Annotated in this window: 106 protein-coding genes (2 of these 106 running past the window's edge); 67 read left to right on the top strand and 39 right to left on the bottom strand. The window is 68.0% G+C overall.

Features of this window, described 5'->3' with window-relative positions; genetic code table 11:
- The 5 genes from KUV62_RS03215 to KUV62_RS03195 form a co-directional block, all read left to right on the top strand.
- Window positions 1-453: the 3' portion of an ABC transporter permease gene (locus KUV62_RS03215; protein ID WP_222602223.1), read on the top strand. Its footprint begins 363 nt before the window's first position; only the last 453 of its 816 coding nucleotides appear in the window; its start codon lies off the left edge, out of view; its stop codon occupies window positions 451-453.
- On the top strand, window positions 450-2159 hold the full coding sequence (locus KUV62_RS03210) for an ABC transporter ATP-binding protein (RefSeq protein WP_261395243.1): 1710 nt from the start codon (window positions 450-452) through the stop codon (window positions 2157-2159). The genes KUV62_RS03215 and KUV62_RS03210 overlap by 4 nt, the downstream gene beginning before the upstream one ends.
- The gene (locus KUV62_RS03205; RefSeq protein ID WP_410000828.1) at window positions 2137-3609 is read left to right on the top strand and encodes an aldehyde dehydrogenase family protein; all 1473 of its coding nucleotides are present in this window, start codon (window positions 2137-2139) and stop codon (window positions 3607-3609) included. Before KUV62_RS03210 ends, KUV62_RS03205 begins: the two co-directional genes overlap by 23 nt.
- A gap of 27 nt (window positions 3610-3636) precedes the next feature.
- Window positions 3637-4377, top strand: coding sequence for an SDR family oxidoreductase (locus KUV62_RS03200; protein ID WP_222602222.1), 741 nt, complete (start codon window positions 3637-3639; stop codon window positions 4375-4377).
- Between the two features lie 292 nt (window positions 4378-4669).
- Window positions 4670-5671: a P1 family peptidase gene (locus KUV62_RS03195; RefSeq protein WP_222602221.1), complete on the top strand. Its 1002-nt coding sequence runs from the start codon at window positions 4670-4672 to the stop codon at window positions 5669-5671.
- A 3-nt stretch (window positions 5672-5674) separates the two neighbouring features.
- Here KUV62_RS03195 and KUV62_RS03190 read toward each other — a convergent pair whose 3' ends face one another.
- Both KUV62_RS03190 and KUV62_RS03185 read right to left on the bottom strand, forming a co-directional pair.
- A complete protein-coding gene (locus tag KUV62_RS03190; protein WP_222602220.1) occupies window positions 5675-6466 on the bottom strand; it encodes an SseB family protein in 792 nt (263 codons plus the stop codon).
- Window positions 6463-7059: a uracil-DNA glycosylase family protein gene (locus KUV62_RS03185; protein ID WP_222602219.1), complete on the bottom strand. Its 597-nt coding sequence runs from the start codon at window positions 7057-7059 to the stop codon at window positions 6463-6465. Before KUV62_RS03185 ends, KUV62_RS03190 begins: the two co-directional genes overlap by 4 nt.
- A gap of 105 nt (window positions 7060-7164) precedes the next feature.
- On the opposite strand from KUV62_RS03185, the gene KUV62_RS03180 reads away from it, so the two are divergent.
- The 4 genes from KUV62_RS03180 to KUV62_RS03165 all read left to right on the top strand — a co-directional run bounded on the left by KUV62_RS03180 (window position 7165) and on the right by KUV62_RS03165 (window position 11179).
- A complete protein-coding gene (locus KUV62_RS03180) occupies window positions 7165-7515 on the top strand; it encodes an ArsR/SmtB family transcription factor (protein WP_222602218.1) in 351 nt (116 codons plus the stop codon).
- Window positions 7508-8530: a permease gene (locus KUV62_RS03175; RefSeq protein ID WP_222602217.1), complete on the top strand. Its 1023-nt coding sequence runs from the start codon at window positions 7508-7510 to the stop codon at window positions 8528-8530. The genes KUV62_RS03180 and KUV62_RS03175 overlap by 8 nt, the downstream gene beginning before the upstream one ends.
- A gap of 215 nt (window positions 8531-8745) precedes the next feature.
- Window positions 8746-9405, top strand: coding sequence for an ABC transporter ATP-binding protein (locus tag KUV62_RS03170; protein ID WP_222602216.1), 660 nt, complete (start codon window positions 8746-8748; stop codon window positions 9403-9405).
- Window positions 9383-11179, top strand: coding sequence for a capsule biosynthesis protein (locus KUV62_RS03165; RefSeq protein WP_222602215.1), 1797 nt, complete (start codon window positions 9383-9385; stop codon window positions 11177-11179). Before KUV62_RS03170 ends, KUV62_RS03165 begins: the two co-directional genes overlap by 23 nt.
- A gap of 187 nt (window positions 11180-11366) precedes the next feature.
- Here KUV62_RS03165 and KUV62_RS03160 read toward each other — a convergent pair whose 3' ends face one another.
- The 6 genes from KUV62_RS03160 to KUV62_RS03135 form a co-directional block, all read right to left on the bottom strand.
- Window positions 11367-11939: an NADPH-dependent FMN reductase gene (locus KUV62_RS03160; protein WP_222602214.1), complete on the bottom strand. Its 573-nt coding sequence runs from the start codon at window positions 11937-11939 to the stop codon at window positions 11367-11369.
- A gap of 192 nt (window positions 11940-12131) precedes the next feature.
- Window positions 12132-13058, bottom strand: coding sequence for an electron transfer flavoprotein subunit alpha/FixB family protein (locus tag KUV62_RS03155; protein ID WP_222602213.1), 927 nt, complete (start codon window positions 13056-13058; stop codon window positions 12132-12134).
- Window positions 13058-13816, bottom strand: a complete 759-nt coding sequence (locus KUV62_RS03150) for an electron transfer flavoprotein subunit beta/FixA family protein (RefSeq protein ID WP_222602212.1) — start codon at window positions 13814-13816, stop codon at window positions 13058-13060. Before KUV62_RS03150 ends, KUV62_RS03155 begins: the two co-directional genes overlap by 1 nt.
- 173 nt (window positions 13817-13989) lie before the next feature.
- Entirely contained in the window at window positions 13990-15138 is a 1149-nt protein-coding gene (locus tag KUV62_RS03145; protein ID WP_222602211.1) for a M48 family metallopeptidase, read from the bottom strand.
- A gap of 5 nt (window positions 15139-15143) precedes the next feature.
- Window positions 15144-16349 (bottom strand): DUF898 family protein, encoded by a 1206-nt coding sequence (locus tag KUV62_RS03140; protein ID WP_222602210.1) that lies wholly within the window; start codon window positions 16347-16349, stop codon window positions 15144-15146.
- 87 nt (window positions 16350-16436) lie between these two features.
- The gene (locus tag KUV62_RS03135) at window positions 16437-18860 is read right to left on the bottom strand and encodes a DNA topoisomerase IV subunit A (protein ID WP_222602209.1); all 2424 of its coding nucleotides are present in this window, start codon (window positions 18858-18860) and stop codon (window positions 16437-16439) included.
- A 183-nt stretch (window positions 18861-19043) separates the two neighbouring features.
- Here KUV62_RS03135 and KUV62_RS03130 point away from each other — a divergent pair, with 183 nt between their 5' ends.
- Genes KUV62_RS03130 through KUV62_RS03115 form a run of 4 tightly spaced genes read left to right on the top strand, consistent with a single transcriptional unit; the run spans window position 19044 to window position 21390 of the window.
- Window positions 19044-19658 carry an SH3 domain-containing protein gene (locus KUV62_RS03130; protein WP_222602208.1) on the top strand — a complete coding sequence of 205 codons (615 nt, stop codon included), beginning with the start codon at window positions 19044-19046 and terminating at the stop codon, window positions 19656-19658.
- Window positions 19659-19717: 59 nt separating this feature from the next.
- Window positions 19718-20551, top strand: coding sequence for an SDR family NAD(P)-dependent oxidoreductase (locus KUV62_RS03125; protein ID WP_222602207.1), 834 nt, complete (start codon window positions 19718-19720; stop codon window positions 20549-20551).
- 60 nt (window positions 20552-20611) lie between these two features.
- Complete coding sequence (locus KUV62_RS03120; RefSeq protein WP_222602206.1) at window positions 20612-20815, top strand: twin transmembrane helix small protein; 204 nt, start codon at window positions 20612-20614, stop codon at window positions 20813-20815.
- A gap of 2 nt (window positions 20816-20817) precedes the next feature.
- Window positions 20818-21390 (top strand): cob(I)yrinic acid a,c-diamide adenosyltransferase, encoded by a 573-nt coding sequence (locus KUV62_RS03115; RefSeq protein ID WP_222602205.1) that lies wholly within the window; start codon window positions 20818-20820, stop codon window positions 21388-21390.
- 183 nt (window positions 21391-21573) lie between these two features.
- Here KUV62_RS03115 and KUV62_RS03110 read toward each other — a convergent pair whose 3' ends face one another.
- The gene (locus tag KUV62_RS03110; protein WP_315901557.1) at window positions 21574-22524 is read right to left on the bottom strand and encodes a DUF2125 domain-containing protein; all 951 of its coding nucleotides are present in this window, start codon (window positions 22522-22524) and stop codon (window positions 21574-21576) included.
- Between the two features lie 68 nt (window positions 22525-22592).
- Between KUV62_RS03110 and KUV62_RS03105 the strand changes: the two genes are divergently transcribed.
- The 4 genes from KUV62_RS03105 (at window position 22593) to serB (ending at window position 27314) form a co-directional block, all read left to right on the top strand.
- Complete coding sequence (locus tag KUV62_RS03105; protein WP_222602204.1) at window positions 22593-23135, top strand: gamma-glutamylcyclotransferase; 543 nt, start codon at window positions 22593-22595, stop codon at window positions 23133-23135.
- 54 nt (window positions 23136-23189) lie between these two features.
- A complete protein-coding gene (locus KUV62_RS03100) occupies window positions 23190-24422 on the top strand; it encodes a biopolymer transporter ExbB (protein ID WP_222602203.1) in 1233 nt (410 codons plus the stop codon).
- A gap of 3 nt (window positions 24423-24425) precedes the next feature.
- Window positions 24426-26330 (top strand): peptidoglycan -binding protein, encoded by a 1905-nt coding sequence (locus KUV62_RS03095; protein WP_222602202.1) that lies wholly within the window; start codon window positions 24426-24428, stop codon window positions 26328-26330.
- 114 nt (window positions 26331-26444) lie between these two features.
- Window positions 26445-27314 carry a phosphoserine phosphatase SerB gene (serB, locus tag KUV62_RS03090; RefSeq protein WP_222602201.1) on the top strand — a complete coding sequence of 290 codons (870 nt, stop codon included), beginning with the start codon at window positions 26445-26447 and terminating at the stop codon, window positions 27312-27314.
- Window positions 27315-27367: 53 nt separating this feature from the next.
- On the opposite strand, the gene KUV62_RS03085 is transcribed toward serB, so the two are convergent.
- On the bottom strand, window positions 27368-28366 hold the full coding sequence (locus tag KUV62_RS03085; protein WP_222602200.1) for an asparaginase: 999 nt from the start codon (window positions 28364-28366) through the stop codon (window positions 27368-27370).
- A 174-nt stretch (window positions 28367-28540) separates the two neighbouring features.
- Here KUV62_RS03085 and KUV62_RS03080 point away from each other — a divergent pair, with 174 nt between their 5' ends.
- Window positions 28541-29071, top strand: coding sequence for an invasion associated locus B family protein (locus tag KUV62_RS03080; protein ID WP_222602199.1), 531 nt, complete (start codon window positions 28541-28543; stop codon window positions 29069-29071).
- A 78-nt stretch (window positions 29072-29149) separates the two neighbouring features.
- Here the strand turns inward: KUV62_RS03080 and KUV62_RS03075 are convergent, their stop codons facing one another.
- Complete coding sequence (locus KUV62_RS03075; protein WP_261395242.1) at window positions 29150-29950, bottom strand: helix-turn-helix transcriptional regulator; 801 nt, start codon at window positions 29948-29950, stop codon at window positions 29150-29152.
- A 114-nt stretch (window positions 29951-30064) separates the two neighbouring features.
- On the opposite strand from KUV62_RS03075, the gene KUV62_RS03070 reads away from it, so the two are divergent.
- The 9 genes from KUV62_RS03070 (at window position 30065) to argE (ending at window position 39241) form a co-directional block, all read left to right on the top strand.
- The gene (locus tag KUV62_RS03070; protein WP_222602197.1) at window positions 30065-31132 is read left to right on the top strand and encodes an ABC transporter ATP-binding protein; all 1068 of its coding nucleotides are present in this window, start codon (window positions 30065-30067) and stop codon (window positions 31130-31132) included.
- Window positions 31132-32052, top strand: a complete 921-nt coding sequence (locus tag KUV62_RS03065; protein WP_222602196.1) for an ABC transporter permease — start codon at window positions 31132-31134, stop codon at window positions 32050-32052. Before KUV62_RS03070 ends, KUV62_RS03065 begins: the two co-directional genes overlap by 1 nt.
- Entirely contained in the window at window positions 32049-32858 is an 810-nt protein-coding gene (locus KUV62_RS03060; protein WP_222602195.1) for an ABC transporter permease, read from the top strand. Before KUV62_RS03065 ends, KUV62_RS03060 begins: the two co-directional genes overlap by 4 nt.
- Window positions 32859-32899: 41 nt before the next feature.
- Window positions 32900-33925, top strand: coding sequence for an extracellular solute-binding protein (locus tag KUV62_RS03055; RefSeq protein ID WP_222602194.1), 1026 nt, complete (start codon window positions 32900-32902; stop codon window positions 33923-33925).
- Window positions 33926-33934: 9 nt separating this feature from the next.
- A complete protein-coding gene (locus tag KUV62_RS03050; RefSeq protein ID WP_222602193.1) occupies window positions 33935-34702 on the top strand; it encodes a carbon-nitrogen hydrolase family protein in 768 nt (255 codons plus the stop codon).
- A gap of 2 nt (window positions 34703-34704) precedes the next feature.
- Window positions 34705-36069 carry an aminotransferase class III-fold pyridoxal phosphate-dependent enzyme gene (locus tag KUV62_RS03045; RefSeq protein ID WP_222602192.1) on the top strand — a complete coding sequence of 455 codons (1365 nt, stop codon included), beginning with the start codon at window positions 34705-34707 and terminating at the stop codon, window positions 36067-36069.
- A gap of 257 nt (window positions 36070-36326) precedes the next feature.
- The gene (locus KUV62_RS03040) at window positions 36327-37451 is read left to right on the top strand and encodes an aromatic ring-hydroxylating oxygenase subunit alpha (protein ID WP_222602191.1); all 1125 of its coding nucleotides are present in this window, start codon (window positions 36327-36329) and stop codon (window positions 37449-37451) included.
- A gap of 30 nt (window positions 37452-37481) precedes the next feature.
- The gene (locus tag KUV62_RS03035; RefSeq protein WP_222602190.1) at window positions 37482-38159 is read left to right on the top strand and encodes a DUF1028 domain-containing protein; all 678 of its coding nucleotides are present in this window, start codon (window positions 37482-37484) and stop codon (window positions 38157-38159) included.
- Window positions 38159-39241 (top strand): acetylornithine deacetylase, encoded by a 1083-nt coding sequence (gene argE, locus KUV62_RS03030; protein ID WP_222602189.1) that lies wholly within the window; start codon window positions 38159-38161, stop codon window positions 39239-39241. The genes KUV62_RS03035 and argE overlap by 1 nt, the downstream gene beginning before the upstream one ends.
- Before the next feature lie 13 nt (window positions 39242-39254).
- Here the strand turns inward: argE and KUV62_RS03025 are convergent, their stop codons facing one another.
- The 8 genes from KUV62_RS03025 to KUV62_RS02990 all read right to left on the bottom strand — a co-directional run bounded on the left by KUV62_RS03025 (window position 39255) and on the right by KUV62_RS02990 (window position 45666).
- A complete protein-coding gene (locus tag KUV62_RS03025) occupies window positions 39255-39956 on the bottom strand; it encodes a glycosyltransferase family 2 protein (protein WP_222602188.1) in 702 nt (233 codons plus the stop codon).
- On the bottom strand, window positions 39953-40525 hold the full coding sequence (locus KUV62_RS03020) for a DedA family protein (protein WP_222602187.1): 573 nt from the start codon (window positions 40523-40525) through the stop codon (window positions 39953-39955). Before KUV62_RS03020 ends, KUV62_RS03025 begins: the two co-directional genes overlap by 4 nt.
- A 3-nt stretch (window positions 40526-40528) precedes the next feature.
- The gene (locus KUV62_RS03015; RefSeq protein ID WP_222602186.1) at window positions 40529-41665 is read right to left on the bottom strand and encodes a ceramide glucosyltransferase; all 1137 of its coding nucleotides are present in this window, start codon (window positions 41663-41665) and stop codon (window positions 40529-40531) included.
- Complete coding sequence (locus tag KUV62_RS03010; RefSeq protein ID WP_222602185.1) at window positions 41662-42480, bottom strand: UDP-2,3-diacylglucosamine diphosphatase; 819 nt, start codon at window positions 42478-42480, stop codon at window positions 41662-41664. Before KUV62_RS03010 ends, KUV62_RS03015 begins: the two co-directional genes overlap by 4 nt.
- 149 nt (window positions 42481-42629) lie before the next feature.
- On the bottom strand, window positions 42630-43730 hold the full coding sequence (gene modC / locus KUV62_RS03005) for a molybdenum ABC transporter ATP-binding protein (RefSeq protein ID WP_222602184.1): 1101 nt from the start codon (window positions 43728-43730) through the stop codon (window positions 42630-42632).
- The gene (gene modB, locus KUV62_RS03000) at window positions 43727-44419 is read right to left on the bottom strand and encodes a molybdate ABC transporter permease subunit (protein WP_222602183.1); all 693 of its coding nucleotides are present in this window, start codon (window positions 44417-44419) and stop codon (window positions 43727-43729) included. The genes modC and modB overlap by 4 nt, the downstream gene beginning before the upstream one ends.
- Window positions 44420-44427: 8 nt before the next feature.
- Window positions 44428-45198: a molybdate ABC transporter substrate-binding protein gene (gene modA / locus KUV62_RS02995; protein WP_222602182.1), complete on the bottom strand. Its 771-nt coding sequence runs from the start codon at window positions 45196-45198 to the stop codon at window positions 44428-44430.
- 60 nt (window positions 45199-45258) lie between these two features.
- Window positions 45259-45666, bottom strand: a complete 408-nt coding sequence (locus KUV62_RS02990; RefSeq protein ID WP_222602181.1) for a winged helix-turn-helix domain-containing protein — start codon at window positions 45664-45666, stop codon at window positions 45259-45261.
- A gap of 76 nt (window positions 45667-45742) precedes the next feature.
- Here KUV62_RS02990 and KUV62_RS02985 point away from each other — a divergent pair, with 76 nt between their 5' ends.
- On the top strand, window positions 45743-46351 hold the full coding sequence (locus tag KUV62_RS02985; protein ID WP_222602180.1) for a CDP-alcohol phosphatidyltransferase family protein: 609 nt from the start codon (window positions 45743-45745) through the stop codon (window positions 46349-46351).
- 62 nt (window positions 46352-46413) lie between these two features.
- Here the strand turns inward: KUV62_RS02985 and KUV62_RS02980 are convergent, their stop codons facing one another.
- Window positions 46414-46620 carry a cold-shock protein gene (locus KUV62_RS02980; protein ID WP_222602179.1) on the bottom strand — a complete coding sequence of 69 codons (207 nt, stop codon included), beginning with the start codon at window positions 46618-46620 and terminating at the stop codon, window positions 46414-46416.
- 223 nt (window positions 46621-46843) lie between these two features.
- Between KUV62_RS02980 and KUV62_RS02975 the strand changes: the two genes are divergently transcribed.
- The gene (locus KUV62_RS02975; RefSeq protein WP_222602178.1) at window positions 46844-47026 is read left to right on the top strand and encodes a hypothetical protein; all 183 of its coding nucleotides are present in this window, start codon (window positions 46844-46846) and stop codon (window positions 47024-47026) included.
- A 309-nt stretch (window positions 47027-47335) separates the two neighbouring features.
- On the opposite strand, the gene ettA is transcribed toward KUV62_RS02975, so the two are convergent.
- Entirely contained in the window at window positions 47336-48991 is a 1656-nt protein-coding gene (gene ettA, locus KUV62_RS02970) for an energy-dependent translational throttle protein EttA (RefSeq protein ID WP_222602177.1), read from the bottom strand.
- A gap of 185 nt (window positions 48992-49176) precedes the next feature.
- On the opposite strand from ettA, the gene KUV62_RS02965 reads away from it, so the two are divergent.
- Together KUV62_RS02965 and dacB are read left to right on the top strand one after the other, a co-directional pair.
- Window positions 49177-49815: a nicotinate-nucleotide adenylyltransferase gene (locus tag KUV62_RS02965; protein WP_222602176.1), complete on the top strand. Its 639-nt coding sequence runs from the start codon at window positions 49177-49179 to the stop codon at window positions 49813-49815.
- 58 nt (window positions 49816-49873) lie between these two features.
- Window positions 49874-51373: a D-alanyl-D-alanine carboxypeptidase/D-alanyl-D-alanine-endopeptidase gene (gene dacB / locus KUV62_RS02960; RefSeq protein ID WP_222602175.1), complete on the top strand. Its 1500-nt coding sequence runs from the start codon at window positions 49874-49876 to the stop codon at window positions 51371-51373.
- Window positions 51374-51428: 55 nt separating this feature from the next.
- Here dacB and KUV62_RS02955 read toward each other — a convergent pair whose 3' ends face one another.
- From KUV62_RS02955 to KUV62_RS02945, 3 genes are all read right to left on the bottom strand, one after another.
- Window positions 51429-52199, bottom strand: coding sequence for an SDR family NAD(P)-dependent oxidoreductase (locus KUV62_RS02955; RefSeq protein WP_222602174.1), 771 nt, complete (start codon window positions 52197-52199; stop codon window positions 51429-51431).
- Window positions 52200-52266: 67 nt separating this feature from the next.
- Window positions 52267-53286 carry an LLM class flavin-dependent oxidoreductase gene (locus KUV62_RS02950; protein WP_222602173.1) on the bottom strand — a complete coding sequence of 340 codons (1020 nt, stop codon included), beginning with the start codon at window positions 53284-53286 and terminating at the stop codon, window positions 52267-52269.
- Window positions 53287-53425: 139 nt separating this feature from the next.
- Window positions 53426-54679 (bottom strand): UbiH/UbiF/VisC/COQ6 family ubiquinone biosynthesis hydroxylase, encoded by a 1254-nt coding sequence (locus tag KUV62_RS02945; RefSeq protein WP_222602172.1) that lies wholly within the window; start codon window positions 54677-54679, stop codon window positions 53426-53428.
- A gap of 51 nt (window positions 54680-54730) precedes the next feature.
- Between KUV62_RS02945 and KUV62_RS02940 the strand changes: the two genes are divergently transcribed.
- On the top strand, window positions 54731-56059 hold the full coding sequence (locus tag KUV62_RS02940) for an amidase (protein WP_222602171.1): 1329 nt from the start codon (window positions 54731-54733) through the stop codon (window positions 56057-56059).
- 75 nt (window positions 56060-56134) lie between these two features.
- On the opposite strand, the gene KUV62_RS02935 is transcribed toward KUV62_RS02940, so the two are convergent.
- A complete protein-coding gene (locus KUV62_RS02935; RefSeq protein ID WP_222602170.1) occupies window positions 56135-57070 on the bottom strand; it encodes a hypothetical protein in 936 nt (311 codons plus the stop codon).
- Between the two features lie 598 nt (window positions 57071-57668).
- On the opposite strand from KUV62_RS02935, the gene KUV62_RS02930 reads away from it, so the two are divergent.
- Together KUV62_RS02930 and KUV62_RS02925 are read left to right on the top strand one after the other, a co-directional pair.
- Window positions 57669-58850, top strand: a complete 1182-nt coding sequence (locus KUV62_RS02930) for an aminotransferase class I/II-fold pyridoxal phosphate-dependent enzyme (RefSeq protein ID WP_222602169.1) — start codon at window positions 57669-57671, stop codon at window positions 58848-58850.
- A gap of 19 nt (window positions 58851-58869) precedes the next feature.
- Window positions 58870-62331: a DNA translocase FtsK gene (locus KUV62_RS02925; protein ID WP_222602168.1), complete on the top strand. Its 3462-nt coding sequence runs from the start codon at window positions 58870-58872 to the stop codon at window positions 62329-62331.
- 466 nt (window positions 62332-62797) lie between these two features.
- Here KUV62_RS02925 and rpsU read toward each other — a convergent pair whose 3' ends face one another.
- Window positions 62798-63004 carry a 30S ribosomal protein S21 gene (gene rpsU, locus KUV62_RS02920; RefSeq protein WP_005614280.1) on the bottom strand — a complete coding sequence of 69 codons (207 nt, stop codon included), beginning with the start codon at window positions 63002-63004 and terminating at the stop codon, window positions 62798-62800.
- 118 nt (window positions 63005-63122) lie between these two features.
- Here rpsU and KUV62_RS02915 point away from each other — a divergent pair, with 118 nt between their 5' ends.
- The 23 genes from KUV62_RS02915 (at window position 63123) to KUV62_RS02805 (ending at window position 87504) form a co-directional block, all read left to right on the top strand.
- Window positions 63123-63821, top strand: a complete 699-nt coding sequence (locus KUV62_RS02915; RefSeq protein ID WP_222602167.1) for a COQ9 family protein — start codon at window positions 63123-63125, stop codon at window positions 63819-63821.
- Window positions 63822-63839: 18 nt separating this feature from the next.
- Window positions 63840-64823 (top strand): NAD(P)H-quinone oxidoreductase, encoded by a 984-nt coding sequence (locus KUV62_RS02910; RefSeq protein ID WP_222602166.1) that lies wholly within the window; start codon window positions 63840-63842, stop codon window positions 64821-64823.
- A 107-nt stretch (window positions 64824-64930) separates the two neighbouring features.
- Window positions 64931-65917, top strand: a complete 987-nt coding sequence (locus KUV62_RS02905) for a quinone oxidoreductase family protein (protein WP_222602165.1) — start codon at window positions 64931-64933, stop codon at window positions 65915-65917.
- A gap of 302 nt (window positions 65918-66219) precedes the next feature.
- Window positions 66220-70446 (top strand): ExeM/NucH family extracellular endonuclease, encoded by a 4227-nt coding sequence (locus KUV62_RS02900; protein WP_222602164.1) that lies wholly within the window; start codon window positions 66220-66222, stop codon window positions 70444-70446.
- 214 nt (window positions 70447-70660) lie between these two features.
- Window positions 70661-71458, top strand: coding sequence for a S49 family peptidase (locus KUV62_RS02895; protein WP_222602163.1), 798 nt, complete (start codon window positions 70661-70663; stop codon window positions 71456-71458).
- A 1-nt stretch (window position 71459) separates the two neighbouring features.
- Window positions 71460-71627: a hypothetical protein gene (locus tag KUV62_RS02890; RefSeq protein ID WP_050768403.1), complete on the top strand. Its 168-nt coding sequence runs from the start codon at window positions 71460-71462 to the stop codon at window positions 71625-71627.
- Window positions 71628-71629: 2 nt separating this feature from the next.
- Window positions 71630-72592 (top strand): calcium/sodium antiporter, encoded by a 963-nt coding sequence (locus KUV62_RS02885; RefSeq protein WP_222602162.1) that lies wholly within the window; start codon window positions 71630-71632, stop codon window positions 72590-72592.
- A gap of 13 nt (window positions 72593-72605) precedes the next feature.
- Window positions 72606-73397 (top strand): SDR family oxidoreductase, encoded by a 792-nt coding sequence (locus KUV62_RS02880; RefSeq protein ID WP_222602161.1) that lies wholly within the window; start codon window positions 72606-72608, stop codon window positions 73395-73397.
- A 308-nt stretch (window positions 73398-73705) separates the two neighbouring features.
- Window positions 73706-75586 (top strand): excinuclease ABC subunit UvrC, encoded by a 1881-nt coding sequence (gene uvrC, locus KUV62_RS02875; protein ID WP_222602160.1) that lies wholly within the window; start codon window positions 73706-73708, stop codon window positions 75584-75586.
- Window positions 75587-75685: 99 nt separating this feature from the next.
- Window positions 75686-76549: a branched-chain amino acid aminotransferase gene (locus KUV62_RS02870; protein ID WP_222602159.1), complete on the top strand. Its 864-nt coding sequence runs from the start codon at window positions 75686-75688 to the stop codon at window positions 76547-76549.
- Window positions 76550-76628: 79 nt separating this feature from the next.
- On the top strand, window positions 76629-77084 hold the full coding sequence (locus KUV62_RS02865) for a universal stress protein (RefSeq protein ID WP_222602158.1): 456 nt from the start codon (window positions 76629-76631) through the stop codon (window positions 77082-77084).
- 570 nt (window positions 77085-77654) lie between these two features.
- Window positions 77655-78215 (top strand): NifU family protein, encoded by a 561-nt coding sequence (locus KUV62_RS02860; RefSeq protein WP_207076126.1) that lies wholly within the window; start codon window positions 77655-77657, stop codon window positions 78213-78215.
- 58 nt (window positions 78216-78273) lie between these two features.
- Window positions 78274-78897, top strand: coding sequence for a tRNA (adenosine(37)-N6)-threonylcarbamoyltransferase complex dimerization subunit type 1 TsaB (tsaB, locus tag KUV62_RS02855; protein WP_222602157.1), 624 nt, complete (start codon window positions 78274-78276; stop codon window positions 78895-78897).
- Window positions 78894-79313, top strand: a complete 420-nt coding sequence (locus KUV62_RS02850) for a GNAT family N-acetyltransferase (protein WP_222602156.1) — start codon at window positions 78894-78896, stop codon at window positions 79311-79313. Before tsaB ends, KUV62_RS02850 begins: the two co-directional genes overlap by 4 nt.
- 150 nt (window positions 79314-79463) lie before the next feature.
- Complete coding sequence (locus KUV62_RS02845; RefSeq protein WP_222602155.1) at window positions 79464-80468, top strand: BMP family protein; 1005 nt, start codon at window positions 79464-79466, stop codon at window positions 80466-80468.
- A gap of 130 nt (window positions 80469-80598) precedes the next feature.
- Complete coding sequence (locus KUV62_RS02840; RefSeq protein WP_222602154.1) at window positions 80599-82197, top strand: ABC transporter ATP-binding protein; 1599 nt, start codon at window positions 80599-80601, stop codon at window positions 82195-82197.
- 107 nt (window positions 82198-82304) lie between these two features.
- The gene (locus tag KUV62_RS02835; protein ID WP_222602153.1) at window positions 82305-83399 is read left to right on the top strand and encodes an ABC transporter permease; all 1095 of its coding nucleotides are present in this window, start codon (window positions 82305-82307) and stop codon (window positions 83397-83399) included.
- Entirely contained in the window at window positions 83399-84364 is a 966-nt protein-coding gene (locus tag KUV62_RS02830) for an ABC transporter permease (RefSeq protein ID WP_222602152.1), read from the top strand. The genes KUV62_RS02835 and KUV62_RS02830 overlap by 1 nt, the downstream gene beginning before the upstream one ends.
- A gap of 65 nt (window positions 84365-84429) precedes the next feature.
- Window positions 84430-85344: a methionyl-tRNA formyltransferase gene (gene fmt, locus KUV62_RS02825; RefSeq protein WP_222602151.1), complete on the top strand. Its 915-nt coding sequence runs from the start codon at window positions 84430-84432 to the stop codon at window positions 85342-85344.
- Window positions 85344-85586 (top strand): hypothetical protein, encoded by a 243-nt coding sequence (locus tag KUV62_RS02820; protein WP_222602150.1) that lies wholly within the window; start codon window positions 85344-85346, stop codon window positions 85584-85586. Before fmt ends, KUV62_RS02820 begins: the two co-directional genes overlap by 1 nt.
- Before the next feature lie 5 nt (window positions 85587-85591).
- On the top strand, window positions 85592-85828 hold the full coding sequence (locus KUV62_RS02815) for a GlsB/YeaQ/YmgE family stress response membrane protein (protein ID WP_222602149.1): 237 nt from the start codon (window positions 85592-85594) through the stop codon (window positions 85826-85828).
- 152 nt (window positions 85829-85980) lie between these two features.
- The gene (locus tag KUV62_RS02810) at window positions 85981-86385 is read left to right on the top strand and encodes a cytochrome c (protein ID WP_222602148.1); all 405 of its coding nucleotides are present in this window, start codon (window positions 85981-85983) and stop codon (window positions 86383-86385) included.
- Between the two features lie 132 nt (window positions 86386-86517).
- A complete protein-coding gene (locus KUV62_RS02805) occupies window positions 86518-87504 on the top strand; it encodes a glutathione S-transferase family protein (RefSeq protein WP_222602147.1) in 987 nt (328 codons plus the stop codon).
- A gap of 8 nt (window positions 87505-87512) precedes the next feature.
- Here KUV62_RS02805 and KUV62_RS02800 read toward each other — a convergent pair whose 3' ends face one another.
- Complete coding sequence (locus KUV62_RS02800) at window positions 87513-87881, bottom strand: response regulator transcription factor (RefSeq protein ID WP_222602146.1); 369 nt, start codon at window positions 87879-87881, stop codon at window positions 87513-87515.
- 177 nt (window positions 87882-88058) lie between these two features.
- Between KUV62_RS02800 and KUV62_RS02795 the strand changes: the two genes are divergently transcribed.
- Both KUV62_RS02795 and KUV62_RS02790 read left to right on the top strand, forming a co-directional pair.
- A complete protein-coding gene (locus KUV62_RS02795; RefSeq protein ID WP_222602145.1) occupies window positions 88059-89234 on the top strand; it encodes a lytic murein transglycosylase in 1176 nt (391 codons plus the stop codon).
- 42 nt (window positions 89235-89276) lie between these two features.
- Window positions 89277-89699, top strand: a complete 423-nt coding sequence (locus KUV62_RS02790) for a hypothetical protein (protein ID WP_222602144.1) — start codon at window positions 89277-89279, stop codon at window positions 89697-89699.
- Here the strand turns inward: KUV62_RS02790 and ade are convergent, their stop codons facing one another.
- Window positions 89700-91397, bottom strand: coding sequence for an adenine deaminase (gene ade / locus KUV62_RS02785; RefSeq protein ID WP_222602143.1), 1698 nt, complete (start codon window positions 91395-91397; stop codon window positions 89700-89702).
- 166 nt (window positions 91398-91563) lie between these two features.
- On the opposite strand from ade, the gene KUV62_RS02780 reads away from it, so the two are divergent.
- Both KUV62_RS02780 and KUV62_RS02775 read left to right on the top strand, forming a co-directional pair.
- On the top strand, window positions 91564-93663 hold the full coding sequence (locus tag KUV62_RS02780; protein ID WP_222602142.1) for a methyl-accepting chemotaxis protein: 2100 nt from the start codon (window positions 91564-91566) through the stop codon (window positions 93661-93663).
- Window positions 93664-93936: 273 nt separating this feature from the next.
- Entirely contained in the window at window positions 93937-94551 is a 615-nt protein-coding gene (locus tag KUV62_RS02775; RefSeq protein ID WP_222602141.1) for a response regulator transcription factor, read from the top strand.
- 29 nt (window positions 94552-94580) lie between these two features.
- On the opposite strand, the gene hemF is transcribed toward KUV62_RS02775, so the two are convergent.
- Genes hemF through clpS form a run of 4 tightly spaced genes read right to left on the bottom strand, consistent with a single transcriptional unit; the run spans window position 94581 to window position 97745 of the window.
- A complete protein-coding gene (hemF, locus tag KUV62_RS02770) occupies window positions 94581-95477 on the bottom strand; it encodes an oxygen-dependent coproporphyrinogen oxidase (RefSeq protein ID WP_222602140.1) in 897 nt (298 codons plus the stop codon).
- Window positions 95478-95532: 55 nt separating this feature from the next.
- Entirely contained in the window at window positions 95533-96333 is an 801-nt protein-coding gene (locus tag KUV62_RS02765; RefSeq protein WP_222602139.1) for an SDR family NAD(P)-dependent oxidoreductase, read from the bottom strand.
- Between the two features lie 46 nt (window positions 96334-96379).
- Window positions 96380-97357 (bottom strand): methyltransferase, encoded by a 978-nt coding sequence (locus tag KUV62_RS02760; RefSeq protein WP_222602138.1) that lies wholly within the window; start codon window positions 97355-97357, stop codon window positions 96380-96382.
- Window positions 97358-97382: 25 nt separating this feature from the next.
- On the bottom strand, window positions 97383-97745 hold the full coding sequence (clpS, locus tag KUV62_RS02755) for an ATP-dependent Clp protease adapter ClpS (protein WP_261395202.1): 363 nt from the start codon (window positions 97743-97745) through the stop codon (window positions 97383-97385).
- Between the two features lie 95 nt (window positions 97746-97840).
- On the opposite strand from clpS, the gene KUV62_RS02750 reads away from it, so the two are divergent.
- Together KUV62_RS02750 and KUV62_RS02745 are read left to right on the top strand one after the other, a co-directional pair.
- A complete protein-coding gene (locus KUV62_RS02750; protein ID WP_222602137.1) occupies window positions 97841-98539 on the top strand; it encodes an HAD family hydrolase in 699 nt (232 codons plus the stop codon).
- A gap of 300 nt (window positions 98540-98839) precedes the next feature.
- Window positions 98840-100291: a D-alanyl-D-alanine carboxypeptidase family protein gene (locus tag KUV62_RS02745; RefSeq protein WP_222602136.1), complete on the top strand. Its 1452-nt coding sequence runs from the start codon at window positions 98840-98842 to the stop codon at window positions 100289-100291.
- A 278-nt stretch (window positions 100292-100569) separates the two neighbouring features.
- On the opposite strand, the gene KUV62_RS02740 is transcribed toward KUV62_RS02745, so the two are convergent.
- Both KUV62_RS02740 and KUV62_RS02735 read right to left on the bottom strand, forming a co-directional pair.
- Window positions 100570-101802 (bottom strand): MFS transporter, encoded by a 1233-nt coding sequence (locus KUV62_RS02740; RefSeq protein ID WP_222602135.1) that lies wholly within the window; start codon window positions 101800-101802, stop codon window positions 100570-100572.
- Between the two features lie 82 nt (window positions 101803-101884).
- Entirely contained in the window at window positions 101885-102319 is a 435-nt protein-coding gene (locus KUV62_RS02735; protein WP_222602134.1) for a cupin domain-containing protein, read from the bottom strand.
- Between the two features lie 194 nt (window positions 102320-102513).
- On the opposite strand from KUV62_RS02735, the gene KUV62_RS02730 reads away from it, so the two are divergent.
- Window positions 102514-103575, top strand: coding sequence for a YeeE/YedE family protein (locus KUV62_RS02730; protein WP_222602133.1), 1062 nt, complete (start codon window positions 102514-102516; stop codon window positions 103573-103575).
- Window positions 103576-103579: 4 nt separating this feature from the next.
- Here the strand turns inward: KUV62_RS02730 and KUV62_RS02725 are convergent, their stop codons facing one another.
- A complete protein-coding gene (locus KUV62_RS02725; protein ID WP_222602369.1) occupies window positions 103580-104341 on the bottom strand; it encodes an ABC transporter permease in 762 nt (253 codons plus the stop codon).
- Window positions 104342-104346: 5 nt separating this feature from the next.
- Window positions 104347-105279, bottom strand: coding sequence for an ABC transporter ATP-binding protein (locus KUV62_RS02720; RefSeq protein WP_222602132.1), 933 nt, complete (start codon window positions 105277-105279; stop codon window positions 104347-104349).
- 139 nt (window positions 105280-105418) lie between these two features.
- Between KUV62_RS02720 and KUV62_RS02715 the strand changes: the two genes are divergently transcribed.
- Window positions 105419-106393, top strand: coding sequence for a DMT family transporter (locus KUV62_RS02715; RefSeq protein WP_222602131.1), 975 nt, complete (start codon window positions 105419-105421; stop codon window positions 106391-106393).
- 71 nt (window positions 106394-106464) lie between these two features.
- Complete coding sequence (locus KUV62_RS02710) at window positions 106465-107091, top strand: hypothetical protein (protein WP_222602130.1); 627 nt, start codon at window positions 106465-106467, stop codon at window positions 107089-107091.
- A gap of 126 nt (window positions 107092-107217) precedes the next feature.
- Here the strand turns inward: KUV62_RS02710 and trpS are convergent, their stop codons facing one another.
- The gene (trpS, locus tag KUV62_RS02705) at window positions 107218-108252 is read right to left on the bottom strand and encodes a tryptophan--tRNA ligase (RefSeq protein ID WP_222602129.1); all 1035 of its coding nucleotides are present in this window, start codon (window positions 108250-108252) and stop codon (window positions 107218-107220) included.
- Between the two features lie 79 nt (window positions 108253-108331).
- Here trpS and KUV62_RS02700 point away from each other — a divergent pair, with 79 nt between their 5' ends.
- On the top strand, window positions 108332-109018 hold the full coding sequence (locus tag KUV62_RS02700) for a rhomboid family intramembrane serine protease (RefSeq protein WP_222602128.1): 687 nt from the start codon (window positions 108332-108334) through the stop codon (window positions 109016-109018).
- Between the two features lie 112 nt (window positions 109019-109130).
- Here the strand turns inward: KUV62_RS02700 and KUV62_RS02695 are convergent, their stop codons facing one another.
- Window positions 109131-110618: a phospholipase D-like domain-containing protein gene (locus KUV62_RS02695; protein ID WP_222602127.1), complete on the bottom strand. Its 1488-nt coding sequence runs from the start codon at window positions 110616-110618 to the stop codon at window positions 109131-109133.
- Window positions 110619-110629: 11 nt separating this feature from the next.
- Window positions 110630-110898, bottom strand: the 3' portion of a protein-coding gene (gene murJ, locus KUV62_RS02690; protein ID WP_222602126.1) for a murein biosynthesis integral membrane protein MurJ. 1279 nt of this gene lie beyond the right edge of the window; 269 of the gene's 1548 nt are visible here — the last part of the coding sequence; its start codon lies off the right edge, out of view; the stop codon is at window positions 110630-110632.

The raw sequence follows: 110898 nt of genomic DNA, 5'->3' as shown, positions 1-110898 counted from the left end.
ACCGCCATCCTCGGCCCGGGCGCGCTCAACGCCATCATCGCCATCGGCATCTTCAACATCCCGGTCTTCGCCCGCCTGTCGCGCGGCGCGGCGCTCAGCCTCTGGCGCCGCGAGTTCATCCTCGCCGCGCGCACCGCCGGAAAGTCCGCGCCCCGCATCAGTGCCGAACACATCCTGCCCAACATCGCCAACCTGCTGATCGTGCAGGGCACCATCCAGTTCTCCCTGGGCATCCTCGCCGAAGCCGGCCTCTCCTATGTCGGCCTCGGCGCTCAGCCCCCGATCCCCTCCTGGGGGCGCATGCTGGCCGACGCCCAGACCATGGTGGCCCTCGCCCCGCACGTGGCGATCCTGCCGGGCCTCGCGATCGTCCTGACCGTGCTCGGCCTTAACCTGCTGGGCGACGGCCTCCGCGACCGGCTCGATCCGAGGCTGGGGGTAGTGCGCACATGATCCCTTCTCTGGTTTCCAAATACCTCGGGGAGCGCGAGGGGCAGCGCCCCTCGCACCTGTCGGATCGGACGCAGTCCGATTCGAAACCCTTGCTCGAGATCGACGCCCTCTCGCTCGCAATCCACGACAAACCCATCCTAAAAAACCTCACCCTCACCATCGCCCCGGGCGAGATCGTCGCGCTGACCGGCGAGTCGGGCTCGGGCAAGTCGATGACCGCGCTCGCCGCCATGGGGCTCTTGCCGCAGGGCGCGGAAATCACCGGCGCCCTGCGCCTCGACGGCACCGATCTCTGCGCGCTCTCCGAGCGCCGGCTCTGCGCCCTCCGTGGCCGCGAGATCGGCATGATCTTCCAGGAGCCGATGACCGCGCTCAACCCGGTGCAGCGCATCGGCGCGCAGGTGGCCGAGACCATCCTCGTGCACAAGGCCATGCCCCGCGGCGTGGCAAACGCCCGCGCCGCCGAGATGCTCGCCCGCGTCGGCCTGCCGCCCGAGCGGGTGCCGCCCACCCGCTACCCGCACGAGCTCTCCGGCGGCCAGCGCCAGCGCGTGGTGATCGCCATGGCCATCGCCCTGCGCCCGAAGCTCCTGATCGCCGACGAGCCCACCACCGCGCTCGACGTCACCACCCAGGCGCAGATTCTCGACCTGCTGCGCGATCTGGTGCGCGAGGAGGGCATGGGCCTGATGATGATCACCCACGATCTCGCCGTGGTCTCGGAGATGGCCGACCGCATCGCGGTGATGAAATCCGGAGAGATCGTCGAGCAGGGCGAGACAAGGCGCCTCTTCGCCGAGATGCGCCATCCCTATACCCGCCAGCTCTTCGAGGCCTCGCGCCACCGCGCCGACCTGCCCGAGCCGCGGCCCGACGGGCCGCTGCTGCGGGTCGCAGAGGTCACCCGCCACTATCCCGGCCCCCGCGACGGGCTCTTCCGCCCTGGCCAGCCGCACATCGCGGTCAATGGCGTCAGCCTCGAGGTCGCCCGCGGCGAGCGCGTCGGGCTGGTGGGCGAATCGGGTTGTGGCAAGTCCACACTGGCCCGCGCCATCCTCGGGCTCGAGCCGGTGCAGGCGGGCGAGATTACGCTGGGCGGCGCGCCGGTCTATCGCCACGGCAAGCCGGACCGCGCCGTGCGCCGCCGGGTGCAGGTGGTGTTCCAGGACCCCTACGGCTCGTTCAACCCGCGCCACAGGGTCGGGCGGCTGATCGCCGAGCCCTTCCACCTGCTCGACGACCCGCCGCGCGGCCCCGCGCGCGACGCTGCCATCGCGCAGGCGCTCAGCGATGTGGGCCTCAAACCCGAGCACGCCGGGCAGCATATCCACGCCTTCTCCGGCGGCCAGCGCCAGCGCATCGCCATCGCCCGCGCCCTGATCATCCGCCCCGAGCTGGTGATCTTCGACGAGGCGGTCTCGGCGCTCGACGTGCGCGTCCGGGCGCAGATCCTCGACCTGATCGCGGATCTCTCGCGGCAATACGGGCTCACCTACCTGTTCATCTCGCACGACCTCAGCGTGGTCCGCGGCATCACCGACCGGGTGCTGGTCATGCGCGGCGGAGAGATCGTCGAGGCCGGGGAGACCGAGACGGTATTTGACAACCCCGCTCACTGGTATACCAAATCCCTGCTGGCTGCCGCACCATCCCTGCCGCGGCCACCGGGAGGAGGACCAGAGGATGACCCAGAGCCTGACGCGTGACGACGCGCGCTTGCCCCTAGTAGACGACAGCGCCCAGATGCTGATCGGCGGCGAATGGCGCGCCTGCGCCACGACGCTTCCCATCGTGAACCCGTCGACCGGAGAGGAGATCGGCCGCATCGCCCGCGGCACCGCGGCGGATATCGACGCCGCGGTCGACGCGGCGGAGGCGGCGCTCGAGGGCGACTGGGGCCGGATGACGGCGCTCGACCGCGGCCGCATCCTGACCCGGCTGTCGGCGCTGGTGCTGGAGCATGTCGAGGAGCTTGCCGAGCTCGAGGCGATGGACGTGGGAAAGCCGCTGACCCAGGCCCGCGCCGACGCGGTGGCGCTGGCGCGCTACTGCGAGTTCTACGGCGGCGCCGCCGACAAGGTTCACGGCACCACCATCCCCTATCTCGACGGCTACACCGTCTACACCCTGCGCGAGCCGCACGGGGTCACCGGCCATATCGTGCCGTGGAACTACCCGATGCAGATCATCGGGCGCTCGGTCGGCGCGGCGCTGACCATGGGCAATGCCTGCGTGCTGAAGCCGGCGGAAGATGCCTGCCTGACGGCGCTGGCCTTCGCCCGGCTGGCGCAGCAGGCAGGGCTGCCGGCGGGCGCGCTGAACGTGGTGCCGGGGCTCGGCGCCGAGGCCGGCGCGGCGCTCTCGGCCCATCCCGGCATCCACCACGTGAGCTTCACCGGCTCGGTGGGCACCGGGGCGGCGGTGCAGCAGGCGGCGGGGGCCAACGTGGTGCCGGTGACGCTCGAGCTTGGCGGCAAGTCACCGCAGCTCGTCTTCGCCGATGCCGATCTCGACGCCGCGCTGCCCTTCCTCGTCAATGCCGGGCTGCAGAATGCCGGGCAGACCTGCTCGGCCTCGTCGCGCATTCTCGTCGAGCGCCCGGTCTATGACGAGGTCAGCCGCCGCATGGCCGAGGCCTATGCCGCCAAGGTCGTGGGGCCGGCGATGGCCGATCACGATGTCGGCCCGCTGATCAACGCGACCCAGAAGACGCGGGTCGAGGGCTTTCTCGAGAAGGGCGCCGACCTGCCACTGCTCGCCCGCGCCCGGCTCGCCGACGACCTGCCGGAGGGCGGCAATTACGTCCGTCCGGCGCTGTTCGGCCCGGTGCCGGCGGATCACGTTCTGGCGCAGGACGAGGTCTTCGGCCCGGTGCAGGTCATCGTGCCCTTCGACAGCGAGGAAGAGGCGGTGCGGATCGCCAACGGCACCGATTACGGCCTCGTGGCCAGCGTCTGGACCCGCGACGGCGCACGCCAGATGCGGCTCGCGAAGAAACTGCGCGCCGGGCAGGTGTTTCTCAACAATTACGGCGCCGGGGGCGGGGTGGAGCTGCCCTTCGGCGGCGTCGGCAAGTCGGGCCACGGGCGCGAGAAGGGCTTCGAGGCGCTCTACGGCTTCTCGGTGCTCAAGACCGTCGCCGCGCATCACGGTTGAACAACGTAAAGAGGGAGGAGACAGGATATGAGACTTGAGGGCAAACGCGCCATCGTGACCGGCGGAGGATCGGGCTTTGGCGAAGGCATCGCCAGGCGCTTCGCCGCCGAAGGGGCGCAGGTGATGGTGGCGGACATCAATGCCGAGGGCGCCGAGCGCGTCGCCGCATCCTGCGGCGGCATCGCCTGCCGGGTCGACGTCGCGGATGGCGACAGCGTGGCCGAGATGGTCGCCCGCGCGGTGGCCGAGATGGGCCGGGTCGACATCCTCGTGAACAACGCCGGGATCACCCACCTGCCGGCGCCGATGGAAGATGTCTCGGAGGCGGATTTCGACCGCGTCTTCGCGGTCAACTGCAAGTCGGTCTACCTTACGGCGCGGGCGCTGGTCGGGCACATGAAGGAGCTCGGCGCCGGGGCGATCCTCAACGTTGCCTCGACGGCGGGCGTCTCGCCGCGGCCGCGGCTCAACTGGTACAACGCCTCGAAAGGCTGGATGAACACCGCCACCAAGGCGATGGCGATCGAGCTGGCGCCTTCGGGGGTGCGGGTCAACGCGCTGAACCCGGTGGCGGGCGACACGCCGCTGCTGACGAGCTTCATGGGGGAGGACACGCCCGAGATGCGGGCGAAGTTTCTCTCGACGATTCCCATCGGGCGGTTCTCGACGCCTGAGGACCTGGCCAATGCGGCGCTGTTCCTGTGCTCCGACGAGGCTTCGATGGTGACCGGAGTCTGCATGGAGGTCGATGGCGGGCGCTGCATCTAGCGGCTGGGCCGTCGCGTTTGCGGGTAGGGTGGGGGCGCTACCCACTTCCGCGCTTGCGCGGACTCTCGCGGAGTATTTGCGACGTAGAGAAGGTGGTGGAGAGGAGAGCGTGGTGTCGCGGGCGCTGGACCTTCCGGGGCGTGCGCCGTGTGAGGCGTTGCTTTCCTGGGGGCGCTGCCCCCGTCCGCGCAGGCGCGGACTCCCCCGAGGTATTTTTGAACCAGAGAAGGGGCGGGGGATTGCGCTGGTCCCCGGGCTTGGCGAGGGTCGCCGGAAGACAGGGGAGAATGTGATGCGACCGGGACCGAGAAACCTGATCACCGATGTCGGCGGGCTGCTGGTCGGGCAGGCCGAGGATGCGCGGCTGAAGTCGGGCGTGAGCGTGGTGACGGCGGAGGAGGCTTTTGTCGCCTCGGTGGCGGTGATGGGCGGGGCGCCGGGCACGCGCGAGACCGATCTGCTGGCGCCGGACAAGTCGGCGCCGGGGGTGGATGCGCTGGTGCTCTCCGGTGGCAGCGCCTTCGGGCTCGCGGCGGCGCAGGGGGTGATGGACGCGCTGCACGAGGCCGGGCGCGGCTTTGCCGTGCACTCGGCGCGGGTGCCGCTGGTACCGGCGGCGATCCTCTTCGATCTGCTCAATGGCGGCGACAAGGATTGGGGGGAGAACCCCTACCCGGCGCTGGGGCGCAGGGCATTGGCGGCGGCGGGCGCGGAATTCGAGCTTGGCAGCGTCGGGGCGGGCTGCGGCGCGCAGACGGCGATGCACAAGGGTGGGCTCGGTTCGGCGAGCCTGGTGCTCGAGGACTGCATCACCGTGGGCGCGCTGGTGGCGGTGAACCCGCTGGGCAGCGTCACGACGCCGTCGGGGCGGCATTTCTGGGCCGCGCCGCACGAGATCGGTGGTGAGTTCGGGGCGCTGGGCGTGGATCCGGCGAGCGGGGCCGCGCTGCCCCGGAGCCGCAAGGCGGCGGCGATGGCAGGCATGGGCAACACCACCATCGCGGTGGTGGCGACCGATGCCATGCTCGACAAGGCGCAGGCGCATCGGATGGCGGTGGCGGCGCATGACGGCATCGGGCGGGCCATCGTGCCGGCCCATACGCCGATGGATGGAGATCTGGTGTTCGCCGCCGCCACCGGGCGCCGCGCGCTGCAGGCGCCGGGGCTGCAACTGGCGCAGATCGGGCACGCGGCCAGCATCTGCCTGGCGCGCGCCATCGCCCGCGCGGTTTGGGAGGCCACGCCCGCCCCGGGGGACACGCTGCCGACGCTGCGCGCCGAGCTGGGTCTCTAGCCTCTAGCGCAGGATCGGCGGGCGCTCCGGGTCGGAGCCGGGGGCGGCGCGCTCGGCGCGCTGGGGTTCATGCAGCTCGGGCAGGTCGAAGCGCAGGCCGACCCGGGACAGCAGCGCTGCCAGCGGGTCGGCATCCCGCACGAAGCTGACGTCCAGCGCCCCGGCCTCGATGCCGGAAAACACCAGCGCCTCGTTGACCGCGCGGGCCAGCGCATCCTCGGCGCCGGGGGTGGCGCCGGCGAAGGCCAGCAGATGGCTGCGCGAGCCATCGGCATAGCGCACGCCCGCCAGCCAGGCACAGCGGGCGAGCCCCGCGGCGGTGGCGAGCTTGGTGTCGAGGGCGGTAATCAGCACCTCGGGCAGACCGCCCGGCGGGGTCACCTCCTCGATCCCGGCCTCGGCCTCCTGCGGGCCGTGGCCCAGCGTCTCGGAGAGCCAGTCGACCGCCTCGGGTGGCAGCATGATCGAGGACGGCGCGACCTCGAGATTGACCGCCAGCCCGATGCCCTGCCCGGCGAGCATGGCCGCCACGTTGCGCCCCGAGAGCGCCGCGTAGGGCACCGCCTGGCCGACGAATTGCGACAGCCGCTCCTCGCGGTCGAAGACCAGCACGAAGCTGGCATCGCCAAGCTCGAAGAGCTCGGGCTCGATCTGGTCGCCCTCGGCTTCCTTGGTCAGCAGGAGGAACAGCTCGCTGTCGGCGAGCCGTTCGTAGAAGCGCAGGCGCGCGGCACCATCCAGCGGCGCGGCCTCCATCGCCGCGTGGGCGGCGTCGAGCGGGGTCGTTTCGGTCATTCCATCACCTCGCGGACACGGGTCCGCAGGACGGGCAACAGCTCGTCCTCGAACCACGGGTTGCGTTTCAACCATGCCGTATTGCGCCAGGACGGATGCGGCAAGGGGATAGCGTCGGGAAGATGGTCGCGCCAGTTGCGCACGGTCTCGGTGACGCCGGTTTTCACGCCGAGATGATAGCGCTGGGAATAGCCGCCGATATAGAGCCTGAGCCGCACCTCGCCGAGCGCCGCGAACAGGCGGTCATGCCAGGTGTGGCGGCAGATCGGCGGCGGCGGCAGGTCGGCGCCTTGCGCGTCGTAGCCGGGAAAACAGAAGGCCATCGGCATGATCGCGACGCGGGAGCGATCCCAGAAGGTGGCGTCGTCGAGCCCGAGCCAGGCGCGCAGGCGGATGCCCGAGGGGTCGTCGAAGGGGCGGGCGGCGTTGTGCGCGCGCATCCCCGGCGCCTGGCTGGCGATCAGCAGCCGCGCGCCGGGGGCGAACCACACCACCGGGCGCGGGGAATGCCGCGTGGCGGTGGCGGCGAAGCGCTCGGCGCAGAGGCGGCAGCGCGAGAGCTCGTCTGCAAGGGCGGGGAGGGTTTCCGTCATGCCCCAGAGCTAGGGCGTGCGGGGCCTATCCGCCAGTGCTTCGATAATTCTAGATCTGTCGAAATAAGTCTTGCCCGACTCGCTGATTTCGATAATTCTAGAAATATGAAACACGATACCCCCCCGGCCCAGACCGAAGAGATGGCGCTCGAGATCGCCGCCTCCAAATTTGCCGCCCTCGGCTCCGAGCAGCGGCTCAACGTGCTGAAGGTGCTGGTGCGCTCGGGGCCCTCGGGGCTCAGCATCGGCGCGCTGGGCGAGCGTGCCGGTGTCACCGGCTCCACGCTTACCCATCACCTGCGCATCCTGACCCAGGCCGGGCTGGTGCAGCAGGCCCGCGAGGGTCGCAGCATCATCTGTGCCGCCGCCGCCTATGACAAGGTGCGGGCCCTGTCGGACTTCCTTCTCACCCAATGCTGCGCCGATTGCGGCAAGACGGAGCACGATCATGGCTGATACCACCACCCTCACGAGCCGCCTGCCGAAGATCGACAAGGCCTGGGCCGCGAGCGCTGTCCTGCTGGCGGGCATCGCGCTGGCGGAGCCGGATCAGCTCTGGCCGAGCATCACCTTCGCCGGTGAGGCGCTGCTTGGCACCGCGCCGTTCATCCTCTTCGCGGTGCTGGCGGTGGCCTATGTGAAGGCGGCGGGGGCCGAGACGCTGCTGTCGCGGGCCTTCGAGGGGCGCGAGACCCGGATGATCGTGCTGGCGGCGCTGCTGGGCGGGCTCTCTCCCTTCTGCTCCTGCCAGGTGATCCCGTTCATCGCGGCGCTGCTCGCGGTGGGCGCGCCGCTCAGCGCGGTGATGGCGTTCTGGCTGGCCTCGCCGCTGATGGACCCGGCGATGTTCCTGATCACCTCCGGCACGCTGGGCTGGGAGTTCGCCATCGGCAAGACGCTGGCCGCGGTCGGCATCGGCCTGCTGGGCGGGCTCGGGACGATGCTGCTCAAGAACAGCCCGGTCTTTGCCGATCCGCTGCGCGAGAAGCCGCAGGTCGGCGGCTGCTGCGGGGTGAAGAAGCCGTTCCAGGGCAAGCCGGTCTGGCGCTTCTGGGGCGAGGCCGAACGGCGCGAGACCTTCCGCACCGAGGCGGCGACCAACTTCGTCTTCCTGCTCAAGTGGCTGCTGCTGGCCTACCTGCTCGAAGCGGTGATGCTGCGTCACATCCCGGCCGAGATGATCGCCAGCCTGCTCGGGGGCTCGGGCCTGTGGCCGGTGCTGCTCGGCGCCTTCGTGGGCGCGCCGGCCTATCTCAACGGCTATGCCGCGGTGCCGCTGGTCGACGCGCTGCTGACACAGGGCATGGCCCCGGGAGCGGCGATGAGCTTCGTGGTGGCCGGCGGTGTGAGCTGCATCCCCGCCGCGGTGGCGGTCTGGGCGCTGGTCAAGCCGCGGGTCTTCGCCGCCTATCTCGGCTACGCGATCCTCGGCGCGATGATCGCAGGCCTGCTCTGGGGTGCCTACGCCTGATCCGGGGCCATGACGGAGCGGCCTTCGAGGTCGTGAGGCCGCGTCTTACATGGCATGGTTGAGAGGGTCTCAATCGAGAACAATCCATGCGCTATCTTGGCGGTGGATTGTTCTTTGTTTCCCATTCGGGCCATAATATCACCTGAATTCGCACCTAAGACATGCTTAATGCGCCAACGGTAGAACGAGTGGCGCCGGTGAGCCGAGGCACGGTGATGTTAGAGTTCGATATGGTCAGCAAGTCCTTCTGGACCGGCGTGCAGCGCAAGGTGATCCTTGACCGCGTGTCGTTCCGGGTCGAGCTGGGCGAGTCACTCGGCATTCTCGCCCCCAACGGCACCGGCAAGACCACCCTGATCCGCATGATGGCCGGGCTCGAAAAGCCCGACGAGGGCGAGATCCGGCAGAACTGCCGGGTGTCCTTCCCGCTCGGCTTTATGGGCGGGGTGATCTCGAAGATCTCGGCGCGCGAGAATGCCCGTTTCATCGCGCGGATGTATGGCATCGATCCCGACTATGTCGAAAGCTTTTGCCGCTGGCTTTGCGGGCTGGGAGAGTATTTCGACCAGCCGATCGGCACCTATTCCAGCGGCATGCGGTCGCGGTTCACCTTTTCGCTGATGCTGGCCCTCGACTTCGACATCTACCTGATCGACGAGGGCATGCCGAATTCGACCGATGTCGAGTTCAACCGCAAGGCCGGCGATATCCTCGCCGAGCGGCTGCGCACCACGACGATCATCATCGTCTCGCACCAGCCGCAGATCCTCGAGAAATTTGCGCGCAAGGCGGCCGTGCTGATGGACGGCAAACTGCACATGTTTGAAACCTTGGAAGAAGCGAAGCAGCTCTATGACTACGAAACCCAAGGCTAGAAAGTTCCGCGTCCGCCGCAGCGCCGCCGCCGCCTCCCAGCCGACCGGGGAGCGGGCCGTTTCGCCGACCGAGGATAGCAGCACCCCGCAGGCGCCGCGCCCGCAGGCCCCGCGCAAGGCAGAGGCTCCGGCCGCTGCCGTGCCGCCGGCGTCGCGCCAGAAGCAGGCCGCCCGGACATCGCAGCCGCCACAGGCGCCGCGCCCGCAATTCTCGCGCTCGCAGGAGGCGCCGGGGCAGCCCGTGGCGCGTGCAGGCGAGGTCAGCTCGGCGGCGCAGGTCTCGGGCGAGCTCGACATGGATGCGATCCGTCGCGAGGGGCTGACCGGGCGCCAGCTGCGCATGGCGCGGCGGGTGGCCCAGAAGCACGGGCTCGCGCCGACCTCTGATTTCGACGCGGTGCGCCTGCTGCGCGCCCGTGGCATCGACCCGTTCCAGCGCGCCAACATGCTCGAGCTCGTGGTGCCGGATGCCGCTGGCGCCGGCGGGGCAGGGGCCGTGCCGCCCGGTGGTGACGCCGCCGCGCCGCCGCCGGCGCCGCGCCCGGACGGCAAGGTGCAGCTGCCCCAGACCATGCCCGCCAGCGGCAAGATCCAGCTGCCCTCGACCCAGACCGCCAGCCCGGCCGAGCGCCGCGCCGCCGAGATCCTGAAGATCCAGCAGGAGCTCGCCGCGCGCCGCCGCAAGCGGCTGATGCTGCTGCTGACCCGGCTGGCCTTCTTCGTCATGCTGCCGACGCTGATCGCCGGCTATTACTTCTATGTCGTCGCCACGCCGATGTACGCCACCAAGTCGGAATTTCTCATCCTCAAGGCCGAGAATTCCGCCTCCTCGATGGGGAGCCTGTTCTCGGGCACCCAGTTTGCCACCAACCAGGATGCCATCGCGGTGCAGAGCTACCTGCTCTCGAAGGACGCGATGCTGCGGCTCGACGGCGACGAGGGCTTCAAGGCGCATTACGAGCAGGAGTGGATCGACCCGATCCAGCGCCTCGATCCCGGCGCCTCCAACGAAGAGGCCTACAAGCTCTACAAGCGCAATATCGAGATCGGCTACGACCCGACCGAGGGCGTGCTGAAGATGGAGATCATGGCTGCCGATCCCGAGACCGCCGCCCAGTTCAGCCGCGCGCTGATCGGCTATGCCGAGGATCGTGTCGACAACCTGTCGCTGCGCAAGCGCTCGAACGCGGTGACCGATGCCGAGGAGGGGCTCGCAGAGGCCGAGGAGGCCCGCTCGGCGGCGCAGGAGAAGCTGGTGCGGATGCAGCAGGAGGGCGCGGTGATCGATCCCGAAGGTCGGATCGCGGCGCTGCGCAGCCAGATCAACAATATCGAGATCCAGCTGCAGGAGAAAAAGCTCGCGCTGCAGGCGCAGCTCGACAACGCCCGCCCCAACTCGGCCCGCGTGCAGGGCGCCGAGGGCGAGGTGCGCCGCCTCGAGAACCTGCTGGCCGAGCTCAATGCCGACATGACCACCGCCACCACGGGAGAGAACTCGCTGGCCGAGATCGCGGTCCAAGTGCAGCTTGCCGAGGCCGACCTCGCGACCCGCGACCTGATGCTGCAATCGGCACTTGAGCGGCTCGAGCAGGCCCGCCGCGACGCCGACAGCCAGGCGCGCTACCTCACCACATCGGTGGTGCCGGTGGCGTCGGAGGATCCGAGTTACCCGCGCAAATTCGAGAACACCATCCTCGCCTTCCTGATCTTCTCGGGCATCTACCTGATGATCTCGCTCACCGCCTCGATCCTGCGGGAGCAGGTGTCGAGCTGAGAGGCAGAAAGGGCTCCAAGCGAAAGGGCCGCCGGGGCGATCCGGCCGCCCTTTTCGCGTCTATCGTGGGCGCGCCTTGCCGTGCAGGAGATGTGCGAAAGGCAGGCCGGAGCAATGCCTGCGAGCCGCGCACGAAAAAGGGCCGCCGGATCGCTCCGACAGCCCCCTTCCGTGAGTGAACTCTGGCTCAGGCCGCGGCGCGGGTCGGCTTCAGCGCCTCGCCCCACGCGGTAATCTCGGCGAACATCGCGGCGGCGGCCTCGTTGACCGGCTCCGGCGCGCGCAGCACGCCGTCTTCGCCGAGCATGTCGTAGACGAAGGGCAGGCCGACCGAGGTCGCCAGCGGCATCACGTTGACGTTGGTCAGCAGGCCGCGCAGCTCCTGCATGGAGCGCATGCCGCCGGTGGCGAAGCCGTAGCTCACCACGGCCGCGGGCTTGCGGTTCCATTCCAGCGCCAGCGCCTGAATGGCATTGACCAGCGCGGCCGGCGGGAAGCCGTCATATTCCGGGGTCACGAAGATATAGGCATCGCCCTCGTCGATGGTGGCGGCCCATTTCTTGGTGTGCTCGTGCTGGTAATCCTGCGCGCGCGGGTGGTTCGGCTCGTCGAGCAGCGGCAGGCCGACCTCGGCGAGGTCCACCAGCTCCACGTCGAAGCTGTTCTGTTCACGGGCGAGCTTGTCGACCCAGGCTGCGACCTGCGGGCCGATGCGGCCGGGGCGGGTGCTGCCGACGATGATCTTCAGTTTGAGGGCCATGAGAAATGTCCTTCCATGTCTCGGTGTGTCTGGGTGTGTGCGTCTCTTGTGCACAAACCTAGTCACATGCTGCGTCGCGGCAATGGACCGGACTGCACAGCTGCCCTGCATCCCTGCACGAGCCCCTGCGCGCTTGCGCAACGAAAAAGGCCCGCCGTTTCCGGCGGGCCTTTCCTGTCTCTGGAGCGGGGCTCAGACCTTCTCGGTCAGCGCCGGAACCGCTTCGAAGAGGTCGGCGACGAGGCCGAAATCGGCGACCTGGAAGATCGGCGCCTCTTCGTCCTTGTTGATCGCGACGATGATCTTGCTGTCCTTCATGCCGGCGAGGTGCTGGATCGCACCCGAGATGCCGCAGGCGACGTAGAGATCCGGAGCCACGACCTTGCCGGTCTGGCCGACCTGCCAGTCGTTCGGTGCGAAGCCCGAGTCGACCGCGGCGCGCGAGGCACCCACGGCGGCGCCGAGCTTGTCGGCGAGCTTCTCGATGATCGCGAAATCCTCTTCCGAGCCCACGCCGCGGCCGCCGGAGACGACGATCTTGGCGGAGGTCAGCTCGGGACGGTCGCTCTCGGCAACCTTGTCCTCGACCCACTCGGAGAGCGCCGGATCCTCGGCTGCGGCGATGTCTTCGACAGCGGCGGAGCCACCGGTTGCGGCGGCTTCGAAGGTCGAGGTGCGGAAGGTGATGACCTTCTTCTCATCCTTCGATTTCACGGTCTGCACCGCGTTGCCGGCATAGACCGGGCGCTCGAAGGTGTCGGCATCGACCACGGCGGTGACATCGGTCAGCACCATCACGTCGAGCAGGGCCGCCACGCGGGGCAGGATGTTCTTCGCGTCGGTGGTCGCCGGAGCGACGATGTGGCTGTAATCGCCGGCCAGCGAGACGATCAGCGCCGCGGTGGGCTCGGCCAGGCGGTGACCGTAGAGCGCATCCTCGGCAACCAGAACCTTGGCAACGCCGGCGATGGTCGCGGCCTCGGTGGCGGCGGCCTTGGCGCTTGCGCCGATGGCCAGCACGGTCACGTCGCCAAGCGGCGCGGCAGCGGAGACGGCCTTGGCGGTGGCGTCCATCGCCAGCGCGCCGTCATTGATTTCTGCGATAAGGAGAACAGCCATCAGATCGCACCCTTTTCCTTGAGTTTCTCGACCAGCTCGTCGACCGAGCCCACCATGATGCCGGCGGCGCGCTCTGCCGGCTCGGCGGTCTTGACGATCTCGAGACGCGGCGAGACGTCGACGCCGTAATCGGCCGGGGTCTTCTCGTCGAGCGGCTTCTTCTTCGCCTTCATGATGTTGGGCAGCGAGGCGTAGCGCGGCTCGTTGAGGCGCAGGTCGGTGGTGACGATGGCGGGCAGCTTGACCTTGATGGTCTGCAGGCCGCCGTCGACCTCGCGCGCCACGGTGGCGGCGTCGCCGTCGACCTCGAGCGCGTTGGCGTTGGTCGCCTGCGCGTAGCCGGTCAGCGCGGCCAGCATCTGGCCGGTGGCGTTGAGGTCGTTGTCGATGGCCTGCTTGCCGCAGATCACCAGGCCCGGCTCTTCTTCCTTGACGATGGCGGCCAGCAGCTTGGCGACGGCCAGCGGCTCGATGTCGTCATGCACGTCGTCGGCGGCGGTCACCAGGATGGCGCGGTCAGCGCCCATGGCGAGACCGGTGCGCAGGGTTTCCTGGGCCTGCTTGACGCCGATCGAGACGACGATCACTTCCTCGGCCTTGCCGGCTTCCTTGAGGCGGATCGCCTCTTCGACGGCGATCTCGTCGAACGGGTTCATCGACATCTTCACGTTGGCCAGATCGACGCCGCTTCCGTCCGCTTTGACACGAACCTTCACGTTGTAGTCGATCACGCGCTTCACAGGCACAAGCACCTTCATCGGCGGTATCTCCCTTGAGTGCGTCGCGTCGGGCGCGACTTGGAAAACTGTCTCACCGGGGGTGATAGCGAAGAGGACGCGAGGGAAACAGGCCTAAAACGACATGTTGGCCCTAACAGACGCCGCGTTTTTCGCCGAAATCGCGCTCTGACGGGCCCGCGGGCGGCGCGTCGTCAGCCGGCGTCCCGTGTATTGGCGCGAATGTCGCAAATATTCTGTAGCGCGCGCCACTCTTCCGGCGCGAGCGACGGACGGTGAGGTGAGTCGCCCGACGCCGCCGCGCCGGCCGCCGCGATGCGATCGCTGAGTCGCGGGTGGGAGGCGAAATGCGCCATCGCGCCCTCGACATCGCCATATTCTTCGCGAAACCGCTCGAACATGTCGCCGAGCGCCGATGGCGGCAGCCCGGCTGAGCGCAGCATCTCGACCGCATAGGTATCTGCCTCGGCCTCGGCCTCCTGGCTGTAACTCGCGCTGATCATGCGCTCGGCCAGCAGAACCGTCGCCGCGCCGCCGGTGAAATCGCCGAACAGGAGTCCCAAAAGTCCGACCGAGCCGGCGGTGCGCAGGGCGTTGCGCGTCGGGTCGCGATGGACCACGTGGCCGATCTCGTGGGCCAGCACGGCGGCCACCATGTCGGGGTCTCCCGCGCCTTCGAGCAGGCCCCGCATCACCACGATCTGGCCGCCCGGAACCGCGAAGGCGTTCATCATCTTGTGGTCGATCACGCTGATCTCGAGCGGGTAGCCGATCTCCTGCCCCTCGGTCAGCCGCGCCACCATGCGCTCCAGCGCCGCCGTGCCATCGGGGGCGGAGCAGTCGAGCGCGCCGGCCTCGGTGGCGCCGAAGACGCGCTCGATCTGGGCCTTCACCCCGCGGCCAAAGGCGATCTCCTTCTCGACCGGGATCAGCCGCGACAGGGTGCCGGCGAGGGCCGGCAGGATCACGAAGATCATCAGCAAGACGGCGGCCAGCGCCCCGCCGGCACGCAGCCCGATGCGCCGCCAGGTGCCCTCGCGCAGGTCGCGGCGGGCGAGCCGGGGCCGGGTCCGGCGCAGCCAGGCGACCATCTCGGCGTCTTCGACCACCAGCCGGGCGGTGTCGCGCAGCGATTCGTCCTCGGTCTCGAGATGGCGGGTGAGGATGAGCTGGCCGTCATCGGCATGGTCGTGCAGCGCCCGCAGATCCTGCAGCGGCCAGACCAGCGGTGCCGCCAGCCCCTCGCCGGTGATGACCAGCGCCTGCCGTTCGCGCGAGAGTGCCACCTCGACCGGGTGCCGTGCCGCCGAGTGGCCGTCATAGAGATGCGCCGCGCCCTGCATCGCGCTCAGATCGCCCCGCCGATATCGAGCGCGTCGGCAAAGCCCTCGGCATCGGCGCCGGTATCGGCGGCGCGCTGGCGGATCTGCGCCAGCGCCGGCAGGTTGATGACCGTGACGGTGGTCACGTAGTGCCTGAGGATCGGCTGGGTGATCAGCGCCAGAGCGCCGGCGCGGGCGGCGATCAGGGTCAGCAGGTAGCCGGCGGCAGTGATCAGCACGGGCGGGATCATGCCGGGGTGGAAGCCGGGCTCGAGGCTCTCGAAATCGAGCCCCGAGAGCGCGAAGGCGGCGATGCCGCCGAAGATCCCGGTGGCCACCGAAAGCCCGAGGCCCAGCAGCAGCGCGCCGACGACGTAGGTGCCGATCACCGTCTGGGTGCGGGGGTGGGCGTGGAAGGCGACCTTGCCGCCCAGCATCTTGTTGCGCGACAGGTAGGCGAAGCTCTGCACGCGGTAGGAGATCACCCCGATCACCAGCCAGACCGCGCCCACCGGCAGCAGAAGCACCGGGAGGACGACCTTGCCGAGCGCGATGCCGAGCCCGCCGCAGGCCAGCAGCGCCAGCGCCACGAAGATCTGCCGCATGCAGCCGTAGAGCGCCGTCCACGTGCCCTGCTGCTCGAAACGCGCGGTGCCGAACCAGCTGCGGTCGGCCATGTATTTCTCGAGCCGGAAGGTCATCAGCGGGGTCAGCAGCCCCAGCGAGAGCAGGGTCAGCGCCCAGTATCCCAGCGCCCGGACCGCGTAGCCCCAGGCGGCTTTCTCCATGCCGAAGCGGATGCCGCGCCAGCGGGTGCGGGCCATCTTGTAGCGCCGGGCACGGTAGATCGCGAAGAAGATGAATGGCAGCAGCGCCACCGCGGAGAGCGAGACCCCGGCGCCCTGCGCCAGCGCCTGTTCGGGGCTCTGCGGCTCGGCAAAGAGCGTCATGCCGAACCAGAACAGCAGGATCTGGATCAGCCCGAGATAGACCGCGAGGAACACCACCGCGAGCAGGAAGCCGAGGAATTTCTCCAGCCCGGTGCCGGTATATTCGAAGCGCGAGCCCTCGAGCCGGCCCGAGGACCAGATGTAGCGGCGGATCCGAGTCTTGCCCCAGAAGCGGTAGATGCCGAGGGTGAGCAGGGTCAGGAGCCCGGTGCGCAGCGCCAGCCAGAACAGCGCCTTGCCGTCACCGGTATACTCGCCGTGGCCGAAATTGCCGTCATCCATGCTGAAATCTTCCTGTCGCCTCCGCGTGCGGGCAGGCTACACGCTCTGCCCCCGGGCGGAAACCGGCGGGGGCAGGGCAAGATCGGATCAGGTGAAGGTGTTGTCGCGGGGGAAGCCGCGCGGTGCCATGCGGCCGGTGCCGGCGCGCTTGCCGACCCATTCCTCGAGCGACGCTTCCGTGCGGGTGCGGCCGGCCGGGTCCTTCCAGCTCAGGCCATCGGCCAGCGTGAAGGTGGTGGCATCGGACAGCCCGCCATCCTTGTATTTCTGCAGCCGCACGCCCTTGCCGCGGCCCATCTCGGGCAGCTCGTCGAGCATGAAGACCAGCACCTTGCGGTTCTCGCCGACCACCGCGACCGCATCGCCGGTCACCGGCTTGCAGACCTGCGTCCTGACGCCGTCCTTGACGTTGAGCACCTGCTTGCCGCTGCGGGTCTGCGCCAGCACGTCGTTTTCCGGCACGATGAAGCCATCGCCGGCCGAGGAGGCCACCAGCAGCTTGCGCCCGGGGACGTGCACCAGAAGATCGTGGATCTCGGCCTCGTTGGGCAGGTCGACCATCAGCCGCACCGGCTCGCCCATGCCGCGCCCGCCGGGCAGGTTGGCTGCCGACAGCGTGTAGAAGCGCCCGTTCGAGCCGACCACGAGGAGCTTGTCGGTGGTCTCGGCGTGGAAGATGAAGCGCGGGCCGTCGCCATCCTTGAACTTCAGCTCACGCGTGAGGTCGATATGGCCGGTCATGGCGCGGATCCAGCCCATCTGGCTGCACACCACGGTGATCGGCTCGCGCTCGATCATCGCCTCGAGCGGCACGTCCTCGGCCTCGCCGGCCTCCGCGAAGGAGGTCAGGCGGGCGCCGCGGTCGAGATCCTTGGCGAAGGCCTTCTTGACTTCGCGCAGCTGCTCGGAGACCCGCTTCCACTGCAGCTCGTCGCTGGCCAGCAGGTCTTCGAGACCGGCCCGCTCTTCCATCAGCTTGTCGCGCTCGTTGACCAGCTCAAGCTCTTCGAGGCGGCGCAAGCTGCGCAGGCGCATGTTGAGGATGGCCTCGGCCTGCACGTCCGAGAGCCCCTCGGAGCGGCCGCCGAAGCGCTGCGGGATCTGCGCCGGCGTGCCCTCGTCGGCGAGTACGCCGCGGGCCTCGGCCTCCGGGTCGGGGCGCAGCTCGAGCGCCTTGACGTCGACCCCGGCCAGCGGCGAGCGGTAGTCGCTCTCGTCGGTGGCGCGGGCGATGGTGGCCTGGTGCGGCTTCGACCAGTCCTCATACATCAGCGCCGCCTTGGGGTCGTCGTCGTAGCGGATGATGTCGATCACGCGATCGAGGTTGAGGAAGGCGATGATCAGGCCTTCGAGCACCTCGAGCCGGTTGTCGATCTTGGCCATGCGGTGGCGGGCCCGGCGGCACAGCACCTCGCGGCGGAAATCGAGGAAGGCGCGCAGCACCTCCTTGAGCGAGCAGACCTTGGGCGTCACGCCGTCGATCAGCACGTTCATGTTGAGCGAGAAGCGGGTTTCCAGATCGCTGTTCTTGAACAGCATATTCATGAGCAGGTCCGGATCGACATTCTTCGACTTCGGCTCGAGCACCATGCGGATGTCTTCGGCGCTCTCGTCGCGAATGTCGGCGAGGATCGGCACCTTCTTGGTCTGGATCAGCTCGGCGAGTCGCTCGACCAGCTTCGATTTCTGCACCTGGTAGGGAATCTCGGTGACCACCGCCTGCCACTGGCCGCGGCCGAGGTCCTCGACCTCCCACTTGGCGCGCAGCCGGATCGAGCCGCGCCCGGTGCGATAGGCCTGGGCGATGTTGTCGCGCGGCTCGACGATCACGCCGCCGGTGGGGAAATCGGGGCCGGGCACGTATTGCAGCAGCGTGTCATCGCCGGCGCCGGGCGCCTTGATGAGATGCAGGCAGGCATCGATCAGCTCGCCGATATTGTGCGGCGGGATGTTGGTCGCCATGCCGACCGCGATGCCGCTGGCGCCATTGGCCAGAAGGTTGGGGTAGGAGGCCGGCAGCACCGACGGCTCCTCGAGGCGGCCATCGTAGTTGGGGCGGAAATCGACCGAGTTCTCGTCGAGCCCGTCGAGCAGCGCCTCGGCCATGATCGTCATGCGCGCCTCGGTGTAGCGCGAGGCCGCCGGGTTGTCGCCGTCGATGTTGCCGAAATTGCCCTGACCGTCGACCAGCGGGTAGCGGATCGTGAAGTCCTGCGCGAGTCGCGCCATCGCATCGTAGATCGCCGCGTCGCCGTGGGGGTGGAAGTCCCCCATGGTGTCGCCCGAGATCTTTGCGGACTTCAGGAAGCCTCCGTTGGAACTCAAACGGAGTCTGCGCATTGCATATAGGATACGACGATGAACGGGCTTGAGTCCGTCCCGGGCATCCGGGAGGGCGCGGTTCATGATCGTCGACAGCGCGTAGGTCAGGTAGCGGTCGCCGATGGCGCGGCGCAGAGGCTCGGCCACGTCACGGGGGTTCATATTGGGGTCATCGACGATGTCATTCATAGATGCTGAGATACCTGCAGGGCGCGGAGCGGTAAAGCGATGCGCGGCCTTCGGAGAAAAATTTTCCGCTTTGAACGAGCGCGACGGCCGGGAATCGGCTATGATGAGGGCAACGGTGCGCGTTGCGCGGACCTCATTTTATGACGCGATTTATTCTCACTATTGGAAGGAGGGCCGTTCGGTATGACGCGGTTCGTTTTTATTGTCATGACTTTCGGGTTTCTTTCGCTGGCATGGTACGAGATGTCCGGCGGCGCCGAATTTGAGCCCGGCACCCAGACCGTCAACCTGCCCACCATCGATTTCGCATCGGCCGAGTCGGACGAGATGCTCGCCGCGGAAGCGGCCCGCGCCGAGACCGTCGATCTCACCACCGTGGCGCCCGCCGCTGCCACGCAGGCCAAGGCCGATCGGCCCGCGGTGGACAAGCTCGGCGTGACGCTGGCCTCCGCCGCCGCGGTTCCGCAGCCCGCGGTCGAGCCTGAGAAGGCCGTCGAGGTCGCGGCGCTCGACACCCGCAGCGACGCCACCGTTGAAGGCGCGACCGTCGAGCGCGTGGTCTTCGGGGCCGAGCCCGAGCCGGTCCTTGCGCCCGAGCTCGACCTGCGCCGCGTCACCGGCAACGTCGTCAACATGCGCAACGGTCCGAGCACCGGCTTCCCGGTGGTCAGCCAGCTGCGCCGTGGCGACGAGGTCGAGGTGCTGGCCGATCCCGGCGAGGGCTGGGTGAAGCTGCAGGTGCTCGAGACCAACCGCGTCGGCTGGATGTCCGCCCGCTTCCTGCGCGCCGCCAACTGAGCGCCGCTTGATCTGCCCTGCGCCATGATCTACCCGGCGCAGAGCAGGAAAGGGCGCGCATGACCGGCAAGACGATCCTCATCACAGGCTGCTCCTCGGGCATCGGGCATGACGCCGCGCACGGGTTGCGCGAGCGGGGCTGGCGGGTCTTCGCCTCCTGCCGACAGGAGAAGGATTGCGCGCGGCTGCGCGAGGAGGGTTTCGAGAGCCCGCAGCTCGATTACACCGACGAGGCCAGCATCCATCGCGCGCTGGGCGAGGTGCTCGAGGCCACCGGCGGCACGCTGGATGCGCTCTACAACAACGGTGCCTTCGGCATCCCCGGCGCCACCGAGGATCTGCCCACCGGTGCGCTGCGCGAGATATTCGAGGGCAACCTCTTCGGCTGGCACGAGCTGACCCGCGCGGTGATCCCGGTGATGCGCCGGCAGGGACACGGCCGCATCGTGAACTGCTCCTCGGTGCTGGGGCTGGTGCCGATGCCGTGGCGCGGCGCCTATGTCGCGACGAAATACGCGCTCGAGGGGCTTACGGATGTGCTGCGCATCGAGATGCGCGACACGCCGATCGAGATCATCCTGATCGAGCCCGGTCCGATCACTTCGCGCATCCGGGCCAACTCGGTGCCGTATTTCGAGAAATGGATCGACTGGCGTGCCTCGCCGCGCGCCGCGCAATATGAGGCCTCACTGCTCAAGCGCCTCTACGCCGCGCCCTCGAAGGACCGCTTCGAGCTGCCGGCCTCCGCCGTGACCGCCAAGCTGGTGCATGCGCTCGAGCACCCGACGCCGCGCCCGCGCTACTACGTGACCTTTCCCACCCATCTCATGGGCCGTCTGCGCCGCCTGCTGCCCACCGGCGCGCTGGATGCGCTGATCGACCGCGCCCGATAACCGGTTCGCTTTTTCCGCCCGAGCGGCTATGTCACGGGCAAAGCCCCGGAGGAGGTGACAATGAAAGACGATCCCCTGTTCATCGTGATGGCCATCGCCATGCTAGCGGTGGTCGGAATCCTGTTGTTCGGCATCGGCTCCTTCGCCCGGGGTGGCGAGTTCAACAAGAAATACGCGAACAAGGCGATGCGCTGGCGCATCATCGCGCAATTCATCGCGGTGGTGCTGATCATCCTGTTCGTCCTGATCCGCGGAGGAAGCTGAGAATGGTTGTCCTGAGCAAGATTTACACCCGCACCGGCGACAAGGGAGAGACCGCCTTGGTCGATGGCTCCCGCGTGCCGAAATACAATCCCCGGGTCGAGGCCTACGGCACCGTCGACGAGCTGAACTCGGTCCTGGGCGTGACCCGGCTGCACGCCGAGGCCGATCTCGACGCGGCGCTCTCACGGATACAGAACGATCTCTTCGATCTTGGCGCCGATCTCGGGCGGCCCGACATGGCCAAGGATGCCGAGGCCGGCTACCCGGTGCTGCGCATGGTGGCGCGGCAGGTCGACCGCCTCGAGGAAGAGATCGACGCGATGAACACGAAGCTCGAGCCGCTGCGCAGCTTCGTGCTGCCCGGCGGTTCGGCGGTTTCGGCGCATCTGCACCAGTGCCGCACCGTGGCCCGTCGTGCCGAGCGCCGCTCGGTCGAACTGGCCTCGCTCGAGGAGGTCAACGAGCACGCGGTGAAATATCTCAACCGCCTCAGCGACTGGTTCTTCGTTGCCTCGCGCATCGCCAACGACGATGGCCGCGCCGACGTGTTGTGGGTTCCGGGCGCGAACCGCTGACAAGCGGCGGGGCGTCCAGTGGACGGCCCGGCGACCGGAAGCGCCGCCAGGCGCCGGCCCCTGAGGGCGTGCGCGAACCGCTGACAAGTGGCGGGGCGTCCAGTGGACGGCCGAGCCGCCCACGCGCTCGACGAGACGGTCGAAGCCAAGAAAATTCGTACGAATTTTCTTGCGCCCGGGCGGTCAGCGCAGTTGCGGGGCGGGGCCGATCGGAAGGATGCCGAGCCAGGCCCTGCGGTCGCGGAACTCGAAGGTGACGTCGATGGTGTCGCGCCGCCCCGAGAGCCCCGCGAGCAGCTGCGCCCCGCCTTCGATCAGCGCCAGCAGCTCCTCGGGCACGCGCCCGGCGCGGCGCTCGGCCTCGATGGCCTCGGCCACGTTCTCCACCCGCAGCGACAGCTCGCCCTCGGGATAGCCGTCCTCGTCGACCTCCATGTCGCCGGTGGCGGCCAGGCGCAGCGCGTCCTTGCCGATCTCGGCCCGGGCGATCTCGATCCTCGTCAGGCGCGGTTCGCCCGCGGCACCGAGCGAGAGCGGCTCGGCCAGCATCACATGCGCGTCAAGCTCCAGCCCGTCCTCGCTGCCGCCGGGCAGCGCCGCCCCGCCGGTGGCGATGCCCTCGGCATTGACCGCGATGCGGTAGCGCCGGTCATTGTCCTCGGCGCGGCCGATCGCGGCGGTCAGGTCGCGCAGCGCCAGCGGTGCCTCGCCGGAGATGTTGAGCAGCCCCGCCTCGGCATTGGCGCGCAGCAGCGCCTCGCCGTCGCGCACGACACTCGCGCGCAGGCCCTCCGAGCTGATCTCGTGGCGCGCGCCGTCGCGGGTCAGGACCTGGGTTTCCGGGAAGGCCACGATCACGTGGTCGCGGTTGTAAACCACCTGCAGCACTTGCAGGAACGGCGCCTCCCAGACGGTTTCGGTCTCGGGATCGGCCAGCAGGAGGTCGGTAAAGGTGGTGTCGAGCCGGTTCGGGAAGCCGCGCACCGCGAGATCCTCGTAGGAGGCTTCCCAGCCGTCCTCGCGCCGGTCTTCGAACCAGGCCTCGATGGCACTGCGCTGCATCCAGGCCGACCAGCCCCAGTAGGCCGACCAGGCCAGCGCCGCCGCGATCACCAGTAGTGTCAGACGTTTCACCGCGGCTCCCCCCTTTTCCGGACACGCGCGATGGTGTTTACAGCCCGCCAAAGGAAAGGACCAGAACCATGGCGCTATGGGTCTTCGGCTACGGCTCGCTTCTGTGGAATCCCGGCTTCGAGGTGGCGGAGGCGGCGCAGGCCAGCCTGCCCGACTATCACCGCAGCTTCTGCATGCGCTCGATCCACCATCGCGGCAGCGAGGCCGAGCCCGGCCTCGTGCTTGCGCTCGACGAGCAGCCGGGCGCGATCTGCGAGGGGCTGGCGCTGCGCGCCGCCGATGGCACGGAGGACGCGACCATCGCCTATCTGCGGGAGCGCGAGCTGATCTCCTCGGCCTATCTCGAGAAGATGCTGCACGTCGATCTGCAGGACGGCCGCCGGGTCGAGGCGGTGACTTACGTGATCGACGCCGCGCATGTGCAATATTGCGGTGGCCTGCCGCTCGAGGAGCAGGCGGCGATCATCGCACGCGCCGTTGGCGGGCGTGGCCCCAACACCGAATATCTCTACAACACCGCCGCCCATCTCGACGAATTGGGCATACCCGATGCCGAGTTGCACTGGTTGCGCGACCGCGTGCGGCAGCTTGTGGATAACGGCTTGGCTTGATGCAGCCCCCGCAATAGGGTCGGGCCAACGCGAACCACTTTCTCAGGGACTTAGATGCACAAGGCCGATTTCGAGGCAGAACCGCATTTCAGCCAGCCGTTCCGCCAGATCGCCATGATGCTGGCGGTGCTCGGCCTTTGCGTGGCCGGCGGCTTCGTCGCGCTGCCCCGGGTGCTTCCGGTGGTCGAGGCCAACCCGTGGCTCAACGGCTTCATTATCTTCGTCTTCCTGCTCGGCGTGGTGGCCTGCTTCCTGCAGGTGGCACAGCTGATCCAGTCGGTGCGCTGGATCGAGCAGTTCGTCACCGACCGCGATGCCGGCAACACCCCGCCGCGCCTGCTGGCGCCGCTGGCGGCCCTGCTGCGCCGCCGCGACCGGCGGATGCAGATCACCACCAGCTCGACCCGCTCGATCCTCGACTCGGTCGCCACCCGGATCGACGAGGCGCGTGAGATCACCCGCTACCTCGTCTCGCTGCTGATCTTCCTCGGCCTGCTGGGGACGTTCTACGGCCTCGCCACCACCGTGCCCGCGCTGGTCGACACCATCCGCAGCCTCGCCCCCAGCGAGGGCGAGACCAACATGGAGGTGTTCACCCGCCTGATGTCGGGGCTGGAAAGCCAGCTCGGCGGCATGGGCGTGGCCTTCGCCTCCTCGCTGCTTGGCCTCGCAGGCTCGCTGATCGTCGGCCTGCTCGAGCTTTTCGCCGGCCACGGCCAGAACCGCTTCTACCGCGAGCTCGAGGAATGGCTCAGCACCATCACCAAGCTCAGCTTCTCGGGCGATGGCGAGCAGGCGAGCGACACCGGCATCGTCGAGCAGGTGCTCGACCAGATGACCGATCAGATGGAGCGGCTGACCCTGATGTTCGCCCGCGCGCAGGAGGGCCAGAATGAGGTCGACGCAAGGCTCGGGCAACTGGCGGATTCCGTCGAGCGCATGACCGAGCGGCTCGAGGCCACGGCGCCCTCGGCCAATTCGCTGGCGCGCATCGCCGAGGGGCAGGAACGGCTGGCCGAGGTGCTGGCCGAGCGCGAGACCTCCGAAGGGCTCGATGCCGAGAGCCGCATGCGTCTGCGCTCGATCGACGTCCAGATGCTGCGGCTCCTCGAAGAGGTCGCTGCCGGCCGGCAGGAGAGCATGGCCGAGCTGCGCACCGATCTCGCGGCGCTGAACCGGACCCTTGGAAAGCTGTCCCAGGGCGCCCCGGCGCAGCCGCAATCGGTGACCATCCGCCCGGTGCGCCCCGGCGGGGCCGGCGGCTCCGGCGGCAAGAGCGGGGCCTGATCCATGTCGCTGTCGCGACGCACCGGCGCGCGCTTCCAGGCCAATATCTGGCCCGGCTTCGTCGATGCGATGACCGGCCTGCTGCTGGTGCTGATGTTCGTGCTGACCATCTTCATGGTCATCCAGTCGGTGCTGCGCGACACCATCACCGGGCAGGAAACCGAGCTCGACCGCCTGTCTTCCGAGATCTCCGAACTGTCGCGCAGCCTCGGCCTGCAGGAGCGCCAGAACATCGCGCTGACCAATCGCATCGGCGAGCTCGAGACCACCATCGACGATGCCGAGACCCGGTTGACCGAGCAGCAGAGCATCATCGCCTCGCTCACCGCCACCCGTGACCAGCAGGCCGAGGAGCTCTCCGCCGCCGCCAGCCGCATTGCCGGTTTCGAGGAGCAGGTCACGGCCCTGCTGGCCGACCGCGACGCCGCCGAGAACGAGATCGCCGCGCTCACCGCGACACAGGCAGAGCTCGAGGCGGCCCGTGCCGAGCTGACCTCCGAGCGCGACGCGCTCGACTTGGCGCTGGCGCAGGCGCGCAGCGAGGTCGACGCGCAGGAAGAGGCGGCGCGCCTTGCCGCCGCCCGCCGCGAGGCGCTGGAGGCGCTGGTCGAGGACATGCGGGCGCAGGCGGCGGATCGCGATGCGCAGATCGGCGGGCTCTCTGCCCGGGTCGACGAACTGCAGGCCGAGCTCAGCGAGGAAGAGGCGCAGCGGCTGGCCGAATCCGAGGCCGCAGCCGCCCTGCGCGCGCGGCTGGAGAACGCCGACAGCGAGCTCACCGCGATGACCATGGCGCTCGAAGCGCAGCGCAAGCGCGCCGAGGAGACGCTCACGCTTCTGGCAGCGGCACGCGAAGCGGAAGACGATCTCGACGCCCGGTTGGCAGCCGCCTTGCTGCGGCAGGACGAAGCCGAGGCAGCGCTACAGCGCGCCCGCGATGCGGCAGGCAATGCCGAGACCCTGCAGGACGATCTGGCCGAGGCCCGGGCCACCGCCGAAGATCTGCGCAGCCGGCTGGCGGCGCTGCTCGAAGAGCAGGGCGCGGCAGAGCTCACGCAGGAAGAGCTGCGCGACCGGCTGACCGCTGCGCTTGCCGCCCAGAAGGCCGCCGAGGCCGAGGCCGGCGCGCGTCTGAGCGAGGCCGAGCAGCGCGCGGCGCTGCTTTCGGAGGCGCGCAGCGCGCTGTCGCAGACCGAGGCCCGCGCCAGCGAGGCCGAGCGCCAGCGCGAGCTTCTGAACCAGCAGGTCGCCGCCTTGCGCTCGCAGCTCTCGCAGCTTCAGGGCCTGCTCGACGAGGCCCGCGAGAGCGATGCGGAGGCGCAGATCCAGCTGCAGAATCTCGGATCCGAGCTCAACGCCGCGCTGGCCCGCGTCGCCGCGGAGGAGCGCCGCCGGCGCCAGCTCGAGGAAGAGGAACGCCGCCGGCTCGAGGCGCAGGCCGAGGATCTCGAGCGCTACCGGTCGGAATTCTTCGGACGGCTGCGCGAGGTGATCGGCGATCAGGACGGCATCCGCATCGAGGGCGACCGCTTCGTGTTCTCCTCCGAGGTGCTGTTCGCGCCGGGCGAGGCGCGGCTCTCGCCGCTGGGCGAGGGCGAAATCGCCAACATCGCCGGCATCCTGCAGCGCGTGATGTCCGACATCCCGCAGGGCATCGACTGGATCCTGCGCGTCGACGGACATACCGACGACACGCCGCTGCGCCCCGGCGCGCGGTTTGCGGACAACTGGGAGCTCAGCCAGGCGCGGGCACTCTCGGTGGTGCGCTTCCTGGTCGACGAGATGGGCATCCCGCCGCAGCGCCTCTCCGCCAACGGATTCGGGGAGTACCAGCCTGTCGATCCCGCCGACAGCGATGCGGCGCGGGCGCAGAACCGGCGCATCGAGCTGAAGCTGACCGAGCGCTGAGCCGGGGCCAAGAATTTTAGCTAAAATTCTTGCGCCTGCTCCGTCCTTTCGTGGGACTGGCAAATCGTGCCCGCCCATGCCAGAAGCGCGGCCAACGCTCAGGAGGCCGCGCCCATGTTCATTCTTTCGCTCATCGCCCGTCCCGGCACGCTCGAGGCCGCGCTGGTGTCGTCGCTGCGCAATGCCACGGGCGGCGGCGCCGCGATCTGGCTGTCGCAGGGCGAGGCGGCGGAGTTCCCGCTGGATCATGCGCCGTCCAATCTCGCGGAGCTGCGCGACGCGGTGGCCGATCAGGCCGACCTCAACCTGCTGCCGGCGCTGGGACGTCGCAAGACCATGCTGCTGGCCGACATGGATTCGACGATGATCGAGCAGGAATGCATCGACGAGCTTGCCGAGGAGGCGGGCGTCGGCGCGCATGTGAAGGAGATCACCGCGCGGGCGATGAACGGCGAGCTCGATTTCGAGGGCGCGCTGACCGAGCGCGTGGCGCTGCTCAAGGACCTGCCCGAGACGGTGATCGACCGGGTCCTCGAGACCCGCATCACCCTGATGCCGGGCGGCCGCGAACTGGTGGCGACGATGAAGGCCAATGGCGGCTTTGCTGCGCTGGTCTCCGGCGGCTTCACCGCCTTCACCGCGAAGGTGGCGGGGCTGGTGGGCTTTGACGAAAACCGGGCCAACACGCTGCTGATGGAAGATGGCAAGCTCACCGGCGAGGTGGCGCGCCCCATTCTGGGCCGAGAGGCCAAGGTGCAGGCGCTCGAGGAGATCTCGGCGCGTCTGGGCATCCCTGAGGCGGATGTTCTGGCGGTGGGCGACGGCGCCAACGATCTCGGCATGCTGGGCCGCGCCGGCATGGGCGTGGCGCTACACGCCAAGCCCTCGGTGCAGGCGCAATGCGACCTGCGGGTGAACCACGGTGACCTGACCGCGCTGCTCTACCTGCAGGGCTACGCCCGGGAAGACTTCGCCACCGTCTGACACTGTCTGAGACGGGAGCGCGAGAGGGCGACCCCCTCGCGCCATTTGACAGATCAGGGGAAGCCCGGCGCCGTCCTGATGGCGCCGACCTCGATGCCGGCGCGGTTGTGGATCGGCGGGCAGAGGAAGCGCTGCACCTCGGGATCCGCCGCATCGAGCACGCCGAGCTGCACCAGCAGCGCCGCCACCGCGCAATCGGCGGCGCGGGTGGCACCGTCGGTGATCTTCAGTGCCAGCCCGAGGCCACGCTGCGGCAGGATGGCGACGAAGTAGCCCTCGGCCCCGGTCTTGATCGCCACCGGCTCCTTGGCAGCGCGCATCAGGTGGGTGCAGGCCCGGCCCTTGCCCGCGACATGCTCCGGGAAGGCGATCATCGCCTCGACCAACTGCGCCGCAGCCTTGCTGAGCGCGTCCGAGCGTTTGCCGGCGCTGGCATACCACGCCATCGCCCGCGCCATGCCCTCCATCGTGGTGGCGAAGTTGGGCGCCGAGCAGCCGTCGATGCCGTAGCCGGGGCTCTCCATCCCGGTCACCGTCTCGAACAGCTCGCGGACCTCGCGCTGCACCTGGTGGTCGGGGTCGCAATACTCTGCCCCGCCGCCGAGATGCTTGTTGAGGGTCAGGAAGCCCGCGTGCTTGCCCGAGCAGTTGTTATGCGCCTGGCAGGGGCATTTGCCCTCGCGGATCATCTGCAGCTTCAGTTCCTTGTCGCGCGAGACCTCGGGGCCGCAGCGCAGGTCGTCATCGCCGAGCCCGAGCTCGGCCAACCATGCGTTGACCGCCTCCACATGCAGCGGCGCGCCCTGGTGCGAGGCGCAGGCCAGCGCCAGCTGTTCGGTCTTCAGGCCGAACGCCTCTGCCGCTCCGGAGGCCACCAGCGGCAGCGCCTGGATCATCTTGGCCGAGCTGCGCGGCAGGATCACCTTGCCGGGATCGCCCCAGGCCTGAACGATCTGGCCGCTGTCGTCGCAGATCACCGCGTGACCTGAATGGGAGCTTTCGGCCAGCGGGCCGCGGTGGATCTCGACCATGAGTTCGGGCGCGTTCGGCATGCTCGGGTCCTTCACAACTAAGCGATATCTTGCCAACAGGGGGTTTATGGCGGCAGCTTTTTCAGTCTATCTTCGCGGCGTCGAGTAGAAAATCGGAAGCGCGCGCGATTGGGCCGAAACTGGCCGGGCGCCGACCGCGCGATTGAGGCACAAGACAGCTGGAGGCTGCACGGTATGAAGTCAATTCTCGGTGGAGTTCTGGGCGGCGCCCTGCTGGCGCTGACCACCACGGCGGCGCTCGCTCAGGAAGAGAGCCAGAACCGGGTCAACGCCATGACCGACTGGTCCGTGTTCGAGGGTAGCGACCCGCGCGAATGCTGGGCCGTCACCACCTACAAGGAAAGCGTGAACACCAAGGATGGCCGCGTCGTCTCGGTGCGCCGCGGAGACATTCTCCTGATGGTGTTCTACCGCCCCGAGGGCGGCGTGAACGGGCAGGTGGCCTTCACCGGCGGCTATCCCTTCGCGCCCGGCTCCACGGTCGGGGTGAACATCGGCGGCTCCGAGTTCGAGCTCTACGTCGATGGCGAATGGGCCTGGCCGGCCACCTCGGAAGATGACAGCCAGATCATCGCCGCGATGAAGCGCGGAGCCGACGCGGTGCTGACCGCGCGCTCGGCCCGCGGCACCCAGACCAAGGACACCTTCTCGCTGCTGGGCTTCACCGCCGCGGTCGAAGACGCCGAGAAGCGCTGCGCCAACTGATCTGGTGGCAGACAGACCATGACAAAGCCCCTCGCAGCGCGCTGCGGGGGGCTTTTCCATGCGGGTCTCGCGGCGGGATCAGAATTCCAGCGACGACAGCATCGGCATCATCAGCGAGAACAGCTCGGCCTGCGAGGAGATCTCGCACTTGCGGTAGAGCTGCTTGCGAAACACCTTCACGGTCTGCGGGCTGATCTCGAGCCGCATGGCGATCGAGGCCGAGCTGTGGCCCTTGAGAATCAGTAGCGCGATCTCGGCCTGTCGTCCGGTCAGTGCCACGCCGTGCTCCTGCTCCATGCGTTTCTGCAGCGCTTCGGTCACCGCGGAATCCCTGAAATCCCCGGTCGAGCGCAGCCCGGACCAGTGCCGCGCCGCCAGCGCGCAGGCGATGGGCGCGATCTGCTCGGCGCGCTCCATGTCGCGCGAGGAAAATACCCGTCCCGAGCTGGCATCGCGCCCGAGGCAGACATGCACCGACACGCCCTCGGAGGGGTAGGCGACATAGGCCACCTCGTCGATCAGCGTGGTGCGGCGGTAATAGGCCGAGAAATATTCGTTGCGGGTGAACTGGTCGGGCGCGATGTCGCGCATCCGGTAGAGCCCCTCCGCTGCCCGCTCGATGTGCAGCGCGTGGAACGGATCGAGCAGATAAGCTCCTGTCAGGTAGTCATCCTCGAGCTTTTCGTGGACACGCTTTTCCTGTGCATGGGAAAACAGAAGCTCGGGCGGCCGGTTCTGGAAATACGCCAGCATGGTGGTGTTGTCGATCTCGTAGCAGCGCATCAGCCACTGGAAGAACAGGCTGGCGAACGCCTCGGTCTCGAGCGCCGAGATGGCCCGCCCGAGGAAGTTCTCCGTCATGTTCGGCAGTTTGCGCATCATACCTCTCTAGGGGTATATACCCCCCGAATGTCCTGCGCCTAGGGTATACCCATCATAACGGGTGGTATAGCCCGAAACAGGGACAACAGCCGCAGGGGGTGGTTCGGCATCGTGACCGGAACCGTGATCAATATCGACCGCGTGGTGAAACGCTTCGGCACCTTCACCGCGCTTCACGAGGTGTCGCTCGACATCGCCGAGAATGAATTCTTCACGCTGCTCGGGCCGTCGGGCTGCGGCAAGACCACGCTGCTGCGCTGTATCGCCGGGTTCGAGCCGGTGAGCGGCGGGCAGATCCGCCTGCATGGCGAGGACATCGCGCCGCTGCCGCCGTTCAAGCGCCCGGTCAACACGGTGTTCCAGCATTACGCTCTGTTCCCGCACATGACGGTGCTCGAGAACGTGATGTTCGGGCTGCAGCGGCTGGGCTGGTCGGTGGTCGATGCCGAGGGCCGCGCCAAGCAGGCGCTTGAGCTGGTGCACCTGTCGCAATTCCTCAAGCGCCGCCCCGGCCAGCTCTCGGGCGGCCAGCAGCAGCGCGTGGCGCTGGCCCGCGCGCTGGCGCCAGAGCCCAAGGTGCTGCTGCTCGACGAGCCGCTCTCGGCGCTCGACCTGAAGCTGCGGCAGGCGGTTCGAATGGAGCTCAAGCAGATCCAGCGCGAGACCGGCATCGCCTTCGTCTTCGTCACCCACGATCAGGAAGAGGCGCTGACCATGTCCGACCGCATCGCGGTGATGTCGGACGGGCACGTGCAGCAGATCGGCGCGCCGCGCGAGATCTACGAGGCTCCGGCCAACCGCTTCGTGGCGGATTTCATCGGCGAGACCAACCTGATCGAGGTGCCGGTTCTGGGCATCAGCGATGGCATGGCCGAGGTCTCTCTCCCCGGCGGTGGCACCCTGCGCTGCCCGACGCCTCTCAGCCGCGCGGTGGGGCAGGGGATCCTGTCGCTGCGCCCCGAGCGCATCGATCTCTGCCCCGCCTCCGAGGCCGACCTCACGGTGATCGCCACCGATCAGGTCTATCTCGGCACCGACATCCAGCTCAAGGCACAGCTCGAGGGCGGTCAGGAAATGACCATCCGCCTGCAAAACGCCGAGGCCACGCGGCTGCCCGAGCGCGGCACGCAGGTGGGCTTGAGACTGGAAGCAGGCGCCGCCCGCCTGCTCTCGGCCTGATGGCGGCGATGGCGCCGGGCGGCGCATCCTCCTCGGAAATCTACAAGGGCAACGCAAGCAGATTGCTGTTGCCGACATGGGTGGTCATCGGGGTCTTCCTGTTGGTCCCGGTTGCCCTGATGGCCACCTATTCTTTCCTCACCAAGGAATTCCGCGGCGGCGTGATCTGGGAGTTCTCGCTCGCCGCCTATGACCAGTTCTTCCTCGATCGCGGCCTGTTCGGCGACGAGCCGCCGAAGATCGAGTGGACCTATATCACCATCTTCTGGCGCTCGATCTGGCAGGCCGGGCTGGCGACCATCCTCTGCCTGCTCATCGGCTTCCCGACCGCGTGGTTCATCGCCACGCGCGACGCGCGCATGCGCACCGTTTGGCTGCTGGTGGTCACCGTGCCTTACTGGGTCAACCTGCTGATCCGCACCGTCTCGATGAAGTTCCTGATCCGTGACGAGGGCCCGCTCAACGCCATGCTGCTCTGGAGCGGGCTGATCGACCAGCCTCTGGGGCTGATCAACACCAACCTCGCGGTGCAGCTGGGCCTGTTCTACTCGTACCTGCCGTTCATGGTGCTGCCGATCTATGCCGCGGTCGAGCGCTACGATTTCGCGCTCTCCGAGGCGGCTGCGGATCTCTATGCCGGGCGCTGGACGACCCTGCGGCTGGTGATCCTGCCGGTGGTCAAGCCGGGCATCATCGCGGGCTGCATCCTGGTCTTCGTGCCCTCGCTCGGCGCCTTCCTCGCCCCCGACCTGCTGGGCGGTGCCAAGAGCTTCATGATCGGCTCGCTGATCGAGGAGCAGTTCAAGGGCGCGGCGGGAAACTGGCCCTTCGGGGCGGCGGCGGCGATGATCCTGATGACCATCGTGATGATCGTGCTGCTGGTCTACGCGCGCTCGCAGACCCGGGAGGCCAAGGCATGAAGCAGCTTGACCTGCGCCGCTTCCCCGGCTTCTTCGCGATCACGCTGCTCTGCGTCGTGGTGCTCTACGCGCCGCTGATGGTGGTCTCGGTCTACAGCTTCAACGCCTCGACCTCGATCACCAACTGGGGCGGTTTCTCGCTCGACTGGTATGTCGATGTCTTCACCGGGCCCGAGTCGCCGAAATTCCAGCGCGCGGCGATGAACTCGCTGATCATCGCGGTGCTGGCCGGGCTCTGTGCCACGCTGATCGCCACCTCGGCGGCGGTGGCGATGCACCGCGCCGGGCGCTTCAAGGGCAAGACCGCCACCTTCGCGCTGATCAACCTGCCGCTCATGGTGCCCGAGGTGGTGACCGCCGTCGCGAGCCTGATCTTCTTCACCGCCATCGGCTTCTCGGGTGGCATCGGAACGATCCTGCTGGCCCACATCACCTTCTGCATCCCCTTCGCCTACCTGCCGATCGCGGCACGGATGCAGAGCGTGCCCGACAGCTACGAGCAGGCGGCGATGGATCTCTACGCGACGCCCTGGGAGGCGTTCCGGCTGATCCTGCTGCCGCTGATGATGCCCGGCATCTTCTCGGGCTTCCTGCTCGCCTTCATCATCTCGCTTGACGACTTCCTGATCACCAATTTCGTAAAGGGGGCCGGCGTCGAGACCTTGCCGACCGCCATCTTCGGCGCGGTGAAACAGGGCATCAAGCCCAACATCATGGCGATCTCTACCCTGATGCTCGGCGTCTCGGTGGTGTTCGTCACGCTCTCCTGGCTGATCGGACGCAGCGGCCAGGCCAAAAAACCCTAAAGACCCAAAAAACCATAAAAACCCAACAGCGGAGACACCCCATGAAGAAGATCCTTGCAACCTCCCTGATCGCGCTGGCCGCCGCATCGGCGGCGCAGGCCGAGGGCGAGCTGAAGCTCTACAACTGGTTCGAGTACATGCCGCAGGAGCTGCTCGACAAGTTCACCGAAGAGACCGGCATCACCGTCACCATGGACACCTATGACAGCAACGAGGCGCTGCTAGCCTCGCTGAAGGCGGGCAAGCTGGGCTCCTACGACCTCGCCGTGCCGGGCGATTACATGGTCAAGATCCTCGGCGACGAGGACATGCTGGGCACCTTCACCGCCGAGGAAGTCCCGAACCTCGTCAACATTGAAGACCAGTGGATGGACGTGCCCTTCGACGAGGGCCGCAAGAGCTCGGTGCCCTACCAGTGGGGCTCGACCTCCTTTGCCGTCAACCGCGAGGTGTTCGACGGCGACATCCAGACCACCGGCATCATCTTCGAGCCGCCGGCGGAGCTGAAGGGCAAGATCAACGTGCTCGACACCTCGGGCGAGACGCTGACGCTGGCCTCGATGCATCTCGGCATCCCGCAATGCACCTCGGACCGCGACCAGCTCAAGGCGCTGAATGCGCTGGTCATGGGCGCCAAGGCCGACTGGGCCTCCTTCGGCTCCGACGTGGCCAAGGACGTGCTGGTTTCGGGCGACGCCGCCGCCGGGATGATCTGGTCGGGCTTCGCCGCCAAGGCCCGTGGCGAGGGTGCGCCGATCGAATATGCCTTCCCCAAGGAGGGCGTGATCGTCTGGATGGACAACATCACCCTGCTGAAGGACGCGCCGAACCGCGACAGCGCGCTGGCCTTCATGAACTTCATGCTCGAGCCGGAGAACGCCGCCACGCTGACCAACTACGCGCAGTACTCGGCAGGCGTGAAGGGCGTGGCCGAGTTCCTCGACCCGGAGGTCGCCAACTCGCCTGAATCGAACCCGCCGGAAGGCACCACGACCGTCTTCGTCGAGGCCTGCCCGGAAGAGGTCCAGGTGCTCTACGACGCGATCTGGACCAACCTGAAGAAGTAAGCCCGACCGATGAAACTCGCGCTCTATCAGGGCCCCGCGATCAGCGGGGCCACGGAGGAGACGTTTGCCTGCGTCTCCACCCAGCTCACCGCCGCCGCCGCCGCAGGGGCCGACATGCTGGTCATGCCCGAGCTGTTCCTGCCGGGCTACAACCAGCCCGCTTTCCACGCCTCGCTGTCGCAGCCGCGCGGCGGTGCGTGGGAGACCCGGCTCGCCGAGATGGCCCGCGCCGCTGGCTGCGGCCTGACCATCGGCTGGGCCGAGCGCGAGGGAGAGACGGTCTACAATGCCGCCACGGCCTTCGGGCCGGACGGCGCGGTGCTGGGCCATTACCGCAAGATCCAGCTCTTCGGGCCGATGGAGCAGGCCTCCTTTGCGCCCGGAGACGGCTATTGCACCTTCGAGCTCGGCGGCCACAAGGCCGCCCTGCTGATCTGCTACGACGTGGAGTTCGCGCCGCATGTGCGGGCGCTGGCCGAGCAGGGCGTCAGCCTGGTTCTGGTCCCGACCGCCAACGCCGTGGGCTTCGACCACGTGCAGCGCGCCACCGTGCCGGGCCGCGCCGCCGAGCTCGGCATCACCATCGTCTACGCCAATTACTGCGGCACCGAGGCCGGGCTGCCCTTCGGAGGCCTGTCGCTGATCGCCGACCCGCTGGGCCAGCCGATGGTCTCCGCCGGGCGCGGCGAGGCGCTTCTGGTCGCCGACCTGAGCGTCAACGACGACCTGCCCAGGCCCTCGCTTTCCACCCAACTCGCTGATTACCGGGAGCTCTGATCATGACCCTCGATCTGCCCAAGACCACCGACGACATCCTCACCGAGGATGTCCACCTGGTGCAGTCCTTCGCCGACCTGAACGCGCTCAAGCAGGATGGCGCGCGCACCGCCATCGTCGGCGCCGAGGGCACCATGGTCACCGACAGCGAGGGCAACGAGCTGATCGACGGCATCGGCGGGCTGTGGTGCGTCAACGTCGGCCACAAGCGGCGCGAGATCATCGAGGCGATCAACCAGCAGCTCGAGACGCTGGATTTCTACTCGACCTTCTACAGTTTCACCCACCCGAGCGCCGCGGCGCTGGCCGCCAAACTCGCCGAGCTGGCGCCGGGTTCGCTCAACAAAGTGCATTTCGGCAATTCCGGCTCGGTCGCCAATGACAGCGCGGTGCGCATCCTGCACCACTACTACAAGCGCCTCGGGCAGCCCTCGAAGCGCAAGGTGCTGAGCCGCCACGGCGCCTATCACGGCTCCACCCACCTCGCCATCGCCATGACGACGCCGGAATATTCCGATGGCTGGCACAAGGCCGAGGGCATCGTGCACCACCTGCGCAAGCCGCATTACTGGCGCGAGGGCGACGGCATGACCGAGGCCGAGTTCACCGACGCCCTGCTCGACGACATGAAGACCGAGATCGAGAGCATCGGCGCCGAGAACATCGCCTGCTTCATCGGAGAGCCGATCATGGGCGCGGGCGGCGTCATCGTGCCGCCGGAGGGCTACCATGCGCGCGTCGCCGATCTCTGCCGCGACTACGAGATCAAGGTGATCTCCGACGAGGTGGTGACGGCCTTCGGGCGCCTCGGGCATTTCTTCGCCTCGAAGGACGTGTTCGGCTTCCAGCCCGACATCATCACCACCGCAAAGGGGCTGACCTCGGGCTATCAGCCGCTCTCGGCGACGATCCTGTCCGACGAGATCCACGAGGTGATCTCGGGCCCCGGCGGCATGTTCCTGCACGGCATGACCTATTCCGGCCACCCCGCCGCCTCTGCCGCCGGCCTCGCCAACATCGCGCTGATGGAGCGCGACGAGATCCCGCAGACCGCGCGGACCACCGGCAAGCTCTTCGAGACCACCCTCAAGGGGCTCGCCGATCTCGACATCGTCGGCGAGGTGCGCGGTAGCCACTTCATGATCGGCATCGAGTTCGTGAAGGACAAGACAAGCAAGGAGATCTTCGACCCGGCGATCAATATCGGCCTCAAGGTGGCGCAGAAGTGCCAGCAGAAGGGACTCATCGCGCGCCCGCTCGGGCATATCCTGATCCTGTCGCCGACGCTGATCCTGTCGCCCGAGCAGATCGCCACCATCGGTGGCATCCTGCGCGAGAGCATCACCGAGGTGATGGCCGAGCTGTGACCTGCGGGCCGGGCCTTAGGATTTTCCTAAGCCGCGCTTCGGAAGGCTCTTCTTTCGTCGCGGCTATCGCTCTGACAAGCTGACCAGACCGCGCCGCTCCGGCTCAAGATCGGGGCGGCGCGGGCCGTTTTGGCCGGCTTTCGGGGCGCCCGAACACACGGCAGACTTGACCGGGCGCGGACAAGCGTGGACGAAAAGAGGGCTCGACCCGGCGGCGGGTGGTTCCGCCCCGGCGCGAGCTGCAGGGAAGCACGACGATGAACATCCACGACCCCGCAGCGGAGCTCCGCGCCAATGTCGCGACGCCCTTCGAGGCGGCGCAGGCGATGCCGGTCTCGGTCTATACCAGCGAGGATTTCCTCGCGCTCGAGCAGGAGCATGTCTTCGCCAGGAGCTGGCTCTGCGCCGGCCGCGCCGACGCGCTGAAGGCGCCGGGCGATTACCTGACGATGGAGATCGCCGGCGAGCCGGTGATCGTGCTGCGCGACCGCGACGGCGGCTTGCGCGCGATGTCGAATGTCTGCCGGCACCGCATGTCGATCCTGCTGGAAGGGCGCGGCAACGTGCGCGCCATCACCTGCCCCTACCACGCCTGGACCTACAATCTCGACGGCAGCCTGCGCGGCGCGCCGGCGATGGAGATGAACCGGAGCTTCTGCAAGTCCGACAACGCCCTGCCGGCGGTCCGCTGCGTCGACTGGAAGGGCTGGATCATGGTCACACTCGACCCCGACCTGCCCGAGCCGCACGAGACGCTGAAAGAGATGGACGACCTCGTCGGCTACCTGCCGATGGAAGACTATGTGGAGGTGTTCCGCGAGGAGCATCGCTGGAACACCAACTGGAAGATCCTCGCCGAGAACTTCATGGAGAGCTACCACCTGCCAATGTGCCACGGTGGCACCATCGGCGGCGCGGTGGACCTGAAGAAGATGACCTGCCCCGAGGGCTATCCCGGCTTCAATTTCCACCACATCCTGAAGGATGACAGCATCGCGCTGTCGATTGCCCACAAAGACAATACCGAGCTGCAGGGCGAGGACCGCTACCGGACATGGCTGCTCTCGGTCTACCCTTCGCTGATGATCACGCTGACGCCGGGCTACTTCTGGTATCTCAGCCTGACGCCCGACGGGCCGGGCCACGTCAAGATCATCTATGGCGGCGGGCTGCACCCCGATTTCGCAGCCGATGCCGAGGCGCCGCAGCATTTCGAGACCCTCAAGGGCCTGCTCGATCACGTCAACGACGAGGACAAGGGATGCACCGAGCGGGTCTGGAGGGGCATGCAGTCGCGCCACGCGGTGCCCGGCGCGCTGTCGCATCTGGAGCGGCCGAACTACGAGTTCGCCACCTGGATTGCGCGCAAGATCCCGACCTGAGCCAGGTCGGCAGAAGACCAAGGAGAATTCATGACTTTTTCCCTCGTGGCGCGCTGCGCCGAGACCGGCCAGTTCGGGGTGGCGATCTCGTCCTCCTCGCCGGCGGTGGCGGCGCGCTGCGCCTATGCCCTGGCGGGCGTCGGCGCGGTGGCCTCGCAGAATGTCACCGATCCGCGCCTCGGGCCGCAGGCGCTTGAGCTGATGGCGCAGGGCGCGGGCGCTGCCGAGGCGGTCAAGGCGCTGCAGGAAGGCGCCGCGCACATGGCCTACCGACAGGTGCTGGCGGTCGACGCGCAGGGCGGCACGGCGATCCATTCCGGGCCGAATTCGCTCGGTATCTGGACCCAGGCCGAGGGGCAGGACGTTGCCGCAGGCGGCAACCTCTTGGCCAATGACGGCGTCCCGCAGGCCATGGTCGCGGGTTTCGAGGCCGCCACCGGTGCGCTGGGTGACCGGCTGATCGCGGCGATGCGCGCCGGCGTCGCGGCGGGCGGCGAGGCCGGGCCGGTGCATTCGGCGGGCATGCTGATCGTCGACCGCGAGAGCTGGCCCTTTGCCGAGCTGCGCTGCGACTGGATCGACGAGGGCTGCCCGATCGAGGCCATCGCCCGCGCCTGGGAGGTCTACCAGCCGCAGGCGGCGGATTACGTCACCCGCGCGCTCGACCCTTCCGCCGCGCCCTCCTACGGCGTGCCGGGAGACGAATGATGCGCGTGCTTGAATTGCTCGATCGCCTGATCGCCTTCCCGACCGTCTCGTCGGAGAGCAACCTCGCGCTGATCGACTGGGCAGAGGCCCATCTCGAAGCCTGCGGCTTCGCCGTCACGCGCGTGCCCTCGCCCTGTGGCGAGAAGGCGGGGCTGATCGCCAATCGCGGCGGCGCGGGAGGCGTGGTGCTCTCGGGCCATACCGATGTCGTCCCCGCCGCAGGTCAGGCCTGGACCCGCGATCCCTTCAAGCTCACGCGCGAGGGCGACAGGCTCTTCGGGCGCGGCACCACCGACATGAAGGGCTTCGTCGCCTGCGCTCTGGCGCTGGCCGAGCAGCCCGCGGAGGGGCAGGGGCCGCTCTCGCTGGTGCTCTCGTGGGACGAGGAGGTCGGCTGCCGCGGCATCCCGCACATGATCCCGCATCTCGAAGCGGCGCTGGGGCCGCAGGCGCTTTGCGTGGTGGGCGAGCCGACCTCGCTCGTGATGGCCACCGGCCACAAGGGCAAGGCCGCCTATCGCGCGGTCAGCCACGGCGAGGCCGGGCATTCGGCGATGGCGCCGCAGTTCCGCAACGCGCTGCACGGGGCCTGCGATCTTGTCGCCAATCTCCGGGCGGAGCAGGCGCGGCTGATGAAGGATGGTGCGCAGGATGCGGGTTATGACGTGCCCTGCTCGACGCTTCACGTGGGCAAGATGCAGGGCGGCACCGCGCTCAACATCGTCCCCGATCGCGCGACGGTCGACTGGGAGATCCGCCACCTCGCGGCCGAAACCCCGGACGAGATCGTCCCGCGCGTCATGGCCGGGCTGGAGCATATCGCGCTGGAACAGGTCTTCGCCTATCCGGGCCTCGATACCGATCCCGATCTGCCGGCGCTGAAGACGCTGCGCGGACTCGCGCGCGGGCTCGGCAAGGTCTCCTACGGCACCGAGGCGGGGGTCTTCGAGCCGACCGGCATCCCCACCGTGGTCTGCGGCCCCGGCGACATGGCACAGGGCCACCAGCCCGACGAGTTCATCGAACTCGATCAGCTCGCTGGCTGCATGGAGATGCTCGAAGCGCTGGTGGCGCGAGCCTGATCGGGGGCGGGGGTCAGACCCGGCGGGCGCGCAGCGCCACCACCTGGCGCATGGTCTCGGAAGGCGGCACGGTGCGGAAGATATCGCCCAGCATGGCGATGTCGGCGCGCAGCCCGTCGATCCAGCCGCCGCGCTTGGCGTGCTTGTAGGGGCTCTCGACCTCGGGCCAGCGCACGATGGCGATGTGCAGCCCCTCGGCCAGCCAGAGCCGGTTGATGAACACCTCGAGTCCGAAGCGCGGCAGATTGAGCAGCGCCTCGGTCTGGTCCGCCAGCAGGCGGCGCGGCATCACCCGCTCGCCGGAGATGTAGTCGATGCCGATCAGTCGCCAGATCAGCGGCGCGTTGCGGCGCAGGCTGATCGTGGCCTCGGCGCGTTGCTCCAGCACCGGCGAGATCAGGGCGCTGAGATGCTCCGGCCCGAGCCCCAGAAGATCGCTGTCGAGCAGCAGGACGTGGCTGCCGCGCGCCTCGGCGATGCCGCGGGTGACGGCGCGGGTCTTGCCGCCGTTGCGCGGCTGACGCACCACCCGCAGCCCGGGCGCGCCGCCTCCATGCGCCTCCGCCGCCTCGGCGGTGCCGTCGGAGGAGCCGTCATCGATCACGATGACCTCGTCGATCAGCGGATGGCCCAGCACCGCATCGAGCACAGCGCCGATGCGCGGGGCCTCGTTATAGGCCGGAATGATGCAGGAGATGGACAGCGCGCGGGTCATTTCTGTGTCGTCCTCTTGAGAAACCAGGCGATGGCGCCCAGCACCAGAACGCCCAGGAGCAGCAAAGAGATCCGTGCGATCCAGTCGTCGATGCGGGAATAGGCGGCGCCGAAGGCGTAGCCGATGGCGACGAAGAACAGGCTCTTGGGAATGGTGGCGAGCAGGTTGACCCAGAGAAAGCGCAGCAGCGGCATCTTCGCCAGCCCGGCGGCGACCAGCACCGCGGCGCCAGCGGAGTGGGTGAGCTTGCCCACCACCAGCGTGCGCCCGCCATGGCTCTCGAAATGCCCGGCCACCTGCGCCAGACGCGCCCGGCTCAGGCCCATGCGGTAACGCCAGCGCAGCGGTAGGCGGTGGAGGCCCCAGCGCCCGAGCGCGTAGAACATCAGGTCTCCGAACAGGTCGGCGAGGATCACCACCAGGCTGACGCTCCAGACATCGAGCAGGCCACGGCTGGCCAGCCACGCCGCGATCACCGTGACGATCGGGCCCTCGAGCACCGCGATCGGTGCGAGCAGGACCAGCCCGTTCTTGGCGAGCAGGGCGGTGACGGTTTCCAGACCGAACAAGGCTTACTCCGCTGGGCTTGCGGCCTCTGCCGGCGCCATGTCGGTGCCGCGCCAGGTGAAGCCGCGCCCTGTCCATGTGGCGATCCAGAGCGCCGGTAGCAAGGCGTCGCGCATCACCATGGCGGCAAGATCACGCGGCCTGGCCGGCCAGCCGGCAAGGCGCGCGAGCGCCATCTCGGTGCCGTACCACAGGGCGGGCAGCACCAGCAGGGAAGCGAGCGGCGCGGTGGCCGTTGCGACCAGACCGAGCGTTGCGCCAAGCGGCAGCAGTGGGCCCTGGGCAAACTCCGCGCAGAAGATCAGCGGGAAGCCGTCGCGCCGCACCTTGCTCCAGCGCAGCTGCCGGTCCCAGACCGCGCGGGCATGGCGGTGGCCGATGGGCTGGGCGAAGAGCCGCGGCGTCAGCCGCACCCGCTTGCCCTGCGCGCGCACTAGCTTGGTCGAGGCCACGTCCTCGGCGAGGTTGCGACCGAGTGCCGGGAGGCCGCCGCCCGCTTCCAGCACGTCGCGGCGCCAGAACAGCGTCTTGCCCTGCGCGAAGCCCTGGCCGAGGCTGTCGGCGGCGAGCTGCCAGCGCCCCTGAGAGCTGTTGAGGAAGGCGCATTCCACCGCCCCCCAGAAATTGCCGGGGCGGATGCCGGCGGGCGGCGAGGAGACCAGCCCGGTATCCTCGCGCCACGTGGCGATCAGGCTGCGCAGGTAGTCGCGCGGCAAGAGCAGGTTGCTGTCGGTCATCGCCAGCCAGTCGCCGCGCGCCTCGGCGTAGCCCTTGTGCAGGTTGTTGAGCTTGGGGTTGCCGCTGATCGGGGTCTCTCCGAACAGCAGCCGCGCCTTGACCTGCGGGTTCTCGGCGATCAGCGCGCGCACCAGCGGCACGGCGGCATCGTATTCGCAGGGGGCGCAGAACAGGATCTCGTAGCGCGGGTAATCCTGCCGGAATGACGAGTCCAGCGTCTCGCGGTCGAAGGCGTCGACCCCGCAGACCGGGCGCACCAGAGAGACGAAGGGCAGCGCGCCATCGTCCTGGACGGGCGCGGCAGGCCGTCGATAGCGCCAGGCTGCCAGCGCGGCGCTGAGCAGGTGGGCGGCAAGGGTGACGCCGAGGATCGCCACCAGAGTGAAGACGAGAAGATCGCTCATGCGAGGCCTCCGGCCAGGGCGCCGTTCTTGCCGGCGGCGGGCTTCGGCGCGGCCGGCAGGGCCGGCGCCGCGTATTCGACGAGGCTGAGCGATCCCTGCAGATCCTCGGTCATCGCGGTGAGGCTGTCGATCCAGTCGCCGCAATTGGCGTAGAGCATCTCGCCATGCGCGCGCAGCCCGGGCTTGTGGGAATGGCCGCAGATCACCCCCTCGGTGCCGGCGGCGCGGGCGAGCTTGATCAGGCGGCGCTCGAAGCGGTCGCCCATCGCCAGGAGCTGGTTGGCACGCGCGATGACGCGCTGGGCCGGGCTTTGTGTCCCCGCGGGGACATGTCCGCGCTGGCGCTGCCAGTCGTCGACCTGCCGCAGCATCGCGTCGAGCCGGCTGCCGAGCCGGGTCATGGCGTGCCAGCGCAGGATGCGCGGGTCGCATTGGTCGCCATGCAGCACGAGGTAGCGGCGCCCGTCGGCGGCGCGGTGGATCACCGCCTCGCGCAGCTCCCAGCCCTCGACCGCGGCGCCGGGCGCGCGCATGGCGGTGTCGTGGTTGCCGGGGAGATAGACGATGCGCGAGCCGTTGCGGCGACGCTCTCGAAACGCGTCCATCACCGCTTCGTGGGCATCGCCCCAATGCACGCGGCCGCCGTGCCACAGATCGAAGACGTCGCCGACCAGGTAGATCGTCTCGGCGTCGATGTTCTTGAGAAAGGAGAGGATTTGGGTGGGGCGGCTGGCGCGGGCGCCAAGATGCAGGTCCGACAGGAACAGGCTGCGCAGCGTGCGTCGGGCGTGGCTGCCGGCGGGGGAGGGCGGCATGGGGCATTCTTCCTTGTTCGCTCGTCCGCGTTATCGCGGCAGCGTGTATCGGGAATGTGACGGATCGCATCCCGGCGAAAAACGCCTTTGGGGCGAGCCGGGTTCCGGGGCTCTCAGGGAAAATGTTGCAGCGCGGCGAGCGCGCGCGGTCAGCCCGGTTCCGGGCCGCCGGCGATGGCGCCCTTGGCGACGGAAACCGCCTTCAGAACCGCAAAGACTTCCTGCCCGTCCTGCAGCCCGAGCGTGGAGACCGAGCGTTGCGTGACGCGGGCGAGCAGCAGGTTGCCGCAGGCGTCGAGCTGGACCAGCGCACCCGGCCCGTTGCCCATGCGCAGCGCCTTGATGCGGCAGGGCAGCACGTTGAGCGCTGAGATCTGCTCGGGCCGGCGCGTCGCGAGCATCACGTCCTGCGCCTCGATATGGATGCGCAGCGGCGTGCCGGGCGCACGCGGGACGGTGGGGATCAGCAGGCGCAGCCCGCCCGCCGCCTCGAGCTCGGTGAGCCCGTCGTCGTGGTGACGCAGGATGCGCGCCTCGATCACCGCGCCGGCGGCCCCGGCCCCGAGCGGGGTCACCGCCGGATCGCCCAGCACGTCGGTGGCGCTGCCGTGGCGTGACACCCGGCCATCCTGCAAGGCGACCACCGAGGTGGCGAGCCGCGCGACCTCGGCGGGGGCATGGCTGACATAGAGGATCGGCACGCGGGTCTCGTCGCGCAGGCGCTCGAAATAGGGCAGGATCTCGGCTTTGCGCGCCTCGTCCAGCGCCGCCAGCGGCTCGTCGGCGAGGATCAGGCGCGGCTTGGCGAGCAGGGCGCGCCCGATCGCCACGCGTTGCCGCTCGCCGCCCGAGAGCGCGCCGGGGCGGCGGCCGAGCAGCGGCGCGATGCCAAGCATCTCGATGACGCGGTCAAACTCGTCGGGGCGCCTGTCGCTGGGGGCGAACCAGCGGCCGTAGAGCAGGTTCTGCCGCACGGTGAGATGCGGGAAGAGCCGAGCGTCCTGGAAGATGTAGCCGAGACGGCGGCGATGCGGCGGCTGCCAGAGGCGGCGCTGGCTGTCGAACAGCACCTGATCGCCAAGCGCGATGCGGCCCGCATCCGGGCGCAAGAGCCCCGCCACCGCGTTGACGATGGTGGTCTTGCCCGAGCCTGAGCGCCCGAACAGCACGGTGAGCCCCGGCGGCGCCTCGAAGGCGATGTCGAGCTGGAAGCCGCCGAAGCAATGGGTGATCGCGACCTCGAGGCTCATGCGCCCGCCACCCGCTTTGCGATGCGGCGCGACAGCACCTCGGAGGCGATCAGCGCCGCCATGGCGATGGCGACCGAGACGGCGACCAGCCGCAGCGCCGAGGCCTCGCCGCCCGGCACCTGCAGGAAGGCATAGATGGCCGAGGGCAGGGTCTGGGTCTGGCCGGGGATGTTCGACACGAAGGTGATGGTGGCGCCGAACTCGCCCATCGCCTTGGCGAAGGCGAGAATGGCGCCGGAGAGGATGCCGGGCAGGGTCAGCGGCAGGGTGACGGTGGCGAAGACCCAGAGCTTCGAGGCCCCGAGCGTGGCGCCGGCCTGTTCGAGCCTGGGGTCCACCGCCTCGATCGATAGGCGGATGGCGCGCACCAGTAGCGGGAAGGCCATGATGCCGGCGGCCAGCGCCGCGCCGGTCCAGTGGAAGGCGAAGACAATGCCGATCTCCTTCAGCGCCGCGCCGATCGGGCCTCGGGTGCCGAAGGTCAGCAGGAGAAGGTATCCTGTTACGACGGGCGGCAGGATCAGCGGCAGGTGCACCAGCCCGTTCAGCACCTGCTTGCCGGGAAATTCCCAGCGCGCCAGCGCATAGGCCACGAGGATCCCCGGCGGCAGCCCGGCGAGCGTCGCCCAGAGCGCGACGCGCAGCGACAGCGCGACGGCTTGCCATTCCTCGGGGCCGAGCAGGGACATGGGGGCGGTTACTCCGTCAGGACGGTGAAACCCTGCCGCTCGAAGGCAGCGCGTGCAACGGGGCCTTTCAGGAAGGCGAGGAATGCGTCGGCGACCGCGCTGTCTCCGTCACGGATGCGCGCGGCGGGGTAGGTGATTGGCGCGTGGCTGCCCTTGGGGAAGGTGCCCAGTACGGTGACGCCGGGCTCGGCACGGGCGTCGGTGGCGTAGACGATGCCGAAGGGCGCCTCGCCGGTGGCGACCAGAGCGAGGGCGGCGCGCACGTTGTCGGCCTGCGCGACCTTCGGCGCGACGCCGTCCCAGAGCCCCAGCGCGCTCAGCGCCGCCTTGCCGTAAATCCCGGCGGGCACCGCCTCGACCAGCGCCATGGCGAGGTGATCCTCGCCCAGCATCTCGGAGAGCGGCAGGGTTGGCGTGATCTCGATGGGGGTCGCCTGCGGGTCGTGGGCGATCAGCACGAGGCTGTTGCCGAGCAGGTCGGTGCGGCTGTCTGCCTCGATCAGCCCGTCGGCTTCAAGCGCATCCATCCAGCCGGGATTGGCCGAGATGAAGACATCCGCCGGCGCGCCTGCCTGGATCTGTCGCGCCAGCGCCGAGGAGCCGGCCAGCGAAACCACGGCGGTGTCGCCGGTCGCCTCCGCGAAGAGGGGCGCGATCTCGTCCATCGCGGTCTTCATGCTGGCGGCGGCAAACACCGTCACCTGCCCGGCTGCCGCGCCGCCGGCCGCGAGGGCGGCGAGGGCGAGGGCGGCGAGCGAGGGCAGGGTGGGACAAGGCATGGCGGCTCCGGGATCAATATGTTTAGGGAAACATATCGGTCACCCCTCGCGAGGCAAGCGCTATTTCTCGTGGGACATATCGCTCAGCAGCGACTTCAACGCCGCGATATCCTCGGCGCCCGCCGCGGCTGCGGCGCGCTCGACGCGGCGGTAATGCGCCAGCACCCGCTGGCCGGTCTCGGTCAGCTGCGCCCCGCCGCCGCGGGTGCCGCCTCGGCTGCGCTCGACCAGCGGCGCGCGGAAGGCGCGGTTCATCTCCTCGACGAGGCTCCAGGCGCGCTTGTAGCTCATCGCCATGGCGCGTCCGGCGGCGGCGATGGAGCCGGTCTCGGCGATCCGGTCGAGCAACTCGGCCTTGCCCGGGCCCAGCATCGCGCTGTCTCCAAACAGGATGCGCAGGCGCAGGCGGGGGTCGGGATCGCCTTCGGGGTCGTCGTGGGGATCAGGGGGCGGGGGCAGCTCTGTCATGGCTCAACTTTCCGGGATCGCGGTTGCGCTTGCAAGCGCGGCGCGAAACAGTCGCGCGAGACAGACGGGAGGCCCCATGTTCGACGCCAAGCTCCTGCCGCTGCAACGGCGGCTGATCCACCCCCTTGCCGAGCGGCTGCACGCGCGCGGCGTCAGTGCCGACGCGATCACGCTTGTGGGCTTCGTGCTGGGGCTCGTCGGGGTGGCGGGCGCGGCGTTCGGGCTGGTCTGGCTGGCATTGGCGGGGCTGGTGGCGAACCGGCTGGCCGACGGGCTCGACGGCGAGGTGGCGCGTCTGGCAGGGCCGACGGATCGCGGCGCGTTTCTCGACATCGCGCTCGATTTCCTGTTCTACGCGCTGTTCCCGCTGGGCTTTGCCATCGCCGATCCGGGCGCCAATGCGCTGCCGGCGGCCGTTCTGGTGGCGAGCTTCGTGGGTACCGGCTCGTCCTTCCTCGCCTTCTCGATCATCGCCGAGCGGCGCGGGATCACCTCTGAGGATTACCCGTCGAAGGGCATCTTCTATCTCGGCGGGCTTACCGAGGGGGCCGAGACCATCGCGCTTTTCGTGCTGTTCTGCCTGCTGCCGGGACTGTTTCCGGTGCTGTCGCTGATTTTTGCCGCGGCCTGTTTCCTGACCACGCTGACGCGCTGGCTTGCGGGCTGGCGGCTGTTCGGGGCCTGAGGCCGCTGAAACGAAAAAGGCGCGCCGAGGGGCGCGCCTTCTGGCCGGTCTGATCGGATCGATCAGAGCAGCTCGAGATTGATCGCGCTTTCGCGGCCGTCACGGCCGGACTGCAGCTCGTAGGACACTTTCTGGTTGTCCTTGAGCTCGGTCAGGCCGGAGCGCTCGAGTGCGGAGATGTGCACGAACACGTCCTTGGAGCCGCCTTCGGGAGCGATGAAGCCGTAGCCTTTGGTGGTGTTGAACCACTTCACGGTGCCAGTTGCCATGGGTAGAACCCTTTCCTATTGATGCCACACGCGGAAATGCTGCGGCCCGGCGTCGTCGTCTAGTCTCGACAGCGGCCGTAAAAGGAACAGGTCGAATAGAGAGTAGCAGTCTGAGCTATGCCATGGCGGCCTGAGTCGCACAAGCTTTGACGCGAGGGCGGGAACGGCTTTCCCGTTCTGGGCGTTTCCTTGCCTGACACAACGCTCAGGAGAGGAGAAACCGATGTCGATCCAGCGTATCGCGAAGAAAGCCCTGTCTGCCTATGCCCGCAGCAAGCGTGGGGGCCACCATGCCGGCACCCCCGTCCGAAACCGCCCGGTGCGCCACCACAAGGTGAAGCGCGGCCGCAGCGTCGAGAGCCAGATCGCCTCGAAGGCGGTGCGGGCGATCCGCCGGGCGCTCTGAGGGCCTGCGGTCGTACGGTTCGCATGCGCGGAACAAGGCCGTAGGCCGCCGCGCCATAGCCGGCCCCCGGGCTGGCGATCTGGTGGCATCAGTACCGAGTGTCGAGGTCCTTCGGACTTGGCCACGATAAACCAAGAGGCCCTCGTCTAGATCGCCAGCCCGCAGGCCGGCGACGGCGCAGCGGACTCTCGAACCATCCCTTGTCGATCTACGGCCGATGGGGCTTGGTACATTGGATTTTAAGAAAAAAGGCGGGGAATGCCCCCGCCTTTTTCATGCGTTGCGGACCGTCCGACCCGCGCGCTCTGCTCAGCGGGTGAACTTCTTGAACTTCACCCGCTTGGGCTCGACGGCATCGGGGCCGAGGCGGCGCTTCTTGTCTTCCTCGTAATCCTCGAAGTTGCCCTCGAACCACTCCACATGCGCCTCGCCCTCGAAGGCGAGGATGTGGGTGCAGATCCGGTCTAGGAAGAAGCGGTCGTGCGAGATCACCACGGCGCAGCCGGCGAAGTCGACCAGTGCGTCTTCCAGCGCCCGCAGGGTTTCCACGTCGAGGTCGTTGGTCGGTTCGTCGAGCAGGATGACGTTGCCGCCGGACTTCAGCAGCCGCGCCATGTGGACCCGGTTGCGCTCACCGCCCGAGAGCAGGCCGACCTTCTTCTGCTGGTCGCCACCCTTGAAGTTGAACGCGCCGCAATAGGCGCGCGAGTTCATCTGCGCGTCGCCAAGCTCGATGATCTCCGCCCCGCCCGAGATCGCCTCCCAGACCGTGGCATCCGATTCCAGATCGTCGCGCGACTGGTCGACATAGGAGAGATGCACGGTGTCGCCGAACTCGATGCTGCCCTCGTCGGGCTGTTCCTGCCCGGTGAGCATCTTGAACAGCGTCGACTTGCCGGCGCCGTTGGGGCCGATGACGCCGACGATGCCGCCCGGCGGCAGCGAGAAGCTCAGATCCTCGATCAGGAGCTTGTCGCCCATCGCCTTCTTCAGGCCTTCGACCTCGATCACCTTGGAGCCAAGGCGCTCGCCGTTCGGGATGACGATCTGCGCCTTGCCGACGCGCTCGCGCTCGGATTGCGAGGCGAGGTCGTTATAGGCCGAGATACGCGCCTTCGACTTGGCCTGACGCGCCTTGGCGCCCTGCCGCATCCATTCGAGTTCGCGCTCGAGCGTCTTCTGCTTGGCCTTGTCCTCGCGGGCCTCCTGGGCGAGGCGCTTGGCCTTCTGCTCGAGCCAGCTCGAGTAGTTGCCCTCGTAGGGGATGCCGCGGCCGCGGTCGAGCTCGAGGATCCAGCCGGTGATGTCGTCGAGGAAGTAGCGGTCGTGCGTGACGCAGAGGATCGTGCCCTTGTACTCGATCAGGTGGTTCTGCAGCCACGCGATGGTCTCGGCATCGAGGTGGTTGGTCGGTTCGTCGAGCAGCAGCATGTCGGGCGCTTCGAGCAGCAGCTTGCACAGCGCCACGCGGCGGCGCTCGCCGCCCGAGAGGGTGGTGACGTCGGCATCGTCGGCGGGGCAGCGCAGCGCCTCCATCGCGACGTCGATCTGGCCGTCGAGATCCCACAGGTTGTTGGCGTCGATCTCGTCCTGCAGCGCCGCCATCTCGTCGGCGGTCTCGTCGCTGTAGTTCATCGCCAGCTCGTTGAAGCGGTCGAGCTTGGCCTTCTTCTCGGCGACACCGAGCATGACGTTCTCGCGTACGGTGAGCTCGGGCTCGAGATGCGGCTCCTGCGGCAGGTAGCCGACCTTGGCGCCCTCGGCGGCCCAGGCCTCGCCGGTGAAATCCTTGTCGATGCCGGCCATGATTCGCATCAGGGTCGACTTACCGGCGCCGTTGACGCCGACGACACCGATCTTCACACCCGGCAGAAAGCTCAGGCGGATGTTTTCGAAGCACTTCTTGCCGCCCGGATAGGTCTTCGAGACTCCATCCATGTGGTAGACGTACTGATAGCTGGCCATGCTGTCCTCCGGTGACTGGTTGGGCGCCTGTATCGCACCGGGGCGGGGGAATGCAAAGCCCCTGACGGCAGAGCGCGCCACCGGCACCAGACACAGGCGCAAGAGAGCGCGGGAAACCGGTTTCCGGTTGTCATCGCGGGCCGTTCCGGTGTCTCTTGCCGCGACTTTGAAACGGAAAGGCCGCAATGGCTTGGAACGCGCATGAGGCGGGGCTGCACCTGGTCCCGGGGATGACCGTTGGTCTGCTGGGGGGATCGTTCGATCCGCCCCATGCCGGGCACGTGCACATCACCCTCGAGGCGCTGCGCCGCTTCCGGCTCGACCGCGTGGTCTGGCTGGTGAGCCCAGGCAACCCGCTGAAGGCGCACGGGCCGGCGCCGCTCGACGAGCGTATCGCGGCGGCGCGCCGCATCCTCTCGCATCCGCGGGTCATCGTGAGCGATGTCGAGCGCCTGCTCGGCACCCGCCACACCGCGCGCACGCTGGCGCATCTGCAGGCGCGCTTTCCGGGGGTGAACTTCGTCTGGCTGATGGGGGCCGACAACCTCGCGCAGCTGCACCGCTGGGAAGACTGGCGCGAGATCATGGAGCGGGTGCCGGTGGGGGTGCTGGCGCGGCCGGGCAGCCGCATGGCGGCGCGCGGCTCGGTGGCGGCGGATGTCTACCGCCACGCCCGCCTGCCGGATCGTGCCGCGGGGCTGCTGGCGCGCTCGGTGCCGCCGGCCTGGAGCTTCGTCAACGTGCCGATGGTGGATCTGAGCTCGACCGAGCTGCGCGGCGCAAGGGGCCGGGCGGCGGGTGGCGACGCGGGCAGCAAAAAGTGATCGGGCGCTGCCGAGGGGCCGCTTGTCGGCGGACAATCGCTGCGGTTAGATCGACGCCATGAAACAAGGCATTTCCAGGCGCGCATTCCTGACATCGCTCGCGGCGGCCGGCGCGGGTGCCGCGCTGCCGGCATGGGCCGAGGCGCCCACCGCATCGCTCCGTCCCGTCGCCCGCGGCGAGGACATCCGCCTGCGCACGCTCAAGTCGGCCGAGGAGCTGATCGACGCGGCGCGGCTCGATGGCACTGTGGGGTTCGCGGTCATCAACCTCGCCACCGGGGCGGTGATCGAGCAACATGCCGGCGCCACCGGCATGCCGCCGGCGAGCGTGGCCAAGGCGCTGACCGCCGGCTACGCGCTCGATACCCTGGGCCCCGAGTACCGGTTTCCGACCGAGATCCTCGCCACCGGGCCGGTGCGCGACGGGGTGGTGCAAGGCGACCTCGTACTGCTGGGCGGCGGCGATCCGACGCTCGACACCGACGGGCTGGCGGAGCTTGCCGCGCAGCTCGAGGAGAAGGCCATCACCGGCGTCAGCGGCAAGTTCCTGGTCTGCGGCTCGGCTTTGCCCTTTACCCGCACCATCGACCCCGGGCAGCCGCCGCATCTGGGCTACAGCCCGGCGCTGTCGGGGCTGAACCTCAATTACAACCGCGTGCATTTCGAGTGGAAGAAAGCCGGTGGCGACTACGACGTCAGCATGGACGCGCCCTCGAACACGCTGCGCCCAGCGGTCCGTATGGCGCGCATGGGCATCGTGGCGCGCAGCCTGCCGGTCTACACCTATACCGATGGCGGCGCGCGCGACGAGTGGACCGTGGCGCGGGGTGCGCTCGGGAATGGCGGGGCGCGCTGGCTGCCCGTCCGCAAGCCCGAGCTCTACGCCGGCGAGGTGTTTCAGGCACTGGCCGGCGCGCGCGGCCTGAGGCTTCCGGCGCCCGAGGTGGTGCTCGCACGGCCCGAGGGAGAGAGCCTCGCCCGCCGTGAAAGCGACGTACTGCGCGAGATTTTGCGCGACATGCTGAAATACTCGACCAACCTGACCGCCGAGATCGTCGGCCAGACCGCCACGCGGGTGCGCACCGGCATGGTGACCTCGCTCGAGACCTCGGCGGCGGCGATGAACGCCTGGGCCCGCGAGGAGCTTGGCCTGACCAACGTGGCGCTGGTCGATCATTCGGGGCTGAGCGGGCTGAGCCGGATCGCGGCGGTCGACATGGCAACGGCGATGAAGGAGCTTCGCACGCGGCTCGAGCTGAAGCCGCTGCTGAAGCCGTTCAAGATGCGCGACCAGCAGGGGCGCTCGGTCAACGATCACCCGGTGCAGGTGCAGGCCAAGACCGGCACGCTGAACTTCGTCAGCGGGCTGTCGGGCTTCGCCGAGCTGCCGGACGGCTCGGAACTCGCCTTCGCGATCTTCTGCGGCGACATTCCGCGCCGCGAGGCGCTGAGCATGGCGCAGCGCGAGCGCCCCGAGGGCGCCCGGTCGTGGAATGCGCGGGCGAAGATGCTGCAATCGCGGCTCATCGAGCGCTGGGCGGTGCTGGCCAACGCCTGAGCCGCTGGCGGCGGGGGGCGCCCAGAGGCAACCCCTTCAGGCGAAACGGGGGCGCTCAGGCGCCCTCGCTCTTGCCGCCGCGCAGGGCCGGAAGGCCGACGCCGGTCGAGTCGAAGCCGCCATCCACCGCCAGCACCTGCCCGGTCACGTAGGAGGCCTTGTCAGACGCGAGGAAGACGATGGCCTCGGCCAGCTCCTGCTCGGAGCCGTAGCGGTTGAGCGGGATGGCATCGTGATAGGCGTCGATGATGTCCTGTGTATGCACCGCCATGGCGAGCTTGGTGCGCACCGGGCCCGGCGCGACGCAGTTGACCCGGATGCCGAATTCGCCGAGCTCGGCGGCGTATTGCTTGGTGAGCTGGATCACCGCCGCCTTCGAGGTGCCGTAGGCCACCCGCAGGGTCGAGGCGCGCAGCCCGCTGATCGAGGCGATGTTGACGATGGCGCCCCGGGTCTCCTTGAGCGCGTCGGTGCAGGCCTGGCTGCACAGGAAGACGCCGTCGAGATTGGTCGCCATGACCTCGCGCCACATGCTGTAATCGCAGTCCTGGATCGGCCCGAACAGCGCCACGCCCGCGTTGTTGACCAGCGCGTCGATGCGGCCCGCCCAGCCCAGCGTCTCGCGGACCATCGCGCCGACCTGTTGCGGGTCGGAGATGTCGAGCTCGAGCGCCAGCACCTCAGGGCGCTCGGCGCAGACGCGGCGCAGCTCCTCGCCGTCGCGGTCGAGCATCGCGACTCGCCAGCCGCGCTCGCGGAACAGGTCTGCCGTGGCCAGGCCGATGCCGCGCGCGGCGCCGGTGACGATGGCGCATTTCTGGGTCATGTGGGTCCTCCCTCCCGTGATCTCCCAAGGGGTTCTTGGCACGCGGGAAGGAGGAAGGGAAGCGGGCTCAGCGCCAGCCGAGCGCCGGGGCCACCTCGGTCAGGATGGTCTCGATCACGTGGGCGTTGTAGTCGACGCCGAGCATGTTCGGCACCGTCAGCAGCAGGGTGTCGGCCTCGGCAATCGCCTCGTCGCCCTTGAGCTGCTCGATGAGCCTGTCGGGTTCGTCGGCATAGCCGCGCCCGAAGATCGAGCGCTGCTGCTCGATGAAGCCCACCTGATCGGTCTCCTTGCCGCCGCGGCCGAAATACATCCGGTCGGTATCGTTGGTGAGGGCAAAGATCGAGCGGCTCACCGAGGTGCGCGGCGCATGGGCGTGCCCGGCCTCCTTCCACGCCGCCTTGTAGGCGCGCAGCTGGTCGGCCTGCTGGACGTGGAACGGCTCGCCGGTCTCGTCATCCTTGAGGGTCGAGCTTTGCAGGTGCATGCCGAGCCTGGCCGCCCATTCCGCCGTGGCGTTCGATCCGGCGCCCCACCAGATGCGCTGGCGCAGCCCTTCCGAATGCGGCTCGAGCCGCAAGAGGCCCGGCGGGTTGGGAAACATCGGCCGCGGGTTCGGTTCGGCAAAGCCCTTGCCCTCGAGCAGGTCGAGGAAGACCTGCGTGTGACGGCGCGCCATGTCGGCCGGGCTCTCGCCCTCGGCGGGGCGGTAGCCGAAATGCTTCCAGCCATCGATCACCTGCTCGGGCGAGCCGCGCGAGAGGCCGAGCTGCAGCCGTCCGCCGGCGATGAGGTCTGCCGCGCCGGCATCCTCGGCCATGTAGAACGGGTTCTCGTAGCGCATGTCGATGACGCCGGTGCCGATCTCGATCTTCGAGGTGCGGGCGCCGACGGCGGCGAGCAGCGGGAAGGGCGAGGCGAGCTGGCGGGCAAAGTGGTGGACCCGGAAATAGGCTCCGTCGAGCCCGAGTTCCTCGGCGGCCACCGCCAGTTCGATCGACTGGGTCAGCACGTCGGCCGCGGTCTTGACCGCGCTGCCTTGGGTCGGAGACCAGTGTCCGAAGGACAGAAATCCGATGTTTTTCATGAATACGGCTCCTTGATCCGTCTTGGCGGGCTTTGCCGCCCTTGATCAAGGAGATAGGAAGACCGCCGCCCACGGAGCAAGGGCGCCGAGGGTTCGCCTTGGCGCAGGGTCTGTGCATCGCTGCTTGGCGCGGCTGCGCTCAGTCGCGCATCAGCTCCGGCAGGTCGCCGGTGATGCCGGCGGCCTCGCGGATGAAGCCACGGCGCAGCCCCGGCACCGCGTTGATCGCTGCCATGCCGAGATCGCGGCCGAGGCGCAGGAGTGGGTTGTCGTTGGAGAACAGCCGGTTGAACAGGTCGGTCGCCGCCGCCAAGGAGGCGGTGTCGAAGCGCCGCCATTGCTGGTAGCGCGCCAGCACCAGCGGCGAGGCGATGTCTTCGCCGCGCTGTTGCGCGTGGCTCAGCACATCCGCCAGCGCCGCCACGTCGCGCAGCCCGGCGTTGAGGCCTTGCCCCGCGATCGGGTGCATGCCGTGCGCCGCGTCGCCTACCAGTGCCAGGCGCTCGGCAATGAAGCTGTTGGCCAGCGTCAGGTTCAGCGGGTAGACGAAGCGCTTGCCCGCGAGGGAGATCTCGCCGAGGAACTCGCCGAAGCGCGGCCGCAGCACCTCGAGATACTGGTCGTCGGGCAGGGCGTTGATGGCGCGCGCGCGGGCGTCGGTCTCGCTCCAGACGATGGAGCTGCGGTTGCCCGGCAGCGGCAGGATGGCCAGCGGCCCCGGCGGCATGAAGAACTGATGCGCGATGCCGTGATGCGGCTGCTCATGCGCGATGGCGCAGACCAGCGCGGTCTGGCCGTAGCCCCAGCCGGTGCGCCGGATGCCCGCCCGCGCGGCGGTGCCGCTCCTGCGCCCGTCGGCGCCCACCAGCAGCCGGGCCCGCCGCGTCTCGCCGCTGGCCAGCGTCACGCTGATGCCGCCTGCGCCGCTCTCCTGCGCGATCACCGTCTCGCCGGCGCGCTGTTCGATCAGGGCATTGCCGTCCATCGCCTCGAGCAGGGCGCGGCGCAGGTAGCGGTCCTCGACCATCTGGCCCATCGGGCCTTCCTCGATCTCGGCGCTGTCGAAATGCAGGCCAAGAAACACCCGCGCATCGCCCACGCGGCCGTCGGTCACCTTGATCTCGCGCATCGGTTGGGCGTTGGGCGCCAGCCGCTCCCAGAGCCCGAGATTGGCCAGCATCCGCACCGAGGACAGCGCCAGCGCGTAGCCGCGGCCGTCGAAATCTTCCTGCGTGCGCGCCGCCTCGGGCAGGGCGTCGATGACGATGCTCTTCAGCCCGGACTTCGCCGCCGCCAGCGCCAGGGCGGGGCCGTTGAGCCCGCCGCCCACGATCAAGATGTCGCAATCATGTTCCATGAGCGCAAATATGCGGCCCCTCGCGGGATTGTCCATGCGCTGCGCTGCCGCTACCAATGCTGCGAACGCGAAAAGTGAGGGACGGTGATGAGCGATCTGACGGGCATGAGCGCAGCGGCGCTGGGGCGGGGCATCGGGGCGGGCGAGATCGATCCGGTGGCGCTCGCCCAGGCCTTTCTCGACAAGATCGCGGCGCATCCGCTGAAGGACCGGATCTATTCCCGCCTGACGCCCGAGCGCGCGCTGGCCGAGGCCCATGCCGCCCGCCGCCGCGCCGAGCTGAAGCAGCGCCGCTCGCCGCTCGACGGGGTGCCGGTGAGCTGGAAGGATCTCTTCGACACCGCCGGCATCGCCACGGAGGCCGGCTCGAAGCTGCTCGAGGGCAGGGTGCCCGCGCGCGATGCCGCCGTGCTCGAGGTGGCGACGGCGATGGGGCTGGTCTGCCTCGGCAAGACCCATATGTCCGAGCTCGCCTTTTCCGGGCTCGGCCTCAACCCGATGACCGCGACGCCGCCTTGCGTGAACGACGCCGGCGCCGTGGCCGGGGGCTCGTCCTCGGGCGCCGCCGCCTCGGTCGCCTTCGGCCTTGCCGCCGCCGCCATCGGCTCCGACACCGGCGGTTCGGTGCGCATCCCGTCCTGCTGGAACGACCTTGTCGGGCTCAAGACCACCTCCGGCCGGATCTCGCTCGACGGCGTGGTGCCGCTGGCGGTCGCGTTCGACACGGTGGGCCCGCTCTGCCGAAGCGTCGAGGACGCGGCGCTGACCTTCGCGGCGCTCGAGGGCCGCGACGCCCCCGACCTGCGCGGCACCTCGCTGAAAGGCCGCCGCTTCGCCCGGCTGACCACCATCGTGCTGGATGACATGAGCCCCGAGCCCGCCGCCGCCCACGAGACCGCGCTCGACAAGCTCGCCGCCGCCGGTGCCGAGATCGTCGATCTCGACGTGCCCGAGATCGCCATCCCGATGCAGGATGCGGGCGTGCTCTACACCACCGAGGCCTGGGCCGCCTGGGGCGAGGCCATCGAGGCGGCGCCCGAGAAGATGTTCGCGCCGATCCGCGAGCGTTTCGAGGGCGGCAAGCCGGTGACCGGCGCCGCCTATCTGCGCGCGCTCGACCGCATGGCCGCCGCCCGCGCCGCCTATGCCCGCGCCACCGCCGGCTTCGACGCGGTGCTCTGCCCGACGGCGCCGATACTGCCGCCCAACATCGAAAAGCTGATGGAGCAGGGCGAGTACTACGTCACCGCCAACCTGCTGGCCCTGCGCAACACCCGCGTCGGCAATGTCATGGGCGGCTGCGCCCTCACGCTGCCCACCGGCGCCCCCTCCTGCGGCCTGTCGCTGATGGCGCCGCCGATGCAGGAAGACCGCCTTCTGCGCCTCGGCCTCGCCGCCGAACGGGCCTTGGCCTGACACGACCCACCCGCAGACCAACCCCCTCGTCTTCTCTGGTTGAACAAACCGGGGGGAGCGCCCCAGTGGGGCGTTCTATCGTTGGTCTCTAGAAAAATTCGGTTTTGGCTTGGGAAAGCGTACCGGCTCTATACGGTTCATGTAGCTCTCGTCCTTCGAGCTACAGAACACGTCAACCGCGCTTCGCTTTGAGTGCTTGCTACGCCCGCACAACACGCACTCCCATTTCTTCCAATGTGGTTTCTGCCTGCACAGCCCGTCCTCTGGGTCAGGCACAAGCGTCGCGTCCTTCTCGGGAAGCTGCTTGCGATTCCTGAGGGCGTTGACCAGCGCTCTCGTAAAGCTTTGGTATTCTTCCTCTGTCGCGCCGCCGGACGCCGCTCCTCCCGGCAGCACCTTACGGACACAGAGCTGGTCGTAGAGCAGGCAGAAGGAGCTGTGCGGTTCCTTGTCATTCTTGTTTGGGCCTCTCGTTGCCGGAATGACGAAGAAGAAGGTGATGACGTAGGCAAAGAGGGCGTATCGTTTTCGGACGACAATTTGGCGCAGCCAATACTCGAACAGCACTTCCTCGACGAATTTGCCGTCGTTGGGGCGGACTCCGTTCTTCTGATAGCGTTTTGTTACCGCGTCGACACGAAGTACAAAATTGACATACCGATCAACTTTTTCGAGCACCTGATAATCGTCCGAGCTGACGAATTGTCGGCCCTCGAGGCGGTTCTCGAAGGCTGCTTGGACACTTCCGTACTCGAGATCAACCATGATGATTTCGCGAACTCTGGCCATATCGGGCTCGCGCCAGAAATGATCGTGTAGCTCTGCAAGCTGGGCATTGAGCGCATCAAGCCGCTTTGCTTTGTTGAGTCTGAAGGTCGCCCATGCGACGACGCCGGCAACTATGGGTAGGGTGATCTGCGCGACCATGCGGGCAAACTCGACCCAGAGAAACGCGCAGGTTTTTCCACCTGAGCCGTCACTCGCGGCGACGTGAAGGAAGCTGCAATCCATGATACCAACTCGCACCTAACCAATGTGTCATTGGCGCAGACCAGAGGCACTCCGCGCAAGGTGATCGGCTTCCTCTCGGTCGGTGTAGACGCTCTTCTCATGAACTGATGCAAATTTCAGGCGCTCGCCTATGCTTTCCGCACATTCGACATTGGTGCATTGGGGAGGGCAAGGTGGGCTGAAGGTGGAGCTTGCGTAGGGCTGTTTTCGGATGTGTCCCGCGCTGTCAGCCCCATCTGAAACGCGAGTAGTGTGAGTATTCGATGTCGCGGGGGGGCAGGTCATGCTCTACGTCTGCATGCGAGCAGGTCAGGGGCCTCAACGCTGAGACCGCGTTCCGCGCGGGTCGGGGCCTTCGTCTTCGTCAGGTCGCCCGGCACATGTCAGCGTCCACGCCCCACCGCAACCGGGCAGAAATGCAACGCGGAAGGGGCCTTGCGGCCTTTCCGCCCGGTTGCGGCATTCCCGCCACAGGCGGCGCGGGCGTGGTCACAGCGCTGGACGCAAGCCCGGGTTTTCTCGTATCGTGGCGGCAAATCGGGGCGAAAACGATCCCGGATAAAAAGCAGTATTGCAGGCAGTCAAAGGCTTATTTGCCATGTTTCCCGAGCGGTTTTCGAACCTGCCGCCCTATGCGTTTCCGCGTCTGCGGGCGCTGCTCGACGCGCATGCGCCGGGCGGTGAGGTCACGCATATGTCGATCGGCGAGCCCAAGCACCCGTTTCCCGACTGGGTGGGCGCGGTGCTGGCCGAGCACGTTTCCGAGTTCGCCAAGTATCCGCCCAACGACGGCACCCCGGAGCTGCAGCAGGCGATCGCCGACTGGATCGCGCGCCGCTACGGCGTGCGCGTCGATGCCGCGACCCAGGTGATGCCGCTCAACGGCACCCGAGAGGGGCTCTACAACGCCGCCATGGCGCTTTGCCCCGAGCAGAAGTACGGCAAGCAGCCGGCGGTGCTGATCCCGAACCCGTTCTACCAGGTCTACGCGGTGGCCACCGTCTCGGTGGTGGCCGAGCCGGTCTTCGTGAACGCCACGCAAGAGACCGGCCACCTGCCGGACTACCACGCCCTGTCGGAAGAGGTGCTCGAGCGCACCGCGCTGGCCTATATCTGCTCGCCCGCAAACCCGCAGGGCGCGGTGGCGGATCGGGGCTACTGGGAGCGTCTGATCGCGCTGGCCGAGACACACGATTTCCGCATCCTCGCGGATGAGTGCTATTCCGAGATCTACCGCGGCGAGGCGCCCGCCGGCGCGCTCCAGGTCGCCCGCGAGATGGGGGCCGATCCCGAGCGCGTGGTGATCTTCCACTCGCTCTCGAAGCGTTCGAACCTGCCCGGGCTGCGCTCGGGCTTCGTCGCCGGCGGCCCCGAATGCATGAAGCGCATCAAGCAGCTGCGCGCCTATTCCGGCGCACCGCTGCCGCTGCCGATCCAGCGGGTCAGCGAGCGGGTCTGGGCCGACGAGGACCACGTGGTCGAGAACCGCCGGCTCTATGCCGAGAAGTTCGACATGGCCGACCGCATCTTCGGCAACGTGCCGGGCTTTGAGCCGCCGCAGGCCGGGTTCTTCCTCTGGCTGCCGGTCGAGGATGGCGAGGCGGCGGCGCTGAAGCTCTGGCGGGAGACCGGCGTGCGGGTGCTGCCGGGAGCTTACCTGTCGCGCGACACCGCGGCGGGCAACCCGGGCAAGGGATATATCAGGGTCGCCCTCGTGGCAGACCGGGAGCAGACCGAACAGGGACTCACGCGGATCCGTGACTGTCTCTATGGGCAATAAGAAAAAGACGAGGCGAGCGATGGCATATCAGGCACGGGGGCGTGACCCCCTCTTCGACAGCAACATGCAGGCGGCGATCGAGAAGCGCGGCAAGGAGCTTGCCGGACTGGCCCTGATCGCCCTTGGCCTGATGGCCGCCGCGATGATCGGCTCCTACACGCCCGACGATCCCTCCTGGCTCTCGGCAACCGATGCGCCGGTGCAGAACTGGATGGGCCGGATCGGGGCCTCGATCGCCGCGCCGCTGTTCATGATCGTCGGCTGGGGCAGCTGGGGTCTGGCGCTCGTGCTCATGGTCTGGGGGGCTCGCCTCGCCCTCCACCAGGGCGAAGAGCGCGCGCTCTCCCGCATCGTCTTTGCCCCGATCTGGATCGCCCTGTCCGCCGTCTATGCCGCCGGACAGACCGTGGGGCCGGAATGGACCCACAGCTTCGGCCTTGGCGGCCTCTTCGGCGACATGATGATGGGCACCGTGCTCGGCATCCTGCCGATGGGGGCGGGGCTCGGGCTGAAACTCGTGATGCTGGTCCTCGGTGCCGGGATCGTCGCCATGGGCGCCTTCGTGCTGGGCTTCACCAAGCCCGAGCTCGGCGCCATCGGGCGTTTCCTGCTGATCGGAACGGTGATGGCCTATGACACGGTCCTGCGCCTGCTGGGCCGTGGCGCGAGCTCGACCATGTCGGCGGCGCAGCGCCTGCAGGCGGCGCAGTCGGAGCGCCGCGAGCGTCGCCGACAGGAAGATGCCGAGGCCGCGGCCTGGGCTGCCGAGCAGGAGGCCGCCTGGGCCGCCGAGCAGGGCTACGCGCCCGAGCCGGCCGTGGCTCCGGCGCCGCAAGCGTCCGCTGCGCCGCTGGTGCGCCGCCCGGCCTCCGCCGCAGCGCCGGCACCGGTCACCTATGCCGAGTCCGCCTATGACGCGCCGCAGCCGCACGAGCCCGAGGCCCACTGGCCCGAGCCGCAGGCGATGCAGACGCCCGAGCCGCGCCCCGAGCCGCGTCCTGAGCCCAAGAAGCCTGGCCTGCTGTCGCGGGTCCCCTCGCTGATCAAGCGCCACGAGGTGCTGCCGGCGGCGGAGATGATCGAGGTCGACGAGGATGGCTACGTCATCGAGGAAGAGCCCGGCGAAGAGCGTATCCGCGCCAAGATCGCCGACGTGATCCGCGCCCGCCGCCGCGGCCCCGAACCGGAAGAGGCCGCTTTCGTGCCGGACCCGGACAAGCCGCTGACCAAGGGCCGGGGCCGTCGCCCCGAGCCGCTGATCTATCGCACGCCGGGCGCCGCCCGCGCCGAGCCACCGCTGACCGCCGCCCATGCCGCCGCGCAGGGCCTGCCGGCCGAGCCGCCGCTCACCGCGCCGCGTCTGCCCGCCGCACCGGTGGCCGCCGCCGCCGCCGCGTCGGTGGCGTTCGCCCCGGAAGCCCCCGCCGCACCCGGCGAAGGCGGCTCGCGCCTTGTCAGCCGCGGCCGTGCCGCGCCGCCGCCCTTCGAACTCGAGCCCGAACCGGAAGAGGCGGTGACCGACGACAGCGACGATTTCGCCGATTACCGCCCCGCCGGCGGCTACGACGCCGCCGCACAGGGCGGACACCACGATGACCGCTACGATGACCAGTATGGCCACTCCGATTCTGATGGCCTGGGCTACGACGCGGCAGATGACCGCGATTACGGCTACGGCCAGGATGGCTACGGCGAGGAGCCGCGCAACGTCTTCGCCGACGATGGCCAAGCCCTCGGCGATGCCAATGATTATGCCGATGATTATGCCGATGATGCCGCCGACTACGCGGAGGAGGACAATTACATCCCCGAGATGCCGGCGGAATACGCCGACCGCCGCCCGGCGATCCCGGTGGTGCAGCCGAAGAAGGTCGTGCAGCAACCCGAGCGCAGGCCGATGCAGCCGTCGCGCCGGGCGCAGGAGGAGGCGCAGCCCAAGCTGAGCTTCGAGGAGGCGCATTCGGACTTCGAATTCCCGCCGCTGAGCCTGCTCGCCAGCCCCGACGCCATCGAGCGCCATCATCTCAGCGACGAGGCGCTCGAGGAAAACGCCCGCATGCTCGAGACCGTGCTCGACGATTACGGCGTCAAGGGCGAGATCGTCTCGGTGCGCCCGGGTCCGGTGGTGACGATGTACGAGCTCGAGCCCGCGCCGGGCCTCAAGGCCAGCCGCGTCATCGGCCTTGCCGACGACATCGCGCGCTCGATGTCGGCGCTCTCGGCGCGTGTCTCGACGGTGCCGGGCCGCTCGGTGATCGGCATCGAACTGCCCAACGAGCACCGCGAGATGGTGTCGTTCCGCGAGATCCTGTCGAGCCGCGACTACGGCGACGGCAACCAGAAGCTGCCGCTGGCGCTCGGCAAGGACATCGGCGGCGACCCGGTGGTTGCCAACCTCGCCAAGATGCCCCACCTGCTGATCGCGGGCACCACCGGCTCGGGCAAGTCGGTGGCGATCAACACGATGATCCTGTCGCTGCTCTACAAGCTCAGCCCCGATGACCTGCGGCTGGTGATGATCGACCCCAAGATGCTGGAACTCAGCGTCTATGACGGCATCCCGCACCTGCTCTCGCCGGTGGTGACCGATCCCAAGAAAGCCGTGGTGGCGCTGAAGTGGGTGGTGGGCGAGATGGAAGACCGCTACCGCAAGATGTCGAAGATGGGCGTGCGCAACATCGACGGCTACAACGGCCGCGTGGCGGAGGCGCTGAAGAAGGGCGAGCTGTTCAAGCGCACGGTGCAGACCGGCTTCGACGACGAGACTGGCGAGCCGGTGTTCGAGACCGAGGAGTTCGAGCCGCGCAAGATGCCCTATATCGTCGTCATCGTCGACGAGATGGCCGACCTGATGATGGTGGCGGGCAAGGAGATCGAGGCCTGCATCCAGCGCCTGGCGCAGATGGCGCGGGCCTCGGGCATTCACCTGATCATGGCGACGCAGCGCCCCTCGGTCGACGTCATCACCGGCACGATCAAGGCCAACTTTCCGACCCGGATCTCCTTCCAGGTGACCTCGAAGATCGACAGCCGCACCATCCTCGGCGAGATGGGCGCCGAGCAGCTCCTGGGCATGGGCGACATGCTCTACATGGCCGGCGGCGCAAAGATCACCCGCTGCCACGGCCCGTTCTGCTCCGACGAGGAGGTCGAGGAGGTGGTGAATCACCTCAAGGCCTACGGCCCGCCGGAATACGTCTCGGGCGTTGTCCAGGGCCCGGACGAGGAGAAGGCCGACAATATCGACGCGGTTCTGGGGCTCAACACCGGGGGCAACACCGGCGGCGAGGATGCGCTCTACGACCAGGCTGTGGCGATCGTCATCAAGGACCGCAAGTGCTCGACCTCCTACATCCAGCGCAAGCTTGGCATCGGCTACAACAAGGCGGCGCGCCTGGTGGAGCAGATGGAGGACGAGGGCGTGGTCTCGCCCGCCAACCACGTCGGCAAGCGCGAGATCCTGGTGCCCGAGCAGGCCTGATCGCAACGCGAGAGCCCCCTCCCCTGCCGGGGCAGGGGGCTTTTCTTTGCTGCAGAGGGGCGGTCTCGCGCGTCTGGCCGGCCGCGCGACGATGCTGACGCGCCACGCCTGGCCCTGCCGTTGTAAGAGAGAAAGGGGGCGCTGCCCCCTCTTGGCCCGTTGGGCCAATTCACCCCCGAGGTATTTGAAAACCAGAGAAGGGGAGGGCGCAGCGCTCCTGTCTTCTCTTCGTCGAAAATACTCCCGCCGGAGGCAGGCCGGACGATTGCGCCAGGGAGAGGCCGGTCAGGCGCGCGCCGCGTGCCGTTCGCCTGCGAGGACGCCCGCAAGGGCGGAGGAGCACGCCGAGGGCAAATCGGGGGGCAAAAAAGACAAACCCCCGAAAGGCAGGGCCCCGGGGGTCGTCGACTTCTTGTGTTGGAAGGTCAGCTGCCTGACCTGCGCCGGAAAATCCGTGGCAAAGGGCTCAGAGGAGGCCTTCGCGCTGGGCTTTCTTGCGTGCCAGTTTGCGGGCACGGCGGATGGCCTCGGCCTTCTCGCGCGCTTTCTTCTCGGACGGCTTCTCGAAATGCTGCTTGAGCTTCATTTCACGGAACACGCCTTCGCGCTGCAGCTTCTTCTTCAGGGCACGGAGCGCCTGATCGACATTGTTGTCGCGAACACTAACCTGCATGTGGTTTTCACCACCTTTCTAAGTTTGAGTTGCAAGGAATTGCAGGAGGTGGCCGTATAGCAAGGCCGGACTAAATTGTCTAGGGTCTAGAAACTCTATTGAGTCGAAGGAGAGGCCCATGACGGACGATGCAGCCGGGCGCCTGCTGGACGCGGCGCTGAACCATGTTGCCTTCGATGGCTGGTCGGAAACGACTTTCCGTGCGGCGGTGGCGGATGCGGGGGTGGATCCCGTGGTGGCGCGGGGCCTGTTCCCGCGCGGCGCGGTCGATCTCGCGGTGGCGTTCCACAAGCGCGGTGACGATGCCATGGTCGCGGCGCTGTCCGAGATGGACCGTGACCCCGATGCCGAGCCGCTGCGCTACCGCGATAAGGTGACCCGCGCGGTGCGCACCCGCATCGAGGTGGTCAAGGATCGCGAGGCGGTGCGCCGCGGCACCACGCTCTTTGCCCTGCCGATCTACGCGCCCGACGGTGCCAAGCTGATCTGGGGCACCGCCGATCGGATCTGGACCGTGCTCGGCGACACCGCGCGGGATTTCAACTGGTACAGCAAGCGCGCGACGCTCAGCGGCGTCTATTCCTCCACCGTGCTCTACTGGCTGGGCGACGATTCGCTCGACCACCAGGCCACCTGGGAGTTCCTCGACCGTCGCATCGAGGACGTGATGCGCTTCGAGAAGACCAAGGCCAAGATGCGTGAGAACCCGCTGCTCAAGCGGGTCTTCGCCGGACCCGAGAAGGTGCTGGGCAGCATCCGCGCGCCGCGCGCCGTCCGGGACAACGATCTGCCGGGCGGCTGGACCGCCCCGCGCTGACAACACAGGACTGACCGAATGACTGACAGCATGCGCGCCGTCGAGATCTCCGAGCCCGGCGGGCCGGAGGTGCTGCGCCTGACCGACCGCCCGGTGCCGCAGCCGGGCCATGGCGAGGTGGTGATCGAAGTGGCCTGGGCCGGGGTCAACCGCCCCGACGCCCTGCAGCGGGCGGGCCGCTACGCGCCGCCCGCCGGCGCCAGCGACCTGCCGGGGCTCGAGGCCTCCGGCGTCGTGGCCGCGGTGGGGCCCGGGGTGACCTGGCCCGCGGTGGGCGACGCGGTCTGCGCGCTGCTGCCGGGCGGCGGCTATGCCGAATACGTGGCGACCCCGGCGGCGCATTGCCTGCCGGTGCCCGAGGGCATGGCGCTGCGCGAGGCGGCCTGCCTGCCCGAGACCTATTTCACCGTCTGGTCGAACGTGTTCCAGCGCGGTCGGCTTGCGGCCGGTGAGCGCTTCCTCGTGCATGGCGGCTCCTCGGGCATCGGCACCACCGCGATCCAGCTGGCGCATGTGATGGGCGCACGGGTCTTCGCGACCGCCGGCTCGGCGGAGAAATGCGCCGCCTGCCTGTCGCTCGGTGCCGAGCGGGCGATCAACTACCGCGAGGAGGATTTCGTCGAGGTGCTGCGGGCCGAGGGCGGGGCCGACCTGATCCTCGACATGGTGGGCGGCGACTACATCCCGCGCAACGTCAAGACGCTGGCCGATGATGGCCGGCTGGTGCAGATCGCCTTCCTGCAATCGCCGAAGGTGGAGCTGAACTTCGTGCATCTCATGGTGCGGCGCCTGACCATCACCGGCTCGACCCTGCGGCCGCAGAGCGTCGAGGCGAAGGCCCGCATCGCCGCGTCGCTGCGCGAGCATGTCTGGCCGCTACTCGATGCGGGCCGCATCGCCCCGGTGATGGATTCCGAGTTCCCGCTGGCGGAGGCCGCGGCGGCGCATGCCCGGATGGAGAGCTCGGCGCATGTCGGCAAGATGGTGCTGAAGGTCCGCTGAGCCGGGCGCGGCGGGCCGTGCCCGCGCGCCCTCCTGCGCACCCTTGTGTCCGCCGCGCGGGCGACGCAGTCTCTGCGCCAACGCCTGCGCGAACAGAGGAGGATCTCATGGCGAATACCGCACGCACGGTCATCATCGAGGAACATGGCGGCCCCGAGGCCCTGAAGCTGGCCGACTGGCCGGTGGGAGAGCCGGGGCCGGGCGAGGTCCGGATCCGGCACAAGGCCTGCGGGCTCAACTTCATCGATTGTTACCAGCGCTCGGGGCTCTACCCGATGACCCTGCCGCATGCGCTCGGCATGGAGGCGTCGGGCGTGATCGAGGCGGTGGGCGAGGGCGTCATGCATCTCGAGGTGGGCGACCGCGCCGCCTATGCCGCGGCGCCTCCGGGGGCCTATTGCGAAGCGCGGGTGATGCCCGCGGCGCAGGTCTGCCGGCTGCCCGACGCGATCTCCTTCGAGGAGGGCGCCGCGATGATGCTGAAGGGGCTGACGGTGCAGTATCTCTTCCACCGCACCACGCCGCTGCAGGCCGGGGACACGGTTCTGTTCCATGCCGCCGCCGGGGGCGTCGGGCTGATCGCCTGCCAATGGGCCAAGTCCGAGGGCATCCGGCTGATCGGCACTGCCGGCTCGGACGAGAAATGCGCGCTGGCGCTGGAGCACGGCGCCGATTCCTGCATCAACTACGCCACCGAGGACTGGGTCGCCCGCGTGCGCGAGCTGACCGACGGCAAGGGGGTCGACGTGGTGATGGACTCGGTCGGCAAGGCCACGTTCGAGGGCTCGCTCGACTGTCTCAAGCCGCTCGGGATGATGATCTCCTTCGGCAATGCATCCGGCGCGGTCGACGCGTTCAACCTCGGCCTGCTGGCGCAGAAGGGATCGCTCAAGGTGACCCGGCCGACGCTCTTCACCCATATCGCCGATCACGGCACCTGCCAGTCGATGGCGGGGATGCTGTTTGGCAAGGTCTCGTCGGGCGAGGTCAAGATCCGCATCGACCAGCGCTTCCCGCTCGAGGACGTGGCCGAGGCGCACCGGGTGCTGGAAGCCCGGCGCACCACCGGCCAGACCATCCTGACGCTGGAGTGATCCGGCTGCGATGAACTGACTGCGCGCCCCGTCTCAGGGCGCGCAGGTCAGGCCGAGACGGAGCTGCCTGCCGAGCTCCCTTCGGCGGGCGCCATGCAACGTGCAGGCGATCCAGACTCTGGCCCAATTCCGGTGCATTGCGGGCGGGGTGCCGCCACGTCAGCGCGAAGTCCGGAAAAATTTTTTGACCGATTGGCAAAATTTCCTCCTAGAGTTGCATCTTGCGTGGCGCGGCCCGGCCGTCAAATCCCTGTTACGAAGGGCTGTCACGCATCGCGAAAAGCTCTTTCTCGGGGGATCCCATGTTTCATAATGCGCCTTTCGGCAAAGCCTTCGGTCGCCAGTTTCAGAATCCGTTCAATTTCGAGTTCGGCTCGCGCCGGGGCGACCAGCTGAGCGGGACCGCCGGAACCGATTTCATCTTCGGCCGCGCCGGGGACGACACCGTGACCGCGTCGGACGGGCTCGATTTCATCGATGGTGGCCGGGGCTTCGACATGGTGATCTACGAGGGCTCGATCCTCGATGCCGATATCGCGCTCTCGGGGCTCAGGAAGGGCCGGCATCACGGGTTGAACGCCTCCACCGCCATCGTTACGCTGACTGATGCGCAGGGCGACGTGAGCTCGATCGACGTTCTCAAGAAGGTCGAGGCGCTGCACTTCGCCGCCGATGATTACACCCTGTTCCTCGACGGCACCAACAATGCCGTTCTGGCCGGTGACGACAGCGCCACCACCACAGAGACCGAAGCGCTCACCCTTGCGGAGGCGGATCTTCTCGCCAATGACAGCGAGTTCGACGGCGACAGCATCGCCATCACCTCGGTCGACGCCACCTCGGCGCTTGGTGCGAGCGTGACCTTCGCCAACGGCGAGATCGTCTACACTCCGGCTTTCGACGCGCTGGCCGAGGGCGAGATCCTCGAGGACAGCTTCACCTACACCGTGGATGACGGCTATGGCGGCACCGACATGGCCACTGTCACCGTGACGGTCACCGGCAGCAACGATGCCCCGGTGCTCACGGTGTCCGACGCCGCGATCACCATCGACGAGAACACCACCGCGGTCACGACCGTCTCGGCCGGCGACGTGGATAACGGCGCGTCCCTGGCCTACAGCCTCGAGGGCGACGATGCGGCCCTGTTCGAGATCTCCGAGGACGGCACCATCCGCTTCGTCGCAGGCCCGGATTACGAGGCGCCGTCGGATGCGGATGGCGACAACAGCTATGCGCTGACGGTCGTCGTCACCGATGAGTTTGGGGCCCGCGACGCGCGCGCGATCACCGTCTCGGTGCGCGACCTCTGGGATCCGATCACCCTGACGCAGGGCTTCGAGACCGAGTCCGGCGGTGGCAAGTATGATTACGACCCGGCAGATGGGGCGCTGACCGAGCTGGGGGAGATCGTCGACCTGCCCAACGTTCCGGGCCTTGCGACCGTCGACAGCACCGCGGCCTCGGCGGGCCTCTGGGGCTATGATCTCGAGTGGGAAAACACCCGCAATGACACCGGCATCGCGGATTCCGACTGGATCGGCATCCAGCGCTTCACCGGCGATGTCGGCAGCTTCTCCGAGGGCGAGCAGGGCTACGAGCTCTCCGATGCCGACGGCCTGCTGCGCCTGACCTTCGACCCGGTCGATCTCTCGGCCCGGGCCGACAACACCGTGGTGAAGGTCGCGCTCGACCTGTTCCTGATCGACACCGGATGGGAGCCGGATGACCTCGTGCGCATCTTCGTCGAGACCGATCTGGGCACCTTCACCCTGCTCGACACCACCGGGCTTAATATCGACGACCTCGCCATCGAGGGCGCGTGGCAGACCCTGCAGACGACACTGCCCGCCGAGGTGAGCTCCGCGTCGCTCATCGTCGAGCTCGATTCCAACGCCACCGCCGAGGCGCTTTATCTCGACAACATCAAGCTGCAAGAGGTCTTCCAGCTGACCCAGAGCTTCGAGACCGAGGCCACCGGCAGCCAATACGCGCTCGCCGACGCCTCTGATGGCGAGACCGCCTTTGGCGAAGAGGCCGAAGTGCCCAACATCCCCGGCCTCGCCACGGTCGACAGCACCGCGGCCTCCGAGGGGCTGCTCGGCTTCGACCTCACATGGGTCAACACCCGGGCCGCCGAGGGCCTGTCGGATGGCGACTTCATCGGCGTGCAGTCCTTTACCGGCGCGGTCGGCGCCTTCAGCGACGGCGTTCAGGGCTACGAGCTCTCCGACGCCGACGGCCTGCTGCGCCTGAGCTTCGACACGCTCGACCTGACGGCGGTGGGCGAGCTGACCTTCTCGATCGACGCTTTCCTGCAATCGACGGGCTACGAGTCCGATGACCTGGTGAAGATCTACATCCAGACCGATCAGGGCGAGGTCGCGCTGCTCGACAGCACCGGCATGGACATCGACGATCTGGGCATCGAAGGCAGCTGGATGACCCTCTCGGCCACCGTGGGCGCGGAGGTGACCAGCGCACAGCTGATCGCCGAATTCGACAGCAATGCCGCCTCCGAGGCGCTCTATCTCGACAACGTGGTGATCACCTCCGATCCGGAGGCCGTGGTGCCGCCGCCGGTGAGCGAGATCACCCTGATCTCGGAGATCCAGGGCGCCGGCGACGCCACCGACATGGAGGGCCAGCAGGTCACCGCCTCGGCCATCGTGACCGCGCTCACCGACGAGGGCTTCTGGCTGCAGGAAGAGGATCTCGACAGCGACGGCAACGCGCTGACCTCGGAAGGCATCTATGTCTTTACCGATGGCGGTTACGCGGTCAGTCTTGGCGATCTCGTCGAGGTCACCGGCACCGTGACCGAGTATTTCGGGCTGACCGAGATCACCTCGGTCTCGGGCGTGGTGGTGCAATCCTCGGGCAACCCGCTGCCCACCGCCACGGTCGTCGCGCTCTCGCCCGACACCGCGCCGGACTGGGAGACGCTGGAGGGCATGCGGCTCGAGGTGGTCTCGGGCACCACGGATGCGCTGACGATCACCGAGAACTACAACCTCGCGCGCTACGGCCAGATCGCGGTCGCGGCGGGGGCGCAGGTGCAGCCGACGCAGATCTACGACGCTCAGACCGAGCAGGCCGAGATCGCTGCGCTCAGCGAGGCCAACGCCAATGCCGCGCTGCTGCTCGACGACGGTGTGAGCAGCCAGAACCCGGACGCGTTCGAATACCTGCCCGACAACAACCCGCTCGACGACAATGACTATCTCGATCTGGCGGATGATTTCGGCGACACGGGCACCACCGTGCGCCTCGGCAGCGAGATCGCGCAGCCGATCGAGGGGGTGCTGGGCTATTCCTTCGGCGAGTGGGCGCTGCAGGTCACCGAGACGCTGGTGATCGATGACAGCGCCAACCCGCGCGAGGCGGCGCCTGCCGATGTCGGCGGATCGCTGCAGGTGGCCTCCTACAACGTGCTGAACTTCTTCACCACGATCGACGAGGGTTCCAACGCCACCGGCCCGAACGGCGATCTCGATCCGCGCGGCGCCGACACCGCCGCCGAGTTCGAGCGTCAGGCGGCGAAGATCGTCGACGGGATCATCGGCACCGGTGCCGAGGTTCTGGCGCTGCAGGAGATCGAGAACAACGGCACCACCGCCATCGGTACGCTGGTCGACCTGCTGAATGCCGAGGGCACGGGCGCGAGCTATGCCTATGTCGACCCGACCGGCAGCGGCGATTTCATCGGCACCGACGCGATCACCACGGGCATCGTCTATGATGCCAACGCGGTGACGCTGCTGCATTCCGAGTATCTCGTCTACGAGGAGCCCTCGGCGACCGCCACCGCGGCCATCGGCACGGCCCTCACCGACATCATCGGCGGCAGCTTCGACGATTACGACCGCAACCGCCCCTCGGTGGCGGCGACCTTCCTCGACAACGACACCGGCACCGCCTTCACCGTGGTCTCCTCGCACTTCAAGTCGAAGGGCTCCAGCGGCCTCGACACGCTGGCGAACAGAGCCGAAACCTGGCTCGCCTCGAATGCCGGCGATCCCGATTATGCCACCGTCGAGGGGCTTCTGGCGGATCTCTACGCCGATCCGAACTACGATCAGGGCGATGGCCAGGGCTTCTGGAACGGCGCCCGCCTCGACGGGGCGATCGAGCTCTCGGAGTGGATCGAGACCGAGTACAACGGCGGCGGCACCAGCAACTACGTGCTGCTCGGCGACATGAACTCCTATGCCGAGGAAGACGCGGTCCAGTATCTCGATGACGATGCCGGGCTGGTCGACCTGATCGACGAGTTCATTCCCGGGGGCCAGGACGAGGCCTATTCCTACGTTTTCGACGGCCAGCGCGGCACGCTGGATCAGGGGCTGGCGGATGACGCTCTCGCGGCCAGCGTCACCGGGGTCACCGAGTGGCACATCAATGCCGACGAGCCTTCGCTGATCAACTACGACACCAGCTTCGTCGACCCGGCCTTCTACAATGATGGCGTCTATGCCTCCTCCGACCACGATCCGCTGATCGTCGGGCTGGAATTCGGCATCGCCTGAGCCTGAAAGGGCAGGGCTCCGAAAGGGCGGCCCCGGCGGGCCGCCCTTTTCCATTCGCGCCGTCTAATTGAGACTCGGGCGGATGCGGCTCGAGGCCTGAGCTGCCCGGATCCGGCCGCCGTGGGGCAGGGCGGGGATGACGCTGCGGGCGCAGGCCCTGCTTCTTTTTGCCGCTGCCTTGTTTGTCCCGCATCTGCCCTCTACATCTCAACGCATGAAAAGCTGGTTTCCGTTTCTGAAAAAGAAGCCCCTTGTTGCGGTTGTGCGCCTGCAGGGCGCCATCGGCACCGGCGGGCGCATGGCGCTGTCCGACCAGAGCCTGCGGCCCCTGCTCGAGCGCGCCTTTCGCAAGGGCAAGCCGGCGGCGGTGGCGCTCGAGATCAACTCGCCCGGCGGATCGCCGGTGCAGAGCTCGCTGATCGGCGCGCGCATCCGGCGGCTCTCCGAGGAATGCGAGGTGCCGGTCTTTGCCTTCACCGAGGACGTCGCGGCCTCGGGCGGCTACTGGATCGCCAGCGCCGCCGACGAGATCCATGCCGATCCCAGCTCGATCCTCGGCTCCATCGGGGTGATCTCCGCGGGCTTCGGCGCGCATGTGTTCCTGCAGCGGCAGGGTATCGAGCGCCGGGTCCACACCGCCGGGCGCTCGAAGAGCATGCTCGACCCGTTCCGACCCGAGAGCGAGGAAGACGTGGCTCGGCTCAACCGTCTGCTCGGCCAGTTGCACGAGACCTTCATCGCGCAGATCAAGGACCGGCGCGGCGCCAAGCTGGCCGACAACCCGGACCTGTTCACCGGCGAGGTGTGGATCGGCCAGGCGGCCTGCGAGGTCGGGCTCGCCGACGGCATCGGCCATCTGGTGCCGGTGATGAAGGAGAAGTTCGGCGACAAGGTCCGCTTCCGCCGCTACGAGCAGAAGCGCCGCCTGCTGCCGCGGCTCGGCGCCTCGCTGGCGCAGGACGCGCTGGCCACGCTCGACGAGCGCGCCGCCTTTGCGAGGTTCGGTCTCTGACGTGCTGGCCAAGATCGTTGCGATATTCCTGGTGGTGATTGCCCTGCTCGGCATGTTCGGAAAGCTCCGGATGCCGGGGGCGGCCCGCCTGTCCCAGATGAAATGCCCGCGCTGCGGCCGTTACCGGATCGGTAAGGGCCCCTGTGACTGCGGCAAGAAGAAAGGCTGATCATGGTCTTCGTCTACGCGGCCCTCGGCCTCGTTATCCTGCTGCTCGCCGGCGATGCGTTGGTGAAGGGCGCGGTGAACCTGTCGCTGCGGGTCGGGATCCCGGCCCTCATCGTCAGCCTCACCATCGTCGCCTTCGGCACCTCCGCGCCGGAGCTGCTGATCTCGGTGCAGGCGGCGCGGGCCGGCGTTCCGGGCATCGCGCTCGGCAACGTGGTGGGCTCGAACACCGCCAATGTGCTGCTGGTGCTGGGCATCCCGGCGCTGATCGCGGTGATGCACACCTCGGCGCATGACACCCGCAAGAGCTATGTGGTGATGCTGGGCGCCACGGTGCTGTTCATCGCGCTGGCCTTCCGCGGCGTGTTCGACTGGGTCGCCGGCGCGCTGATGCTGGTGGTGCTGGGCGTGATCCTCTTCGACCAGACCCGCGAGGCGCTGCGCCATCGCCGCAACGGCAAGGCCGAGGCCGAACTCGAGGATCTCGAGGAGCCCGAGGGCGCCGACCCGGACATGCCGTGGTGGAAGATCGCGCTGTTCCTGGTGCTGGGCCTGATCGGTCTGCCGCTGGGCGCCGATCTGCTGATCGACAGCTCCACCGAGATCGCCAAGATGTTTGGTGTGTCCGACACGGTGATCGGCCTGACGCTGGTTGCGCTGGGCACCTCGCTGCCAGAGCTCGCCACCACGGTGATGGCCGCGATCCGCCGGCAGGCCGACGTGGCGCTGGGCAACGTCATCGGCTCGAACCTGTTCAACCTGCTCGCCATCATCGGCATCGCCTCTCTGATCAAGCCGATCCCGGTCGATCTCGACGCGCTCTTCTTCGACTTCGGCGTGATGCTGGCGGCCTCGTTGCTGCTGATCCCCTTCGTGTTCCTGAAGCGGGATCTCGGGTGGATCTGGGGCGTGATCTTGTCGGCGCTCTATGTGGGCTATGTCTCCATCGTGCTGATCGGTGGATGAGAGGGAGCAAGGCATGACATTGCAGGTGAAAAGGGCGCTGGTGACCGGCGCTGGCAAACGGCTTGGCCGCGCGATGGCGCTGGAACTCGCGGATCACGGCTTTGACGTGGCGGTGCATTACGCGGGCTCCGAGGAGGCCGCGCGAGAGGTCGTCGAGATGATCCGCGCCAAGGGCCGCAAGGCCGCGGCGGTTCGGGCCGACCTGCTCGAGGAAGACGCCGCGCAGGCGCTGGTGCCGCAGGCCGCCGAGGCGCTGGGCGGGGCGCTGAGCGTGCTGGTCAACAACGCCTCGATCTTCGATTACGACAACATCGAGAGCACCACCCGGGAGAGCTGGGACCGGCATTTCGAGTCGAACCTGCGGGCGCCCTTCGTGCTGACCCAGGCGCTGGCGGCGCAGGTGCCCGAGCCGCTGACCGACGACATGGGCGAGCCGGTGGCGCAGGGCGTGGTGGTCAACATGATCGACCAGCGGGTGCGCAAGCTGACGCCGGAATTCATGAGCTACACGCTGGCCAAGTCGGCGCTCTGGACCCTGACGCAGACCGCCGCGATGGCACTGGCGCCCAGGGTGCGGGTCAACGCGATCGGCCCCGGTCCGACGCTGCAGGGCGCCCGCCAGAGCGACGAGCATTTCGCCAGGCAGCGCGCCGCCACGGTGCTCGAACGCGGCGCCAACCCGGCCGACATCACCGCGGCCCTGGGCTACATTCTCGCGTCGCCCGGCTTCACCGGACAGCTTCTCTGTGTTGATGGCGGGCAGCATCTCGCGTGGCAGACGCCGGATGTGTTGGGCGTCGAGTGACTGCCCCAGCGTCAGGTTGTGCACCGGCTCACGCGGCTGTCGCAGGTTTGTTACAAAATCGTCGGTTCTTCAATGGTTTGGCGGGTGCGGAGAAAAGTTTTAATGGATTTCAATAGGTTATAAAAATGCCTAAAAATCCATCTTTTAGCCGAAACCGCCTTCTAACAAGGGAAAATCGCAGTTCCCCAGAATTTGCCCAAAGGATTATCCACAGGATCCGTGGATTACATAAATGTTGATCTCGCTGGTCGGGCATTGCAGCAGAGACGGGGAATCACGAGACTGAGAGCGTTCGGGCACAAACGATCATGACCGAGGAGAGCGACACCCACGAAACGCCGGCGCTGCGCGGCTACGAGCTCATCCACTCCTATCTCAGGACGCTGGATTCGAGCCCGGGCGTGTATCGCATGCTCGATGATCAGAGCCGGGTGCTCTATGTCGGCAAGGCGCGGAACCTCAAGGCGCGGGTGTCGAACTATTCGCGCCCCTCGGCGCAGCATTCGCGGCGCATCTCGCGGATGATCTCGGAAACCGCGTCGATGATGTTTCTCACCACGCGCACCGAGACCGAGGCGCTGCTGCTCGAGCAGAACCTGATCAAGCAGCTCAAGCCCAAGTTCAACGTGCTGCTGCGCGACGACAAGTCGTTTCCGAACATCCAGGTCACCACCGAGCACGCCTTTCCGCAGATCCGCAAGCATCGCGGTGCCAAGACCGAGAGGGGCGCCTATTACGGCCCCTTCGCCAGCGCGGGCGCGGTGAACCGCACGCTAAACCAGCTGCAGAAGGCCTTCCTGTTGCGCAACTGCTCGGACTCGATGTTCGAGGGGCGCACGCGGCCCTGCCTGCTCTACCAGATCAAGCGCTGCTCGGCGCCCTGCGTCGGCTACATCTCGGAGGCGGATTACGCCGAGAGTGTGCGCGATGCCGAGCGCTTCCTGTCGGGCAAGTCGACCCGGGTGCAGGAGACGCTGGCGGCACAGATGGCCGAGGCCTCCGAGGCGATGGAGTTCGAGCGCGCGGCCGCCCTGCGCGACCGCATCCGCGCGCTGACGCAGGTGCAGACGGTGCAGGGCATCAACCCGCAGACCGTGGCCGAGGCCGATGTCATCGCGCTCCACATGGAGGGCGGGCAAGCCTGCGTGCAGGTGTTCTTCATCCGAGCCAACCAGAACTGGGGTAACAAGGACTATTACCCCCGCGTCGGCGAGGACGTGGAGCCGCAGGAGGTTCTGGAGGCGTTCATCGGCCAGTTCTACGACAGCAAGGAGCCGCCGCGCCTGCTGCTGCTGAATCACGAGATCGAGAATCCCGACCTCATGTGCCAGGCGCTGAGCGAGAAGCTTGGCCGCAAGGTGGAGATCGCGGTGCCGCTCCGGGGCGAGAAGGCCGAGCTGGTCGAGGGCGCGGCGCGCAATGCCCGCGAGAGCCTCGCCCGACGCATGGCCGAGACCGCGACACAGGCCAAGCTGCTGCGGGGGCTGGCCGAGGCCTTCGGGCTCGACGGTCCGCCGCAGCGCATCGAGGTCTATGACAACTCGCACATCATGGGCACCAACGCGGTGGGCGGGATGATCGTGGCGGGGCCGGACGGGTTCATGAAGAACCAGTACCGCAAGTACAACATCAAGGGCGAAGAGCTCGTCCCCGGCGACGATTTCGGCATGATGAAGGAGGTGCTGACGCGCCGCTTCACCCGGCTGCTGCGGGATGACCCGGAGCGCGAGAAGGGGCTCTGGCCGGATCTGCTGCTGATCGACGGCGGCGCCGGGCAGGTCTCGGCGGTGGCCGAGATCATGCGCGAGTTCGGGGTTGAGGACGTGCCGATGGTGGGTGTGGCCAAAGGCATCGACCGCGATGCCGGCAAGGAAGAGTTCCACCGCATAGGCCAGCGTCCCTTTGCGCTGCGCCACAACGATCCGGTGCTCTACTTCGTGCAACGCCTGCGCGACGAGGCCCACCGCTTTGCCATCGGCACCCACCGCGCCAAGCGCGCCAAGAGCCAGATGGCCAACCCGCTCGACGAGGTGCCCGGCGTCGGTGCGGCGCGCAAGCGCGCGCTGCTGGCGCATTTCGGCTCCGCCAAGGCCGTGAGCCGCGCCAACCTCGCCGATCTCAAGGCGGTGGATGGCGTCAGCGCGGCGCTGGCCGAGCGGATCTACGCCTTCTTCCACGAGAAGGGCTGAGCGCCCCCGCGCCGGCGCGGCCCGAATTGCTGCGCCGCGCACTGGACCTCGCCTGCGCCCGGCCCTAGGTTGGCGGCGCAATTTGAAGGGGGCAGGCGCATGGCAGTCGGCAAGAACATCCGGACCTATTTCCAGGGCACCTGGCACGAGGGCGACGTCTCGGTGATGCGCGCCGCCGACCACGGGTCGTGGCTCGGCAGCACGGTGTTCGACGGGGCCCGCTTCGTCAACGGGCTGGCGCCGGATCTCTGGGCCCATTGCGCCCGGGTCAACCGCTCCGCCGAGGCGCTGATGCTGCGCCCCACGGTCACCACCGAGGAGATGGTGCAGATCATCTGGGAAGGGCTCGGCGCCTATGCCGAGGGCGCGGCGGTCTATATTCGCCCGATGTACTGGGGCATCGGCGGCGACAAGACCGCCATCGTGCCCTCGCAGGAGCAGACCGGCTTCGCCATCTGCCTCGAAGAGATCCCGATGGCCCCCGAAAGCGCCGCCACGACGCTCGGCCGCACCCGCTTCCGACGCCCGGTGATGGAGGATGCGGTGGTCAATGCCAAGGCGGGCTGCCTTTATCCAAACAACGCAAGAATGCTGGCCGAGGTCCACGCCCGCGGCTTCGGCAACGCGCTGGTGGCCGACGCCATGGGCAACGTCGCCGAGAGCGCCACAGCCAATGTCTTCATGGTCAAGGACGGGGTCACCTTCACCCCGATCGCCAACGGCACCTTCCTGTCGGGCATCACCCGGGCACGGCATATCGCCAACATGCGCGCCGATGGCATGGAGGTGCACGAGGCGGTTCTGAGCTTCGCCGATTTCGAGGCCGCCGACGAGGTCTTCCTGTCGGGCAACATGAACAAGGTCACCCCGGTGACGGCGTTCGAGGAGGTCTCCTACCAGGTCGGCCCGGTCACCCGCCGGGTCCGCGAGCTTTACTGGGACTGGGCCGCGACCACCGGCTGATCCGCCGCAGGGCGGCGCGCAGATGGCCCGTTGCCAAGGCTCGAACGCTGCCCCATGATCGCGGCAAGGGAGAGCCAAGATGCGCAAGTTTCTCGTCATTCTGGATGACAGCCGCGAATGCCTGAACGCCATGCGCTTCGCCGCCATGCGGGCCGAGAAGACCAAGGGCGGCGTGACCATCCTGTCGGTCATCCCGCCGGACGAGTTCAACCACTGGATCGGCGTCGGCGACCTGATGCGCGAGGAGGCGCGGGAGCGCATCCACGCCCATTACGAGGTCTTCGCCAAGTGGATGCGCGACCGGCATGACGTCGATCCCGAGCTGGTGATCCGCGAGGGCGACGTGGTCAGCGAGATCCTCGACCAGGTCCGCGCCGACGACGCGATCGGCGTGCTGGTGCTGGGCGCGGCCTCCGGCAAGAAGGGGCCCGGCCCGCTGGTGAGCCAGCTCAGCCGCAGTTCCGGCAGCCTGCCGATCCCGGTCACCATCGTGCCGGGGGAGCTCTCCAAGGAGCGGCTCGAGGACATCACCTGAGCGCTGCGCCGGGTGGTTGGCTTCGGGATGTGAGTATTTAGCGACGTAGAGAAGCAGGGGCGTGAGCTGCGTGCGGGTCAGCTCGGGCTGTGGACCGGGCGGGGGCGGAGGATCTGTCGGGTTCGAAACTGTCGCGGCGCGGGGCTGCTTGAGGCGGGCGCTGGGGCATCATCTGGGCGTTGCGCTGGGTGGTTGGCGTCGGGATGTGAGTATTTAGGAACGTAGAGAAGCAGGGAGCGTGGGTTGCGGGCGGGTAAGCTCGGGCTGCGGACCGGGCGGGGGTGGAGGATCTGTCGGGTTCGAAACTGTCGCGGCGCGGGGCTGCTTGAGGCGGGCGCTGGGGCATCATCTGGGCGTTGCGCTGGGTGGCTGGCGTCGGGATGTGAGTATTTAGGAACGTAGAGAAGCAGGGGGCGTGGGCTGCGGGGGTAGGGGCCGTCTGGGGGCAGTTCGGTGTAGAATGTCATTTTCTGTCGACTCCGAGGCGCTGTTGCTTAGAATGGTTCTAAACCTTGACGCTTCGGCGCCGGAGGCGCATATAGGAGGGGCCCGGAGAAAGGTACCCTTGAGATGTTCATTCAGACCGAATCCACCCCGAACCCCGCGACGCTGAAGTTCCTGCCCGGCCAGACGGTTCTGGGCGCAGGCACCGCCGACTTCCCGAGCGCCGAGGGCGCCGACGCCTCGCCGCTGGCCAAGCGCCTGTTCGGCGTGACCGGTGTGACCGGCGTCTTCCTGGGCTCGGATTTCGTCACCGTGACCAAGGCCGACGGTGCCGACTGGGATCACGTGAAGCCCGCCGTGCTTGGCGCGATCATGGAGCATTTCCAGTCCGGCGAGCCGGTGATGGCGGGCGAGGGCGGGGCCTCGGGCCATGCCGCCTTCGAGGGCGAGGACGAGGAGATCGTCGGCCAGATCAAGGAGCTGCTCGACAGCCGGGTGCGCCCGGCGGTGGCGCAGGATGGCGGCGACATCACCTTCCACGGCTTCGAGCGCGGGGTCGTCTACCTGCACATGCAGGGCGCCTGCGCCGGCTGCCCGTCCTCGACCCTGACCCTCAAGATGGGTATCGAGAACCTGCTGCGCCATTACATCCCCGAAGTGACCGAGGTGCGCCCGGTCGCCGTCTGACGGCGGCGCGCGACACCGGCCTCGAGACCCGGGCGGAGAGGTCCGGGCACACACCCGCATGACCGACACCATCCTCGCCTTCGACACCTCCTCTGCCAGCGTCGCGGCCTGCCTGCTGCGCGGGGCGGAGGTGCTGTGTCTGCGGCAGGAGGAGATGGCGCGCGGTCAGGCGGAACGGCTGGTGCCGATGCTCGAGGAGATGCTGGCGGAGGCTGGCCTGGGCTGGCGCGATCTCGATGCGCTCGGGGTCTGCACCGGGCCCGGCAACTTCACCGGCATCCGCATCTCTGTGGCGACGGCCCGCGGGCTGGCGCTGTCGCTCGGTATTCCCGCGGTGGGCGTGACGGCGCCGGAGGCGACGGTCTGGGGCGCGACGCGCCCGGTCGCGGCGGCGGTGTTCGGCTCGCGCCGGATGTCCTACGCGCAGCGCTTCGCGGCGGATGGCGCCGGGCCGGTGCTGTCGCTTCCGGATGGCGAGGCGATCTCGGGCGAGCTGGGCGGGATGCCGGTTCTGAGCCACTCGCTGCCGTTCGCGCGCCCGGCCCAGAGCCTCGTCGAGGGCGTGGCGCGGGTGGCCGGCGAGCGCTTCCGTGACGCGGATCTGGCAAGGCCGAGCCCGGTCTATGTGCGCCCGGCCGATGCGGCGCCCTCGCGCGAGGCGCCGCCGGCGATCCTGCCGTGAGCCCGGCCGAGCTCTCCGCGCTGGCGGCGCGGGCCTATCGCCACATGCAGCCGTGGTCGGAGGCTGATTTCGCCGCGACGCTGGATCACCCCACCGCCTTGCTGACAACGGTCGATGGCGCTTTCGTGCTCGGGCGGGTGATCGCCGACGAGGCCGAGATCTTGGCGCTTGCCAGCGATCCTGATGGCCAAAGACAGGGCCGGGGCCGGGCGGCGCTTGCCGCCTTCGAGCAGGATGCCATCGGGCGCGGCGCGGTTTCGGTCTTTCTCGAGGTTGCGGCGGAAAATGCCCCGGCGCGAGGGCTTTACGTCGTCTGCGGCTATGTCGAGAGCGGCCGCCGCAAGGGCTATTACCGGCGCGCCGACGGCAGCCGCGACGACGCGCTGCTCATGACGAAGGCGCTGACCCGAGGTTAGCGCCCGCAGGGCGGAAATCGCCGCGTCACCCGGTGCAGAATCCGGTTGACCCTGTTGCTTCTCAAAGCCTTAAATCAACCATGATCTGCACGGATCAGGCATAAGAGCGGTGCGCGTGTTCGCGCCGCCACCACCACCTGGGAGCAACATATGACCCTGATGACCAAATTCCTCGGCGCGAGCGCCGCGCTGGCGCTGACCGCAGGTGCCGCGCTGGCCGATCCGGCGCTGGTCTACGACCTTGGCGGGAAATTCGACAAGAGCTTCAACGAGGCCGCGTATAATGGCGCCGAGGCCTATGCCGCCGAGACCGGAGGTGCCTATCGCGACATCGAGCTGCAGTCGGAAGCGCAGCGCGAGCAGGCCCTGCGCCGCTTCGCCGAGGCCGGCTTCAACCCGGTGGTCACCACCGGCTTCTCCATGTCGACCCCGATCGCCTCGGTGGCGGCGGATTACCCGGACACCAAGTTCGTCACCATCGACGGCTTCGTGAACCCCGACGAGCATCCGAACGTGCTCTCGATCCTCTTTTCCGAGCACGAGGGCTCGTATCTCGTCGGCATGATGGCGGCGATGGCCTCCGAGAGCGGCACCGTGGGCTTCGTGGGCGGCATGGACGTGCCGCTGATCCGCAAGTTTGCCTGCGGCTATGCCCAGGGCGTGATGGCCGCGAACCCCGACGCCACCGTGATTGCCAACATGACCGGCACCACCCCGGCGGCCTGGAACGACCCGGTGAAGGGCTCCGAGCTCGCCAAGGCGCAGGTCAGCCAGGGCGCCGACGTGATCTATGCCGCCGCCGGTGGCACCGGTCTCGGCGTGCTGCAGACCGCGGCCGACGAGGGCATCCTCTCGGTCGGCGTCGACAGCAACCAGAACCACCTGCACCCGGGCAAGGTCCTGACCTCGATGCTCAAGCGCGTCGACGTGGCGGTGCAGGAAGCGATGAGTGCGGGCGCTGATCTCGAGACCGGCGTGATGGTGCTGGGCCTGGCCGAGAACGGCGTCGGCTACGCGCTGGACGAGAACAACGAGGCGCTGGTTTCCGAGGAGATGAAGGCGGCGGTCGATGCGGCGCGCGAGCAGATCATTGCGGGCGAGATCGCCGTGCATGACTACTCCTCCGATGACAGCTGCCCCGTGCTGAACTTCTGAGACATGGCGGGCCGGTGATTCCGGCCCGCTCCCCAAACAGGGCCGGCTCCTCCGCCCTTGCAGGCGTCCTCGCGATGACGCCCGCACGGGCGGAGGAGCCGCGTTTCCAGATACGACCCGGGAATTTGCCATGACCGCCCCCGCCATCGAGCTGAAAGGCATCTCCAAGGCCTTCGGCCCCGTCCAGGCCAACAAGGACATCTCGATCCGCGTCATGCCGGGCACGATCCACGGCATCATCGGCGAGAACGGCGCCGGGAAATCGACGCTGATGTCGATCCTCTACGGCTTCTACAAGGCCGATGCCGGCGAGATCTTCATCAACGGCCAGCGCACCGAGATCACCGACAGCCAGGCGGCGATCTCCGCCGGTATCGGCATGGTGTTCCAGCATTTCAAGCTGGTGCAGAATTTCACCGTGCTCGAGAACGTCATCCTCGGCGCCGAGGACGGGCCGATGCTCAACGCCTCGCTGGCCCGCGCCCGTGGTGTGCTGCGCCAGCTGTCCGAGGAATACGAGCTCTCGGTCGATCCCGAGCAGCTGATCGAGAATCTCAGCGTCGGCCACCAGCAGCGCGTCGAGATCCTCAAGGCGCTCTACCGGCAGGCCGATATCCTGATCCTCGACGAGCCCACCGGCGTGCTCACGCCCGCCGAGGCCGACCACCTGTTCCGGATCCTCGACAACCTCCGGGCCGAGGGCAAGACGATCATCCTGATCACCCACAAGCTGCGCGAGATCATGGAGATCACCGACACGGTCTCGGTGATGCGCCGCGGCGAGATGACCGCCACGGTCAAGACCAGTGAGACCTCGCCCGAGGAGCTGGCCGAGCTGATGGTGGGCCGCAAGGTGCTGCTGCGGGTCGACAAGGCCCCGGCCCAGGTCGGCGCCCCGGTGCTGCAGGTCGAGAGCCTGCGCCATGTGGACAGCCACGGCGTCGAGCGCCTCAAGGGCGTTTCGCTCGAGGTCCGCGCCGGCGAGATCCTCGGTATCGCGGGCGTCGCCGGCAACGGCCAGTCCGAGCTGCTCGAGGTTCTGGGCGGCTATGCCGACGCCACCGGGCGGGTGCTGGTCAACGGCGACGAGATCGACCTGACCGGCGCGAAATCCGACGGCCAGTCGCGTCGCGCCCGCGGCATCGCCCACGTGCCGGAGGACCGGCAGACCGAGGGGCTGATCATGCCCTATACCGCGTGGGAGAACATCGTCTTCGGCTACCACCGCGACCCGCGCTACCAGTCGGGCATGCTGATGAACAACGCGCTGATCCGCGAGGAGGCGCAGGACAAGATGACCCGCTACGACGTGCGCCCGCCGAACCCGCAGCTCGCCGCCAAGAATTTCTCCGGCGGCAACCAGCAGAAGATCGTGCTGGCGCGCGAGATCGAGCGCGACCCCGACATCCTGCTGATCGGCCAGCCGACCCGCGGCGTCGATATCGGCGCCATCGAGTTCATCCACCAGGAAATCGTGCGCCTGCGCGACAAGGGCAAGGCGATCCTGCTGGTTTCGGTCGAGCTCGACGAGATCCTGTCTTTGAGCGACCGCATCGCGGTGATGTTCGACGGTCAGATCATGGGCGAGCGCCTGCCCTCGGAGACCGACCAGACCGAGCTTGGCCTGCTGATGGCCGGCGTCACCGAGATGCCCGACAAGCCGCTGATCGAGGCGGTCGATGCCTCGCTTCACGAGAAGGAAGCCCGGGAGGCCGAGCAGTATGACTGACCGCGCCGCCGCCCCCCTTGAAGCGACCGCTGCTTCTTTACGTCCCAAATACTCCCGCCGGAGGCACCCGCGCCCGCAGGGCGCGCCACTGAACCAAGAGGCCCCGAATGGATAAGATGCCCGCCTGGGCCGACGCGGTGCTCGTGCCCCTGATCTCGATCCTGCTCGCCGCCGCGCTCTCGGCGCTGGTGATCCTCGCCATCGGCGAGAACCCGGTCGACGCCTTCCGGCTGATGGTCGACGGAGCGCTGATGCGCAGCGCAGGCTGGGGCTACACGCTCTATTACACCACCAATTTCATCTTCACCGGGCTCTGCGTCGCGGTGGCCTTCCATGCCAAGATGTTCAACATCGGCGGCGAGGGGCAGGCGATGATCGGTGGTCTGGGCGTGGCGCTGGTCTGCCTGTTCATCCCGTTCCCGCACTGGAGCGTCGGGCTGCTGGTGGCGACGCTGGCCGCCGGCGCCTTCGGGGCGCTCTGGGCGCTGATCCCGGCCTACCTGCAGGCCAAGCGCGGCAGCCATATCGTCATCACCACGATCATGTTCAACTTCATCGCCTCGGCGGTGCTCAACTACGTGCTGGTCAACGTGCTGCGCCCGCAGGGCGCGATGGACCCGGCCACCGCCAAGTTTCCCGAGGCGACCCGGTTGCCGACCTTCCAGGACATCTTCGCCACCGCCGAGAACCCGCTGTTCCGCGGCTCGCCGGCCAACGTGACCTTCTTCCTCGCGGTGCTGGCCTGCGTCGCCTTCTGGTTCCTGATGTGGCGCACCAAGCTCGGCTACGAGATCCGCGCCTTCGGCCATTCCGAGAGCGCCGCGCGCTATGCCGGCATCTCGCCGGTGCGCATCACCATTGTGGCGATGCTGATCTCGGGCGGCCTGGCCGGCATGATGGCGCTCAACACCACCATGGGCGAGGCCGAGCGGCTGGTGATGAACGCGACCGAAGGCGCCGGCTTCATCGGTATCGCGGTGGCGCTGATGGGCCGCTCGCACCCGGTGGGGATCTTCCTCGCGGCGCTGCTCTTCGGCTTCCTCTACCAAGGCGGCGCCGAGCTGGCGCTCTGGACCAACATCCCGCGCGAGCTCATCACCGTGATCCAGGCGCTGGTGATCCTGTTCACCGGGGCGCTCGACAACATGGTGCGGATGCCGCTCGAACGCATCTTCCTGGCGACCCGGCGGAGGAACGGCTGATGGATTTCGCAACCCTTCTGCAGGTGCTCGACTCCACCGTGCGCCTCGCCACGCCGCTGCTCTTCGCCTGTCTCGCGGGGCTGTTCTCGGAGCGCTCGGGCGTTGTCGATATCGGCCTCGAGGGCAAGATGCTCGCCGCCGCCTTCGCCTCCGCAGCCGTCGCCGCGGTGACCGGCTCGGTCTGGCTCGGACTGCTGGCGGGGATCGTCTCGGCCACGCTGATGAGCGCCATCCACGGGCTCGCCTCGATCACCTTCCGCGGCAACCAGCTGATCTCGGGCGTGGCGATCAACTTCCTCGCCTCCGGCCTCACGGTGCTGATCGCGCAGAGCTGGTTCGGGCAGGGTGGCCGCACCCCCTCGCTGATCGGCGGCGGGCGCTTCACCCCGATCACGCTGCCCTTTGCCGAGGCGCTCTCGGGCGTGCCGGTGGTCGGGCCGATCTATGCCGAGCTGATCTCGGGCCATTCGATCCTCGTCTATGTCGCCTTCCTGATGGTGCCGCTGACATGGTTCGTCCTCTACCGGACCCGCTTCGGCCTGCGCCTGCGCGCGGTGGGCGAGGCGCCGGAGGCGGTCGACACCGCCGGTGTCTCGGTGATCGGGCTGCGCTACGCCGCCATCGCCATCTGCGGCCTGCTCTGCGGCCTTGCCGGGGCCTATCTCGCCACCGGCCTGCAGGCGGGCTTCGTGCGCGAGATGACAGCCGGGCGCGGCTACATCGCGCTGGCGGCTCTGATCTTCGCCAAGTGGCGGCCGTGGTACGCGCTCTGGGCCTGCCTGCTCTTCGGACTGCTGCAGGCGGTGGCGCTGCGCTACCAGAACATCGACCTCGGCGGCATCGTGATCCCGGTGCAGGTGATGGACGCGCTGCCCTACATCCTGACCGTCATTATCCTCGCGGGCTTCGTCGGCAAGGCGATCCCGCCGCGCGCCAGCGGCGAGCCCTATCTCAAGGAGCGCTGAGCACTGGCCTCCGCCCCTCCGAGCGACTATCTCGGAGAGGACTGAGCTGAGCAAGGAGCAGGCCAATGCGGGTGATCTTCATGGGAACGCCGGAGTTCTCGGTGCCGGTGCTCGAGGCGCTGGTCGAGGCCGGGCACGAGATCGCCGCGGTCTATTGCCAGCCGCCGCGCCCCGCCGGGCGGGGCAAGAAGGACCGGCCCACGCCGGTGCACGCCCGCGCCGAGGCGCTGGGGCTCGAGGTGCGCCACCCGGTGAGTCTGAAATCGCCGGAGGAGCAGGCGCGCTTCGCCGAGCTCAAAGCCGATATTGCGGTGGTGGTGGCCTACGGGCTGATCCTGCCGCAGGCCATTCTCGACGCGCCCGCCAGTGGCTGCCTCAACATCCACGCCTCACTGCTGCCGCGCTGGCGCGGCGCCGCGCCGATCCACCGGGCGATCCTGTCGGGCGATGCGGAAACCGGCATCTGCATCATGCAGATGGAGGCCGGGCTCGACACCGGGCCGGTGCTGCTGCGCGAGGCCACTGCGATCAGCCCCGAGGAGACCACCGGCGAGTTGCACGACCGGCTGAGCGCCATGGGCGCGCGGCTGATCGTCGAGGCGTTGTCGCGGCTGGACACGCTGACCCCTGAGGTGCAGCCCGAGGAGGGCGTCACCTACGCGCAGAAGATCGACAAGGCCGAGGCGGCGGTCGACTGGTCGCGCCCGGCAGACGAGATCTCGCGCCAGATCCGCGGGCTGGCGCCGTTCCCCGGCGCCTGGACCATGCTGGGCGAGCACCGCATCAAGCTGCTGGGGGCGCGCGTGACCGAAGGGCAGGGCGCGCCGGGCACCGCGCTCGACGATGGCTTCACCATCGCCTGTGGCGACGGCGCCGTGCAGATCACCCGCGCGCAGCGCGCCGGCAAGGGGGCGCAGGATGTCGAGAGCTTCCTGCGTGGCATGGCGATCCCGCAGGGCGCGCAGCTGGGGGCGGGCTGATGTTTCCCACGCTGATCGGCACGGTGGTGATCGCGGGCATCGTCGGCTACGCCTCCGAGCGCAGCGGCTTCACCCGCAACGGCATCCTGCCGAGCATCATCATCTGCATCGGCGGCGCGTTCCTTGCCTATTTCATCCGGCTGATGTTTGGCATCGGCTTCGGCTCGCCGGGGCTCAACGCCATCGCCTCGTCGATCGGGGCGCTGATCATCGTGCCGTTTCACTGGCGAAGACGGAGGTAAGGCCCATGTCGGTCGTCTGGCTCATCATCATCGGCGCGGCGGCGGGATTCCTCGCCACGCGTGTCATGAAGGTCAATCTCGGCACCGTCGAGACCGTCGCCATCGGCATCGCCGGGGCGGTGATCGGCGGGCTGGTACTGCGGCTGTTGATCGCGGTGACCGGCGCGCTGGCCGGGCTCATCGGCGCGGTGCTGGGCGCCATGCTGCTGCTCTGGCTCTGGCAGGTCTACAACCGGCGCTGAACCACGCCGCCCTCGTTTCTCCCGCTCCCACTCCTGTCAATGAGGCAGGTCAAGGTGGCGCCGCGTAAACCGGCGCTTCGTTGACATGTCACTTCGCGCATGTGACCGCGCGACGTGAGGGAGGTTCATCACCGATGAAGGGGAGACACGACATGACACGTCTGAAAACCACGCTGGCCGCCGCCGCGGCCCTTGCGCTGAGCACCGGGGCCGGGCTGGCCGACGACATGGGCAAGCAGGATTTCATCGAGGGTTGCGCCGGCTGCCATGGCGAGAGCGGCATGGGGCAGGGGCCTCTGGCCGAGCTCCTGACCGTGGAGATGCCCGACCTGACGCATCTCGCGGCCAACAATGACGGCGTGTTCCCGATGCTCGAGGTCATTCACATCATCGACGGTCGCACCACGCTGCGCGCCCATGGCGATCCGATGCCGATCTGGGGCACCGTGTTCAAGTCGCGGCTGATGGGGGAGAGCGGCATGATGGGCGGTGCCGAGGCGCTGGCGCGCGGGCGCATCCTGTCGATCGCCTATTACCTCGAGTCGATCCAGCAATAGGGGCATTTTCCGGCGCGGGGGGAAGGCTCCGCGCCGGGCTGTGCGGCTGCGCAAGGATCCTGCGCGCGGCCCCGGAATTGCTTGCACGCGTCGAAACCCTAGGTTCTTCCCCAACCAAAGAGGAGAGAGCCGATGGGTTTGCTGGTTGACGGCGAATGGCAGGACCGCTGGGACTACAACGACGACAGCGGCAAATTTCAACGCAGCGAGACCGCGTTTCGCAACTGGATCACCGCCGATGGCAGTGCCGGTCCGTCCGGTGAGGGCGGCTTCAAGGCCGAGCCGGGGCGCTACCATCTCTATGTCAGCTATGCCTGCCCGTGGGCGCACCGGACGCTGGTGTTCCGTGCGCTCAAGGGGTTGGAAGAGCTGATCCCGGTCAGCGTCGTGCATCCCGACATGCTCTCGGATGGCTGGACCTTCCAGACCGATTTCCCCGGCGCAACCGGTGATCGGCTCTACGATCTGCCCTTCCTGCGCGACCTCTACACCAAGGCCAAGCCCGACATCTCGGGCCGCGTCACGGTGCCAGTGCTGTGGGACAAGGAGCGCGAGACCATCGTCTCGAACGAGAGCGCCGAGATCATCCGCATGTTCAACGAGGCCTTCGACGGGCTCACCGGCAACAGCGATGATTACTGGCCGGAAGAGCTGCGCGAAGCCATCGAGCCGATCAACGCACGGATCTACGACACGGTGAACAACGGCGTCTACAAGGCTGGCTTTGCCACCTCTCAGGAGGCCTATGACGACGCGGTCGGCCCGCTCTTCGAGAGCCTTGACTGGATCGAGGAGCGGCTCTCGAAAGGCCGTTACCTGATGGGCGACCGGATCACCGAGGCTGACTGGCGGCTCTTTACCACGCTGATCCGCTTCGATCAGGTCTACAACGTCCACTTCAAGTGCAACAAGGCGCGGATCGTCGACTATCCGAACCTCTGGGCCTACACCCGCGAGCTCTACCAATGGCCGGGTGTCGCCGACACGGTGTATTTCGACCACTTCAAGCGGCACTACTATTACAGCCACGACATGATCAATCCGAACCGGATCATCCCGGTCGGCCCCGATCTCGACCTGATGGCGCCGCATGGGCGCGAGGCGCTCAAGGCCGCCTGACCCGAGGATCAATGCGGCTCTGGCTGCCCGAAATGCTCGATCATCGCGGCCAGATCCGCCGGCGGCGTCGCGCTTGGCAGGTAAGCGCAGGCGTTGCTGCAGAGCTGGAAGATCGAACCGTCCGAGAAGAACGAGGTGTTGGTGACGAAGATCACCTTCGCCCCGGGGCGGCGGTAATTGGCGAAATCCGCCACCGCGATGGCGCTGCCCTCGTCGAGCACGAGATCCAGAACCATGATGTCGACCGGGCTGTCGAGCAGGCGGGCGGTTGCCTCCTCCTCGGTCCGCGCGATCTGGACCGTGGCGCCAAGCCGCGCGAGATGGCGCGACCACAGGCCGCCCAGCTCTTCCCGGCTTTCGACGATGAGCACGTTCATGCGCGCCTCCGTTGGCTATCGCCCCCAGCGATGCCGCCTTTGTCCTCCTCACTTCTAAAGAAATGTTTAACGAACTCGTAAGGAATGTGAACGAAAGGCAAACATCGGCGGGATGGCGCTTCTTGCGCCGCGAACCGGGCCTGATACTGTGCCGCCAAACGCGGAAACGAGGTTCACATGCGCGCGCTCTCCTGTCTCATCGCCCTTACCCTTTCCGGCGCCGCCGCCGCGCAGGAGGTGCCTTGCGGCGGTGACTTCGCCGCCTTCAAGGCGGGTCTCCGGGACGAGGCGGTGGCGATGGGCCATGACGCGCAGGTGACGGAGCGCTTTCTCTCCGGCGTGCGGCAGGACGGCAGCGTGCTGCGCCGCGACCGGGCGCAGGGCATCTTCCAGACCCCCTTCATCGAGTTCTCGCGCAAGCTGATCAGCCAGGACCGGCTCGACCGCGGCCGTCAGCTGGCGCAGCGCTGGGACGAGGTCTTCGCGCGGATCGAGCGCGATTACGGCATCTCGCGCGGCGTGCTTCTGGCGTTCTGGGCCTTCGAGACCGATTACGGCGCCTTCCAGGGCGATTTCAACACGCTGAACGCGCTGGTGACGCTGGCGCATGACTGCCGCCGCCCCGAGATCTTCCGGCCGCAGATCTTCGCCGCGCTGGAGCTCTACGAGCGCGGCGATTTCGATCCCGCCCGCACCACCGGCGCCTGGGCAGGCGAGATCGGCATGGTGCAGATGCTGCCCAAGGACATCCTCGAAAACGGCATGGACGGCGATGGCGACGGCCATGTCACCCTCAAGACCTCGGCGCCGGATGCGTTGCTTTCCGGGGCCAGGATGCTCTCGGAGCTGGGCTGGCGGCATGGTGAGCCGTGGCTGCAGGAGGTTGTCCTGCCCGCCGACATGGACTGGTCGCAGACCGGGCTCGAAACCACGATGACAGTGGCCGAGTGGGAGCGCCTCGGCGTGCGCGCCCGCGAGGGGGCGCTCGATGACGGGCGGCTCGAGGCGTCGATCCTTCTGCCGCAGGGGCGCGGCGGGCCGAGCTTCATCGCCTACCCGAATTTCCGCGTCTATTTCGAGTGGAACCAAAGCTTTACCTACGTGATGACCGCCGCCTACTTCGCCACGCGGTTGGAGGGCGCCCCGGTCTACGATCCGGGCAATCCGGCCCCCGGTCTCTCGGGTGAGCAGATGCAGGCGCTGCAGCGCGCGCTCGATGCGCGGGGCTACGACGTCGGCGGCATCGACGGCATTCTCGGCGCCGGGACGCGCTCGGCGGTGCGCGACATGCAGGCCAAGCTCGGCCTGCCGGCGGATGGCTGGCCGACCCTCGAGCTGCTGAACCTGCTCTGATACGGATCGGAACCGGGCGCCGGGGCTTTTCGTTACCCGTGCATGATACGGGATATCGCACTGCCGGTCGCCCTGCTCTCGCTGTTGCAGGTCGGAATGTGTGCGCCGGACGAGGCGCCAACCCCATCCGAAGAGGTGGAGCTTCAGGTGCTGCCCGACGAGATGCGCGGTCGCTGGGGCCTCGTCGCGGAGGATTGCGGACCGGGCCGGGCCGATGCCAAGGGGCTGATGGTCGTCACCGCGCGCCACCTCACTTTCTACGAGTCCCGCGCCACCATGCGCGATGTCGTGCAGCTTGGTCCGGAAAAGGTTGAGGCGCAGTTCTCCTACACCGGCGAAGGCCAGACCTGGTCGCATGACGTTTTGCTCACCCTCTCGGAGCAGGGCGACACGCTCACGCGGCGGGAAACCGGGCCCGAGGCCGCGCCCGTGGACCTGACCTATCAGCGCTGCGAAGGCGGCTGATCAGCCCGGGATGATCTCGAATTTCAGCACGTCGACCATGCCGCGATCGGTGATCTTCAGCGACGGGATCACCGGCAGGGCAAGGAAGGCGAGCTGCAGGAAGGGCTCTTCCAGCGTCACCCCGAGCGACCGCGCCGCGGCGCGCAGATCAACCAGCCGGTCGCGCACCTCCTCGAAGGGCGCGAGGCTCATCAGCCCTGCCACCGGCAGTGCCAGCTCGGCGAGGATCTCGCCGCCCTTCGCCACCACGAAACCGCCCTCGATCTCCTCGAGCCGGTTCGCCGCCAGCGCCATGTCGGCATAGTCGACGCCGACGCAGGCGATGTTGTGGTGATCGTGGCAGACGGTCGAGGCGATGGCCCCGCTCTGCAGCCCGAACCCCTTCACGAAGCCCGTCGCCACGTTGCCGTTCTTGCCATGGCGCTCCGCCACCGCGATGCGCACCAGATCGCGCGCGACATCGGGGCGCTTGTCGCCATCGGCGATGGCGATGGTTTCGCGGAGGTGATCGGTCAGGATCTGCCCCTCGCGGATGCCGATCACGTCGGTCTCTTCGCGATTGCCGGTGGCGCGGAACTGCTCCGGCGACAGACGCGGCGCCTTGACCGAGCCGCGGCCCACCGGCGCGACGCTTCCGCGCCTTGCAAAGGCGGGCTCGTCCGCCACCACGCCGCCCGCCAGCACCAGCTGCGCATGGCAGCCCTCGAGCGTGTCGATGGCGACGATATCGGCGCGCTTGCCCGGCGCGATCATGCCGCGATCCTTGAGCCCGAAAGCCTCCGCCGCCGACAGGGTCGCGGCGCGATAGGCGGCGAGCGGCGGCGTGCCAAGCACGATCATGGTGCGGATCATGTAGTCGAGATGGCCGTGCTCGGCGATATCCAGCGGGTTGCGGTCATCGGTGCACAGGCACATGTAGGGCGCCGTGCGCTCGCTCAGGAGCGGCTGCAGCGCGTGCATGTCCTTCGAGACCGAGCCCTCGCGGATCAGCACCCGCATCCCCTTGCGCAGCTTCTCGAGCGCCTCCTCGGCGCTGGTCGCCTCGTGCTCGGTGCGGATGCCGGCGGCGACATAGGCGTTGAGATCCTTGCCGGAGAGCAGCGGGCAGTGGCCGTCGACATGGCCCCCCTCGAAGAGCCGCAGCTTCTTCATCGCCTCCGGGTCGCGGAAGATCACCCCGGGATAGTTCATGAACTCCGCCAGCCCGATGCCCGAAGGGTGCCCCATGAGCGGCGCCAGATCCTCGGCCAGCAGCTCGGCGCCCGCGGTCTCCATGTGGGTCGAGGGGACGCAGGAGGATAGCTGGACGCGGATGTCCATCAGCGTCTGTGCGCTGGCTTCCTGGAAGTAGCGGATGCCCGCCGCACCGATCACGTTGGCGATCTCGTGCGGGTCGCAGATCGCGGTGGTGACGCCGCGCGGGGTCACGCAGCGGTCGAACTCGAAGGGCGTGACGAGGCTGCTCTCGATATGCAGGTGGGTGTCGATGAAGCCGGGCACCAGGATCAGCCCGCTGACGTCGATCACCTTCTCAGCCTCGTACTCCTCGAGGATGCCCACGATGGTGTCGCCACAGATCGCGACATCGCCTTCGAGAAGCTCACCGGTGATCAGGTCGAGGATGCGGCCGCCACGCAGGACGAGCTCTGCCGGGGCGTCGCCGCGCCCCTGCGCGATGCGGGTTTCGAGATCTGCCATGCCGGCCTCCGCTGCTGTTTCGGGGAGTGTCGCACAGCCATCAGCGGGGCGACAGGCCCGCCGGCGCGTCAGGCAGGATTTGCGGGCGGCTGCGGGCGTTCAAGGGATCTTAACCGGTGTCGGCGCACATCTTTGCGGGTGTGTGACGCAAACGGGATGATCTGACATGAGCCTGCGCATGATGCTGCTCAGCGCGGTGGCGCCGCTGCTGCTGCTTGCTCTCTACCTCGCGGGGCAGGAGGTGCGGTTGCTGTCGGCCCAGTCGCAGCGCCAGGCGGTCGTGTCCGAGATCGCCGGGGAATCGCGCCGGGTGTCGGACCTGGTGCATGAACTGCAGAAGGAGCGCGGCTATTCCGCCGGGTTCACCTCCTCGTCGGGCGGCAATTTCGCCGATGCGCTGGCGGCGCAGCGCATCGAGACGGATACGGCGCTGCTGGCCTATCGGCTGGATCGTGCGCGGCTGTCGGAAATCGCGTCTGAAGCGGTTGCGGATGCCGGGGAAGCGCTCGCGCAGCTCGACGTGCAGCGCGGCGCGATCGATGCGCTGGAGCTGCGCGTGCCGGAACTTGCGGGCTACTACACCGGCATCATCCGGCAGCTAATGGCGGCGTCGAGCCAGGTCCGGCTCGGGGCGGGCGGCGATCGCGGGGCGGTGTTGATGGAGGCGGCGGAGCTCGTGGCGCTGGCCAAGGAAAGCGCCGGGCTCGAGCGTGCAATGGGCGCGACCGGGCTCGGAGGCGATCACTTCGCCCCGACGGTCTATCGCCGGTTTGCGGATCTCGGCGCGCAGCAGGCGGCGTTTCTCGCCCGCGCCGAAACCGTGCTCGGAGAGCCGGGCTTCGTCGAGGAGCTGCAGAAGCAGCAGGCGGCGCGGACGGTCGGGGCGATGCGCCAGACGATCCTGTCGCTGCCCTACGGCACCGGCCGTGACGGGCTCACCGCGCCGCAATGGTTCGCAGCCTCCACCGCCTGGATCGACGATCTGCGCCTGGTCGAGGCGCGGCTGACCGATGAGCTGGCCGCGGTGACCGGGCAGTCCGCCGATGCCGCTTGGAGGGCGCTGCGCTTCGAGGCGCTTTTGGTTGTTGGGGTGGTGCTGCTGAGCACCGGCTTCGCGCTGTTCCAGTCCGAGCTCGTCACCCGCCGGCTGCGGCGTCTGACGGCGGTGATGGACGAGGTGATCGGCGGGCGCTTCGATGTCTGGGTGCCGCATATCAAGGCGCGCGGAGAAATCGGGCTGATGGCGCGCTCGATCTACCGATTCAAGCAGATCACCCGCGCCGCGACCGAGAAGCGCGAGCAGGACGAGGCCAGGCTGCACGACAAGCATCAGCAGGTGATGGACCTGGTGACCGAGGGGCTCAATGCGCTGGCCCATGCCCGGCTCAGCCTGAGCTTCGAGACCCCGCTGGCGCCGGAATACGATTCGATCCGCCAGGATTTCAACACCAGCACGGCGCGCCTGCGCGAGGTCATGCTGACCCTTGCGGCCACCGTCTCGGAGTTGCGCGACCAGGCCGCCGAGATGCGCAGCTCGGCCACCGATCTGGCCGACCGCACCACCCGGCAGGTCGAGATGATCGCGCGCACCTCCGACACCGTCTCGGGCTTGACCGAGACTCTGAAACAGACCAGCAGCTCGCTGCGCGACGCCAAGGATCTCGCCGATGATGCGCGCGAGCGGGCCGACCAGTCGGGTAATGTCGTCGGGCGCGCGGTGGAGGCGATGGATCGCATCGCGGAATCCTCCGGGCGCATCGCCCAGATCACCGCGGTGATCGAAGACATTTCCTTCCAGACCAACCTTCTGGCGCTGAATGCGGGGGTCGAGGCAGCGCGCGCGGGCGAGAGCGGCAAGGGGTTTGCCGTGGTGGCGATGGAGGTGCAGGGGCTCGCCGGGCGCTCGGCGGATGCGGCGCTGGAGATCAAGGCGCTGATCGAGGAGAGCGCCGCCGAGGTGAAGAGCGGGGTCGATCTCGTCGGAGAGACCGGCCAAGCCCTTCAGACCATCCTCGAGCAGATCCGCCGGGTCGACCAGGTCCTGTCGGGCGTGAGCTCTGCGGCCGATGGGCAGAGCAGGGAGCTCGAGGAGATCAACAGCGCCATCCATCGCCTCAACGAGCTGACCTCGCAGAATGGCGGCGCCGCCGAGGGCAGCCGTGACAGCGCCCATGAGATCGCCGAGCGGGCGCAGCACCTCGCCGGGCTGGTGTCGGAGTTCGAGCTCGGTGACAACACCGCGAAGGACAACCTGAGGGCCGCCTAGCCGAAAAAAAGACGCTGAGCGAGGTGCTGGCGCAACAGCCGCGAAACATCTAGATAAAATACATCCTTTCCGGGTGGGATCGGCTAGGATGAAAGCGTAACCAGTCGGATAGGCACCGCAGGTTCCGTAACGGAACGCGACGGTTCCTTAATTTTACCTCCTTTCGCACCGAACCTTGAAGAACAACCAAAAGATGATTCGTGGAACTTGGCAGGGGACTCAGAGGTGAAGGTTGATTTAGCGATGCGTCCCGACGCCCGACAGATGGCTGCAATGCGTGTCCTCATCGCGGATGACCACGATCTCTTGCGCGATACGCTCGAGCTTTTCCTCCAGGGCGAGGGCCAGTTCGAGACCATCGGCGTGTCGAGCTATCCCGAGGCCGAGGCGCGCGTGGTGGCCGATGGCCCGTTCGATCTCGTCCTGCTCGATTATTCCATGCCCGGCATGAACGGGCTCACCGGCTTCACCCGCATGCAGGCGCTGCCCGGCGCCCGGCGGGTTGCGATCATCTCCGGCACCGCCAGCAAGGAGGTCGCCGAGAAGGTGCTCGAGGCCGGCGCCGCCGGCTTCCTGCCCAAGACCCTGTCGGCGAAGTCGCTGGTCAACGCGGTCCGCTTCATGGCGATGGGCGAGCAATACGCGCCGCTCGATTTTATGCGCGCCGAGGTCGAGGAAGAGGTCAACCCGCTGGCCGAGAAGCTCTCGCCGCGCGAGCTCGAGGTGCTCGAGGGGCTGACGCAGGGCAAGTCCAACAAGGAAATCGCCCGCGATCTCGACATCCGGGAGCCCACGGTGAAGCTGCACGTGAAGTCGCTCTATCGCAAGATCGACGCTTCGAACCGCACCCACGCGGCGATGATCGCCAAGGAAGCCGGGCTGTTCTGACCGCCCGGCGCCCCGCCGTCAGCCCAAGATCAGATCCATTTCGCCAGCGGCGGCAGGCTCATCAGCACCGCGTTGGCATCATGCCCGGTGGCCAGGCCAAACTTGGTGCCGCGGTCGTAGACGAGATTGTACTCGGCATAGAGCCCGCGATGCACCAGCTGCGCCTCGCGATCGGCGGCGTCGCAGGGCATCACCCGGCGTTTCTCCACGAGCGGCAGGTAGGCCGGCAGGAAGGCGCGGCCGATATCCTGCGTCAGGGCGAAATCCGCCTCCCAGTCGCCGGTGTTGCGATCATCCATAAAGATCCCGCCGACGCCGCGCGCCCGCTTGCGGTGGGGGACGTAGAAATACTCGTCGGCCCAGGCCTTGAGCTCGGGGTAGAGCGTCTCCCCGTGCGGGTCGAGATGCGACTTCTGGGTGGCGTGGAAATGCGCCGTGTCCTCGGCATATTCGATGCAGGGGTTGAGGTCGGAACCACCGCCGAACCACCAGGCGTTCGGGGTCCAGAACATGCGGGTGTTCATGTGCACCGCCGGCACGTGCGGATTGCGCATATGGGCGACGAGGCTGATGCCGCTGGCCCAGAAGCGCGGGTCGCTCTCGATGCCCGGAACGCCGCGCGCCGCCATCGATTTCTGCGCTGCCTCGCCCAGCGTGCCGTAGACCGTCGAGACGTTGACGCCGACCTTCTCGAACACCCGGCCGCCGCGCATCACGCTCATCAGCCCGCCGCCGGCATCGGAGCCGTCCTCGGCGCTGCGCGTTGTCGGCGTGACCTCGAAGGCCCCGGCGGGTTCGTCGGAAAACGGGCCCGAGGCGTGGCTCTGCTCGAGCCCCTCGAAGGCGGCCACGATCTCGTCACGCAGGGCGCGGAACCAGTCCGCGGCGCGGCTCTTGCGCTCGGCAAAGGCGTCGGTGTCGGTCATCGTGGATCTCCTCGCTATGCGGCCCCGTGTTAGACCCAAGCGAGGGCGGGGGCAATCAATGCGCGGGCGCGACCACCGGGTCGATCAGGGTGCGGCCGCCATCGACGGTCAGGATCTGGCCGGTCATGAAGCCGGAGCCGTCGGAGGCGAGGAACTGCACTGCCTCGGCCAACGCGCCGGGGGCGGCGATACGGCCAAGCGGCGTGTTGGCCTCGATCTCCTTGCGGTAATCGGGATGATCCTTGAGCTTGTCCTTGAGGCTGGCCGACATCACCGAGCCGAAGCCGACCCCGTTGACCCGGATGCGCTCGGGCGCAAGCGCCACTGCCATCGAGCGGGTCATCTGGTCGAGCGCGGCGCAGGAGACGGAGTAGGAGAGGATCTGCTTCTGGGTCCGGCGCGAGGCGATGGAGGACAGGTTGATGATCGCGCCGGCCTGTCGGTCGCTATCGCCATTGGCCTGTTTCATCATGCGCTTCGCGACGATCTGGCTCAGCCGGTAGGCCGGTACGAGGTTCTGCCCGATCAGCGTCTCGAGCGTGTCGTCTTCGAGGTCGAGCGGGTCGGTGGGCATCATCTGCCGCGCCCCGTTGATCAGGATGTCGACTCGGTCGAACTGGTCGAGCGTGGCCGAGAGCAGGTTGTTCAGCGTCAGTTTCTCGCGCAGGTCGCCGGCGAAGTAGCACATGTTGCCGCCATCGGTTTCCTGCCCGCACTCCTTCGCGAGCCGGTTCTCGTCCATGTCGGCGAACATCACGTTAGCGCCCTTGTCGGCGAAATGCCGGGCGATGGCGAGGCCGACGCCGTTGGCGGCTCCGGTGACGATGGCGGTCTTGCCTTCGATCGAATAGCTCATTCGGCGGTCCCTGAAAGTTGGCGCGTCGGGGCGACGTTAGCGAAGATCAGCGGTTCGGGCGAGAGCCGTGCAGGATCTTGAAGCGGCTGTCGCCGGCGATCTCGTCGCTGTTGCGGAATTGTGTGGCAAGCGTGGCCTCGTAGGGCAGGTGGCGGTTGGCCACCAGCCAGATCTGGCCCGAGGGTTTCAGCATCTTGCGCGCGGCGGTGATGAAGGCCTGCCCGAGCGAGGGATCGGCGCGCCGTCCCTGGTGGAAGGGCGGGTTCATCACCACGGCATCGAGCAGCTCGGGCGGGGTCCAGGCGGTGGCGTCGGCCCAGTGAAACTGCACGCGGGAATCGGTGACGTTGCGGCGGGCGCAGTCGAGCGCGGCGTGATCGGCCTCGACCATGTGCAGCGTCTTGATGCCGGCGCGGGTCAGCAGGCCGGCGCCGAGCCCGCCCCAGCCGGCGCCGAGATCGGCCACCTGCGCGCCGAGCTTCTCGGGCAGCGCTGCCAGAAGCGCGGCCGAGCCCGGATCCGGCGCATCGGCCGAGAACACGCCCGGCGCGGTCCAGAGCCCGTGGGCATTGGGCGCGGGGTCGCGGGCCCAGTCGGCGAAGGCATCGCTGGCGGTGAACCAGACCGTCTTGCCATGCGCCTTGGAGACCTGACCGCGCAGCGAAATGCGGGCCTTCACCGCCTTGGCGATGGGCTCGATGCCGTCGGTCTTCTGGCCATCGATGACGATCAGCCCGCCGGGAGCGGCGGCGCAGGCCATGGCGATGCGCGCCTCGGCCAGCTCGCGGGCGCGGGGCAGGAAGACGATGGCGGCGGCAAACTCGCCCTCGGGGGCCAGCGACACCGGCACGCCGCGGCGCTGCCAGAGGTCATGATCGGGCTTGAAGCCCTGCACCACGGCGCAGCGCTCAAGCGGCAGCGCCTCGGAGAGCAGGTCTCCGGGGGCGCCGATCAGCAGGATGCGGCCATCCTCGGGCAGGGCGAGGCCTGCCTCTGTTGCGAAACTCAATCTGTCGGCTGTCATGGCAGGGCCGGCGCGAGGGCGCGGCTCACTCCTTTTCCATGGTGCATTGCAGCGGATGCTGATGGCGACGGGCGAAATCCATCACCTGTCCGACCTTGGTCTCGGCGATCTCGTGGCTGAAAACGCCGACCACCGCGACCCCCTTCTTGTGCACCGTGAGCATGATTTCGAAAGCCTGGGCATGGGACATGCCGAAGAACCGCTCGAGCACGTGAACGACGAATTCCATCGGGGTGTAATCGTCGTTGAGCAGCAGCACCTTGTAGAGCGGCGGCCGCTTGGTCTTGGGCTTGGTCTGCAGGACCACATCGGCATCGCCATCGCCGTCTCCCGGAAGGGAGGGCGTGTTCGCGAGGCGGATGGTCTTTTCCGTGATGGTGTGGGTCATCTCGGGCTCAAGGCGCTTTGCGGTTGGTGGCTCGAAGCGTTTATATAAAGCGGGGATCGCCCGGAGAAAAGGGCATAGCACGGAGTCTTCGCCTGATGGCCGCGAATTTGCAGACAATCGGTTTCGATGCGGACGATACGCTCTGGCACAACGAACGCTTCTTCAAGCTGACGCAGGAGCGATTCGCGGACCTGCTCGAGGATCACGCCGAGACCGATCATCTCGACGCGCGGCTGCTCGAGGCGGAGCGGCGCAACATCGGCCACTATGGGTTCGGCGTGAAGGGCTTCGTGCTCTCGATGATCGAGACCGCGATCGAGGTCACCGACGGGCGGGTGCCGGGGCATGTCATCGGCGAGATCCTGAAGGCCGGGCAGGACATGCTGGCGCATCCGATCGAGCTTCTGCCGCACGCGCGCGAGGCGGTCGAGGCGCTGGCGGGCGGGCATCATCTCGTTCTGATCACCAAGGGCGACCTCCTGCACCAAGAGCGCAAGCTGGCGCAGTCGGGGCTGGGGGACCTCTTCGACGCGGTCGAGATCGTCTCGGACAAGCAGCCAGAGACCTACGCCCGGATCTTCGCGGGCTCTCCGGGCGGGGCAGGGGGCGCGATGATGGTCGGCAACTCGTTGAAATCGGACGTGCGCCCGGCCATCGAGGCGGGCGGCTGGGGGGTCTATGTGCCGCATGAGCTGATGTGGTCTCTGGAGGCCGCCGAAAAGCCGGCGCACCCGCGCTTTGTCGAGCTGGTCGATCTTGGGGGGCTGGTGAGTCTCGTCGAGGAGATCGGCTGAGGCGGGCGCGCGTGCCACATTTTCGCCTCAATCGCCGTGATAGTCGGTTGACCGGCGACGGCCCCCAAGATGTGGAATCGGCTGCCTTTGAAAGAGGCAGAAAATCAACATATTGCGGTCTTCCGCGATAAGATCTTCCGTGCTACGCTTTCAAACAATCATAACGAGAAGTTCACCGGAAAAACCGGGAACACTGAGGCAAAGAAGGCGGATACCGTGACGGGACGGCACAGGCAGAAAAGGCCGGGCCGAGCAGGCCTGCAATTTTTTACACTACTCTGGTTCCTCATCGCTGCTCCGATGAGCGCGCTCGCTGCGCCCTACGCGGCGATGGTGATGGATGCCAGATCCGGCGAGGTGCTGCATTCCGAGAATGCCGACACCCCGCTGCACCCGGCATCACTGACCAAGATGATGACCCTCTACATCGCCTTCGAGGCGGTGGAGAACGGCGAGCTGACCATGGACACGGTGGTCACCATCTCGCGCAATGCCGCGGCAGAGCCGCCCTCGAAGCTGGGGCTGCGCTCGGGGCAGAAGATCAAGCTGCGCTACCTGGTGCGCGCGGCGGCGGTGAAATCGGCCAACGATGCGGCCACCGCGATCGGCGAGGCCATCGCCGGCAGCGAGGCGGCGTTTGCGCGGCGCATGAACCGCACCGCCAAGGCAATGGGCATGAGCCGCACCACGTTCAAGAACGCCAACGGCCTGACCGAGACCGGTCACATGTCGACGGCGCGGGACATGTCGCTGCTGGGTCGGCACATGATCTACGACTACCCGCAGTATTATAACCTGTTCTCGCGCATCACGACCCATGCTGGCATGCACGAGGTCTACAACACCAACCGCCGCTTCCTCGGAGCCTACAAGGGCGCCGACGGCATCAAGACCGGCTACACCCGTGCCGCGGGTTTCAACCTCGTGGCCTCCGCCGAGCGCGGCAGCGAGCGGGTGATCACCACGGTTTTCGGCGGCCGCTCCACCGCGTCGCGCAATGCCAAGGTGGCGGAGCTGATGGATCTCGGCTTCAAGCGTGCCAAGACCCGCGTCGCGCTGCGCGCGCCGGGCAAGCCGCCCTATCTCGGCAATCGAGGGCTTGGCTCGGTCGAGGTCGCGCGCAGTGCGGATCCGTCGCCGGACGGCGCCCGCGGCAAGACCATCCGCGTGGTCTCGGCAGCGGTCACCCGCAGCCTGCGGCCGCAATCGCGTCCGGGCCCGAGCAGCCAGGAGATCGCGCCGCTGGTGGCCAGCGTGGAGAGCGATATCGAGACGGTGCTCGCCAAGGTGCAGACCGCGGAGGAAATCGCGGTGTCCGAGGTCGAGGTGGCGGCGGTCGTTCCCGCCGCGGATGCCTCCGAGGTCGCGCCGAGCGCCTCGATCAAGCCGGTGCGCCGGCCGCAGGGCATCCTGCTGGCGGCCGCCTCGGCGGCGCCGACGGAGGCGGAAGCGGTTGCGGTGTCAGCCCCGGCGCAGGAGACGCAGGAGGTCGTGACCCGGCTTTCGACCTCCGGAGGACGCCATTGGGGCATCAATGTCGGCCGCTATCCCAGCCGATACGCGGCCGAGAAGGTGCTGCTGAAGACCGCTCTGATGGAAACCTCGACGCTGGATGGCTCGCTGCGCAAGGTGATCGACCGCAGCTCCGGCTATGACGCGAACTTCATGGGGCTGAGCCGGGAGACCGCGGATCTCGCCTGCCGCCGGCTGCAGGCCCGGCAGGTGACCTGCTTCATGATCGGGCCGAGCTGAGCCCCGGAGCTTGAAAGAGCGCGCCGGCCACGTCCGGCGCGGACCTCCAGAGCCTTGCCCCCGGTCGTATGATCGGGGGCTTTTCTTTTGCGGAGAGGGCGTTCTGTCAGGTGGGGCAGCCCTGCGGGCTGCGCTTTGGGAGCCCTGGCCCGGCGGGGCCGGCCAGGGCAGTCGGGGGCGCTGCCCCCATCGCGGCTGCGCCGCGATTCCCCCGAGGTATTTGTCGAACCAGAGAAGGGGAGGGCGGTTGGGCGCGGGGGCTGGCGCTTGTGGCGAGGCTATTCCGCCGGGGCGGGGGTGAGGGAAGCGAAGATCGTCTCGTTGCCGGGCTCGGGGTGGCGCGGGATCATCAGTGCGAGGCTGAGCGAGATCAGCGCCATGCCCGCGGCGAGGCCGAAGACGGCGCCCGGCGAGACCAGCCAGAGATAGCCCAGCAGGAAGGGCAGGAAGACCGCGGCGATGTGGTTGATGGTGAAGGCCACGGCGGCGGTGGGAGCGATGTCGCCCGGGTCGGCGATCTTCTGGAAATAGGTCTTCAGCGCCAGCGCCAGGCCGAAGAAGATGTGGTCGATCACGTAGAGGATCGAGGCCAGCAGCACGCCCCAGCCGAACCAGTAGAGCCCGCCATAGGCGAGGAACACCAGTGTCAGTCCGACATATTCGAAGATCAGCACCCGGCGCTCGCCGAAGCGGTGCACCGCCTTGCCGAGCAGCGGCGCGGCGACGAGGTTGACCATCAGGTTGATCAGGTAGAGCCCGGTGACCTCGTGCACCGCGAAGCCGAAGCGCTCGACCATCATGAAGCCGGCGAAGACCACGAAGATCTGCCGCCGTGCGCCGGACATGAACTGCAGCGCGTAGTAGAGCCAGTAGCGCCGGCGCAGCACGAAACTCTTGCGCTGCGGATTGGGGCTCTCGAATTGCGGGAAGGCGAAGGCGCAATAGGCGACGATCACCAGCGTCAGCCCGCCCGAGGCCATGTAGACGCTATTGTAGGACAGGCCGAGCGCCTCCCAGGTCATCACGATCACCACATAGGCCAGGAAGGTGGCGCCGCTGGCCGCCGCCAGCAGCCAGCCGAGCATCTGGGGGGCGCGGTCCTTCGGCAGCCATTGCAGCTGCAGGCTCTGGTTCACGGTCTCGTAGTAGTGGAAGCCGATCGAGCTCAGCATGGTGATGACCAGGATCCCGGCCATCGAGGGGAACCAGGCGGTGGCGGCGGTGGCGGCGCCGAGAAGCGTGAGGGCGGAGAGCGCCAGCACCTGCTCGCGCATCACCAGCAGCACCAGGATCACCCCGATCGCGAGAAAGCCCGGGATCTCGCGCACCGTGTGCAGCCAGCCGATATCGGAGCCGTCGAACTGCGCCGCGTCGATGACGAAGTTGTTGAGCAGCGCCGACCAGGTGGCAAAGCTGAGCGGCATGGCGATGGCCATGAGGAAAAGAAGCGTCACGGGCCGCCGCCAGACCGGCAGGGCGCCCGCCGCGGCAAGGGGCACGATACGGGGCATGGCTCAGGCTTAGGCGCTTTGACGGGCTTTGGCGAGACGGCTTCCTGCGCGCCAGCGCACAGGGCGCGGTGCGGCGCGCCGGTCAGCCCTGCGAGAAGCGGTACTCGACGTCGGAGAAGCGGTCGCGCGGGAAGACGTAGAGGAAGCGCAGCCCCTCGGTGCCAGCGATGGTTCCGTGCTCGGAATCCTCGGGGATGAAGAGCGCGATCTCGGGGCCGATCGGGTGCGGCACCCCGTCGATGGTGACGATGCCGGCGCCGGAGAGGCCGAAATAGATCTCCGCCGGGCCGTGGCGGTGCGGCAGCAGGGTGCCGAGCGGGCCGAACTCGGCAATGCCAAGCACCATGCCGGTGGTGGCGGTGCGCTCGCCGCTGAACAGGGTCCGCCAGCGCACCGTGCCGAAGGCCGGATCCTCGCCGCCCTCGAGCGGCGCGACGCTGGCGTCGGCCATCACCGCCAGCGACACCAGCGCGGCAACCTGCGAGGTGAAATTCTGATCGGTCTGGATCTCGGACATGGCGCATCCTCCTGCGGGGTTGAGACGGGATAGCCCGGCGGGGAGGGTGCGTCGCGCCGGATTGCGACCGCGATGTCGCGAAGGGACGGTGCTGCGGGCGTCGGGAGGCCGCGGCAGCGCGCATGACCTGAATCAAGGACAACATATTCGCATGCGGGCATGAGTCCCCGCCAATCGCATGGGAGGATGCCGTCATGGACCTTGTCTCGCTGGTCGACCGCCTTGGGGGAAGCCCCACCGCGGCGCTGTTCGGGCTGATCACCGGCGTGGTGTTCGGCGTCGCAGCGCAGCGCTCGCGTTTCTGCCTGCGCGCGGCAGTGGTGGAGTTCGCGCGCGGCGAGATGAAGGACCGGGTGGCGGTCTGGCTGCTGACCTTCTCGACGGCGCTGGTCTGGGTACAGGGGGCGCAGCTCCTCGGCGTGTTCGATGCCTCCAACGCGCGCATGATGGCGGTGCCCGGGAGCTGGTCGGGGGCGATCATCGGCGGGTTGATGTTCGGCGCCGGCATGGTGCTCGCCAATGGTTGCTCGGGGCGGCTCTTGGTGATGGCGGCGACGGGCAACCTGCGCTCGGTGATCTCGGGGCTGATCTTCGCGGTGGTGGCGCAGATGAGCCTCGGCGGCATCCTGGCGCCCTGGCGTGACCGCATCGCCGGGCTCTGGGTGACCTCGGGCGGGCGGAACATGGACCTGCTGGCGGCGGCGCACCTGCCGCGCGAGGCGGGGCTGGTGATCGGGCTCGCCATCGCGGTGCTGGCGCTGGAGCTGTCGCGGCGCAACCGCATCGGCGCGAGGCGGCTGGTCTTCGCCTCGGGCGTGGGCTTCGCCGTGGCGCTGGGCTGGGTGCTGACCTACACGCTGGCCAACCTCGCCTTCGAGCCGGTGCAGATCGAGAGCGCCACCTTCAGCGGCCCCTCGGCGCATACGCTGATGTTCTTCCTCGACCGCAACGCGGTTTTGGAATTCGACATCGGGCTGGTGCCCGGCGTGTTCCTCGGCGCCTTCCTTGCCGCGGCGTGGAGCCGCGAGCTGAAGGTGCAGGGCTTCGACGGGCCGACGCCGCTGCGCAACGCCATGTTCGGCGCGGTGCTGATGGGCTTTGGCGGGATGCTGGCCGGGGGCTGCGCCATCGGCGCCGGCGTGACAGGCGGGTCGATCTTCGTCGGCACCGCCTGGCTGGCGCTGTTCTGCATGTGGATCGGCGGCATGACCACCGATCTTCTGATGGGTGGCCGGCGCTCTTGCGCGCCGGCCTGAGGGGTCAGGAGCGCAGCCGCCAGCCGGTGCGGAAGATCCACCAGATCACCCCGAGGCAGAGCAAGGTGAAGGCCGCGATGGCCAGCAGGCTCAGCCCCACCGGTACATCGGCGATGCCGAAGAAGGCCCAGCGGAAGCCCGAGATCAGGTAGACCACCGGGTTGAACAGCGCCACGGTCTGCCACGCCGAGGGCAGCATGGAGATCGAGTAGAACGAGCCGCCGAGAAAGACCAAAGGTGTCACCACCAGAAGCGGCACCAGCTGCAGCTGCTCGAAATTGCCCGCCCAGAGCCCGAGGATGAAGCCCAGCAGCGCGAAGCTCAGGCAGGTGAGCAGCAGGAAGGCCACCATCGCCAGCGGGTGCAGGATCTGGATCTCGACGAAGAACGACGCGGTCAGAAGGATCACTACCCCGATGAACAGCGCCTTCGTGGCCGCCGCGCCGACATAGCCGATGACGATCTCGAGGAAGTTCAGCGGTGCCGAGAGCAGCTCGTAGATCGTGCCGATGAACTTGGGGAAGTAGATCCCGAAGGAGGCGTTGGAGATCGCCTGCGTGATCACCGACAGCATGATCAGACCGGGCACGATGAAGGCGCCGTAGCTTACTCCCTCGACTTGGTCGATGCGGCCGCCGATCGCCGTGCCGAAGACGACGAAATAGAGCGAGGTCGAGATCACCGGAGAGACGAAGCTCTGCAGCAGGGTGCGGAAGAACCGCATCATCTCGAACTTGTAGATGGCCCAGATGCCGCGCCAGTTCATGCCGCTCATGCCGCGCCCTCCTGTTGCTTGACGAGATCGACGAAGATGTCCTCGAGCGTGCTCTTGCGGGTGTCGACATCGCGCACGCTGAGGCCGGCGGCGCTGAGCTCGGCCATCAGGTGGGCGAGGCCGGTGCGCTCTGCGGAGGTGTCGTAATCATAGACCAGCACGCGGCCCTCCTCCTCGAGGCGCAGGCTGTGGCCAGAGAGCGCCTCGGGCACCGCGCTTACTGGCTCCGCCAGCTCGATGCGCAGCTCCTTGCGGCCGAGCCGCTTCATCAGCCCGGCCTTCTCCTCGACCAGAAGGATCTCGCCGTGATTGATGACGCCGATGCGGTCGGCGATGGCCTCGGCCTCTTCGATATAGTGGGTTGTCAGGATGATGGTGACGCCGCGCGCCTTGAGATCGGCGACGATCTCCCACATGTCGCGGCGCAGCTCGACATCGACGCCCGCCGTGGGCTCGTCGAGGAACAGCACCTCGGGCTCGTGGCTCAGCGCCTTGGCGATCAGCACCCGGCGCTTCATGCCGCCCGAGAGAGCGCGGATCGGGGTGTCGCGCTTGTCCCAGAGCGACAGGCGCCGGAGGATCTCCTCGATCAGCGCGTCGTTGCGGGGCTTGCCGAAGAGCCCGCGCGACAGGCGCACCGCGTTGCCGACCTTCTCGAAGGGCTCAAGGCTGATCTCCTGCGGCACCAGCCCGATCAGCGAGCGCGCGGCGCGATACGCGGTGACAACATCATGCCCGCCCACGGTGAGGCTGCCCGAGCTCGGCGTCACCAGCCCGCAAACGGTGGAGATCAGCGTCGTCTTGCCGGCGCCGTTGGGGCCGAGCAGCGCGAGGATCTCGCCCTTCTCGATCGCGAGATCGACGCCCTTCAGGGCCTCGAACCCACTGTCATAGACCTTGCGGACCTGCCGCAGTTCGACCATCGCCATCGCGGTCCCTTCCGTCCTGTCTTGTGGTGCCGGAACCTAGTCTGATAGCGCCAAAACGCAACGTGCGAGCGCGCAGGCCCATCTGTGCGCCACGCTTTGCCGCTGGCGCGCGGCGCGCCCGCGCTCTAGCAAGATGGCCATGAACACGCTTTCCGACCGCCCGGGGCTGGGCATCCTCTTCATCTGTCTTGGCGTGGCCGCGATCTCGGTCAACGACATGCTGATCAAGCTGCTCTCGGGCGGCTACCCGCTGCACGAGATCGTCGCCGCGCGCGCCGGCATGGGGCTGGTGATCACGCTGACACTGGTGAAGGTCGAGGGCGGCTGGCACCTGTTGCGCACCGAGACGCCGGTGCTGCACATGCTGCGCGGGCTTCTGGTGGTGCTCGCCAACATGACCTTCTACGCCGCCTTCGCGGTGCTGTCGCTGGCGCAGGTCACGGCGCTGTTCTTCGTGGCGCCGCTCTTCATCACGCTGTTGTCGATCCCGTTTCTCGGCGAGAAGGTCGGGCCTCTGCGGCTTGGCGCGGTGGTGGTTGGCTTTCTCGGCGTGCTGGTGATGCAGCAGCCGTGGAAGGACGATCTCGAGGTCTCGCGCGTGGTTCTGCTGCTGCCGGTGATCGCGGCGTTCTTCTACGCCATGCTGCAGGTTCTGACCCGGCGGCTGGGGCTGACCACGCGGGCCTCGGCGCTGGCGGTCTATCTGCAGGCGACCTTCCTCGTGGTGGCCTTCGGCTTCTGGCTGGTGGCCGGCGACGGGCGCTATGCGGAGCGCTTCGAGAGCGAGGCGCTGCGCTTCCTGCTGCGGCCCTGGGTGATGCCCGACATGCGCGACGCGATGGTGCTGCTGGCGCTGGGCACGCTTTCGGGCTTCGTCGGCTACGCGCTCAGTGCCGCTTACCGGCTGGCGGCGGCGGCGACGATCGCGCCGTTCGAGTATGTCGGCCTGCCGCTGGCGATTCTCTGGGGCTGGCTGATCTTCGGCGAGTGGCCGGGGGCCAATGTCTGGGTCGGGTGCGCGCTGATCGTGGGGGCGGGGCTCTTCGTCTTCCTGCGCGAGCGCAAGAAGGACAGCCCGGCGCCCGGGCGGCGCAGGCTCTGGGGCCGGCGCTGACAGCGCTTCAACCGGCGCGGCGCTTGCCCTATAAGCGCGGCGCCCGACCAGACAGCGCTCAAGGAGACCCGATGCAGCCGCAGGAGATCGAACCGCTCTTCACCCGCAATGACGGCAGCTATTTTTGTGCCCGCTGGGGCCGGCCGCTGGTGCCCATCGTCTTCGGGGTCGAGGACGAGACGCTGTCGGTGATCAAGGGTGCCTTCGAGGCAATCTGCGCGCTGGCCGGCGCCAAGATGGCCGAGACCGATCCCGAGCTCGGCGCCAATGTCATGGTGTTCTTCTTCCGCGACTGGTCGGAGCTTCTCGAGGTGCCGGATCTCGGGCGGCTGATCGAGGATCTCGAGCCGCTGGTTGCGAAGCTGAAGGGCGCGGACGCCAACCAGTACCGCGCCTTCCGCTTCGACCAGCAGGGCGCGATCAAGGCCGCCTTCGTCTTCCTGCGGGTCGATGACGCGCTGGCCGAACAGCCTGCCGAGGAACTGGCGCTGGCGCAGGTGGTGCAGGTGATGCTGCTCTGGTCCGAGCGCGCCTTCGCCGAGCGCTCGCCGCTGGGCGTGCTCGAGGATGGCCGCGTGGTGCTGCGACCGGAGATCGGGGCGCTCCTGCGCGCCGCCTATGATCCGGTGATGCCGGTGCAGGCGCGCGATGCCAGCCACGCGCTGCGGCTCTCGGCCCGGATCGCGGTTCAGGGCTGAGGGCGGGGCGCGAAGAGATTTCATCCGGGAACTCTTCGTCAAACCCCGGGGCCAAGATTTTCGAAAGGAAAAATCTTTCGGGCGGTCAGGTGGGCTCAGGCGCCCACCTTTATCGGTAGGGTGGGCTTATGCCCCGACCATGCCGACGATCTCGTAGGTCTTCTGCAGGATCGGCGAGGCGATCTTGCGGGCCCGTGCCGCACCATCGGCGAGGATGCGGTCGATCTCGGCCGGATCTTCCATGTAGCGCGCCATCTCGGTCGAGATCGGCGCCAGCTTGGCCACCGCGAGATCCGCCAGCATCGGCTTGAACTCCGAGAACGCCTTGCCGCCCACATCGGCCATCACCGCATCGACCGACTGCTCCGACAGCGCCGCGTAGATGTTGACGAGGTTGCGCGCCTCGGGGCGCTCGGCGAGGCCCGCCGCCTCCGAGGGCAGCGGCTCGGGATCGGTCTTGGCCTTGCGGATCTTCTTGGCGATGGCATCGGCATCGTCGGTCATGTTGATCCGGCTGGCATCCGAGGGATCGGACTTCGACATCTTCTTCGAGCCGTCGCGCAGGCTCATCACCCGCGTCGCCGCGCCCTCGATCACCGGCTCGGTCATCGGGAAGAACTCGGTCTCGTAGTCGTGGTTGAACTTTGCCGCGATGTCGCGGGTCAATTCAACGTGCTGCTTCTGGTCCTCGCCCACCGGCACCTGCGTGGCGTGGTAGAGCAGGATGTCGGCGGCCATCAGCGCCGGGTAGGCGTAGAGCCCCAGCGAGGCCTTCTCGGCATTCTTGCCGGCCTTGTCCTTGAACTGGGTCATCCGGTTCATCCAGCCCAGACGTGCGACGCAGTTGAAGATCCAGCCCAGCTGGGCGTGCTCGGGCACCTGGCTCTGGTTGAACAGGATCGACTTCGCCGGGTCGAGACCGGCGGCAAGATAGCCCGCGGTCAGCTCACGGGTCTGCCGCACCAGCGCCTGCGGATCCTGCCAGACGGTGATCGCGTGCATGTCGACGACGCAGTAGATCGTCTCGATGCCGCTTCCCTGCATGTCCACGAAGCGCTTGATCGCGCCGAGATAATTGCCGAGCGTCAGGCCTCCGGACGGCTGGATGCCGGAAAACACGCGCGGGGTGAAGGCGGGATTGCTCTGGGCCGCCTCGGACATGGGCTCAACTCCGTCTGGAAATTCGGGTGGGGCTGGCTTACCCATGCCCTGACATGCCGTCAAGAAAGAGCCCCCACCAATGGTGCATCCGCATAACGAACCGCCCCTGAATCCGATGCCGCCGGTGGTGATGGCGCTGTTCATCGTCATCGTGGGGGTCGAGGCGGCCTTTTCGCTGGGCGGATACGGGCTGATCGGCGGGCCGGCGGCGCTGGGCTGGCGGCTCGAGGCTCTCGAGCGCTTCGCCTTTTTCGGGCAGGTGCTGCGCTGGATGCTGGCGACGGGGCAGTTCCCCGCCGAGCACCTGGTACGCTTCTTCAGCTATCCCTTCGTGCATGCGAGCTTCACCCACGCGCTCTTTGCCGGGGTCATGCTCTTGGCGATGGGCAAGATGGTGGCCGAGGCGCTGGGCTCGCTGCGCACGGTGGTGATCTTCTTTGCCTCGACCTTCGCCGGCGCGCTGGCCTACGGGCTGATCGTCGACACCCAAGTGCCGCTGATCGGCGCCTTCCCGGCAGTCTACGGCCTCATCGGCGGCTTCACCTACCTGCTCTGGCTGCGGCTCGGGCAGATGGGTGCGCAGCAGGTGCGGGCCTTCTCGCTGATCGGGATGCTGCTGGCGATCCAGCTGGTCTTCGGGCTGATCTTCGGCGGCAGCAAGGACTGGGTGGCCGATCTCGCGGGCTTCGCCACCGGTTTCACCCTGACGCTGCTGCTGGTGCCCGGCGGATGGGCGCGGCTGCTCGACAAGCTGCGCCGCGACTGAGGCGCGACCGAAGCCATCACCCAGCGACGACCGGTTTTGCGATCCGAACCCGGCCCAGGGTCACGACCAGGGGTTGCCACTGCGCCGCGACCGGAGGGACGACGGCGCCGCTTCAGAACATGTCGTCAGGCAGGATCGGCATCCGACGCGAGAAATCCTTGCCGGTGGCCGAGGGGTAGGGCAGCACGAAGCCTTCGCGCTCGCCCGGCTCGACCGCGGCATTGGCCAGCGCCGCCTGCCGCCAGGTGCGCGCCAAGGTGGTGCTCTGAGCCCCGAGCCGTGGCCCCAGCCAGATCTTTGCCAGCCGCTCGCGCAGCGCCTTGACGTCCTCGGGGCGGCGGAACATCACCGAGGCCTCGGTGTCCCAGCGCAGCGAGCGGCCGTTGAGATTGGCCGAGCCCACCATCCCCACGCGGTCATCGACCAGCGTCACCTTGGAATGCACGTAGATCGGACCGGCCTTGAGCACGTCGGCCTCGCCGTCCTTGGCGGGGCTCGATTGCCCCGGCGAGATCATCGCGAGGTTCTCGGCATAGGCCTTTGTCAGCCGGTGCGCTGCCTCGGTCTGAAGGCCGTGGCCGTGGCGCGCGTCCCAGCCCATGTCGCTGCTGAATAGCACCCGCTCGGCGGCGGGGGGCAGGATGATCACCAACTGCAGCTCGGGCGCGCGCTCGGCGGCCTTGACCAGCGCGTCGACGACGGGCCGGTGCCGCAGGAACTGGGTCTCGATATAGATGTGGTGCTGCGCCTCGCCGATCATCGCGATCAGCGCCTTCTCGTGATCCTGCACCTTGGCGCGCGGCGCAAGCCGGGCCGGACCGGGGCAGGGCGACGACACGGTGCGGATCAGGCGCAGGTCGGCGGGCGGCTGCGGGCGGGTGCCGGTGTCCATGCGCTCGGCCTCGTCGCCGACGCAGGCCACGCCGCAATCGAGCGCGTCGTTCCAGGTGTCGGAGAAATGCACCCGCAGCGCTGCGGAAAAGTCCGGGTCATCGACCTGCATCGAGACATCGTGCCAGGTCTCTTCCGGCGGGCGATCGTGCTCGTGAGTGTCGTAGCGGCGCTCGTTGATGTCGAGCCCGCCGATGATGCAGCGGGCGTTGTCGGCGACGGCGAATTTCTGGTGGATGGTCACCGGGCGCAGCCGCGCCGGGCCCTTGAGCAATGCGCGCTGCACGGGCGTGAGCTTGCCGGTGTCCTCCGAGCGCAGCTTGTTCAGCATCCGCGCGATCCGTCCGCGCATGAAGATCCGCCAGAGCGGGCCAGCCATCTGGCCATGCGGCGCACAGACGATCTGCACGTCGCCCTTCATCGCCGAGGCAAACCCGGTGGCCGAGCTCCACGCAAGACGGTGCAGGTCGGAGGCGAAGACGGGATCGAAATCCGACAGCACCATGCGGATCCTCACGCCGCGCTCCGACAGCATCGCCAGCAGGTCGGCCCATGTTTCAAGGCCGCGCTCGGTCAGCTCGGGCGTGCGCAGGCGGGTCTTGGGATCGAGGATGCGAAACGACATCACCAGCTCTTCCCGCGCCGAAGCCGCGAGTTTCTCCAGAGCTGGAAAGCCTTCGGCGGCGGTGATCAGCGAGGTCAGGGTCATGTCTGTCCGTACTAGGTCCTTTTGCGCCGCAGGGCGGCCTTGAAGTCCGAGAGCCGGAAGGCGCCGAAGAGCTGCCCGGCCGCCCCGTAGGAGACCATCCCCACGACAAGCAGCACCAGCAGCGCCGGGTAGCGCCAATAGTCTCTGGTGAGCAACGGATCGAGCAGCAGATAGGTTCCCCAGAGAATCACGCCCATCGTGACCGAGGCGGCGAGAATGCCCCAGATGCGCCGGCGGAATCGCTGGTCGAAGCGGGCGGTGTCGCCGATCCGGCGCCCGC

This window comes from Salipiger bermudensis, assembly GCF_019801965.1.
Taxonomy (GTDB): domain Bacteria; phylum Pseudomonadota; class Alphaproteobacteria; order Rhodobacterales; family Rhodobacteraceae; genus Salipiger; species Salipiger bermudensis_A.
This window is presented reverse-complemented; position numbering and strand designations above follow the sequence as displayed.

Excerpts from the sequence above, each read along its gene's own strand:
- KUV62_RS03210 (WP_261395243.1), top strand. The coding sequence starts at position 450 with ATGATCCCTTCTCTGGTTTCCAAATACCTCGGGGAGCGCGAGGGGCAG.
- KUV62_RS03205 (WP_410000828.1), top strand. The coding sequence starts at position 2,137 with ATGACCCAGAGCCTGACGCGTGACGACGCGCGCTTGCCCCTAGTAGAC.
- KUV62_RS03200 (WP_222602222.1), top strand. The coding sequence starts at position 3,637 with ATGAGACTTGAGGGCAAACGCGCCATCGTGACCGGCGGAGGATCGGGC.
- KUV62_RS03195 (WP_222602221.1), top strand. The coding sequence starts at position 4,670 with ATGCGACCGGGACCGAGAAACCTGATCACCGATGTCGGCGGGCTGCTG.
- KUV62_RS03190 (WP_222602220.1), bottom strand. The coding sequence starts at position 6,466 with ATGACCGAAACGACCCCGCTCGACGCCGCCCACGCGGCGATGGAGGCC.
- KUV62_RS03185 (WP_222602219.1), bottom strand. The coding sequence starts at position 7,059 with ATGACGGAAACCCTCCCCGCCCTTGCAGACGAGCTCTCGCGCTGCCGC.
- KUV62_RS03180 (WP_222602218.1), top strand. The coding sequence starts at position 7,165 with ATGAAACACGATACCCCCCCGGCCCAGACCGAAGAGATGGCGCTCGAG.
- KUV62_RS03175 (WP_222602217.1), top strand. The coding sequence starts at position 7,508 with ATGGCTGATACCACCACCCTCACGAGCCGCCTGCCGAAGATCGACAAG.
- KUV62_RS03170 (WP_222602216.1), top strand. The coding sequence starts at position 8,746 with ATGTTAGAGTTCGATATGGTCAGCAAGTCCTTCTGGACCGGCGTGCAG.
- KUV62_RS03165 (WP_222602215.1), top strand. The coding sequence starts at position 9,383 with ATGACTACGAAACCCAAGGCTAGAAAGTTCCGCGTCCGCCGCAGCGCC.
- KUV62_RS03160 (WP_222602214.1), bottom strand. The coding sequence starts at position 11,939 with ATGGCCCTCAAACTGAAGATCATCGTCGGCAGCACCCGCCCCGGCCGC.
- KUV62_RS03155 (WP_222602213.1), bottom strand. The coding sequence starts at position 13,058 with ATGGCTGTTCTCCTTATCGCAGAAATCAATGACGGCGCGCTGGCGATG.
- KUV62_RS03150 (WP_222602212.1), bottom strand. The coding sequence starts at position 13,816 with ATGAAGGTGCTTGTGCCTGTGAAGCGCGTGATCGACTACAACGTGAAG.
- KUV62_RS03145 (WP_222602211.1), bottom strand. The coding sequence starts at position 15,138 with ATGCAGGGCGCGGCGCATCTCTATGACGGCCACTCGGCGGCACGGCAC.
- KUV62_RS03140 (WP_222602210.1), bottom strand. The coding sequence starts at position 16,349 with ATGGATGACGGCAATTTCGGCCACGGCGAGTATACCGGTGACGGCAAG.
- KUV62_RS03135 (WP_222602209.1), bottom strand. The coding sequence starts at position 18,860 with ATGAATGACATCGTCGATGACCCCAATATGAACCCCCGTGACGTGGCC.
- KUV62_RS03130 (WP_222602208.1), top strand. The coding sequence starts at position 19,044 with ATGACGCGGTTCGTTTTTATTGTCATGACTTTCGGGTTTCTTTCGCTG.
- KUV62_RS03125 (WP_222602207.1), top strand. The coding sequence starts at position 19,718 with ATGACCGGCAAGACGATCCTCATCACAGGCTGCTCCTCGGGCATCGGG.
- KUV62_RS03120 (WP_222602206.1), top strand. The coding sequence starts at position 20,612 with ATGAAAGACGATCCCCTGTTCATCGTGATGGCCATCGCCATGCTAGCG.
- KUV62_RS03115 (WP_222602205.1), top strand. The coding sequence starts at position 20,818 with ATGGTTGTCCTGAGCAAGATTTACACCCGCACCGGCGACAAGGGAGAG.
- KUV62_RS03105 (WP_222602204.1), top strand. The coding sequence starts at position 22,593 with ATGGCGCTATGGGTCTTCGGCTACGGCTCGCTTCTGTGGAATCCCGGC.
- KUV62_RS03100 (WP_222602203.1), top strand. The coding sequence starts at position 23,190 with ATGCACAAGGCCGATTTCGAGGCAGAACCGCATTTCAGCCAGCCGTTC.
- KUV62_RS03095 (WP_222602202.1), top strand. The coding sequence starts at position 24,426 with ATGTCGCTGTCGCGACGCACCGGCGCGCGCTTCCAGGCCAATATCTGG.
- serB (WP_222602201.1), top strand. The coding sequence starts at position 26,445 with ATGTTCATTCTTTCGCTCATCGCCCGTCCCGGCACGCTCGAGGCCGCG.
- KUV62_RS03085 (WP_222602200.1), bottom strand. The coding sequence starts at position 28,366 with ATGCCGAACGCGCCCGAACTCATGGTCGAGATCCACCGCGGCCCGCTG.
- KUV62_RS03080 (WP_222602199.1), top strand. The coding sequence starts at position 28,541 with ATGAAGTCAATTCTCGGTGGAGTTCTGGGCGGCGCCCTGCTGGCGCTG.
- KUV62_RS03075 (WP_261395242.1), bottom strand. The coding sequence starts at position 29,950 with ATGCGCAAACTGCCGAACATGACGGAGAACTTCCTCGGGCGGGCCATC.
- KUV62_RS03065 (WP_222602196.1), top strand. The coding sequence starts at position 31,132 with ATGGCGGCGATGGCGCCGGGCGGCGCATCCTCCTCGGAAATCTACAAG.
- KUV62_RS03060 (WP_222602195.1), top strand. The coding sequence starts at position 32,049 with ATGAAGCAGCTTGACCTGCGCCGCTTCCCCGGCTTCTTCGCGATCACG.
- KUV62_RS03055 (WP_222602194.1), top strand. The coding sequence starts at position 32,900 with ATGAAGAAGATCCTTGCAACCTCCCTGATCGCGCTGGCCGCCGCATCG.
- KUV62_RS03050 (WP_222602193.1), top strand. The coding sequence starts at position 33,935 with ATGAAACTCGCGCTCTATCAGGGCCCCGCGATCAGCGGGGCCACGGAG.
- KUV62_RS03045 (WP_222602192.1), top strand. The coding sequence starts at position 34,705 with ATGACCCTCGATCTGCCCAAGACCACCGACGACATCCTCACCGAGGAT.
- KUV62_RS03040 (WP_222602191.1), top strand. The coding sequence starts at position 36,327 with ATGAACATCCACGACCCCGCAGCGGAGCTCCGCGCCAATGTCGCGACG.
- KUV62_RS03035 (WP_222602190.1), top strand. The coding sequence starts at position 37,482 with ATGACTTTTTCCCTCGTGGCGCGCTGCGCCGAGACCGGCCAGTTCGGG.
- argE (WP_222602189.1), top strand. The coding sequence starts at position 38,159 with ATGCGCGTGCTTGAATTGCTCGATCGCCTGATCGCCTTCCCGACCGTC.
- KUV62_RS03025 (WP_222602188.1), bottom strand. The coding sequence starts at position 39,956 with ATGACCCGCGCGCTGTCCATCTCCTGCATCATTCCGGCCTATAACGAG.
- KUV62_RS03015 (WP_222602186.1), bottom strand. The coding sequence starts at position 41,665 with ATGAGCGATCTTCTCGTCTTCACTCTGGTGGCGATCCTCGGCGTCACC.
- KUV62_RS03010 (WP_222602185.1), bottom strand. The coding sequence starts at position 42,480 with ATGCCGCCCTCCCCCGCCGGCAGCCACGCCCGACGCACGCTGCGCAGC.
- modC (WP_222602184.1), bottom strand. The coding sequence starts at position 43,730 with ATGAGCCTCGAGGTCGCGATCACCCATTGCTTCGGCGGCTTCCAGCTC.
- modB (WP_222602183.1), bottom strand. The coding sequence starts at position 44,419 with ATGTCCCTGCTCGGCCCCGAGGAATGGCAAGCCGTCGCGCTGTCGCTG.
- modA (WP_222602182.1), bottom strand. The coding sequence starts at position 45,198 with ATGCCTTGTCCCACCCTGCCCTCGCTCGCCGCCCTCGCCCTCGCCGCC.
- KUV62_RS02990 (WP_222602181.1), bottom strand. The coding sequence starts at position 45,666 with ATGACAGAGCTGCCCCCGCCCCCTGATCCCCACGACGACCCCGAAGGC.
- KUV62_RS02985 (WP_222602180.1), top strand. The coding sequence starts at position 45,743 with ATGTTCGACGCCAAGCTCCTGCCGCTGCAACGGCGGCTGATCCACCCC.
- KUV62_RS02980 (WP_222602179.1), bottom strand. The coding sequence starts at position 46,620 with ATGGCAACTGGCACCGTGAAGTGGTTCAACACCACCAAAGGCTACGGC.
- KUV62_RS02975 (WP_222602178.1), top strand. The coding sequence starts at position 46,844 with ATGTCGATCCAGCGTATCGCGAAGAAAGCCCTGTCTGCCTATGCCCGC.
- ettA (WP_222602177.1), bottom strand. The coding sequence starts at position 48,991 with ATGGCCAGCTATCAGTACGTCTACCACATGGATGGAGTCTCGAAGACC.
- KUV62_RS02965 (WP_222602176.1), top strand. The coding sequence starts at position 49,177 with ATGGCTTGGAACGCGCATGAGGCGGGGCTGCACCTGGTCCCGGGGATG.
- dacB (WP_222602175.1), top strand. The coding sequence starts at position 49,874 with ATGAAACAAGGCATTTCCAGGCGCGCATTCCTGACATCGCTCGCGGCG.
- KUV62_RS02955 (WP_222602174.1), bottom strand. The coding sequence starts at position 52,199 with ATGACCCAGAAATGCGCCATCGTCACCGGCGCCGCGCGCGGCATCGGC.
- KUV62_RS02950 (WP_222602173.1), bottom strand. The coding sequence starts at position 53,286 with ATGAAAAACATCGGATTTCTGTCCTTCGGACACTGGTCTCCGACCCAA.
- KUV62_RS02945 (WP_222602172.1), bottom strand. The coding sequence starts at position 54,679 with ATGGACAATCCCGCGAGGGGCCGCATATTTGCGCTCATGGAACATGAT.
- KUV62_RS02940 (WP_222602171.1), top strand. The coding sequence starts at position 54,731 with ATGAGCGATCTGACGGGCATGAGCGCAGCGGCGCTGGGGCGGGGCATC.
- KUV62_RS02935 (WP_222602170.1), bottom strand. The coding sequence starts at position 57,070 with ATGGATTGCAGCTTCCTTCACGTCGCCGCGAGTGACGGCTCAGGTGGA.
- KUV62_RS02930 (WP_222602169.1), top strand. The coding sequence starts at position 57,669 with ATGTTTCCCGAGCGGTTTTCGAACCTGCCGCCCTATGCGTTTCCGCGT.
- KUV62_RS02925 (WP_222602168.1), top strand. The coding sequence starts at position 58,870 with ATGGCATATCAGGCACGGGGGCGTGACCCCCTCTTCGACAGCAACATG.
- rpsU (WP_005614280.1), bottom strand. The coding sequence starts at position 63,004 with ATGCAGGTTAGTGTTCGCGACAACAATGTCGATCAGGCGCTCCGTGCC.
- KUV62_RS02915 (WP_222602167.1), top strand. The coding sequence starts at position 63,123 with ATGACGGACGATGCAGCCGGGCGCCTGCTGGACGCGGCGCTGAACCAT.
- KUV62_RS02910 (WP_222602166.1), top strand. The coding sequence starts at position 63,840 with ATGACTGACAGCATGCGCGCCGTCGAGATCTCCGAGCCCGGCGGGCCG.
- KUV62_RS02905 (WP_222602165.1), top strand. The coding sequence starts at position 64,931 with ATGGCGAATACCGCACGCACGGTCATCATCGAGGAACATGGCGGCCCC.
- KUV62_RS02900 (WP_222602164.1), top strand. The coding sequence starts at position 66,220 with ATGTTTCATAATGCGCCTTTCGGCAAAGCCTTCGGTCGCCAGTTTCAG.
- KUV62_RS02895 (WP_222602163.1), top strand. The coding sequence starts at position 70,661 with ATGAAAAGCTGGTTTCCGTTTCTGAAAAAGAAGCCCCTTGTTGCGGTT.
- KUV62_RS02885 (WP_222602162.1), top strand. The coding sequence starts at position 71,630 with ATGGTCTTCGTCTACGCGGCCCTCGGCCTCGTTATCCTGCTGCTCGCC.
- KUV62_RS02880 (WP_222602161.1), top strand. The coding sequence starts at position 72,606 with ATGACATTGCAGGTGAAAAGGGCGCTGGTGACCGGCGCTGGCAAACGG.
- uvrC (WP_222602160.1), top strand. The coding sequence starts at position 73,706 with ATGACCGAGGAGAGCGACACCCACGAAACGCCGGCGCTGCGCGGCTAC.
- KUV62_RS02870 (WP_222602159.1), top strand. The coding sequence starts at position 75,686 with ATGGCAGTCGGCAAGAACATCCGGACCTATTTCCAGGGCACCTGGCAC.
- KUV62_RS02865 (WP_222602158.1), top strand. The coding sequence starts at position 76,629 with ATGCGCAAGTTTCTCGTCATTCTGGATGACAGCCGCGAATGCCTGAAC.
- KUV62_RS02860 (WP_207076126.1), top strand. The coding sequence starts at position 77,655 with ATGTTCATTCAGACCGAATCCACCCCGAACCCCGCGACGCTGAAGTTC.
- tsaB (WP_222602157.1), top strand. The coding sequence starts at position 78,274 with ATGACCGACACCATCCTCGCCTTCGACACCTCCTCTGCCAGCGTCGCG.
- KUV62_RS02845 (WP_222602155.1), top strand. The coding sequence starts at position 79,464 with ATGACCCTGATGACCAAATTCCTCGGCGCGAGCGCCGCGCTGGCGCTG.
- KUV62_RS02840 (WP_222602154.1), top strand. The coding sequence starts at position 80,599 with ATGACCGCCCCCGCCATCGAGCTGAAAGGCATCTCCAAGGCCTTCGGC.
- KUV62_RS02835 (WP_222602153.1), top strand. The coding sequence starts at position 82,305 with ATGGATAAGATGCCCGCCTGGGCCGACGCGGTGCTCGTGCCCCTGATC.
- KUV62_RS02830 (WP_222602152.1), top strand. The coding sequence starts at position 83,399 with ATGGATTTCGCAACCCTTCTGCAGGTGCTCGACTCCACCGTGCGCCTC.
- fmt (WP_222602151.1), top strand. The coding sequence starts at position 84,430 with ATGCGGGTGATCTTCATGGGAACGCCGGAGTTCTCGGTGCCGGTGCTC.
- KUV62_RS02820 (WP_222602150.1), top strand. The coding sequence starts at position 85,344 with ATGTTTCCCACGCTGATCGGCACGGTGGTGATCGCGGGCATCGTCGGC.
- KUV62_RS02815 (WP_222602149.1), top strand. The coding sequence starts at position 85,592 with ATGTCGGTCGTCTGGCTCATCATCATCGGCGCGGCGGCGGGATTCCTC.
- KUV62_RS02810 (WP_222602148.1), top strand. The coding sequence starts at position 85,981 with ATGACACGTCTGAAAACCACGCTGGCCGCCGCCGCGGCCCTTGCGCTG.
- KUV62_RS02805 (WP_222602147.1), top strand. The coding sequence starts at position 86,518 with ATGGGTTTGCTGGTTGACGGCGAATGGCAGGACCGCTGGGACTACAAC.
- KUV62_RS02800 (WP_222602146.1), bottom strand. The coding sequence starts at position 87,881 with ATGAACGTGCTCATCGTCGAAAGCCGGGAAGAGCTGGGCGGCCTGTGG.
- KUV62_RS02795 (WP_222602145.1), top strand. The coding sequence starts at position 88,059 with ATGCGCGCGCTCTCCTGTCTCATCGCCCTTACCCTTTCCGGCGCCGCC.
- KUV62_RS02790 (WP_222602144.1), top strand. The coding sequence starts at position 89,277 with ATGATACGGGATATCGCACTGCCGGTCGCCCTGCTCTCGCTGTTGCAG.
- ade (WP_222602143.1), bottom strand. The coding sequence starts at position 91,397 with ATGGCAGATCTCGAAACCCGCATCGCGCAGGGGCGCGGCGACGCCCCG.
- KUV62_RS02780 (WP_222602142.1), top strand. The coding sequence starts at position 91,564 with ATGAGCCTGCGCATGATGCTGCTCAGCGCGGTGGCGCCGCTGCTGCTG.
- KUV62_RS02775 (WP_222602141.1), top strand. The coding sequence starts at position 93,937 with ATGCGTGTCCTCATCGCGGATGACCACGATCTCTTGCGCGATACGCTC.
- hemF (WP_222602140.1), bottom strand. The coding sequence starts at position 95,477 with ATGACCGACACCGACGCCTTTGCCGAGCGCAAGAGCCGCGCCGCGGAC.
- KUV62_RS02765 (WP_222602139.1), bottom strand. The coding sequence starts at position 96,333 with ATGAGCTATTCGATCGAAGGCAAGACCGCCATCGTCACCGGAGCCGCC.
- KUV62_RS02760 (WP_222602138.1), bottom strand. The coding sequence starts at position 97,357 with ATGACAGCCGACAGATTGAGTTTCGCAACAGAGGCAGGCCTCGCCCTG.
- clpS (WP_261395202.1), bottom strand. The coding sequence starts at position 97,745 with ATGACCCACACCATCACGGAAAAGACCATCCGCCTCGCGAACACGCCC.
- KUV62_RS02750 (WP_222602137.1), top strand. The coding sequence starts at position 97,841 with ATGGCCGCGAATTTGCAGACAATCGGTTTCGATGCGGACGATACGCTC.
- KUV62_RS02745 (WP_222602136.1), top strand. The coding sequence starts at position 98,840 with ATGAGCGCGCTCGCTGCGCCCTACGCGGCGATGGTGATGGATGCCAGA.
- KUV62_RS02740 (WP_222602135.1), bottom strand. The coding sequence starts at position 101,802 with ATGCCCCGTATCGTGCCCCTTGCCGCGGCGGGCGCCCTGCCGGTCTGG.
- KUV62_RS02735 (WP_222602134.1), bottom strand. The coding sequence starts at position 102,319 with ATGTCCGAGATCCAGACCGATCAGAATTTCACCTCGCAGGTTGCCGCG.
- KUV62_RS02730 (WP_222602133.1), top strand. The coding sequence starts at position 102,514 with ATGGACCTTGTCTCGCTGGTCGACCGCCTTGGGGGAAGCCCCACCGCG.
- KUV62_RS02725 (WP_222602369.1), bottom strand. The coding sequence starts at position 104,341 with ATGAACTGGCGCGGCATCTGGGCCATCTACAAGTTCGAGATGATGCGG.
- KUV62_RS02720 (WP_222602132.1), bottom strand. The coding sequence starts at position 105,279 with ATGGCGATGGTCGAACTGCGGCAGGTCCGCAAGGTCTATGACAGTGGG.
- KUV62_RS02715 (WP_222602131.1), top strand. The coding sequence starts at position 105,419 with ATGAACACGCTTTCCGACCGCCCGGGGCTGGGCATCCTCTTCATCTGT.
- KUV62_RS02710 (WP_222602130.1), top strand. The coding sequence starts at position 106,465 with ATGCAGCCGCAGGAGATCGAACCGCTCTTCACCCGCAATGACGGCAGC.
- trpS (WP_222602129.1), bottom strand. The coding sequence starts at position 108,252 with ATGTCCGAGGCGGCCCAGAGCAATCCCGCCTTCACCCCGCGCGTGTTT.
- KUV62_RS02700 (WP_222602128.1), top strand. The coding sequence starts at position 108,332 with ATGGTGCATCCGCATAACGAACCGCCCCTGAATCCGATGCCGCCGGTG.
- KUV62_RS02695 (WP_222602127.1), bottom strand. The coding sequence starts at position 110,618 with ATGACCCTGACCTCGCTGATCACCGCCGCCGAAGGCTTTCCAGCTCTG.